Source organism: Rhizobium sp. WCS2018Hpa-16, assembly GCF_031843705.1.
In the GTDB taxonomy this organism is placed as follows: Bacteria; Pseudomonadota; Alphaproteobacteria; order Rhizobiales; family Rhizobiaceae; genus Agrobacterium; species Agrobacterium tumefaciens_C.
This window is the reverse complement of the sequence record NZ_JAVTIX010000006.1, coordinates 57,672-173,014: the sequence shown is the minus strand read 5'-3', so window position 1 is coordinate 173,014 and position 115,343 is coordinate 57,672. Positions and strand designations below refer to the sequence as shown.

General features: G+C 58.0%; 100 protein-coding genes, 2 tRNA genes and 1 riboswitch (2 of these 103 cut by a window edge). Of the genes, 52 read left to right on the top strand and 50 right to left on the bottom strand.

The features are described 5' to 3' along the window. Positions 1–478: the 5' end (the start) of a malonyl-CoA decarboxylase gene (locus RQI55_RS17735; RefSeq protein WP_311273060.1), read on the bottom strand. It extends 938 nt beyond the left edge of the window; 478 of the gene's 1,416 nt are visible here — the first part of the coding sequence; the start codon lies at positions 476–478; its stop codon lies beyond the left edge, outside the window. A 143-nt stretch (positions 479–621) separates the two neighbouring features. Here RQI55_RS17735 and RQI55_RS17730 point away from each other — a divergent pair, with 143 nt between their 5' ends. The 8 genes from RQI55_RS17730 to RQI55_RS17695 all read left to right on the top strand — a co-directional run bounded on the left by RQI55_RS17730 (position 622) and on the right by RQI55_RS17695 (position 11,778). Further along, positions 622–1,272, top strand: coding sequence for a GntR family transcriptional regulator (locus RQI55_RS17730; RefSeq protein ID WP_192066080.1), 651 nt, complete (start codon positions 622–624; stop codon positions 1,270–1,272). A gap of 321 nt (positions 1,273–1,593) precedes the next feature. Next, positions 1,594–2,061 carry a sigma-70 family RNA polymerase sigma factor gene (locus tag RQI55_RS17725; RefSeq protein ID WP_311273059.1) on the top strand — a complete coding sequence of 156 codons (468 nt, stop codon included), beginning with the start codon at positions 1,594–1,596 and terminating at the stop codon, positions 2,059–2,061. Positions 2,062–2,138: 77 nt separating this feature from the next. Further along, on the top strand, positions 2,139–3,110 hold the full coding sequence (locus RQI55_RS17720) for a FecR domain-containing protein (RefSeq protein WP_311273058.1): 972 nt from the start codon (positions 2,139–2,141) through the stop codon (positions 3,108–3,110). A 167-nt stretch (positions 3,111–3,277) separates the two neighbouring features. Further along, a complete protein-coding gene (locus tag RQI55_RS17715; protein ID WP_311273057.1) occupies positions 3,278–6,592 on the top strand; it encodes a TonB-dependent receptor domain-containing protein in 3,315 nt (1,104 codons plus the stop codon). 430 nt (positions 6,593–7,022) lie between these two features. Continuing rightward, entirely contained in the window at positions 7,023–8,168 is a 1,146-nt protein-coding gene (locus RQI55_RS17710; protein WP_311273056.1) for an ABC transporter substrate-binding protein, read from the top strand. Positions 8,169–8,255: 87 nt separating this feature from the next. Next, a complete protein-coding gene (locus RQI55_RS17705) occupies positions 8,256–9,302 on the top strand; it encodes a branched-chain amino acid ABC transporter permease (RefSeq protein WP_042616833.1) in 1,047 nt (348 codons plus the stop codon). Further along, the gene (locus RQI55_RS17700; protein WP_311273055.1) at positions 9,299–11,068 is read left to right on the top strand and encodes a branched-chain amino acid ABC transporter ATP-binding protein/permease; all 1,770 of its coding nucleotides are present in this window, start codon (positions 9,299–9,301) and stop codon (positions 11,066–11,068) included. Before RQI55_RS17705 ends, RQI55_RS17700 begins: the two co-directional genes overlap by 4 nt. Then, positions 11,065–11,778: an ABC transporter ATP-binding protein gene (locus RQI55_RS17695; RefSeq protein WP_042616834.1), complete on the top strand. Its 714-nt coding sequence runs from the start codon at positions 11,065–11,067 to the stop codon at positions 11,776–11,778. The genes RQI55_RS17700 and RQI55_RS17695 overlap by 4 nt, the downstream gene beginning before the upstream one ends. A 32-nt stretch (positions 11,779–11,810) precedes the next feature. Here RQI55_RS17695 and RQI55_RS17690 read toward each other — a convergent pair whose 3' ends face one another. Further along, entirely contained in the window at positions 11,811–12,851 is a 1,041-nt protein-coding gene (locus tag RQI55_RS17690) for an AraC family transcriptional regulator (protein ID WP_042616835.1), read from the bottom strand. Between the two features lie 368 nt (positions 12,852–13,219). Between RQI55_RS17690 and RQI55_RS17685 the strand changes: the two genes are divergently transcribed. The 3 genes from RQI55_RS17685 (at position 13,220) to RQI55_RS17675 (ending at position 16,209) form a co-directional block, all read left to right on the top strand. Further along, on the top strand, positions 13,220–14,359 hold the full coding sequence (locus RQI55_RS17685; RefSeq protein WP_042616836.1) for a tyramine oxidase subunit B: 1,140 nt from the start codon (positions 13,220–13,222) through the stop codon (positions 14,357–14,359). A 58-nt stretch (positions 14,360–14,417) separates the two neighbouring features. Next, the gene (locus RQI55_RS17680) at positions 14,418–14,840 is read left to right on the top strand and encodes a RidA family protein (RefSeq protein ID WP_042616837.1); all 423 of its coding nucleotides are present in this window, start codon (positions 14,418–14,420) and stop codon (positions 14,838–14,840) included. Between the two features lie 70 nt (positions 14,841–14,910). Further along, positions 14,911–16,209, top strand: coding sequence for an FAD-binding oxidoreductase (locus tag RQI55_RS17675; RefSeq protein ID WP_311273054.1), 1,299 nt, complete (start codon positions 14,911–14,913; stop codon positions 16,207–16,209). A 19-nt stretch (positions 16,210–16,228) separates the two neighbouring features. Here RQI55_RS17675 and RQI55_RS17670 read toward each other — a convergent pair whose 3' ends face one another. Further along, complete coding sequence (locus RQI55_RS17670) at positions 16,229–16,612, bottom strand: VOC family protein (RefSeq protein ID WP_311273053.1); 384 nt, start codon at positions 16,610–16,612, stop codon at positions 16,229–16,231. A gap of 189 nt (positions 16,613–16,801) precedes the next feature. Between RQI55_RS17670 and RQI55_RS17665 the strand changes: the two genes are divergently transcribed. Further along, complete coding sequence (locus RQI55_RS17665; protein ID WP_311273052.1) at positions 16,802–17,116, top strand: Dabb family protein; 315 nt, start codon at positions 16,802–16,804, stop codon at positions 17,114–17,116. Positions 17,117–17,201: 85 nt separating this feature from the next. Here RQI55_RS17665 and RQI55_RS17660 read toward each other — a convergent pair whose 3' ends face one another. Then, positions 17,202–17,771 carry a nuclear transport factor 2 family protein gene (locus tag RQI55_RS17660; RefSeq protein ID WP_311273051.1) on the bottom strand — a complete coding sequence of 190 codons (570 nt, stop codon included), beginning with the start codon at positions 17,769–17,771 and terminating at the stop codon, positions 17,202–17,204. Positions 17,772–18,211: 440 nt separating this feature from the next. Here RQI55_RS17660 and RQI55_RS17655 point away from each other — a divergent pair, with 440 nt between their 5' ends. Genes RQI55_RS17655 through RQI55_RS17620 form a run of 8 tightly spaced genes read left to right on the top strand, consistent with a single transcriptional unit; the run spans position 18,212 to position 24,959 of the window. Then, positions 18,212–19,345, top strand: a complete 1,134-nt coding sequence (locus RQI55_RS17655; RefSeq protein WP_311273050.1) for an amidase — start codon at positions 18,212–18,214, stop codon at positions 19,343–19,345. A gap of 24 nt (positions 19,346–19,369) precedes the next feature. Next, entirely contained in the window at positions 19,370–20,509 is a 1,140-nt protein-coding gene (locus RQI55_RS17650; RefSeq protein WP_311273049.1) for an acyl-CoA dehydrogenase family protein, read from the top strand. Between the two features lie 44 nt (positions 20,510–20,553). After that, entirely contained in the window at positions 20,554–20,919 is a 366-nt protein-coding gene (locus RQI55_RS17645) for a hypothetical protein (protein ID WP_042616843.1), read from the top strand. 26 nt (positions 20,920–20,945) lie between these two features. Beyond that, positions 20,946–22,202 (top strand): Rieske 2Fe-2S domain-containing protein, encoded by a 1,257-nt coding sequence (locus tag RQI55_RS17640; RefSeq protein ID WP_311273048.1) that lies wholly within the window; start codon positions 20,946–20,948, stop codon positions 22,200–22,202. Further along, positions 22,199–22,696, top strand: a complete 498-nt coding sequence (locus RQI55_RS17635) for an aromatic-ring-hydroxylating dioxygenase subunit beta (RefSeq protein ID WP_042616845.1) — start codon at positions 22,199–22,201, stop codon at positions 22,694–22,696. The genes RQI55_RS17640 and RQI55_RS17635 overlap by 4 nt, the downstream gene beginning before the upstream one ends. Beyond that, positions 22,696–23,457 carry an SDR family NAD(P)-dependent oxidoreductase gene (locus RQI55_RS17630; protein WP_042616846.1) on the top strand — a complete coding sequence of 254 codons (762 nt, stop codon included), beginning with the start codon at positions 22,696–22,698 and terminating at the stop codon, positions 23,455–23,457. Before RQI55_RS17635 ends, RQI55_RS17630 begins: the two co-directional genes overlap by 1 nt. Beyond that, entirely contained in the window at positions 23,454–24,428 is a 975-nt protein-coding gene (locus tag RQI55_RS17625) for a PDR/VanB family oxidoreductase (RefSeq protein ID WP_311273047.1), read from the top strand. Before RQI55_RS17630 ends, RQI55_RS17625 begins: the two co-directional genes overlap by 4 nt. 12 nt (positions 24,429–24,440) lie before the next feature. Beyond that, positions 24,441–24,959, top strand: a complete 519-nt coding sequence (locus RQI55_RS17620; RefSeq protein WP_042616848.1) for a flavin reductase — start codon at positions 24,441–24,443, stop codon at positions 24,957–24,959. A gap of 15 nt (positions 24,960–24,974) precedes the next feature. Here RQI55_RS17620 and RQI55_RS17615 read toward each other — a convergent pair whose 3' ends face one another. The 3 genes from RQI55_RS17615 to RQI55_RS17605 form a co-directional block, all read right to left on the bottom strand. Beyond that, complete coding sequence (locus tag RQI55_RS17615; protein ID WP_155398753.1) at positions 24,975–25,457, bottom strand: MarR family winged helix-turn-helix transcriptional regulator; 483 nt, start codon at positions 25,455–25,457, stop codon at positions 24,975–24,977. A gap of 119 nt (positions 25,458–25,576) precedes the next feature. Further along, entirely contained in the window at positions 25,577–26,575 is a 999-nt protein-coding gene (locus RQI55_RS17610; RefSeq protein WP_042616849.1) for an FUSC family protein, read from the bottom strand. 183 nt (positions 26,576–26,758) lie between these two features. Then, positions 26,759–28,207: an APC family permease gene (locus RQI55_RS17605; protein WP_042617016.1), complete on the bottom strand. Its 1,449-nt coding sequence runs from the start codon at positions 28,205–28,207 to the stop codon at positions 26,759–26,761. Positions 28,208–28,449: 242 nt separating this feature from the next. Between RQI55_RS17605 and RQI55_RS17600 the strand changes: the two genes are divergently transcribed. Then, positions 28,450–29,439, top strand: a complete 990-nt coding sequence (locus RQI55_RS17600; RefSeq protein ID WP_082249841.1) for an AraC family transcriptional regulator — start codon at positions 28,450–28,452, stop codon at positions 29,437–29,439. A gap of 4 nt (positions 29,440–29,443) precedes the next feature. Here the strand turns inward: RQI55_RS17600 and RQI55_RS17595 are convergent, their stop codons facing one another. From RQI55_RS17595 to RQI55_RS17585, 3 genes are all read right to left on the bottom strand, one after another. Then, on the bottom strand, positions 29,444–30,952 hold the full coding sequence (locus tag RQI55_RS17595; RefSeq protein ID WP_311273045.1) for an aldehyde dehydrogenase family protein: 1,509 nt from the start codon (positions 30,950–30,952) through the stop codon (positions 29,444–29,446). 61 nt (positions 30,953–31,013) lie between these two features. Further along, the gene (locus tag RQI55_RS17590) at positions 31,014–31,856 is read right to left on the bottom strand and encodes an intradiol ring-cleavage dioxygenase (protein ID WP_042616852.1); all 843 of its coding nucleotides are present in this window, start codon (positions 31,854–31,856) and stop codon (positions 31,014–31,016) included. After that, positions 31,853–32,932: a maleylacetate reductase gene (locus RQI55_RS17585; protein ID WP_042616853.1), complete on the bottom strand. Its 1,080-nt coding sequence runs from the start codon at positions 32,930–32,932 to the stop codon at positions 31,853–31,855. The genes RQI55_RS17590 and RQI55_RS17585 overlap by 4 nt, the downstream gene beginning before the upstream one ends. Positions 32,933–33,203: 271 nt before the next feature. Between RQI55_RS17585 and RQI55_RS17580 the strand changes: the two genes are divergently transcribed. Then, positions 33,204–34,142: a LysR family transcriptional regulator gene (locus RQI55_RS17580; protein ID WP_311273043.1), complete on the top strand. Its 939-nt coding sequence runs from the start codon at positions 33,204–33,206 to the stop codon at positions 34,140–34,142. Positions 34,143–34,367: 225 nt separating this feature from the next. Beyond that, positions 34,368–34,691, top strand: coding sequence for a hypothetical protein (locus RQI55_RS17575; RefSeq protein ID WP_192066130.1), 324 nt, complete (start codon positions 34,368–34,370; stop codon positions 34,689–34,691). A gap of 53 nt (positions 34,692–34,744) precedes the next feature. On the opposite strand, the gene RQI55_RS17570 is transcribed toward RQI55_RS17575, so the two are convergent. From RQI55_RS17570 to RQI55_RS17560, 3 genes are all read right to left on the bottom strand, one after another. Continuing rightward, the gene (locus RQI55_RS17570) at positions 34,745–35,485 is read right to left on the bottom strand and encodes an SDR family NAD(P)-dependent oxidoreductase (RefSeq protein WP_192066131.1); all 741 of its coding nucleotides are present in this window, start codon (positions 35,483–35,485) and stop codon (positions 34,745–34,747) included. A 139-nt stretch (positions 35,486–35,624) separates the two neighbouring features. Next, positions 35,625–36,980, bottom strand: coding sequence for an aspartate aminotransferase family protein (locus RQI55_RS17565; RefSeq protein WP_311273042.1), 1,356 nt, complete (start codon positions 36,978–36,980; stop codon positions 35,625–35,627). 162 nt (positions 36,981–37,142) lie between these two features. Next, the gene (locus RQI55_RS17560; protein WP_311273041.1) at positions 37,143–37,700 is read right to left on the bottom strand and encodes a DNA-3-methyladenine glycosylase; all 558 of its coding nucleotides are present in this window, start codon (positions 37,698–37,700) and stop codon (positions 37,143–37,145) included. Between the two features lie 218 nt (positions 37,701–37,918). On the opposite strand from RQI55_RS17560, the gene RQI55_RS17555 reads away from it, so the two are divergent. After that, positions 37,919–38,914 carry a murein L,D-transpeptidase family protein gene (locus RQI55_RS17555; RefSeq protein ID WP_311273040.1) on the top strand — a complete coding sequence of 332 codons (996 nt, stop codon included), beginning with the start codon at positions 37,919–37,921 and terminating at the stop codon, positions 38,912–38,914. Between the two features lie 23 nt (positions 38,915–38,937). Next, complete coding sequence (locus tag RQI55_RS17550; protein ID WP_311273039.1) at positions 38,938–39,660, top strand: L,D-transpeptidase; 723 nt, start codon at positions 38,938–38,940, stop codon at positions 39,658–39,660. A 13-nt stretch (positions 39,661–39,673) separates the two neighbouring features. Here RQI55_RS17550 and RQI55_RS17545 read toward each other — a convergent pair whose 3' ends face one another. From RQI55_RS17545 to RQI55_RS17520, 6 genes are all read right to left on the bottom strand, one after another. Beyond that, positions 39,674–40,714 (bottom strand): histidine kinase dimerization/phosphoacceptor domain -containing protein, encoded by a 1,041-nt coding sequence (locus tag RQI55_RS17545; RefSeq protein WP_311273038.1) that lies wholly within the window; start codon positions 40,712–40,714, stop codon positions 39,674–39,676. A gap of 7 nt (positions 40,715–40,721) precedes the next feature. Beyond that, entirely contained in the window at positions 40,722–41,159 is a 438-nt protein-coding gene (locus RQI55_RS17540) for a response regulator (RefSeq protein ID WP_042616860.1), read from the bottom strand. Further along, positions 41,156–42,610 (bottom strand): CHASE3 domain-containing protein, encoded by a 1,455-nt coding sequence (locus RQI55_RS17535; protein ID WP_311273101.1) that lies wholly within the window; start codon positions 42,608–42,610, stop codon positions 41,156–41,158. The genes RQI55_RS17540 and RQI55_RS17535 overlap by 4 nt, the downstream gene beginning before the upstream one ends. Positions 42,611–42,847: 237 nt before the next feature. After that, positions 42,848–43,801 (bottom strand): acetyl-CoA carboxylase carboxyltransferase subunit alpha, encoded by a 954-nt coding sequence (locus RQI55_RS17530; protein ID WP_042616862.1) that lies wholly within the window; start codon positions 43,799–43,801, stop codon positions 42,848–42,850. 63 nt (positions 43,802–43,864) lie between these two features. Beyond that, positions 43,865–44,818, bottom strand: a complete 954-nt coding sequence (xerD, locus tag RQI55_RS17525) for a site-specific tyrosine recombinase XerD (RefSeq protein WP_311273037.1) — start codon at positions 44,816–44,818, stop codon at positions 43,865–43,867. 17 nt (positions 44,819–44,835) lie between these two features. Beyond that, a complete protein-coding gene (locus RQI55_RS17520) occupies positions 44,836–44,988 on the bottom strand; it encodes a hypothetical protein (RefSeq protein ID WP_042617019.1) in 153 nt (50 codons plus the stop codon). A gap of 172 nt (positions 44,989–45,160) precedes the next feature. On the opposite strand from RQI55_RS17520, the gene RQI55_RS17515 reads away from it, so the two are divergent. Next, a complete protein-coding gene (locus tag RQI55_RS17515) occupies positions 45,161–45,757 on the top strand; it encodes a shikimate kinase (protein WP_042616864.1) in 597 nt (198 codons plus the stop codon). Positions 45,758–45,760: 3 nt separating this feature from the next. Beyond that, entirely contained in the window at positions 45,761–46,894 is a 1,134-nt protein-coding gene (gene aroB / locus RQI55_RS17510; RefSeq protein WP_311273036.1) for a 3-dehydroquinate synthase, read from the top strand. Between the two features lie 2 nt (positions 46,895–46,896). On the opposite strand, the gene RQI55_RS17505 is transcribed toward aroB, so the two are convergent. Continuing rightward, the gene (locus RQI55_RS17505) at positions 46,897–47,178 is read right to left on the bottom strand and encodes a BolA family protein (RefSeq protein WP_311273035.1); all 282 of its coding nucleotides are present in this window, start codon (positions 47,176–47,178) and stop codon (positions 46,897–46,899) included. A gap of 113 nt (positions 47,179–47,291) precedes the next feature. Between RQI55_RS17505 and RQI55_RS17500 the strand changes: the two genes are divergently transcribed. The 6 genes from RQI55_RS17500 (at position 47,292) to RQI55_RS17475 (ending at position 56,688) form a co-directional block, all read left to right on the top strand. Further along, positions 47,292–47,921, top strand: coding sequence for a J domain-containing protein (locus RQI55_RS17500; RefSeq protein ID WP_042616867.1), 630 nt, complete (start codon positions 47,292–47,294; stop codon positions 47,919–47,921). A 65-nt stretch (positions 47,922–47,986) separates the two neighbouring features. Beyond that, positions 47,987–48,976, top strand: coding sequence for a cobaltochelatase subunit CobS (cobS, locus tag RQI55_RS17495; RefSeq protein ID WP_042616868.1), 990 nt, complete (start codon positions 47,987–47,989; stop codon positions 48,974–48,976). A 100-nt stretch (positions 48,977–49,076) separates the two neighbouring features. Beyond that, on the top strand, positions 49,077–50,981 hold the full coding sequence (cobT, locus tag RQI55_RS17490; RefSeq protein ID WP_042616869.1) for a cobaltochelatase subunit CobT: 1,905 nt from the start codon (positions 49,077–49,079) through the stop codon (positions 50,979–50,981). A gap of 52 nt (positions 50,982–51,033) precedes the next feature. Beyond that, positions 51,034–52,014: an esterase-like activity of phytase family protein gene (locus RQI55_RS17485; protein WP_042616870.1), complete on the top strand. Its 981-nt coding sequence runs from the start codon at positions 51,034–51,036 to the stop codon at positions 52,012–52,014. Between the two features lie 331 nt (positions 52,015–52,345). Further along, positions 52,346–53,593 (top strand): efflux RND transporter periplasmic adaptor subunit, encoded by a 1,248-nt coding sequence (locus RQI55_RS17480; protein ID WP_311273034.1) that lies wholly within the window; start codon positions 52,346–52,348, stop codon positions 53,591–53,593. Beyond that, a complete protein-coding gene (locus RQI55_RS17475; protein ID WP_311273033.1) occupies positions 53,590–56,688 on the top strand; it encodes an efflux RND transporter permease subunit in 3,099 nt (1,032 codons plus the stop codon). Before RQI55_RS17480 ends, RQI55_RS17475 begins: the two co-directional genes overlap by 4 nt. Before the next feature lie 58 nt (positions 56,689–56,746). Here the strand turns inward: RQI55_RS17475 and RQI55_RS17470 are convergent, their stop codons facing one another. The 4 genes from RQI55_RS17470 to ugpB form a co-directional block, all read right to left on the bottom strand. Then, complete coding sequence (locus tag RQI55_RS17470; RefSeq protein WP_311273032.1) at positions 56,747–57,787, bottom strand: sn-glycerol-3-phosphate import ATP-binding protein UgpC; 1,041 nt, start codon at positions 57,785–57,787, stop codon at positions 56,747–56,749. Further along, positions 57,787–58,635, bottom strand: coding sequence for a sn-glycerol-3-phosphate ABC transporter permease UgpE (ugpE, locus tag RQI55_RS17465; protein ID WP_311273031.1), 849 nt, complete (start codon positions 58,633–58,635; stop codon positions 57,787–57,789). Before ugpE ends, RQI55_RS17470 begins: the two co-directional genes overlap by 1 nt. A 10-nt stretch (positions 58,636–58,645) precedes the next feature. Then, positions 58,646–59,527, bottom strand: coding sequence for a sn-glycerol-3-phosphate ABC transporter permease UgpA (gene ugpA / locus RQI55_RS17460; protein ID WP_042616874.1), 882 nt, complete (start codon positions 59,525–59,527; stop codon positions 58,646–58,648). Positions 59,528–59,671: 144 nt separating this feature from the next. Then, positions 59,672–60,976 (bottom strand): sn-glycerol-3-phosphate ABC transporter substrate-binding protein UgpB, encoded by a 1,305-nt coding sequence (ugpB, locus tag RQI55_RS17455; RefSeq protein ID WP_311273030.1) that lies wholly within the window; start codon positions 60,974–60,976, stop codon positions 59,672–59,674. A gap of 233 nt (positions 60,977–61,209) precedes the next feature. On the opposite strand from ugpB, the gene RQI55_RS17450 reads away from it, so the two are divergent. After that, the gene (locus tag RQI55_RS17450) at positions 61,210–61,929 is read left to right on the top strand and encodes a GntR family transcriptional regulator (RefSeq protein ID WP_311273029.1); all 720 of its coding nucleotides are present in this window, start codon (positions 61,210–61,212) and stop codon (positions 61,927–61,929) included. A gap of 147 nt (positions 61,930–62,076) precedes the next feature. Beyond that, on the top strand, positions 62,077–63,012 hold the full coding sequence (locus RQI55_RS17445) for a dihydrodipicolinate synthase family protein (RefSeq protein ID WP_311273028.1): 936 nt from the start codon (positions 62,077–62,079) through the stop codon (positions 63,010–63,012). Positions 63,013–63,085: 73 nt separating this feature from the next. On the opposite strand, the gene ribB is transcribed toward RQI55_RS17445, so the two are convergent. Continuing rightward, on the bottom strand, positions 63,086–63,727 hold the full coding sequence (gene ribB, locus RQI55_RS17440) for a 3,4-dihydroxy-2-butanone-4-phosphate synthase (protein ID WP_311273027.1): 642 nt from the start codon (positions 63,725–63,727) through the stop codon (positions 63,086–63,088). A gap of 112 nt (positions 63,728–63,839) precedes the next feature. Further along, positions 63,840–63,986: riboswitch (FMN riboswitch) on the bottom strand. Positions 63,987–64,196: 210 nt separating this feature from the next. Here ribB and RQI55_RS17435 point away from each other — a divergent pair. After that, a complete protein-coding gene (locus RQI55_RS17435) occupies positions 64,197–66,416 on the top strand; it encodes a heavy metal translocating P-type ATPase (protein ID WP_311273026.1) in 2,220 nt (739 codons plus the stop codon). A 44-nt stretch (positions 66,417–66,460) separates the two neighbouring features. Here RQI55_RS17435 and RQI55_RS17430 read toward each other — a convergent pair whose 3' ends face one another. The 6 genes from RQI55_RS17430 to RQI55_RS17405 all read right to left on the bottom strand — a co-directional run bounded on the left by RQI55_RS17430 (position 66,461) and on the right by RQI55_RS17405 (position 74,657). Further along, positions 66,461–68,392 (bottom strand): beta-galactosidase, encoded by a 1,932-nt coding sequence (locus RQI55_RS17430; protein ID WP_311273025.1) that lies wholly within the window; start codon positions 68,390–68,392, stop codon positions 66,461–66,463. Continuing rightward, positions 68,392–69,483 (bottom strand): sn-glycerol-3-phosphate ABC transporter ATP-binding protein UgpC, encoded by a 1,092-nt coding sequence (locus RQI55_RS17425; RefSeq protein WP_311273024.1) that lies wholly within the window; start codon positions 69,481–69,483, stop codon positions 68,392–68,394. The genes RQI55_RS17430 and RQI55_RS17425 overlap by 1 nt, the downstream gene beginning before the upstream one ends. Beyond that, positions 69,476–71,581, bottom strand: coding sequence for an alpha-galactosidase (locus tag RQI55_RS17420; RefSeq protein ID WP_311273023.1), 2,106 nt, complete (start codon positions 71,579–71,581; stop codon positions 69,476–69,478). The genes RQI55_RS17425 and RQI55_RS17420 overlap by 8 nt, the downstream gene beginning before the upstream one ends. Then, entirely contained in the window at positions 71,578–72,429 is an 852-nt protein-coding gene (locus RQI55_RS17415) for a carbohydrate ABC transporter permease (RefSeq protein WP_311273022.1), read from the bottom strand. The genes RQI55_RS17420 and RQI55_RS17415 overlap by 4 nt, the downstream gene beginning before the upstream one ends. After that, positions 72,429–73,337 carry a sugar ABC transporter permease gene (locus RQI55_RS17410; protein ID WP_311273021.1) on the bottom strand — a complete coding sequence of 303 codons (909 nt, stop codon included), beginning with the start codon at positions 73,335–73,337 and terminating at the stop codon, positions 72,429–72,431. Before RQI55_RS17410 ends, RQI55_RS17415 begins: the two co-directional genes overlap by 1 nt. Positions 73,338–73,427: 90 nt before the next feature. After that, the gene (locus RQI55_RS17405) at positions 73,428–74,657 is read right to left on the bottom strand and encodes an extracellular solute-binding protein (protein ID WP_311273020.1); all 1,230 of its coding nucleotides are present in this window, start codon (positions 74,655–74,657) and stop codon (positions 73,428–73,430) included. A gap of 153 nt (positions 74,658–74,810) precedes the next feature. Here RQI55_RS17405 and RQI55_RS17400 point away from each other — a divergent pair, with 153 nt between their 5' ends. Further along, positions 74,811–75,722, top strand: a complete 912-nt coding sequence (locus RQI55_RS17400) for a helix-turn-helix domain-containing protein (protein ID WP_311273019.1) — start codon at positions 74,811–74,813, stop codon at positions 75,720–75,722. Positions 75,723–75,740: 18 nt separating this feature from the next. Here the strand turns inward: RQI55_RS17400 and RQI55_RS17395 are convergent, their stop codons facing one another. Beyond that, the gene (locus tag RQI55_RS17395) at positions 75,741–76,613 is read right to left on the bottom strand and encodes a lytic transglycosylase domain-containing protein (protein WP_409233749.1); all 873 of its coding nucleotides are present in this window, start codon (positions 76,611–76,613) and stop codon (positions 75,741–75,743) included. Between the two features lie 112 nt (positions 76,614–76,725). Further along, entirely contained in the window at positions 76,726–77,442 is a 717-nt protein-coding gene (locus tag RQI55_RS17390; protein WP_311273017.1) for an SDR family NAD(P)-dependent oxidoreductase, read from the bottom strand. A gap of 162 nt (positions 77,443–77,604) precedes the next feature. Here RQI55_RS17390 and RQI55_RS17385 point away from each other — a divergent pair, with 162 nt between their 5' ends. After that, positions 77,605–79,275 carry an FAD/NAD(P)-binding protein gene (locus RQI55_RS17385; RefSeq protein WP_311273016.1) on the top strand — a complete coding sequence of 557 codons (1,671 nt, stop codon included), beginning with the start codon at positions 77,605–77,607 and terminating at the stop codon, positions 79,273–79,275. A 10-nt stretch (positions 79,276–79,285) separates the two neighbouring features. On the opposite strand, the gene RQI55_RS17380 is transcribed toward RQI55_RS17385, so the two are convergent. Continuing rightward, positions 79,286–80,062, bottom strand: a complete 777-nt coding sequence (locus tag RQI55_RS17380; RefSeq protein WP_311273015.1) for an MOSC domain-containing protein — start codon at positions 80,060–80,062, stop codon at positions 79,286–79,288. 104 nt (positions 80,063–80,166) lie between these two features. Here RQI55_RS17380 and RQI55_RS17375 point away from each other — a divergent pair, with 104 nt between their 5' ends. Further along, positions 80,167–81,090: an ROK family protein gene (locus RQI55_RS17375; protein ID WP_311273014.1), complete on the top strand. Its 924-nt coding sequence runs from the start codon at positions 80,167–80,169 to the stop codon at positions 81,088–81,090. On the opposite strand, the gene RQI55_RS17370 is transcribed toward RQI55_RS17375, so the two are convergent. Further along, positions 81,087–82,196 carry a GTP-binding protein gene (locus RQI55_RS17370; protein WP_311273013.1) on the bottom strand — a complete coding sequence of 370 codons (1,110 nt, stop codon included), beginning with the start codon at positions 82,194–82,196 and terminating at the stop codon, positions 81,087–81,089. The genes RQI55_RS17375 and RQI55_RS17370 overlap by 4 nt on opposite strands. A 149-nt stretch (positions 82,197–82,345) precedes the next feature. Further along, positions 82,346–83,467, bottom strand: coding sequence for a D-alanyl-D-alanine carboxypeptidase family protein (locus tag RQI55_RS17365; protein WP_042617024.1), 1,122 nt, complete (start codon positions 83,465–83,467; stop codon positions 82,346–82,348). Positions 83,468–83,630: 163 nt separating this feature from the next. Between RQI55_RS17365 and RQI55_RS17360 the strand changes: the two genes are divergently transcribed. Beyond that, positions 83,631–84,794, top strand: coding sequence for a M20 aminoacylase family protein (locus RQI55_RS17360; protein WP_311273012.1), 1,164 nt, complete (start codon positions 83,631–83,633; stop codon positions 84,792–84,794). Positions 84,795–84,851: 57 nt separating this feature from the next. Here RQI55_RS17360 and RQI55_RS17355 read toward each other — a convergent pair whose 3' ends face one another. The 3 genes from RQI55_RS17355 to RQI55_RS17345 all read right to left on the bottom strand — a co-directional run bounded on the left by RQI55_RS17355 (position 84,852) and on the right by RQI55_RS17345 (position 85,865). Beyond that, a complete protein-coding gene (locus tag RQI55_RS17355; protein ID WP_243257824.1) occupies positions 84,852–85,127 on the bottom strand; it encodes a hypothetical protein in 276 nt (91 codons plus the stop codon). 275 nt (positions 85,128–85,402) lie between these two features. Continuing rightward, positions 85,403–85,477 (bottom strand) — tRNA-Gly (locus RQI55_RS17350). A gap of 313 nt (positions 85,478–85,790) precedes the next feature. Further along, positions 85,791–85,865, bottom strand: a tRNA-Gly gene (locus tag RQI55_RS17345). 258 nt (positions 85,866–86,123) lie between these two features. On the opposite strand from RQI55_RS17345, the gene RQI55_RS17340 reads away from it, so the two are divergent. The 4 genes from RQI55_RS17340 (at position 86,124) to RQI55_RS17325 (ending at position 88,624) form a co-directional block, all read left to right on the top strand. After that, the gene (locus RQI55_RS17340; RefSeq protein ID WP_243257825.1) at positions 86,124–86,633 is read left to right on the top strand and encodes a prolyl-tRNA synthetase associated domain-containing protein; all 510 of its coding nucleotides are present in this window, start codon (positions 86,124–86,126) and stop codon (positions 86,631–86,633) included. Between the two features lie 56 nt (positions 86,634–86,689). Further along, on the top strand, positions 86,690–87,652 hold the full coding sequence (gene trxA / locus RQI55_RS17335; RefSeq protein WP_311273011.1) for a thioredoxin: 963 nt from the start codon (positions 86,690–86,692) through the stop codon (positions 87,650–87,652). Between the two features lie 102 nt (positions 87,653–87,754). Then, complete coding sequence (locus RQI55_RS17330; protein WP_042616894.1) at positions 87,755–88,426, top strand: LON peptidase substrate-binding domain-containing protein; 672 nt, start codon at positions 87,755–87,757, stop codon at positions 88,424–88,426. 9 nt (positions 88,427–88,435) lie between these two features. After that, positions 88,436–88,624, top strand: coding sequence for a Trm112 family protein (locus RQI55_RS17325; RefSeq protein ID WP_042616895.1), 189 nt, complete (start codon positions 88,436–88,438; stop codon positions 88,622–88,624). A 37-nt stretch (positions 88,625–88,661) separates the two neighbouring features. Here the strand turns inward: RQI55_RS17325 and RQI55_RS17320 are convergent, their stop codons facing one another. Both RQI55_RS17320 and kduI read right to left on the bottom strand, forming a co-directional pair. After that, a complete protein-coding gene (locus RQI55_RS17320) occupies positions 88,662–88,997 on the bottom strand; it encodes a cupin domain-containing protein (protein ID WP_311273010.1) in 336 nt (111 codons plus the stop codon). A gap of 11 nt (positions 88,998–89,008) precedes the next feature. Then, a complete protein-coding gene (gene kduI / locus RQI55_RS17315; RefSeq protein ID WP_311273009.1) occupies positions 89,009–89,851 on the bottom strand; it encodes a 5-dehydro-4-deoxy-D-glucuronate isomerase in 843 nt (280 codons plus the stop codon). 289 nt (positions 89,852–90,140) lie between these two features. Between kduI and RQI55_RS17310 the strand changes: the two genes are divergently transcribed. Then, complete coding sequence (locus RQI55_RS17310) at positions 90,141–95,588, top strand: alpha-2-macroglobulin family protein (RefSeq protein WP_311273008.1); 5,448 nt, start codon at positions 90,141–90,143, stop codon at positions 95,586–95,588. Further along, positions 95,585–97,666: a penicillin-binding protein 1C gene (pbpC, locus tag RQI55_RS17305; RefSeq protein ID WP_311273007.1), complete on the top strand. Its 2,082-nt coding sequence runs from the start codon at positions 95,585–95,587 to the stop codon at positions 97,664–97,666. The genes RQI55_RS17310 and pbpC overlap by 4 nt, the downstream gene beginning before the upstream one ends. A 50-nt stretch (positions 97,667–97,716) precedes the next feature. Here the strand turns inward: pbpC and RQI55_RS17300 are convergent, their stop codons facing one another. From RQI55_RS17300 to RQI55_RS17285, 4 genes are all read right to left on the bottom strand, one after another. Beyond that, a complete protein-coding gene (locus RQI55_RS17300) occupies positions 97,717–98,469 on the bottom strand; it encodes an ABC transporter ATP-binding protein (RefSeq protein ID WP_311273006.1) in 753 nt (250 codons plus the stop codon). Beyond that, positions 98,463–99,530, bottom strand: coding sequence for an iron ABC transporter permease (locus RQI55_RS17295; RefSeq protein WP_311273005.1), 1,068 nt, complete (start codon positions 99,528–99,530; stop codon positions 98,463–98,465). The genes RQI55_RS17300 and RQI55_RS17295 overlap by 7 nt, the downstream gene beginning before the upstream one ends. Continuing rightward, entirely contained in the window at positions 99,531–100,664 is a 1,134-nt protein-coding gene (locus tag RQI55_RS17290; protein ID WP_311273004.1) for an ABC transporter substrate-binding protein, read from the bottom strand. It lies immediately after the preceding gene. 97 nt (positions 100,665–100,761) lie between these two features. After that, positions 100,762–101,895 (bottom strand): ABC transporter substrate-binding protein, encoded by a 1,134-nt coding sequence (locus RQI55_RS17285; protein WP_042616901.1) that lies wholly within the window; start codon positions 101,893–101,895, stop codon positions 100,762–100,764. 108 nt (positions 101,896–102,003) lie between these two features. Between RQI55_RS17285 and RQI55_RS17280 the strand changes: the two genes are divergently transcribed. Beyond that, on the top strand, positions 102,004–102,816 hold the full coding sequence (locus RQI55_RS17280; protein ID WP_311273003.1) for a methyltransferase domain-containing protein: 813 nt from the start codon (positions 102,004–102,006) through the stop codon (positions 102,814–102,816). A 540-nt stretch (positions 102,817–103,356) separates the two neighbouring features. On the opposite strand, the gene RQI55_RS17275 is transcribed toward RQI55_RS17280, so the two are convergent. From RQI55_RS17275 to RQI55_RS17265, 3 genes are all read right to left on the bottom strand, one after another. After that, positions 103,357–104,544: a Gfo/Idh/MocA family protein gene (locus RQI55_RS17275; RefSeq protein WP_192066208.1), complete on the bottom strand. Its 1,188-nt coding sequence runs from the start codon at positions 104,542–104,544 to the stop codon at positions 103,357–103,359. A 15-nt stretch (positions 104,545–104,559) separates the two neighbouring features. Continuing rightward, positions 104,560–105,615 carry a sugar phosphate isomerase/epimerase gene (locus tag RQI55_RS17270; protein ID WP_311273002.1) on the bottom strand — a complete coding sequence of 352 codons (1,056 nt, stop codon included), beginning with the start codon at positions 105,613–105,615 and terminating at the stop codon, positions 104,560–104,562. A 100-nt stretch (positions 105,616–105,715) separates the two neighbouring features. Next, positions 105,716–106,786 carry an NAD(P)-dependent alcohol dehydrogenase gene (locus RQI55_RS17265; RefSeq protein WP_311273001.1) on the bottom strand — a complete coding sequence of 357 codons (1,071 nt, stop codon included), beginning with the start codon at positions 106,784–106,786 and terminating at the stop codon, positions 105,716–105,718. 133 nt (positions 106,787–106,919) lie between these two features. Here RQI55_RS17265 and RQI55_RS17260 point away from each other — a divergent pair, with 133 nt between their 5' ends. Beyond that, entirely contained in the window at positions 106,920–107,612 is a 693-nt protein-coding gene (locus RQI55_RS17260; protein WP_311273000.1) for a superoxide dismutase, read from the top strand. Between the two features lie 57 nt (positions 107,613–107,669). Here the strand turns inward: RQI55_RS17260 and RQI55_RS17255 are convergent, their stop codons facing one another. Next, entirely contained in the window at positions 107,670–108,404 is a 735-nt protein-coding gene (locus RQI55_RS17255) for a metallophosphoesterase family protein (RefSeq protein ID WP_311272999.1), read from the bottom strand. A gap of 164 nt (positions 108,405–108,568) precedes the next feature. On the opposite strand from RQI55_RS17255, the gene alkB reads away from it, so the two are divergent. After that, positions 108,569–109,222, top strand: coding sequence for a DNA oxidative demethylase AlkB (alkB, locus tag RQI55_RS17250; protein ID WP_311273100.1), 654 nt, complete (start codon positions 108,569–108,571; stop codon positions 109,220–109,222). A 171-nt stretch (positions 109,223–109,393) separates the two neighbouring features. Continuing rightward, positions 109,394–111,124, top strand: a complete 1,731-nt coding sequence (locus RQI55_RS17245; RefSeq protein WP_311272998.1) for a chemotaxis protein — start codon at positions 109,394–109,396, stop codon at positions 111,122–111,124. A 65-nt stretch (positions 111,125–111,189) separates the two neighbouring features. Here the strand turns inward: RQI55_RS17245 and RQI55_RS17240 are convergent, their stop codons facing one another. Further along, entirely contained in the window at positions 111,190–112,815 is a 1,626-nt protein-coding gene (locus tag RQI55_RS17240) for an ABC-F family ATP-binding cassette domain-containing protein (RefSeq protein ID WP_311272996.1), read from the bottom strand. A 148-nt stretch (positions 112,816–112,963) separates the two neighbouring features. Between RQI55_RS17240 and RQI55_RS17235 the strand changes: the two genes are divergently transcribed. Together RQI55_RS17235 and iolC are read left to right on the top strand one after the other, a co-directional pair. After that, positions 112,964–113,779: a MurR/RpiR family transcriptional regulator gene (locus RQI55_RS17235; RefSeq protein WP_311272995.1), complete on the top strand. Its 816-nt coding sequence runs from the start codon at positions 112,964–112,966 to the stop codon at positions 113,777–113,779. 59 nt (positions 113,780–113,838) lie between these two features. Continuing rightward, positions 113,839–115,343 carry the 5' portion of a bifunctional 5-dehydro-2-deoxygluconokinase/5-dehydro-2-deoxyphosphogluconate aldolase gene (iolC, locus tag RQI55_RS17230; protein ID WP_311272994.1) on the top strand. It continues 469 nt past the right edge of the window, so the window shows 1,505 of its 1,974 coding nt (coding positions 1–1,505); its start codon is at positions 113,839–113,841; its stop codon lies off the right edge, out of view.

The window sequence follows — 115,343 nt, the reverse complement described above, 5'->3', positions numbered from 1 at the left end:
GCGTGAAATCGGCGTCGAGCGCACGGTATCCCTCGGACTGGTCTTTTGCGCTGAGAAGTTGCTGGCGCATCTGCACAAGGCGGGCGGTGCCGTTGGGCGCGTGGTTCAGCCGGCGGAGAAGCTCCTGACGGCGTGACTCTGCTGCTTGATGGAGCGCAATGATCGAGGCCGAGCTCTTGTCGGATTGATACGTCTCGATGGCCTTTTCCAGAGCGCCTGCCTCGGGGCCGAACTTTTCATGCAGCATCTGGAAAAAGCTCTGTGTGCCTTCCTCATCCAGTGCCGTCCAGCGGTCCAGAATTTCGGCGGCCAGCGCCATGCCCGATGCCTCGCCGCGGCTCGACAGCAACATCTCGCAGAGTGTTTGAAGATCCAGTTCCGCGGGAGCACGGTTTGCACGCGAGCCGGAAAAAAGCAGCTGGCGCCCACGATCCGTGATGCTTTGCAACATGTCGGTAAAGAAGGAAGCCTCAGACATAGCCAATTTCCTCTATCGCCAGCCGGGCAGTGGCACTTCCCACGCTCCGGTTCCACGGGTAGTATATAGCAACAGATTTCTCGTACACGAATTATGCAATCGTGTATACAAGAATAGAATTTACGTATGAAGGAAGCAGTCTGATGTCAGAGAATACCGGCCGCTGGCTTCGCGACGAAATCGAAAATTCTATTCTTTCCAACGAGTTCAAGCCGGGCGAACGGCTTGACGAGACCGTGCTGGCAACCCGTTTCGGTGTCTCGCGCACGCCCGTTCGTGAGGCGCTGATGCAGCTCGACGCCATCGGCCTCATCGAGATCAGGCCAAGGCGCGGCGCCATTGTCATCGATCCGGGCCCGCACCGGGTCTACGAAATGTTCGAGGTCATGGCCGAGCTGGAAGGTCTTGCCGGGTCGCTTGCCGCGCGGCGGCTGGACGCAAGCTCGCGGCAGGCGATCACCGCGAACCATGAAAAGTGCAGGCAATCGGCCTCTGCCGGAGACAGCGACGCCTATTATTACGACAATGAAGAATTCCACAAAGCGATCTACGCAGCGGGCCGCAGCGCCTTTCTGGAAGAGCAATGTCTGCAACTGCACCGTCGGCTGCGCCCACACCGCCGTCTCCAGCTTCGCGTTCGCAACCGCCTCTCAACATCCTTTGCGGAGCATTGTGCTGTCGTAGACGCCATCTTTGCCGGAGATGGAGATCAAGCGCGCAACCTGCTGAGAGGGCATGTGGGCGTTCAGGGCGAACGATTCAGTGATCTTGTCGCCAGCATGGCAGCCAGATAGGCCCATAACAGGGTCGCTGGCCGAGCAAAACACGCTGCTGCTTGGCAGCCGCCATATCATTCCTCTCATACGGTGAACCCGTCAGCCCGTTCCCCATGCATGGCTGTCTTGCGTGTTTTCGGCAATGCGACGACAGATGCAGTTGTTTTCCAGATACGAGCATCTTGACAGAATAAAAAAAGGTGAGAAAAAGAGGAAGGTTTTATCCGCAACTGTTTTCCTGGCGGATGGTCTCCAAAGAACACGACCTCAGATGCCGGTATGCGGCACATGCGTGTAAGGTAAACGATGGCATACTCATTCAATAGCTGGCTCACCAGCTTGTTCCGACGTCATCATTATGATGCTGTCAGATTTGCCACACGCCTCGTCGGTAGCCGTGACAATGGTGAGGAGATTGTTCAGAATGCCTGGGTCAAGCTCTGCGCTCGCACAGCGGAAACTCCCATACTTCACCCTAAAACCTACCTGTTCACCGCCACCCGAAATGCGGCCATCGATTTTGCGACGCGAGAATATCGTGAGCGAAAATACCGGGTGGATGTCGACTCATTGACCGATGCTGATGTGGCTGATGATACGTTTCGGCAATATGAACTGCGCAGGCAGCTTGCGATCATCGCCATCTCGCTCAACGAATTGCCATCCCCATGCCGGAAAGCTTTCGTGCTGAACAAGCTGGAGGGGCGAACCCACCGTGAAATAGCACAAAAACTCGGAATCTCAGTCAGCATGGTGGAAAAGCATATTGTCCGCGCCCTGCTGCATTGCCGAAATCTGGTAAGCTGAGCAGCTGGCAAATGAGAAATATGTCTAAAAATCCACAATCTCACCCAGCCAGCGGTCAAACAAAATCGGTGGCGCCTATGTCTCCTGATCCCGATGTCGGCACGACCCTGTCCGATGAAGCTTTGCTTTGGATCGTGCGGCTTCACTCTGGCTCAGCGGTTAAGGATGACTGGAACCGCCATGCGGAATGGTGTGCGACAAGCCTCGCCCACAAGCGGGCCGCAGTTGAGGCGCAGGCGCTGTGGGACAGCATGTCTCACTTACAGGTAGAGGCATCAAGCGGATTCATCAAACTGGAACGCGGGAAGAAAAGCGTTTCGCGGAGGCAGTTTTTGCTGGGCTGTGCAGGTTTGGGAACTGCTGTCGGCATCGGGCATGCTGTTTGGTCTTCCGGAGTGGTCAATCGGATGTCGGCAGACTACGCGACGTCAACGGCCTCGTCTCGTACCGTCGAACTGCCAGATGGATCGAGGGTATCCCTCAATGCCTGCTCTGCGATTGACGTCTATTTTGAAGGTGCCCTTCGAAAAGTGGTGTTGCGAACCGGCCAAGCCTATTTCGAGGTTGCGGCAGATTCAAACCGGCCGTTTGAAGTTATTGCTGGAGATGTTTCGGTGACGGCTCTCGGAACGGCCTTTGATGTTTCTTTGGAACAAGCTGATATGGGCGTCGAGGTCGCCGTGGTTGAACACGCCGTGCGCATCAAATCCGGTCTCAGCTCTTCAATTCAGATCGAGGCTGGGCAAAAAGTGGCAATCGATCCATCGGGTAAAATCGGTGCAGTCGTTGCGCAGGATGTGTCGATCACGTCGGCGTGGCTTGATGGCAAATATGTCGCCGAAGGACGTTCACTCTCGGAGGTGGTTGCGGCTTTGTCCAATTGGCACTCGGGCGTGATCCTCATCACGGATTCCTCGCTTCAATCCATGACCATCAATACGGTGCTGGATCTCAGGGATCCGCTCGGATCTCTCGACGCTCTCGAAGCCGGCCTGCCTATTTTCGTTCGCCACATAGGCAACTATATCACTCTAATTTCAATGGTTTAGTTTATTATGAGTATTTTTATCATATTTCATTGAGGTTTTTTCCATCGCGTCCGGTCTTACCATATGACGGGCGCAAGAATTGTGTGACGACGAAGGTCCCGTCTGAATATGGATAGGGGACTATTATGAGAATAAGACCTAGGACGCAGTGGTTGAGAGGATTTCTGGTGGCATCCACGGCCATCATTCCGCCCACAGCAACATCGATCGCGCATGCTCAGGAACAGAAAAGCACGACGTCGGCACAGATTTCATTCGACATTCCCGCACAGGCTCTTGCTCGATCACTCAACGCATTTGCCCGGGCCAGCAACATCAAGATTGCCTATTCCGCAGCGCTTGCAAAAGATAAATCTGCACCTGCGTTGAAAGGTCGTTTTACCAAAGAAAGTGCGCTGGCGCGCCTATTGGCCGGGAGCGACCTTTCCTACAGCTTTACCAGTGAAGGTTCGGTGACGATCTCCAAGCCACAAGTCAGCGACGCCAATGTGGGTTCCGATGGCTCAACAGTCCTCGAGACCATCACCATCAGTGGTGCGCGTGGTGGTACGGTGCCAACGGACGCTGAGCTTGAGGCTGGAACCTATCAGGGCGCGGGGACCTCGGGATATATCTCGCAGGAAAATATCCAGCGTTTTCGCGGCTCTTCTCCGGGTGACATGCTGACGGGAATTCCCGGCGTGTTGAACGGTGAAAATCGAAACTCGGGTGCGCTCGACGTCAATATTCGCGGCATGCAGGGACAGGGCCGTTCTCCGGTGGTGATTGACGGGGCATTGCAGGAAAGCACGGTCTATCGCGGCTATGCGGGGATGGCCGGACGAACATATGTCGACCCGGATTTCATCGGTGGCGTGAGTATTGAAAAGGGGCCGAGTGCAGCTGCGGACGGAACAGGCGCCATAGGTGGTATCGTGCGTGCGCGCACGCTCAACGCCGGGGACATCATTGCGCCCGGTGGAACATGGGGTGTTGTCGTAAGAGGAGGGCTTTCCGGCAATTCGGCAAGCCCTCCTGAGGCGGCCACAATAGGCGGCAGCGAGCCAGCCGTCCGTAACTATAATAGGCCTGATCCCTTTGATCTAAGGGGAAAGAATGGCTCCGTTACCGCCGCGTATCGTTCAGAGATGATTGACATTATTGTCGGGCGCGCGGAACGCGATAACGGGAATTATTTCGCAGGAGAAAGCGGGATAAACCCAAGTTTCTGGAAAGGTGGAGCGCACCCTTTTACGTATGGTGAGCAGGTCACGAATACGTCGATGGATAATACATCCCATATGGTGAAAACGGTCCTGCGGCCAAACGAAAACCACACGCTCGACCTGTCCTATATGCGCTATGAGAGTCTGTTCGGCGAAATGAAGCCGTCGCAGCTGATGTGGGCTGACACTGCTTACCAGACCACCTCTGAGGTTGAAGTCGACACTTATACGGCGCGTTACAGATACAAGCCCGAAAATCCGTTGATCGATCTGCGCGCCGATCTTTGGGCGACGAATGTTGACAGTTTCAATGTTGACCCCGTCCGGACTGTTTGGGCAGGCCAACTGTATAATGATGACATGTTCGCCGCGACTCTTTCCGAGCGCTGGGGCCTTACGGTGTTCAACACCTCAAGATTTTCCGGCGATGCCGGCGATCTGGCTGTCAGTTATGGTTTCGCGCATGATCAGGAAGATTTCGGCAAATCGAAATCGTGGGATTCCTTGAATGCTCAATATCCCGGGAGGGCTTGGGACAATACGAGGGCGGGTTGGCGCAGGCAGGATAGTTACTTCGGAAACGTTGAGTACAAACCGGAGCAATGGGTCACATTGACCGCAGGCCTCCGGCATATCGACTCGACCGTTCAGGATGAAAATCCGGGCATAAGCTGGGTACAGGAAGGACGGCTCAATCGTGACGAGGCTTCTGGATGGGCGCCTTCATTCTCCGCATTGGTGGAGCCGGTAAAGGGTATCCAGTTTTATGGTCGTTATGCCGAGGCTCTGCGAGCAGCGAGCTCTTTTGAAGGTACACAAGGATTTTCCAGCTCGGTCAACCCATACACAAATCTCTTGCCTGAACACGCCCACAACACTGAAGTTGGTGTGAATTTACAGAAGTACGGCATCTTCACACCAGACGATCTTTTTCAGGCCAAAGCCGGTTGGTTCAGAAACGATGTGACCAATTATATCACGCTTGGAAGTGAGAAATTGACGACATCAGCTGGGTATTCGACCGATATGCTCGTCATGAGCAACATTCCACGGGTCTCGACTCAGGGCGTCGAAATATCGGCGAGCTATGATGCGGGACGGTATTATGGCTCTTTGAGCGGTACCGAATACACCGAAATCGAAAGTTGCTACGCACGGTCACCAGCGTCTGCTGCCCTATGCTATGATGGTATGCCGAAGACCAGCTATGCCTTTTTCAAGGAGCATATTCCGCCAAAGCGGAGCTTCTCTGCCACGATTGGTGGCCGTTTCTTCGATGAAAAGCTCTCACTTGGCGCGCGCTACACGCATATTGAAACTGAACCGGGCTATGAGCTTGTTGACCTTTTTGGAAGCTATCGCGTGTCAGACACTGCAACGCTGTCATTCACAGTCGATAATTTATTCGACAAATATTATGTCGATACGCTTAGTCTTGGAAAGGAAGTGGCTCTTCTTCCCTCTCCGGGCCGGACGATACGGGTCAACTTCGTAAGCCGGTTTGGTGATGGCAATCGGGAAGCCGTTCTCTCTGCAGATGCGCGCAACCTCGTTGCCTCGCGGTCAGACGATGCCGCTCCTGCCATGGGCAGTTTCGACGGCAACTGGACCGGCTTTTATGTCGGTGCGGATTGGGGCGGAAAGCACTTTTCAGCAAGTGGAGACACGACCGCTGCCGGTGGTGCGAGCAGTGCCATCGCGGCTTCCGAAAAGACTGACCGCGATGCTAATTCCATTCTGGGTGGATTGCACGCCGGTTATAATCACCAGTTTGGTAACGGTACGGTTTTGGGCTTTGAAGTTGACGGGGGTTTTACACGCGCTCGAGGAGAGCAGGGGATGCCGGTGTCCGCGTTCACCCAGGCTTTACAGGCAGAATACCACCAGAGTTATGGTGCTGAAACATCAGGGCGTGTGCGTCTTGGGCAGTCGTTCGGCAGGACCCTCCTCTATGGCACCGGTGGTGTTGGCTTGGTGCAAGAAAAGCAAAAAAGAACCCAGTATCGTCAAATTGGCTCTGAGACGAGACCTTACTTTTCGGAAACCGAAGAGAAACTTCGACCCGGTATGGTTCTTGGAGGCGGCTTGGAGTTCGCTTTCAGCGACAGGCTTTCATTGAGAACGGAGTATTTATTCGGCTATTACCCCGACAAGAAATTCGACTTTGAACGCGCCAGTCAGAACATCCAAGGTGGGGCGGATGTACCCATTGGCCGCGAAGCGAGTAATACGCTGAAGACCCACAGCCTGCGCGTCGGCCTCAATTACCATTTTTGAGATGTGTAACTGACGCCTTTTACGCCGCATAGCCCTACTACCGGTTTCATGGAGACACCGAGTTGAGGTGTTCCTCCTGAAACCGGAGGGCATTCAGCTTTTCATACCCAGCCCCTTGTCGTGCTACCGGAGCCTAAAGGCTTCGGTAGCCCCCTCGAAGCGGCCAAGTGATTGGCCAGTTTTGCAGACCGGGCAAATCTCTTTTCCCTGCACGCTTATTCATACGAGGCAACAACGGTGCCAAGCTGCCGTCAGTGACACATTGTCATTTGACTGGGGCTGTCGGCGATATCGCCGGTCCGTTGCCGCTTTTCGCCGTCCACCGGGATCAAGGGACGGTTATCCATCCTGGATGACGTCAAGCGGTGAATAGGAAACGGCCCAGGCATCGTAAACGCAGAGAACTGCGATACAATAAGGGGAACACAATATGCGTCCAAGTCTGTTTTCAACGGTTTTAATGGCCGGGATTGCGTTTTCGTCGGGGGCGAACGCAGAGATCAAGATCGGTTTCATCACCTCCCTCAGCGGCAACGGTGCCGCCATCGGTATTCCCTATTCCAAGGGCATCAAGGCCGCCCAGACCTATAAGGGCGAGATCGGCGGCGAAAAGATCACCGTGATCGAACTCGATGACGGGACAGATCCTTCGGCAGCGGCACGCAATGCGCGCAAGCTCATCGAGGAAGAAAAGGTCGATCTGGTCATCGGGGCTGCGACCGCGCCATCGTCGTCTGCCGTGATGACCGTGGCAAAAGAACTCAAGGTTCCAATGCTGGCCGTTGCCCCCGTCAGCCTGCAGGCGGGCAATGATCAGTGGGGCGTCGTTCTGCCCCAGCCCGCAATGCTGATGGCTAGCGTCATCGCAGACCGCATCAAGCGCGATAACCGCAACAATGTCGCGCTCATCGGCTTTTCCGATGCATGGGGGGACCTGTGCCTGGCGGGCGCAAAGGCCGCCGAAACCGCGGGCAAGATTACGCTTGTGGCCGATGAGCGATACGCCCGCACTGATACCTCAGTAACGGGGCAGGTGCTGAAGATCATGGCCCGCAAGCCTGATGCCATTCTCTTGGGGTCTTCAGCCACGCAGGCTGCCCTTCCGCCGCTGGAACTGGCCAAACGCGGCTATAAGGGCGGCATTTACGGGCTTGCGCCCGTCGTCAGCGATGATTTCATTCGCGTTGGCGGCAAGGCTGTTGAGGGCGTCAAGGTGACCATCGGCCCTGTTGTCGTTGCCGAGCAGTTGCCCGATGACCATTACGCCAAAAAACTGTCTTTGGCCTTCCGTGCAGCCTATGAAAAAGCCAATGGCTCTTCCACGCGGGACAATTTTTCCGCCTATGGTTTCGATGCCTGGATGGTCTTTCTGAATGCTGCTGAGCAGGCGCTGAAGACAAACAAGCCAGGCACCGCCGAGTTTCGCGTTGCCCTCAAGGATGCGATCCTGACCTCCACGGAAGTGGCCGGCGTGCATGGTGTCTACAATTTCAGAAAGGGCAATTTCTACGGCGTGGACGATCGCTCGCTTGTGGTCGTCAAGCTGGTGGATGGCGCCTGGAAATACGAACCCTGATACCTGCCAATCGCCACGAGCCCGGCGCCCGACTTGGTGCCCGCCCCGTCATCGGGGTGGGCGAACCTTCCGCTTGGAGAGCCTTTGATGGATTTCGATACCGCCTCGATCCTCGCTGTCGACGGGCTGTCTTCTGGTGCGGTCTATATTCTGATCGCCATTGGAACAGTCCTGATTTTTACCGTCACACGCGTGGTCTTTATTCCCTTCGGCGACATCGCCGCCTTTTCTGCGCTTACGCTGGCGGCGCTGGAAGCAAATCGCCAACCCGGCACGATCGGGCTTGTAGCGATCCTGGCGTGCCTTGCCTTTGCGCTTGAACTGACGAGCCTTGCCCGCACGAAGCGCCTCCACCAGCTCTGGCGCGCGGCACTTTTCTATCTTGTGCTGCCGCTTTCTCTCATGAGCTTGGTCTGGCTCTCGGCACCGCTCTATCAGACATCGATGGTCCTGCGCATCGTCTTTACCCTCATCCTCATCGTTCCGATTGCGCCCCTGCTGGACCGGATCGTCTACCGGCCCATTGCTGATGGCTCGGTTCTTCTTTTGCTGATCGTATCGATGGCGCTCCATTTCGCGCTTGTCGGCATTGGGCTTCTGTTCTTCGGTGCAGAAGGTGTGCGCACCCAGCCGCTGACGGAAGAGATTTTCTTCGTGGGCAATGTCGTCGTTACAGGGCAGGCCATCCTCATCATGATGGCGGCGGTCGTTTTCAGCCTTCTTCTCTATCTGTTCTTCGAGTTTACCCTTGTCGGCAAATCGCTGCGGGCAACGGCGATCAACAGAACAGGCGCACGGCTGATGGGCATCCGCCCGGAAAGGTCAGGTGCCATTGCCTATATCGTCGGATCGCTGATGGCCGGTGTATCGGGCATCCTCATCGCGCCGGTCAACACGATCTTTTATGATTCGGGCTTCCTGCTCGGCCTTCGCGCCTTCGTCGGAGCCATTATCGGCGGCATGGTCAGTTACCCCGGCACTCTCGTCGGCAGCCTGTTCGTCGGCATTCTGGAAAGCTTCTCGTCCTTTTATGACAGCTCTTTCCGCGATGTGATCGTGTTCTCCCTGCTGATCCCGATTCTGGTTTTCCGGTCCTTCAAGACTGCCCATAGCGAGGAGCATGACGAAGAATGAACCGCACCTATCTCTTGAGCGGCCTTGCTATCGGATTGATATGCCTGGGCTTTGCACCGCTGGTCTTTGACCCTTTCACCATCACGCTTCTGAACTATATCGGCATCTATGCGCTTGTCGCCATCGGGCTGTCCCTGCTCACAGGGGTTGCGGGCATTGTGTCTTTCGGGCAGGCCGCCTTCGTCGGCGTCGCCGCCTATACGTCCGCATGGGTCACGACGGCGGCCGGTGGCTCGGCCTGGCTTGGTCTTGCAGCCGGGCTTGTGCTGACATGCCTCTGTGCCTTTATCCTCGGCGCCATGACATTGCGGCTGAAGGGGCATTTTCTGTCTCTCAGCACCATTGCCTGGGGGCTTGCCATCGGCTTCCTGTTCGGCAATCTGGAGACGCTGGGCAAGCACAACGGACTTGCCAACATTCCGCCCATCAGTCTTGGCGGATATCCCCTGGTAAGCAGCGGCCAGATCTTCTACCTGATCTGGGTCATTGTCGGCCTTGCGCTTCTCTTGGTCTACAATCTGCTCGATTCCCGCGCGGGACGTGCGATGCGGATGTTGCGCGGTGGCAATACCCTTGTGGAAAGCCTCGGGATCGATCCCTTCCGCGTTAAAATCAGCTGCTTCGTCATTGCCGCCGCACTGGCTGCGATTTCCGGTTGGCTTTACGCGCATATGAGCCGGTTCGTCAGCCCCGCGCCCTTCGAGCCCCTGATGGGGATCGAATATCTGATGATGGCCATGGTCGGTGGGGCGGGCAGCCCGCTGGGCGGCATTATTGGCGCAGCCATCGTTACATTGTTGAAGAACGGCATACAGGATTATCTCCATTACGTCGTCAGCGGTGCCGGACAGTTGGAGACTGTGGCCTTCGGGGTTCTTTTCCTCCTCTTCCTGCAATATTCCCGGCAGGGGCTCGTTCACGTTCTCGCACCCCTCCTGCCTCGCTCTCGTCCGCCCTTGCCCGAAAAGGCCGCCGATCTGCCGGAAAGACAAAGGCCCAAAAAAGGCAGCCTGCTTTTGCGGGTCGAGGACGCGGAGCGTCGTTTCGGCGGCCTCGTGGCCGTCAACAAGGTCAGTTTCGACGTGAAGGCTGGCGAAATCCTGGCACTCATCGGACCAAACGGCGCTGGCAAAAGCACCATGTTCAACCTGCTGACGGGTGCACTTGCGCTTTCGTCAGGGCGCATCAGCTTTGGTGAACTTGATATCGCCCGCAGCAGGCAGAGCACGATTGCGCGCGCTGGCATAGGTCGCACGTTCCAGCACGTGAAGTTGCGGCCGAAGATGACGCTTCTGGAAAACGTCATGGTGGGTGCCTATCCCCGTACCCGCAGCGGGTTGTTTTCCGCGTTTCTGCGCTTGAACCGGGCGGAAGAGGCCATCGTTCGGCACCGTGCGCTGCAGGAGCTTCATCGTGTCGGGCTTGGCGACAAGCCTTTTGAACTGGCTGGCAACCTTCCATTGGGTAGCCAGCGTGTTTTGGAAATTGCCCGTGCGCTCGCCTCGGATCCTGTTCTTCTGGTGCTTGATGAACCTGCTGCCGGTCTGCGGCGGCAGGAGAAGATGGCGCTTGCGGATTTGCTGCGGTCGCTGCGCGACGAGAGCAACCTGACCATCCTGATTGTCGAGCACGACATGGACTTCGTGATGTCGCTGGTCGACAGGATCGTTGTGATGGATTTCGGACAGCGGATTAGCGAGGGCACGCCTGAGATGATCCGCAACGACCCGCGTGTTCAGGAAGCCTATCTGGGAGGTGTCGCGTGACTGTCCTGCTTCAAATCGACGATCTCCACGTCTCCTACGGCAAGGTCGAGGCCGTTCGCGGTGTGTCCTTCAAGGTCCGGCAAGGGGAGGTGGCAACGGTCATCGGCCCCAATGGCGCGGGCAAGACCACCATGATGTCCGCCATCATGGGCATGATGCCGTCGCTCGGTACGATCAGCTTCAACGGGCAACCCATCGGTCGCCTGTCCGTCGAGGAACGGGTCGAATTGGGCATCTGCCTTGTTCCTGAGAAGCGCGAACTCTTTGCCGAGATGAGCGTCAGGGACAATCTCGTTCTGGGTGCCTATAGTGTCTATCAGCGACAGACGGTGAAGGCAGAGCTTGAAGTCATCTACGAGCTCTTTCCCCGGCTGAAACAGAGAAGACAACAGGAGGCCGGCACATTGTCGGGCGGCGAGCGCCAGATGCTCGCCTTGGGCCGGGCGCTGATGTCGAAGCCGAAGCTGCTCATTCTGGACGAGCCAAGCCTTGGACTGGCTCCCCTGATCGTGCATGAGATCTTCGCCAAGATCGGTGTGATGCGCGGGCAGGGCCTGTCCGTTCTTCTGGTGGAGCAGAACGCCAAGGCCGCTCTCCAGCTGGCCGACACGGGTTACGTGCTGGAAACGGGCGAAATCGTGCAGCAGGGCGAGGCGAAAGGTTTGATGGACGATCCCAGACTTGTTTCGATCTATCTGGGTGGGCATTAGCGCTTCCGCGGGGCGATGGCGTTGTCATCGCCTTACGGCTTTTTGGCCAAGCTGCGTGAAGCCTTGGATGGCGGCGTGCCGTTCCACAGTTTGAAAGCGCGGGAAAACGTCGCGCCATCGGTATAACCCAGCGCCAGCGCCACGTCGGCCAGCTTGGTCTTCTTTGCAGCAAGAAGCCTTGCCGCAAGGTCTTCGCGGTGCAGGCGCGTCAACTCGGTCAGGCTCTTACCTTCCGCTTTCAGGTGCCGCTGCAATGTGCGCTGGGACAGCCCCATTTCTTCTGCAAGGAAGCGAAGCGTGATCGGCCGGCGGCCGATGTAGAGCTCCAGCAGTTTCTTGACCTGCGCGACCGGATCAATCTCGCGCGGTGCCTGATCCAGAAGGTCTCCGAGCTGCCTTTCGATAAGGGCGGTTAATGCCTTATCCTCTTCCCGGTAGATTTTGTCCGCCTTCTGGGCATCGAAAATGATGCGATTGCTGGATTGGCGAAACAGCAGCGGTGCGCGGATCAGCTTGCGCAGCCGCTCCACATTGTCTGGCTCGTCATGTTCGAAGTGAACCTCAAGCGGAGCCCAGCGTGCGCTGAAGCAGGATCTTGCAAGGTGGCAGGTCGCCGATAGTGTGTATTCGGCATCCTGTCGGCGCGGCCAGATCGTCTTGTCTGTAATTCTGTAGCTCCAGACGAGGCGGTCGCCCTCATCGACCAGAACCGACGTCGTCGCATTCTGCAGCGAGTTCAGATAGTGGCTGATCCTGTCGAAGCTTGCGCGGATCGATGGCGCCAGCGAGAACAAGATGCCCATCGGGCCGATATCCGCCGCCTTGAAATCCCCGCCGAAATTTGCCCCCAGAAACGGATCGTCCAATAGAAGAGCTGCGTCCTCCAGCAGCGCGACGAAGCGATGCAGCGGAATGATCGCGTAGGGATCGCTGAGTTCTGCTGCTGAAACATCGTGCCGGGATAGAAGCGATGGCATGACATCGCGGTGAACCTTCAGCTTTTTGATCAAGGGCATCACGGCGGAAACGCGGATATAGGTGACGGGCCTCAGCTCATTGTCTCGCCTCGCCAAACCAGCCTCCCACGACCTCGCACATGGCGCGATATATCAAATAAATGGCACCTTATGCAATGTCCCTGTGAGGAAGGTTGTCTATCTTCCCTGCTCAAGAATTATAAAAATGAACTGGGGTTCATTATGTTGATTGCCATCATGGGCACAGATTTTCCACTGTATTTCCGCCGTTGGCGTCCGTCGCCCGGTCGCTTTTTGCGCAACGCCAGACACTCGTAATTGCCGAGTGCCATAGCCGGATGCCTTGCTCTGCCCGATCACTGCGGCGGCGGGTATCCTGTTGGCCTCGTCCTGAACATCACCACAGCATCACCCCCGAAGCGGCGTTCCGCCGTCGGCCTATTATTCATCAAGGAAGCAGTTTCATGAGCGAAGATACCAAAATCGACTTCATCTACCTGTCCGAGCAGGACATGATCCGCGCCGGTGTCACTGACATGCCTGCCTGCGTTGACACGATGGAGGAAATGTTCGGGCTGCTTTATCATGGTGATTACCGCATGGCGGGCCCGAATAACGACTCGCACGGCGCCGCCGTGAGCTTCCCGGAAAACTCGCCCTTTCCAGATATGCCGAAGCCGACAGCTGACCGTCGCTTCATGGCCATGCCCGCCTATCTGGGTGGCAGCTTCCGCACCGCCGGAATGAAGTGGTACGGCTCAAACATTGCCAACCGCGAAAAGGGCCTTCCGCGCTCCATCCTCATGTTTTGTCTGAACAATGCCGATACGGGCGCGCCGCTTGCATTCATGTCGGCCAATCTGTTGTCGGCATACCGCACCGGCGCGATCCCTGGCGTCGGTGCGCGTCATCTCGCCCGCAAGGATTCCAGAATTGTCGGCATTCTCGGGCCAGGCGTCATGGCCAAGACCACGCTTAGCGCCTTCATTTCGGCCTGCCCTGATATTGATACCGTCAAGGTGAAGGGCCGTGGGCAGAAGAGCCTCGACAGTTTCCTGGCCTGGGTGAGCGAAACCTATCCACAGATCACCACGGTTCAGGTGGTGGATACGATCGAGGACGTGGTGCGTGGCTCCGATCTGGTCAGCTACTGCAACTCCGGTGCCGTTGGCGATCCATCCACCTATCCGATGGTGAAGCGGGAATGGGTGAAGCCCGGTGCTTTCCTAGCCATGCCAGCCCTTTGCAACATCGATGAGGCCATGGAGGCCCGCGACGTGCGAAAGGTGGTCGACAATACCGGTCTTTACGAAGCCTGGTTCCACGAACTTCCCAAGCCCGCCCACGTTCATGTGCCGATCATTGGCGTGAAGTTCATGGACATGATTGCCGAAGGCAAGATGGCCAAGGAAGATCTTGAAGACATCGGCAAGATCGTGGCTGGCGAAGCCCCCGGTCGCTCCAACGATGATGAAATCATCATCATGTCGGTTGGCGGCATGCCCGTCGAAGACGTTGCCTGGGGCACCGTCGTTTACCGTAACGCGATTGCAAACGGCATCGGCACCAAACTGAACCTGTGGGATGTGCCTGTTCTGCGCTGATCGTCCTGGGGCAGCGGTGCCTGGCGCCGCCCCCTCTTATCATTGAAAAGGAAAGACCATGACCAAGGTCACTAAAATCAAGACCGGCTCGAAGTTCGAAGATCACGGCAGCTATTCGCGCCTCGTTGCGCTGGACAACTGGATCTTCGTGTCCAACACCGCTGGCCGCAATCCCCAGACAAAGGAAATCCCGTCGGATATTACTGAGCAGACATTGCAGGTGTTTTCCAACATCGAGGCGGCACTCAAATCGGTCGATGCCGATCTTCGCGATGTGGTGATGTCGCGTGTCTTCATTCAGGACCCTGCGGATACCCAGGCTGTCATGACGATTGTCGGCAACAAGTTTCGCGGTATCGATCCGGCCAGCACCGTGACCTGCCCGCCGCTTGGCTCGAACGTCTACAAGGTCGAGATCGAAGTCACGGCCTATCGCGGCGCGGGAACGGCAGAAACCGAAACCAAGGTTATCGCCCTTTGAGGGCTATCGCCGCCCCATCCACGACGCTCGAGATTTTTTAACCCTCGATCTTTGAACAAAGGCTATCGCTATGGCTCCTGTGATGTTTCCGGTACAGACCGACGCTACCCTGCCGGCCAAGACCACGGTGGTCGTCATCGGCGGCGGGATTGTCGGGCTGACTGCGGCCCTGACACTTGCTGAGCGAGGCATTCCCGTGACGGTTCTGGAAAAGGGGCGGGTCGGCGCGGAGCAATCGTCCCGCAATCTGGGCTGGATCCGCAAGATGGGGCGCGCGCCTGCCGATGTGCCGATGTCGGTTGAGTCAGACCGGCTATGGGCCACCATGCCCGAGCGCGTTGGGATGGATGTCGGATATCGTCAGTCAGGCATCATGTATCTCGCCCGCACTGAGGGCGAGATGGAAATGCACGGCAAGTGGCTGAACGATGTTTCCGGGCTTTCGCTCGATTCCCGTCTGCTCAGCCAGAATGATATCGATGGGCTTGTGCCGGGCGGAGCCGGACAATGGGCAGGCGGCATTTACACGGCCTCCGACGGGCGTGCCGAACCGACGCTTGCGGCAAGCGCCATTGCCAATGCTGCAAGGCGCAAAGGCGCGGTCATCATCGAAAATTGCGCTGTCCGAACCCTGTCCCTGTCGGGTGGACGCGTGTCGGGCGTTGTGACGGAACGCGGTGAAATCCGCTGCGATCAGGCTTTGCTCGCAGGTGGCCTCTGGTCACGCAAATTCCTCGCCAATCTTGGCATATCCCTGCCAACGCTGCCGCTCATCCTGTCTGTCATCCGCACCGCGCCGATGGATGGGCCAACGGAGATTGCCGTCGGCGGGCCGGATTTCTCTTTCCGTAAGCGTCAGGATGGCGGCTACACCATCTCGCAACGCGGCGCGCTGGGTGCGCCCCTGCTTCTTGATCATCTTTTGATCGGCATGCGCTACATGCACATGCTGCGGGGGCAACGCCAGCTCTTGCGCATCAGCCTCGGCAAGGATTTTCTGCGCGATATCGCCTTGCCACGGCGGTGGAGCGGCAAAAGCAAAAGCCCGTTTGAAAAGGTTCGAACGATGGACCCTGCCGCCAATCCCGGTTTGAATGTTGAGGCGATGGAGAACCTGACACAGGCCTGGCCGGTGTTCAGAAACGCCGTTGTCGACGAGGTCTGGGCGGGCATGATGGATATCACGCCGGACTCGCTGCCAGTCGTGGCACCAGTCGCGAAAATTCCCGGCTTCACAATCGCCTCGGGTTTCTCCGGCCATGGCTTTGGCACGGCGCCAGCGGCAGGAGAACTTGCCGCCGACCTGATCATGGCCGCCTCATCGCCCATTATCGATCCTTCTCCCTACAGGCTGGAGCGGTTCAACTGATCCGCCATTGCCGAGGATTCTAGATCCTCGGATCAAGGCCCCGCGCGATCTGCACGGCCTGCTTGTTATCAGGCAAAAGTTCGATCAGAAGCCCGTCTGGAAGCTCCAGCCAGTGCGCGCCTTTGCTCGTCTGGCGTGCGCCATGGCCAAGTGCAGCTTCGATGGCAGCGGGTACATCCGCGCAGATCAGACCCAGATGGCCAAACCGGCCTTCCGTGCCGCTGAATGATGGATCCTCGATCAACTGGATACCACCCAGCAGCCAGGCCTGGCGTGGCTTGTCTGCAGGCCCATCCAGCTGCGTGACCGTCATTCCCAGAACATCGCGAAAAAAGACGATGTGCTGCGCGATATCGCGCACGTAGAAAGCAGCGTGATCGAGGAAGGCTTCAGTTGCAGGCATTGGGGACTCCTTTGTTTTTGCGAAGGCCGGATAGGCGGGCTTCGAAGGGTTCGGCTTGTTGCATATCGTGCAATAGAGATTTTCCGATCACCCGATTTATTGTCGGTCGATGAAGTGAAACAAGGTCATCCATCTGTTTTCAATCTGCACAATTCGCCTGAGAGTTGTGACAAGCCAGAAGGTATGACCATGTCGAACAGGATATGCCACATCGTAATGTGGGACGTGGCTGGTGAGGGCATGGACGAAAAGTTGGTGTCGATCAGCCGCGTGATACGGGAATTCGAGGGCCTGAGAGGCCAGATTCCTGGAATGACGAAACTCGAAGTTGGCGCGGATGTCAGTGGCATCTCCTATGCCTGCGACGTTGTGTTGGTAACAGAATTCGAAAGCATGGATGCCCTGCAGGCCTATGGTCAGCACCCTGTGCATCTGGCGGTACGGGATCGGCTGGAGGGCGTGCGGATCGCTCGCCATCAGGTTGATTACATAATACCTGTTTGAGCATCCGCGCACCGTTTGCTGACACGGCACCGGGTCTGCCTCTCATGGCAAGCCCGGTGCCGTGCAACGGGATTTCAAACCTGTATCAAGGCTTCATCAGCACCGAGCGGCTCGGGTAATCGGAAGCCCATGTGGCTGGCAGAGGCGCAACGAAGACGTTTTCCGTGCGCGTGCGGGTGAGTTTCCACTGGCCGTCCGGCTCCTTGCGGAAGGCGTTGTTGAGGCGCGAGGACCGCAGAAGTGCCTTGCCATCCGAAAACAGCCAGGGCTGCATATGCACCCATTGCGCATCGGCTGTCTTGCCATCCTCATGCACGTGGATCTGTTCCGATGTCAGGTAGTGACAGTTGAGGATAAGGAGCGGGTCCTGCCTGCTTCCCCAGAAGTTTTCGAAATGCTTGCGCAAGGCGGGCTTGCCTTCCACGCGGCCAAACTGGTTGGTGTAGTATTCGCCAACGCCTTCCCACACAGCGTCTTCCGTATAGAGGTCAAGGATCAGCTCGATGCGCTGAGCGTCGTTCTCCACGCCGAATTCAGGGTTTGGGGTATCGCACAGAAACATGTAGCGCGCTTCCAGGCGGCGGATTTCGGATTCCGCTTCCAGCCTTTCAAGGCGGCGGGTCAGGGCTGCAATAGTCTCTTCTGATGTCGGCATTCGGTGGCTCCCGTTTCTGGCTTCAAGCTTTATCTGTTGGCCATTCGCGAAAACGCGCCCGCCCGGCAGACAAGATGGCGCAGATGCTAAGTCGGCAGGCCTCCCGGTCAAGCGGTAATATTCACGTAAATTACCCCGTCATCCTGTCCATGTTCCGATTTGATCTTCCTTCTCCGATGGTTAGCGGTCCCGCCGGACGCAAAGCCGCGCAGGGAAAACTGTTTTGCAAACTTAGCAATAAAATTACGGGAATATTCCTGTTATTTGTTGGGCATGCCGGACCCGATCCGTTCGGACAGAGGAGAAGATCCAGCGATGGCCGAGCGGCGCAAACCGCGCTTCGGGGCCACCACTGGATAGAGGACAAGACAACAAAAACACGATGACGTTGCCGACAGGCAGCGATCAATCGAGCGGGCAAAGTCCGCAAAGGGAACAGTATGATGCCTCAGCAATCGAAGTCACCAGCGTTGGTGACCGCGCTGGCGCTCGGCCATGCCAATGGTCCGACGGTCGCGGTCAAGGATTGTCTCGACATTGCCGGCTTGCCGACAGGATGCGGCTCTGCCGCGTTTGCGAATGCACAGCCAGCACGTGAAAACGCCGCAGTGGTCGATCATCTTCTCGCGTCCGGCTGTCGCATCGTTGGCAAAGCCAACATGCATGAACTGGCCTATGGCATGACGGGCTTTAACGCCCATCTCGGCACACCCGTCAATCCCAAATGGCCGGACCTTATTCCCGGTGGCTCATCCTCTGGCTGCGCGGTTGCTGTTGCGGAAGAGCTGGTGGATTTTGCTGTTGGTACAGATACCGGCGGGTCCGTGCGCCAACCAGCGATCTGTTGCGGCGTTTTCGGTTTCAAGCCCACCTTTGGCCGCATCAGCCGCCGCGGCGCATCGCCTGAGCAAAGTTCGCTGGATTGCATAGGTCCATTGGCGCGTGACGCATCCATGATCGAGAAAGCCATGCAGGCCATCGATCCGAGCTTTGAGGCGATCTGTCTTGAGAAAGCACCCCGGCTGGCGCGTTTGCGCACCAACTTCGACCAGCCTGTCATGGAGGCGCTGGCCGTACCCTTCATCGCCCATGATTTCGCTCCAGACTATATCGATCTTCCCTCTCTTGATGATGCGTTCAAGGCTGGAATGGTGCTCATCGCGCGCGAAACCTATCTCGCCTTCGGGCACCTGCTGGAGCGGCCCGATGGGCTTGGTGAGGATATCCGTGCGAGGTTAACGGCAGCCGCTGGGGTCTCCGATGCTGACGTTGCCTGGGCTGAAGGCGTGCGCGAGCGTTTTACCGTCGAAGTCGATGCCGTGTTTTCGAGCTATGATATCATTCTGACTCCCGCGCTGCCCTGTGTGCCGCCCACCCTGCAGGCGGCCCGAGACCCCTCCCAGATATTGTCCATCACGCGCTACCTGCGACCCTTCAATCTTTCTGGCCACCCGGCCCTTGTCGTTCCTGCGCTCACATCGCTGGGCCTGCCTGTCGGCTATCAGCTGATCGGCCCCAAGGGGCGCGATGAATATGTGTGCGCTGTCGGCCGCTGGTTCGCGGACATGATGTAACCCTTTCCAAGAGGACAAATAGCCATGGATTGCACTAAGCCTGCCAAGCCGTCAGAGACGTTGGAAAGCCTCGTTCTTGAGATCCGGCAACGGCGCGAAGAATTTCAATCGCTGCGCCATATCCCGATTGATATCGTGCGGAAGTTTCAGGAAGTCGGCGTCTACCGCGCCTTCGTGCCTGCCCGCTTCGGCGGGGATGCGTTGTCGCCAGCGCAGTTCTGTCGGCTCATCGAGCAGATCAGCTGGGCCGATGCCTCTGCTGGCTGGGTCGCGAGCTTCGGCGTCTCGGCGACCTATCTGGCGTCGCTGCCGCCTGAAACCTATGCGGCGATCTATGGCCGCGATCCCAACACCGTGTTTGCCGGCGGCATGTTTCCGCCCCAGGCGGCGCGGCGTGTCGCGGGTGGTCTGGAAGTGTCGGGGCGCTGGCCCTGGGTTTCCGGCGTCATGGGTGCGTCAATCGTCGGCGCTGGCATCAAGATCGAGGGAGAAACGACACCCTTGCCGCGTACGGCCATCATGCGCCGTGAGGACGTCAAGGTCATCGAAACATGGGACACGATCGGGCTTCGGGGCACCGGCAGCCATGATGTCTCAGCCGAAAAGGTTGTTGTGTCTGAAGACTGGACCTTCATTCGCGGCGGCAAACCCACGCTGGATGATCCGATCTTCCACTATCCGGCCATGGCGCTGGCCGCGCAGGTTCTGGCAGCCGTGGCGCTTGGCACGGCCCGGGCTGCACTGGATTGGCTGCGCGATGACGCCATCGGCCGCACATCGGTGACGGGAGCGCCAAGCCCCGCATCACGCGGTTACGTCCAGACCAGTTTTGCCCATGCCGAAGCCATGCTGCTTGGCGCGCGCTCGGCCTTTTATGAGACGATAGAGCAGGGCTGGGAGCAGATGCTTTCCAATGGTGCGGTTGATCGCCCAACGCATATTCGCTTGCGCCAGGTTGCTTCAAAGGCTGCGCAGGATGGTGCGGAAGTGGCGCGCATTGCCTTTGTCCTTGGCGGCTCCGAATCCATCAACACCGGCCATCCGCTTGGACGCTACATGATCGACGCAGCAGGCGTTGCCCAGCATGCCTTCATCGGTGCCGGCAGCTGGCAGGTGGCGGGTGCCGCTCTTCTGGATCAGCCAACACCGCCCGGATTTCCTTGAACCTTCGACGTCGGACGCTTTTTAACAATAAGGATGAGACTGAAATGACCGAGAAAAAACCGATCCGCACGCTGTTGTGCATCGCTGTTCTGCAAAACTTCTTCGACCTGCCCTTTGATCAGACCGGTATGGTCTGGACCGGCATGAAGAGCTTCATGTCCAGCGTCGCCAAAATGCCGGGCGTGACCATTCTCGGCACGTTTGATGATGACCAGACGATGGTCGGCACCTCGCCCACCGGTTTCCCATGGACCTGCTACATGCTCTGCGATTTCCCGGATCGCGATGCGGTTGTCGCTGCCTGCAATCTGTTCCGCACGATCGAGGTTGGCGACCAGAACCACCGTCTGTGGCGCTACCAGCGCATCGAAGCCCGCATGGGCCGCCCTTTGCCCAACCCTGAGGCCTGACATCAAGCCCGCGAAAGGAATTTGGTATGAATATCCACACGACCAATGTCGCCAATCTTGTCGAGGATGACAGGGTTCATACGCGCCTTTACGAAGACGAGGCGCTGTTTCAGCTGGAGCTGGAGAAGATCTTCAACCGCACCTGGGTCTATGTCGCCCATGGCTCGGAAGTTCCCGATAAGGGCTCCTTCGTCCTGTCCTATGTCGGACAGCAGCCGGTTATCGTCGTGCGTGACAGAAAGGGCGACGTCAATGTTCTCGTCAACCGCTGTCGCCACCGGGCGGCAACCGTCTGCGAAGTGAAGAAGGGCAAGACCTCGTCCTTCCAGTGCCCCTATCATGGATGGGGATATGGTCTGGATGGATCGCTGCGCGCCGTGCCCTATCCCGAACAATATGGCGAGGACCTCGACAAATCGCAGCTCGGCATGAAGCGCCTGCGCGTCGAATCCTACCAGAACATGTATTTCGCAACCTTCAACGACGACATCGAGCCGCTGTCCGATTTCCTCGGTGCGGCCAAAAAGTGGATCGACCTGTTCATGAAGCAGGGCGGTGGTTTCCCGATCAAGGTGCTGGGCGAGCACCAGTTCACGGTTCCGATGAACTGGAAAATCCAGCTGGAAAACACCACCGACGCCTATCACTTCCCTGTCGTTCACAAGTCTTTCATCCAGACGCTGGATGCAGAAGCCGAGCAGACATTCGACTTCTTCGGCAAGGACGGCTTCGTGGAGGATCTTGGCAACGGCCATTCGGTTGCCGTGTTCATCCCGGAACTGATCGATCTTGAAGAAAACCTCGATGATCCCATTCCCGAACGGTATCTCGAACTCGCGCAGACGCTGAGGGATGAAGGTTTCAGCGACGATCAGGTCCGCCGCATCGTTCGCGCAACCGGCGGCGCTGGCTTCAACCTCAACCTGTTCCCGAATGTCTCGCTATCGCTTTCCTTCTTCCGCGTTCTGCGCCCGATGGGCGTGCGCGAGACGGCGATCCGCCATGTATGTCTCGGAATGGATGGTGGCCCCGCAGCCTCGAACCAGATGAAGATGCGTCTTCAGGAGCATTTCCAGGGGCCGATGGGCTTCGGCACCCCCGATGATGCCGAGGTGTGGGAGCGCGTTCAGCGCGGCACTCTTGGTGGCGAGGAACTGCCGGTTCTCGTCAACCGTGGAATGGTGGACGAGGTCGAGGGCGTCGATGGTCCGCGCGGCCATTTGAGCGCGGAAACAGGAATGCGCGCCGCCTATCAGATGTGGAAGAGGATGATGAGCCAATGAACGATCTGGCCCAAAATACTGTCAATGCTGTCAGTCTTCATGAACTGGCGGAATTCGTCTGGCACGAGGCGGAGCTGCTCGACCGTTGCGATTATGATGCCTGGCTTGCGCTCTGGACGACCGACGGACGTTACGTCCTGCCTGTCGCGCCGGGTGACGATTATGCCAATAATCTCAACCTTGCCTATGACGATGCGCATATGCGCAAGCTGCGTATCGAGCGTTTCCAGCAGGGCTTTTCGATTTCCTCGGCCCCGCCTGCCGATACGGTTCGCACCGTCTCGCGGTTCGTACTGGAAAGCGCAGACGGCGAAGAGATCGTCCTGCGTTGCGCCGAACATATCGTTGAAAGCAAGTTCAACCGCCAGCGCCTCTACGCTGCTGACCTCAAATATACGCTGGTCCGGCGCGAGGGCAAGCTGATGATCCGCCACAAGGTTGCCCGCATTCTCAACAGCCAGGGAGAGCTGACCGCGTTCAGCTATTTGTTCTAATGAGTGTGCCGCTTCCTGAAAAAATCCAGACCGCTGTCGTAACCGGCGGTGCAAACGGGGTGGGTGCACTCATCGCACGCTCCCTTCATCGCGCGGGTTTTCGCGTTGTCATCACAGATCTGGTGGCTGCCGATGCCGAGCCATTGGCGCAGGAGCTGGATCTGGCTGGTGAAACAGCTGTCGTCGGTACGCTTGATGTCAACAAGCCCGAAGACTTCCAGACCATTCTCGACCGCTCCATAGAGCGATGGGGTTCTGTTGAGGTGCTGGTCAACAATGCTGCCCGCACGGCCGTCAAGCCGCTGCTGGAGATCGACCCCGCCGATTTCAACGCTGTCATGGCAACCAATGCTGGCGGAACATTCGCCGGTAGCCAGATTTTCGGCCGCCATTTCAAGGAACGCGGTTATGGCCGCATCGTCAATCTGGCTTCGCTTGCAGGGCAGAATGGCGGAACGGCGACCGGCGCGCATTATGCCGCCTCCAAGGGTGCCATCCTGACGCTGACCAAGGTGTTTGCCCGCGATCTCGCCCCCTTCGGCGTGACCTGCAATGCCATCGCCCCCGGCCCGATGGACACGCCTGTCGTGCGGTCCGTGTTGACAGAAGATCGGCTTCCGGCGGCGCTGGCCAACATTCCGGTCGGTCGGTTGGGTGAGCCCGGTTTCGTTGCCGATCTGGTGGCCCTTCTTGCAGGGCCCAATGCAAGCTTCGTCACTGGCGCGTGCTGGGACGTCAATGGCGGGATCTATATGCGATGAGCACCAACGCGACCCCTATGAAGCTGACTGTGATCGACCGGGTGGAGGAGCCGGGCAATATTGCCCGTGTCCGTCTGGCCGCAGCCGATGGCAATGCCTTGCCCGCCTTCGAGGCTGGCGCGCATCTCGATCTTCACCTGATCGAGGACGGCCTCGACCTCTGGCGGCAATATTCTCTGTCATCCGATCCCGCAGAACGCAATTTCTACGAGATCGGTGTTCTCCGGGATCCCAAAAGCCGGGGTGGCTCCGAGGCCGTCCACCGGCTGGCCACCATTGGTGCCGTTCTGGATGTCGAGGGGCCGCGAAACCATTTTCCGCTGGAAGAAAGCGCCCGTCTCTCGGTGCTTTTTGGCGGCGGCATCGGCGTTACGCCGATGCTTGCCATGGCGCAGCACCTGCATGCGCTTGGTCGCGATTTCGTTCTGCATTATGCCACCCGGTCTGAAAATGTGACGGCCTTTCGAGCCCTCATTGGTGAGCAGCCGTGGGCGCAACGTGTCGTCTTCCACTTCGACGACCAGCCGGACGCGCAGAAGATCAACATCAAGACCGACCTGCCCGCGCCGGCATCCGACACCCATATCTATGTCTGTGGGCCGCAGGGTTTCATGGACTGGATCATCACATCTGCGGAAGCAGCCGGCCACGCGACAAGCCATGTGCACCGGGAGTATTTTTCCGCCGATGTGGACAAGAGTGGCGACAGTTTCGAGGTTGTGGCGAAACGATCCGGCGTGACGGTCAGCGTCGGGCCGAACGACACCATTTCAAAGGTGCTTGCCAAGGCTGGCATCCGTGTCGAGGTGAAGTGCGAGGAGGGGGTTTGCGGAACCTGCGTGACCGACGTGCTGGAAGGCGAGCTCGATCATCGCGATAAGTTTCTGACGGATGAAGAGCGGGAGGAAGGGACGATGATCTGCGTCTGCTGCTCGCGCGCAAAGTCGAAAACGATCATTCTTGATCTATAGGAGGAGAGAGACATGAACAATCCGGTTCCGCTTCCCAAGGAAGCCCAGGATTTTCGAAACGGAATGAGCCGGCTGGGCGCTGCCGTCAATCTGGTAACGACCGATGGCCCCGCCGGTCGCCACGGGCTGACGGTTTCAGCTGTCTGCTCGGTTACCGACACGCCACCCACCCTGCTTGTCTGCATCAACCGCAATGCATTTTCGCATAACGCCTTCATCGAGAATGGCGTTATCGGCATCAACGTGCTTGCATCATCGCATCAGGAATTATCCCGTTCCTTTGCGCGTTGGACCGGTGAGGAGCGCTTCTCAAGCGAGGACTGGATCGCGCTCAAAAGCGGTGCGCCCATTCTGGCAGATGCCAGCGTTGCATTTGATTGCAAGATCGTCTCGCGGGAAGAGAAGGGAACGCATTCGGTCATTTTCTGTGAGGTCTTGGAAACAAGCGTCCGCGATGACCATTGCAGTGGCCTGATCTGGTTCGACCGTAATTTCCACACTCTGCCTGCGGCTGCGCCAACGGCGGTCTGAAGGCTTGGCGCGCCTTCAGATTTCCTTGAGATGAAGAAACACTTTCTCAAGAATTTTATTGAGCGATGCCACTTCTTCCGGGCTCATATTGATGAAGGACGCGGCGAGGATCTTGTCTGCTTCCTGCACCGCCAGCTGGCGCGCATTTTCGCCCTGAATTGTCAGGGCTACCTCGGTTGCGCGCTGGTCAGCCTGCCTGACGCGGGTTTCCACCAGTCCATCGGCAGCCATCCTCTGGATGATCTTGGTGGCCGTGTTCAGCTTCAGCACCGCCAGATCCGCAATTTCCGAAACGCTGAGATGATTGTCTTCGTAAAGAGACATCAAAACCCGCCAGCGCGGCATATCAAGCCCGATCGGCTTCAACCGGCTTTCAAGCACGCGGACATAATGACCGTTGACCTGTGAAATCCAGTAGAAGGGCCACTGGCGCCGCATCCGCTTTTCGGTCATGTCCCCCCGCTTGCCGGTAGAGGCCGGGTTTTCGGCAACAGTCATTCGTAAAATCCGCTGAGACGTTATCTCTTCCGAACACCGTATGTCGGCAATGGAAGGCTGATAGGGCGGATTTAGATGAAAATTCCCGTTTCTGCAAGGCGTACATTAGTGGTAATTTTTTAAAGGGTGGAGGGCCGCAGCAGGGAATATCTGATGACGACATAGGATAGCAGGGCAGCGGTTGCGAGGCCGACCCCTGCCAGTGCCGCGTCCGTCAGCCCATGCCGCCACGTGCCAACTTCGGCAACCAGCAGGAAGCACATATTCGCATCCAGTCCAATCGGGGCCGTTCGCGGATGAGCCCGCAATGATGCCCCCGCAGCCAGAAAGCCCACTGTTACCAGAATGATCTGCATGGGATCGCCCGCGAGCGGGAACGTGGCCGCAAGATAGGCAATGCCTGCCATGACGCCGATGGCCACCCCCGGCAATAGCGATTTGAGGATGGGCCTTGGGTCAGGCGCAGATGACATGATCATCGGATAGACGACGAGGGTCATGCAGCCAGCCAGGACATCAAAGCGTGGAAAGGCAATGGCAATCGCGCTGGCTACGCAGGCCATCCCGGCACACAGGCCGAACCGTTTGAGAGATTGCTGGACGCGGCCGTTCATATTGCGCGGCGCAAGTGGCTGAGGGCGCAGTGGCGTGAAGGGAAAGGTAACTGCCGTAACGCAAACGACGCCGATGAGCGTGCACAATATGCGGTCCACGGCGAGCGCAAAGGGCGTCAAAGTCTGGTCATGGGGGAGTGAGGAGATATAGGGCAGAAGAACCACGAGAATGGTGATGCCCGATATGAAGGAACCATAGCTCATGACACTGCCGATCCAGTAGGCCAGTGCTGCGCTGGCGCCGACGCCTATCGCCAGCCAGAACGCCATCCATCCGGGCGATGGATCGAGATAAAGGATCGTTAGCGAGATGAGGGCTCCCGCCAATGTTCCGGCAACACGCAGGATGGCGCGCATGACAAGATCTTCCCGAAAAGCCTGTTGAACGACCCACACCGGCATGGCCGCCCAGAATGGGTTGGAAAGGCCAAGCGCTTTTGCACAGGCAAGCGCGCAGGCGGCGGCCAGGAAAAGCTGGAGAGTGAGTGAGAGGCTCCTCGGCATTGGTCATCCTTAATGGCGTGTGTGACCTTCGAGCGCACGATGTCCACAATTTAGAAACGGGAAGGCCGCCCCGATGGGCGGCCGGTAGTTTTATGGATGGGCGCTGTAGCACCGCTGCGTCTGGTAGAACAACCGTCTCACGGTGGGCGCGAGAACATCGTTCCAATCCATCCGGGAAGAGACTTACTCGAAGACTCGACCCAGGTTCTGGTAGAGATCGGGCTTGCGCGACCGGATGGTGTGGGCGAGCAAGGCACCAACTGCACCAGTGGCAACGATAATCCATGGGAAGGACTTTACAACGATATGCTCGGACCCTGCCAGCACCGTGAGGTTCATCCACACCAGGCCGAAGGCCACGACCAGACCCAGCAACGCAATGACAGGCATCACAAGCGTGACCATTGCGCTATGGTCATGGGTATGATTGCGCCGGAAATAGGCGATGATGGCAAACGAAACCAGAATCTGCACGCCGACGATGCCAAGGACCGCAAGCGCTGACATCCATGAGAACACCACGGTAAATCCATCCGCACCACCTGCAACAAAGGCAAGCAGAACGATTGCAGCCGATGCCGATTGCAGATTGCCGGCTGTTGCGGGTGAACCGTGAACGGGATGAACGCGGGCGAGTGACTTGCTGAGCAAACCTTCGCGTCCGAGCGCAAAGAAGTAACGGTTCAATGTGTTGTGGAAAGAGAGGATGCAGGCAAAGAAGGAAAGCGCCAGCAGGCCGTTCATGAGCAGGACGGACCATTTGCCGAGGATCGATTCCGCCGCGACGAAATACATGCCGGTGATGTTGTTGGCAGCGGCACCCTGGATCTGCGAGAAACCGTAATATTGCGCGATAGCCCAGGTGGAGAACGCATAGAAAGCCGTGATCAGGAAGACGGCGATATAGGTTGCGCGCGGAATGGTCTTGGCGGGATCACGCGCTTCTTCTGCAAAAATGGCCGTGGATTCAAATCCGATGAAGGACCCGATCACGAAAACCAGCGCAATACCCAGTCCCGGCGTGAAAACCACCGAAGGTGCGAAGTTTTGCAGCGTCATGCCTTCCGGCCCACCGCCTTGCATCAGGATGCCGATATTGAGGAAGGCGAGAATGACGAATTCCAGCACCATGGCAAGTCCGAGGATCTTGCCGGAAAAGGCAATGTTTCGCCGCCCCGCCAGATGAACCAGCACCAGCACCACCAGTGCCCACACGAACCATGGCGCGTGAAGACCGAGCTGGCCGATCATATCCGACAGAAAAACGCCGAAAAGTGCATAAACAGCCAGTTGCACGGAGCTATAGGTCAAAAGCGAGATCAGCGCGCCACCAACGGCTGCAGGCTTTCCAAGGCCGAGCGCGATATAGGTATAGAATGCGCCGGTTCCGCCGACATGTCGGCTCATGGCCGTGAAGCCCGCGGAAAAGATGATGTAGAGCAGCCCCGCAAGCACGAAGGCTCCCGGCACACCCGGACCGTTGCCGAAGGCAAATGCGGCGGGTGACGCGCCAACGACAGCCGTCAACGGTGCCGCGGCCGCAACCACGAAAAAGACAATGTGCGAAATGCCGATCGAATTACGCGCAAGGCGTTGTTCCGCAGGCTGTGCCGCGGCCGATTGGTGCGTCATGATGAATTCCCATTTGTTCCACTTATAATTATTGCGGTGAGTATGTATGCGCGCTGGCATTCGCCCACTGTATTATCCGCCAATTTTCCGATAAAATGCGCCAGACTGCAAAGAGGAAGCGTAAATTGTCCAAGGCGGGGCCGGCCAGAAATTCACTGCATAAAGTCGCGGCAATTCGCGCCTCCGCTTTAATCCCCATGCTCAATTTTGCGACGTCTTCCGGGGATGCCGCGTCCCAATCGATGAGCCGGCACGGTTTCGATCACAGTCTTTTGAACGACCCGTACCGCGTCGTATCATTGGCGCACTATGTCGGTCTGTTCGAGGATCTTTCAAAAGAAACCGGTGAGCCCAATCTGGGCCTGAAGCTTGGCATGCGCATTCGGCCTGCGGATATGGGGCCGATGGGTGTGCTGTTCTCCCTATCGCCAACCATGCGCGATGGGTTTGGCCGATTATGCACCTATGTTCGGGCCTTGCAGGGAGGGACCTATTCATCGTTTTTCGACGTGGCCGACAACATGATCTGGACCTACCGTCTTGCCGATATGGGCCTTTGGCCAAGGCGTCAGGATGCCGAATACACCATGGCGGCGGTTTGTCAGCTTGTCCGCTCTTGCTTTGCTGCGGATTGGCGCCCGGTCGAGGTGCATTTCGAACACGAGGAAGAAGCCGACAAGGCCTTGCTGCACCGGGTGTTCCGGGCACCCGTTCTTTACGGCCAGACGGCCAACAGGTTTGTTGTCGCCCGCGACGATGCCAACCGAATTTTTCGCTCGGAAGACAGCGGTCTCGTCGCCATTCTGGAACGCCATATTGCCGATCTGATGGGAGAAACGCCCGATATTGCCGAGGAAACGCTGAGCGAACGGGTGCGGGCGCTTGTGGCGATGAACCTTGGTCAAAGAGCCGTCGATCTTGCTTCTGTGGCAAGAGAATTGGGAATGTCACCCCGCAGCCTTCAGCGCCAGTTGCTGGCAGAGGGTACGAGCATGCGGGACGTTATTCGCAGTCACCGCGTTCAATTGGCTTCGCGGCAACTGGGCCAGAAGCGGGCGCGGATCGCCGAAGTGGCGGAATCGCTTGGTTATGCTGACGGAACCGTTTTGTGGCGGGCGTATAAGAAATGGACCGGCGAGGGCCCAAAGGCGGGCAGGCTGCGTGAAAATGCCAGCGACCTGCCCGAGGCGGCTCCCGTTCAGGGGAAACAGGAGCCGCCAGATGCTGTGTGAGCCTTCAGCGATAGGCGATGCAAACCGCCTTCGTTTCCAGATAGTTGTCGAGTGCGCCACGTCCATGCTCACGCCCGATGCCTGATTGCTTCATGCCGCCAAACGGCATGTTCTGGTCTGGAATATTATGGGTGTTGATCCAGACCGTGCCAGCCTGGAGTTTGGGCACATAGCGCATGACCTTGTTCAGATCCTGCGTCCAGAGTGAGGCGCTCAGGCCGTATCTTGTATCGTTTGCAAGGCGTATTGCCTCATCGGCATCGTCAAACGGCGTCATGGCAATGACCGGTCCGAAAATTTCATCCTGCATCAGGGACATGTCCTGACGCACATCGGTAAACAGTTCCGGCGCGACATAAAATCCCTTGTCCGGTGCCGATCCGCCGATCATTGGCTTTGCACCATTCTCGATACCCCGGGCGATGCAGGCTTTGATATGGGCCTGGTGGCGCGCGGAAACGACGGGGTTGATCTGGTGGCGCGGATCAAATCCCGAGCCAACCGAAAGGCTTCTTGTGACATTGGCGATGATCTCCAGCGCCTTCTCGTAGATACCCTTCTGGGCATAGATACGCACGCCCGAGCAGCAGGTCTGGCCTGAATTGAAGAAGCTGCCGATGCCTGCGGCTATCCCAAGAAGATCAAGATCCATGTCGTCAAACATGACCATCGGTGCCTTGCCGCCCAGTTCCAGCGTCACCCGCTTCATATCCTTGATGGCCTGGATGCCGATGATCTTGCCGGTTTCCGTCGAGCCGGTGAATGTCACCTTCGATACCTGCGGATGCGCCACCAGAGGCGCTCCGGCATCAGGTCCCAAGCCGGTCACCACGTTGACGACACCTTCGGGAATGCCTGCCTCCAGGCACAGTTCCGCAAGGCGGATCGACGTCAGCGGCGTTTCTTCAGCGGGCTTCAGAACCACTGTGCATCCGGCAGCCAGCGCGGGTGCGATTTTCCACGCCGCCATCGTCAGGGGGAAATTCCATGGTGTGATGGCCGCGACAACGCCCACGGCTTCCTTGCGGGTAAAGGCCTGATACTGCATGCCCGGCGGGATCGCGATCGATACATCCAGCGTCGAGCCTTCGATCTTGGTCGCCCAGCCCGCCATGTAGCGGAAATATTCAGCGGAATTGATGACCTCGGCCAGTCGCGCCATCATGATGGACTTGCCGTTGTTCAATGTCTCAAGCTGCGCAAGCTCCTCGCCATTGGCCTCGATCAGATCGGCAAGCTTCAGCATCAGGTTCTGCCTCTGGCTCGGCAGCATGCGCGACCATTCACCATCGAAGGCGCGTTTGGCAGCGGTGACCGCAGCATCCACATCAGCAGCATTTGCGGCAGGCACCTGGGCGAGAGCCTCGCCTGTCGCAGGGTTATAGACGCTATAGGTTTCGCCGCTGGAAGCGAAAACACGCTTGCCGGCGATGACCATTTTCGGAGCCTGCAGGAATTCCACGACTGCGGGCGAAAGGGTCTCTACCGGAGAGTCAGGCTGTGCAATATTCATGACATTCTTCCTTCTGCGCGGGCTTTAGCCGCTGACAATAAAAGTTGCTGGCAATCGCCCATTACGCTGCGGCGGGGACCATGATGAAATCGAAATCTGCGACCCACACTTCCGTGTCTGTTTCCGCCTGCTTTACAGTGCAGATCAGAGAGGGCTTCACGCCGAAGACGGCGTCGGAGGTCAGGTAATCATCGCCTGCCACAAAGGTGTGCGTGATCAGGCGCTCGAAGCCGGGGGCGGAGACGAGGAAATGCATGTGCGCCGGACGCCATGGGTGACGTCCCAGAGCAGCGAGCATGTCCCCCACAGGTCCATCATCGGGAATGGGGTAGGAAACGGGCCGGATGCCACGGAAGCTGTAGCGGCCATCCGGGCCGGTGCGAAAGATGCCGCGATTGTTGAAGGGTGGCTGGATGTCCGGCTGCTGCACGTCATAAAAGCCGTCGGCATTGTCGGACCAGACATCGATGAGCGCGTTCTCGATGGGCGCGCCATCAAGATCCATGACACGGCCCTGGAAGAGACAGATCTCGCCCTTGCCATCCAGGCTGATGACCGCTCCCATCTCCCGTTCCGGCGCACCGTCCACGTGGAAGGGGCCAAAGACGGTGCTTTCCGTCGCACCCGGCGGTTTGCGATGGTTGATGGCATCGACGAGCATCGAGACGCCAAGCGAATCCGACAGGAGGATGAACTCCTGCCGCGTTGCCGAACACATCTGGCCGGTGCGTGTCAGGAAGTCGATGGCGTGCTCCCATTCCTTCTCCGTCAGGCTTACATCCTTGACGAACGCGTGCATGTGGCTGACCAGCGATGTCATGATCTGCGCCAAGCGTGGATCCACCTTCGTGCCGATGCGATCATTCACACTGTCAACCGAGTTTTCTTCGGAAAAATAGGTCATGGCTTGTCCTCAGAAGCGGTGGGTCTTGTGCCTGCAAAAGCGTCGGAAATCAGCCTGTGCAAAGCGGGCTTTTCAAGCGCGCGCGGGTTCCAGTAGGGGTTGGCAACCGCCAGTTCCACTACGGTGTCCATGCCATCTGCTGGCATGCCGAGTTGCTTGAGCGATATCGGCGCGCCGAGGCGCTGAGCAAAATCAAACAGGGCGCCAGCCGGGTCCGAGCCGAAGATGCCCGTGAGCTTTTCGATGACATCGGGAATAGCTGGCGCGTTATAGGCAAGCGCGTGCGGCAGTATGACCGTGTGTGTTTCGGCATGGGGAAGGTTGAAGCTGCCGCCCAGCGTGTGGCAAAGTTTGTGATGAAGCGCCATGCCGACCGAGCCGAGACAGATGCCACACAGCCAGGCGCCGTAGAGGGCTTCGCTGCGCGCCGCTTTATCCTGCGGATTGGCGACGATGAGGGGCAGGGCCTTCGAAAGCGCCTTGATGGCCTCCAGGGCCAAGGCTTCGATGACCGGGTTGCGATCTCGCGCATATAGCGCTTCGATCGCGTGGGCGATGGCGTTCACGCCGCTGGTGGCGGAAATCGAGGCGGGCAGCCCCATGGTCAGGTCCACGTCGTAAATCACGACCTGCGGAAGCACCTTGGGCGTGTTCTGCGTTACCTTTCGGCCCTGGCTCGTCTCGCCAAGAATGGGCGTCATTTCAGACCCGGCATAGGTTGTCGGCAACACGATCTGGGGAAGGCCTGTGCGCAGGGCAATTGCCTTGCCGAGACCGGTTGTCGAGCCGCCGCCAACGGCAACGAGCACATCCGCCTTCAACTGTCTTGCGCGGTCTGCTGCAAAATCGCTGATATCAACCGGCGTGTGCATTGTTGCGCCGGAAAACAGGCCAACGGTCTGCGACCCCAGAAGGTCTGCAAGCACTTTCGCATCTGCCTCCTGCTCCGGTGTCGACAGGACAAGCGCCCGGCGCGCGCCCAACCGCTCCACCTCCTGAGGCAGTTGCTGCATCGTTCCTGATCCGAAGATCACCCGGCCCGGATGCCCGGTGTATATGAAGCTGCGCGGCTGCATTCAATTTCCTCCCATAAATGGATCGGTGGCAACCAGCTCTGGCTTAACTCTGCCCCGCCTACCTGCCGCCATCCGTCACCCGTTCATGACCCTTTTTTCTGCCGGCGGAACGGACCTGTTCCTGAGGCAAAGCGAGCCACGCTCTCTCCACGAGATTGACATTCTCAAATTACGGTATAAATCACGTATTTGGAAAAACAGAATTGCGCAATACGCAACAGCGCAACAAGAGCGGAACAACCGGCAATAATGCCCGATACTGGAGGCCTCAATGGACCGACTGGCGGAGCTTGAAATTTTTACGCGGGTGGCAGAGGAAGCCAGCCTCACGCGCGCAGCAGACTGTCTTGGATTATCGGTGTCGGGTGTCAGCCGGCACCTGACCAGCCTTGAAGAGCGCTTGTCCGTGCGCCTTGTTCATCGAACGACACGGCAGCTGACACTCACCCCCGAGGGCGAACAATTCGCCATTCGTGCCCGGGAAATCCTGGGCCGATTGAACGAGGCCGAAACACAGATCTGTCAGGATGCGGCAGAACCCAAGGGCACGTTGAAGCTGGGCTGTTCCCTGTCTTTCGCCCAATTGCACATGCTGCCCGTCATCGCCGAATTCAAACAATCCTATCCCGGCATCCACATCGATCTGCAGATATCCAATCGCTATTGCGATATCATCGAAAATGGGCTGGACTTGGCGGTAAGAACCCGCTCGGTGGAAAGTGACAGCAGCATCACGATCCGAAAGCTTGCGGAAACCTCACGCCTGATGGCAGCATCTCCCGACTATATCGAAAGACGGGGCGTGCCGGAAAAGCCTGAGGATCTCGCAAAGCACAGCCTTCTGCTTTACAACTTGTCTGCTGATTGGGAGTCTCTGCGCCTGACCCGCGACGGCGAAACGCGGAGAGTACCGGTATCGGGAGAATTGGTCTGCAATGATGGCCAGATCCTGCGGCGCGCAGCGCTCGATGGTCTCGGCATCGTGGTTCAGCCTGCCTACATTCTTTCCGATGACATCAAGGCCGGACGGCTTGTACCCGTTTTGACCGATTGGGAACTTCCACGGCTCACTATGAACCTCGCCTTTCCGTCCAAGACCCATATGCCTGCCCGTACACGGCTGTTCATCGACAGTCTGGTCAGCTATTTCGGCCGTAAACGGTTTGAGCAGGAGTGGCGTCTGCCAGCGGTTGCGACGAGCCTCTGTTAGCCCGCGCAACCATCGTCAAAACGCTTTGATCGTGCTTTTGGAGTGGGCTTCCTCATGAGGGTGGCCCACAGTCTTTGTGCGCCTGCGGAACAAATGAGACCAAGTCGTGTTGTGCTTCTGAGAAGGATCGCCACCATACGCGACCCGGGAACCACCCGTGAAAAGCGCCTAGCCACGCAGCATCTGCCAATTGTTGGCAACCCTCATGACAGATCGAGACATTTTATGACCAACTACAGCGCGGACACATCCGTCGTCTCTGAAATTGCCACATTGCGCCTTGCTCTTCCGACATGGATTGTCAGCACCGTCGAGCTAGTGGAGCTTTCGGAAAATGCGGAGCGCGCAGCCCGGACCGTGAACCCTGAAACAGACGACAAGGCGCGTGAGTTAATCGTTGAAGTCGCGGAATGGCAGCAGAAACTTGTCGACTGGCAAAAACACGATTTAAGCCCACGGCTCAAAGCAGAACTTCGCATCTTGAAGGCAACGCTTGATGCATCGATGGATGAGGCGAATGCCGCTGCATCCAGACTTGGACTGTCCTAACTTGCAGCAGAACATTCGACCGCCAGCGTCAGGGCGGTGCTGGCGTTCAGCCCTTAAACGTGTTGCCCGCCATTGATATGGATTTCCGCACCATTGATGTATGACGAGGCATCGGTGCAGAGGAAGTAGATGGTTTCAGCCACCTCTCTTGGATCGCCCAGTCGCAGCATTGGCACTTCGGCAGCCACCAGATCGTCTGTTCCGGGCGAGAGGATAGATGTCGCGATTTCGCCCGGCGCAATCGCATTGGCTCGCACCCCCCGCCGACCAAACTCATGGGCCATTTCGCGTGTCAGCGATCCCAATGCCGCTTTAGAGGCGGCATAGGCTACGCCTGCAAAGGGGTGGACGCGCGTGCCGGCAATCGAGGTTACGTTGACGATGGAACCCTTGGCGGCTTCGAGCTCGGGCATCAATGCCCGTGCAATCAGCGCTGTGGAAATCACATTGACGTTCAGCACCTGCGTCCATACATCCGCATCCGTGCCCATCACGCCAAGCCTGCTCTTTTCCGGTCCTTTGGGAGAAATGCCCGCATTGTTGACCAGTGCATGCAGCCTTCCATGCGGAAGGCGCTCACGCACGGTTTCAGCCAGACGTTCAACCTGCGACAGATCGGAAAGATCGGCTTGAATGTGGCTTTCGCGAGCAGATGGCCAAGCGCATTCCTCCGAAAAGGCCTGCCGCGAGACCGTCAATATGCGCCAGCCTTTCGATTGGAAAAACTTGACGGTGGCGTGGCCAATGCCGCGACTTGCCCCTGTCAACAACATGTAGCGACGTTCTTCACTCATTCGGACACGCTCCATTGATGCTGACTAGAAGGTAAGGTGCAGCGTGCCGAATTCAAGTCGAAGCGTGAAGCCGCAGTCACCTGACATGCAAAAGAAGCGGCAGTCCTGCGACCACCGCCTCTCTCATTCTGACCAAGCCTTATGATGCACGAGCAGCAGCGACAGCATCCAGAGCGCGTTGAACTGCGTCAAACATCTCGTCGATCTGCTCGGCGGTGATGATCAGTGGCGGGCAGAAGCACAGTGCGTCACCCACGGCGCGGCAAATCACCCCTTCCTTCTCAAGTGCTGCTGCCACGGTCACTGCCGCATCGCCAACCTTGCCGTCTGCGAAAGGTTTGATTTCCAGAGCGCCAAGCAGGCCCACGCCACGGGAAGAATGGGCAAGAGAATGTTCTGCCAGCCCCGAAAGGCGCGACAGGAACTGTGGTGAAAGGCGCGCTGCATTGCCCACCAGATCACGCTCCTGAATGATCTTCAGGTTCTCAAGGCCAACGGCTGTGGCAACAGGATGGCCCGATGCCGTGAAGCCGTGACCGAATATACCGATCCGGTCGGATTCATCGGCAATCGGCTGATAGAAATGGTCATTCATCACGATTGCCGAAAGCGGCATATAGGACGACGAAATCTGTTTGGAGAGGATCATCACGTCGGGCTGAATGCCATAGGTCTGGCATGCAAACATGTTTCCGGTGCGGCCAAAGCCGCAGATGACTTCATCGACAACCAGCAGAATGTCGTATTTCTTGAGGATTGCCTGCACGCCCTCCCAGTATCCCTCCGGCGGCACAAGCACGCCGCCAGCGCCCATTACGGGCTCGCCCCAGAAGGCGGCAACGGTTTCCGGCCCTTCCTTGAGGATGAGGTCTTCCAGATCCTTCAGCATGCGGGCGGTAAAATCCGCCTCGCTTTCACCGTCATGGCCAAAATGCACATAGGACGGGCAGGATGTGTGGAACATCCGGTCGAGTGGCAGGTCAAAGCTTTCGTGGTTGCGGGGAAGTCCGGTGATGGAGGCAGACGCAATCGTTACCCCGTGATAGCCCTTGACGCGGCCGATGATCTTTTTCTTGTCCTTGTTGCCAAGGGCGTTGGCGCGGTACCAGACCATTTTGCAGGCAAGATCGTTGGCTTCCGAACCCGATGATGTGAAATGCACTTTCGACATCGGTACCGGCGCCATCTGGATCAGCATTTCCGCAAGCTCAATGGAGGGTCCATGGGTCTTGTAGGCGAAGGTGTGATAGTAGGGCAGCTTTTCCATCTGCGCCTTCGCCACGTCCACAAGGCGCTGTTCGCCAAAGCCCACGGCAACCGACCAGAGGCCAGCAAGACCTTCAATGTAACGCTTGCCGTTATTATCGAAAACATAGATGCCATCGCCGGATTCGATGACGAGGCCGCCGGTCTTCTCATATTTCCTCAGATTGACGCTCGGGTGCATCTGATAGGCAATATCGCGGCCTTCCATGGAGTTCGGTATGATGGTCATGCTGCGTCCTTCGTCCAATTGCATTCGCACCCGGTCCGAGGCTGGCCGGTGTATCCTTGTCACTTAAGCATGCACAGGCAGGTGCTGCCATCTTCATTGTGGTCTTAACCTGCAATTTTGTGCCGAATATGCAGCGATTTCGAGAGATGCGTATGTTCAGCCTCAAGCCGGAAATTTCCGGCTAAGAAAGCGCGATTGGGCCATGCCGAAGCGCCAGGGGTGGTCGATGGCCTTGGAAATGCCAATGCGCGGGCCAGCCACGCTGACGGCTCGAGATGCGGCGGCGCTGACGAAGACTGCATCACCGGTCAGCGGCGCTCCATCCATCTCCTGCGTAATCCCCAGCGCCTGCGTGAGCTTTCCCGGCCCCGAGCAAAGTCTGGCCGGATCGCTCATGTTGCGGCGAACGGCCATGATATCGAGACCATCGGTTGGTTCCAGTGCGCGGATCAGAACGGCTGACCCCGGCGTGCAGACAATGTTGGCGCACCAATGCAGCCCGTAGCAGCGATAGACATAGAGATGCCCAGCCGGGCCAAACATGGTGCGGGTGCGCGGCGTCGGTCCATTGAAGCTGTGAGACGCCGGATCATCCGTCCGATAGGCTTCCGTTTCGACAATGATGCCAGCAGTCGAATGAACATGGAATGTGCAGCCGATGAGCGCTTGCGCCACCAGCACAGCGTCTCTTGCGTAGAAGGATTGCGAAAGAGGGATCATCGGGCGCACCCCATGGTCACGGCCTCACTTTGTTGTGTAGTCATGATTAACGAAGCTGTAACGCAAATTCACGACTCTTTGTCCTCTGGGTCAGTTGCCGCGATGCGGCCAACTTCTCTATGTAAGGTATCGCTTACTGAGGCGGGCAAGGCGTTTTAATGACTGAATCGATGTTTTCGAGGTACATACCTTCGAATTTACAAGCTATTGCAAGAACGATGGCACGCGGCGCGGCTGTTGCCGGCCTGTGCGCGGCGCTGGCTGCCTGCACATCCATGGGTCTCGATAGCGCCGAGAAGGCTGCGCCGAAACTCTCCTCCAGGGTTGCGGCTTCCATGTCTGCAAAGGGCATGAAGCCTGAAAGCCCGGTTCTGGTGCGCATCTTCAAGCAGGAAAGTGAACTGGAAGTCTGGAAGGTCGACAAGACCGGCAGCTACGCTTTGTTCAAGACCTATCCCATGTGCCGTTGGTCTGGAAAGCTCGGTCCCAAGACCAAGAGCGGCGACCGTCAGGCGCCTGAAGGTTTTTACCACGTCTCGGCGGGAATGCTGAACCCGAACTCGCAATATTTTGTCTCATTCAATCTGGGCTATCCCAACAGGCTGGAATCCGCGCTGGGTTACACCGGTGAAGCGCTGATGGTGCATGGCGCCTGTTCGTCGTCGGGCTGCTACGCGATGACGGATCAGCAGGTGGGTGAAATCTACGCGATTGTCGACCGGGCGCTGAAGGGCGGACAAAGCCAGTTTCAGGTGCAGGCTTTTCCTTTCCGCATGACGGCCCGCAATATGGCGGCCTACAAGGACGACCCGAACTTCCCGTTCTGGAAGACGATGAAAGAAGGATACGACACGTTCGAACTGACAAGACGTCAGCCAAAAGTATCGGTCTGCGGTCGGCGCTATATGTTCAACGCCGAGTTTGCCGGTGGCGAACCGACCGATCCTCTCGCCAGCTGCCCGCCCATGGCAACACAGCCGGACCCGGCAATTGCCGCAAAGCTCAGTGCCGAGCAGCAGAAGCTTGCGCTGGCGCTGAATGAGGTCAAGCCGAGCGCTGTCAGCGCCTATGTGGATGGCGGCATGCACCCTAGCTTCCGGGCGCTTTTGAAAAACAGCGGCCCGAAAAGCATGGCGGAAAAAGTTTCCGGTACGAAATACCCCATCAGCCGCCCAGAAGCGGCGCTTGCGGACCCTTTTGCGGGTGCAAGATAAAACCTTAAGGACAGAAATTGACGATGCAAGACACGACCCGCAGGTCTTTCCTCTTCGGCACGGGAGGTCTGGCTTTGACTGCGCTTGCCGGATGCACCACCACGCCGCGCGAGGTCGAAAGCAACGTGCAGCCTGTGGCCGACCCGTTCTATGCCGAGATCTACGGTGCCAAGCCTGACGAGCAGTTTCCTCTGCCAGCGATCCCTTACGAGAAAATCGACCGCCGCTTCTATCGCCAGATGGTCGCCAACCCGACCGGCGAACGCCCCGGCACGATTGTTGTCGATACGGCCAATCACTTCCTTTACCTCACCTATGAGGGTGGACAGGCCATGCGTTACGGCGTGGGCCTGGGCCGCGCCGGATTTGAATGGGCCGGAAGAGGCGTGATCCAGTACAAGCGTCAATGGCCGCGCTGGACGCCGCCGGATGAAATGATTGGCCGCCAGCCGGAACTGGCACCCTACAGCGCTGCCAATGGCGGCATGGCACCGGGGCTCAACAACCCGCTAGGTGCGCGCGCGCTCTACATTTTCAAGGATGGAGTGGATACGATCTATCGTCTGCACGGCTCCCCGGAATGGTGGACCATCGGCAAATCGGTCTCATCGGGCTGCGTGCGCCTGATGAACCAGGATATTATCGATCTCTATAATCGTGTGCCGGATGGAACGCCCATCGTGGTCATGTCGGGTGCGCCCGCCGCGCAATCCGTCGCCATGGCGCCGATGTTGGACACGATGTAAGTCCCCATTATGTTCAGTGGGTGGAGCTGTCTTCTTCCCACTGAACGCAAATGGAAGCGCCGTTCGATGAGGCAGTGGCAGACTGGGTGAGGTTTGCCCGCAGGCTTTGCGTCATCGCGCCAATCAGACGCGTGCCAAGACCCGTGCCTTTGGGCGGGTTCTCGCCATTGATGCCAACGCCATCATCTTCCACTACCATGCTGATCGTGCCGTTATCGCGTGTCAGGTGGATGCGTATTTCACCCTCGCCGCCGGGATAGGCGTATTTCAATGCATTGGTGGTCAGCTCGGTCACGATTACGCCCAAGGCAACGGCCTGATCGGGCGTTGCCGTAACGGTATCCATCCGCGTCGAAATGCGGATCTTTTCACTATCGCGAGAAGATCTGGCCAGGTCATTGATGATGGAGGAGAGATACGCATTGAGTTCGACCTCCCCGACATTATCGGCAGTGTAGAGGCTGCGGTGAACGCCGGCGATGGCTGAGATACGGCTTTGTGTCTCCAGAAGCGCGGTGCGCGCTTCCTCCGTTGCGACAGCATTCAGCTGCATGCGGATCATCGCAGATACGAGTGAGAGGCTGTTGGCGATGCGGTGGTTCATCTCCTTGGCCATCAGTTCGGCGCGTTCCTTCGCCTGAACCAATTGCCGTTCGGCATCTTCCTTTTCGCGGCGCAACTGGAAATTTTCCAGCGCCTGCTGAATGGAATTGAGCAGAAGCGGAAAGAAATCATCCGCCACATTCTTGATGACGTAATCGGCGGCCCCGGCCTTCAAGGCATCGATAGCGACCTGTGCTTCGCTGGCACCGGTCACATAGAGGATGGGAATCCGGCGTGATGCCTCACCGATGGCGGCGAGAAACTGCAGCCCCGTGCCGTTCTGGAAATAATGATCCAGAACAACGGCATCGAATGACCCGGCCTCGAACTCTTCCAATCCGGTGCCGACCGAAGCTGCGTGAACCACAGTTATGTCATGACGACCGAGAACCCGCTGCGCGAGCTTTGCGAGCGTTGGGTCGTCATCGACATAGAGGATTCGCAGGGTCATTGGGCTTTCACGGGACCTGGATTACGGAAAAGAATAGGCCGAGATTTCTGATGGCGGTCGCGAAGCCCTCATAGTCCACCGGCTTGGTGATATAGACATTGGCGCCAAGATCATAGCATTTCTGAATCTCGGTCTCGTCGTCCGTAGTCGTCAATACCACAACCGGGAGGCGCTTTGTGTATTCATTGCTCTTGATCTGTTCAAGGATCTTGATGCCGGACATGTCCGGCAGGTTCAGGTCGAGCAGAATGAGAAGATAGCGGTCCTTGCTGACCAACCCGTCGCGCTCCGGACCCAGAATGAAATCCAGCGCCTTGTGGCCGAGCGTGAACGGAACAATCTCGTTGTGGACGCCTGCGCGCCGCACATTCTTTTCGATGAGGCGTGCATGGCCTTCATCGTCTTCGACCATGACAATTGTCACTTCCTGGCCTGTTGCTTTCATATGTCGCTTCCTCGCGTGATTTTTCTAAGGTCTGTCGGCAATGTCAGGTGGAACGTGCTGCCCTTGCCAAGCTCGGACACGACCGTAATGTCTCCGCCTAAATTTCTGATGAGCGAGCGCACATGGGCAAGGCCGATGCCTTCACCCTGCTGATCCTGCTCTCCGGCGCGGCGGAAGAGCTCGAAGATGCGCTCGTAATCGTCGTCGGCAATACCGCGCCCATTGTCGCTCACATCAACGCGCACAATACCCCGGCCTTGCGGCAGAATGCGGGCGCTCAGCTCAAGCGGGCGTCCGGGCATCTGGTATTTGACGGCGTTATCGAAGAGGTTGCCGAGGATCTGATCGAGTGAAATGCGGTCGCTGATAACCGTAAAATTCTGCACGTCTACATCGATGGTGCCGTCCACGGCGGTCACCTGATGCTGCACGCTTGCGGCGGCCGATGTCAGGATTTCCTTGAGGTCAACCTTCTCAGCCTGAAGCTTGCGGCGTCCATCGCGGGAAATTTTAAGAATGGCGTTGATCAACTGGTCCATCTTGCGCGTGGAAGAGCGGATGAAGCCCATGGCTTCGGGCAGGTCTTCCTGCACAGCAAGCCTTGCGTCCTGCACATCCCGCTCGGATAGCGGCTTTCCATCCGCAAGAACAAATGCCTGAACCGGCTTCAGCGATGCGTCGAATTCCGAAAGAAAGCCCATGATGTTGACCAAAGGTGCGCGCAGATCATGGGTCACGATATAGGCGAAACGCTGGATTTCCTGGTTTGCACGAATGAGGTCGCGGGTTCGCTCATCCACGCGCTCTTCCAGTCCGCGGTTCAGTTCATCCACCTCTTCGCGAGAGCGCATCAGCTCGCGGATGTATTTCACGATCAGTCCCAGCGCACCGCCAAGCACACCCAGAATGGCAATCGCCCCGCCGATCGTTACCCAGCGAAGGTTCTCTGCCGCCGATAGTTGGTCGGCCACGATGACGCGAAGGCGGTCATCCGTCATCTGCTGGAAATGGTTGAGCGTATCGCGGATGGCGCGCATATAGGCAAGGCCGGTATCGCTGCGCACAAGCTCGATGGCCTCGGGCATCCGATCATTTCTGACCAGCTCGATGCCGCGACCGATTTCGGCCAGCTTGGCGTCGAGGTTGGATTGCAAAGCGCCAAGTTCGGGCTTGTATTCCGGGCGGTCGCCCACGCGTTCAACGAGCAGGGCACGCTTGTTGGCCAGCGTCGCCAATGCGTCCTGATAGGGCACGAGATAGCGCTCGTCACTCGTCAGAAGGAAGCCACGTTGTCCGGTTTCCGCATCCTGTACGGTGGTCAGGACGTCGAGAATGGAAGCGCGCAGCCGCCGCAGCTCTGCGGTTTCCTGGGAATATTTGTTGTTTGCCTGGACCAGCCAGAGCGATGTCGCAACCATCCCCACGAGCAGGACAACGCCCACCCCAAGCATGATAAGCGTTCGTTGAATGAACGCAGATAATTTAGCCACCGCAAGCCCCGTATTTTTTTAGATATCGCGTAAATAGTCCAGCGGCGGTTGCTTATGCAAGGCATTGCTACAGCAATGGTTAAGTTGTTCACTTTTATCGAACATGCCGCATGGCATTCGGGCGTGATACCTGTGGTTTAAACACAAAAAACCCACCCGTTGCGGCGGATGGGTTCAATTTTTGTCGGCAACAATGGTTTAGAGGCTGCGGCCGATATCGAGAAACTTCTGGCGGCGTTCAGCGCGCAACTGCGTGCCTGCCAGCGGAACCAGATCGCGCAGTGCCGCGTCGATGGTCTTGCCGGTGGCTGCGATAACCTTGGCCGGGTCACGGTGGGCGCCGCCCATGGGTTCTGGAATGATGCCATCAATCACGCCCAGCGACCGCAGATCCTCTGAGGTGATGCGCATGTTGGTGGCCGCTTCCTTGGCGCGGGTGGAGTCGCGCCACAGAATGGAGGCCGCACCTTCGGGTGAAATCACCGAATAGATCGCATGTTCCAGCATGTAGACGCGGTTGCCGGTGGCAATAGCGATGGCTCCGCCGGAGCCGCCTTCACCGATGACCACGGAGATGATCGGAACCTTCGCGTTGAGGCACATTTCCGTTGAACGCGCGATGGCTTCCGCCTGTCCGCGCTCTTCGGCACCAACGCCTGGATAGGCACCTGCAGTGTCGATCAGCGTCACGACGGGAAGACCGAAACGGTCGGCCAGCTCAAGCACGCGGATCGCTTTGCGGTATCCTTCGGGACGCGGGCTGCCGAAATTGTGTTTCAGGCGCGATTTGGTGTCGCTGCCCTTTTCCTGGCCAATGATGGCGACTGCCTGTCCGTTGAAACGGCCGAGACCTGCCTGGATCGCGGCATCCTCGGCAAATTTGCGGTCGCCAGCCAAGGGGGTAAAATCGGTGAACAGCGCCTTGGCATAGTCAACGAAATGGGGCCGCTGGGGATGACGCGCAACCTGCGTCTTCTGCCAGGCGTTCAGTTTGGAGTAGATATCCTGCATCGCGTCCTGAACGCGCGATTCAAGACGGGAAATCTCCTCCGACGTATCTATGCTCTCGTCTTCGGCAGCGAGTTTTTTCAACTCGAGAATTTTGCCTTCGAGGTCCGAGATAGGTTTTTCGAAGTCGAGGTAGCTGTGCATGAGATCCGATTCCGATCGTTTTGCGCAAGGTTGTACCGGATTATTCCGGCGGTTTTGGACGCTCTATTCAAGGTTTTTGGCCTGTTTGGCAAGAGGGTGGTGCGTTTGTACCAGTTCTTGCAGCCGTTCTTCCAGCACATGTGTATAGATTTGTGTCGTGGAAATGTCCGAATGGCCAAGCAGTTCCTGCACGGCGCGCAGGTCAGCACCGTTCTGCAGCAGGTGGCTGGCAAAAGCGTGCCGTATCACGTGCGGCGATATGGTGGATGGTGTCAGGCCAGCGCGAATGGCGATATCTTTGAGGTCGCGGGCAAATACCTGCCGTGGCAGATGCCCCTCCTTGCCGTTGGATGGAAACAGCCACGTGCTTTCAGGCTGGCCCTCCTTTTGGGGTGCCAGGGCATTTCTTGCCTGTTCGTATTTGTCCATCGCCGCCATGGCCGCGCGCGACAACAGCACCATCCGGTCCTTGTTGCCCTTTCCCCGGATCATCAGAAAGCGGCCTTCATGGCGCAAAACCTTGGCCGGAAGGGAAACCAGTTCGCTTACCCGCATGCCGGTCGCATAGAGAAGCTCGAGCAGCAAGTGCATGCGAATGCGCGCAAGCTGGCCAGGACCTTCCGTTTCTGCTTCTTGGGAGGCTTGGGCTAAAAGCGCGGTAACATTGGCAACGCTCATGGTTTTTGGCAGGGAGCGGCCCTTGCGCGGCGCATCCAGTATGCCCGTCGGGTCATCGCCACGCAGACCCTCCGAATAGAGAAACTTGTAAAACTGCCGCATGGAAGACAGACGCCTCGCCTGCGAGGAGGCGGCAAAGCCCTGTGCCGAAAGATGAGTGAGATAGGCCGATAGATCGGATGAAGCCGCCTCGCTGAAAGCCACTTTGCGGTCTGTCAGAAAGTCTGCAAGGTCGTTCAGATCGCGCTCATAGGATGTCAGCGTGTTGGCGGCCGATCCCCGTTCTGCGCTCATCATTTCCAGAAAACTTTCCAGCCGCGCATTGTCCTGAGCCTTCATGGAAACAGCCTTCGTCCTCATGGGGTGGGCGGGTTCAGCCGCTCGGATGGAATTCTGACCGTAATTTCCCGCTCCCGCGGCTCCACCAGCATGACAAGCGACAGCATGCTGCCATAGATGATGCCAGCTATGGCGACCAGAACGAAGATGAAGCGAAAAAGGGTTGGCATGCATACTCCGGTCAGGTCTTGGCACTTCATATCAGGCGCAGTTGCGGCAAAGGCAAGGTCCGCACCCCGCATTTGCCATGGGTCTTAGAGGCGATTCTCGTTCTATAAGGCGCAATTAGGCTTGACGCTTGGTAAACATTTGCAGATACCGATCCCAAACGGACCATCATTCATGAGCGAACCCAACACAAGTTTTCACCCTGCTACAGGTGAGAAATCGATCGGTGAAAAAGCGCGGGCTGCGCTTGGAAAGCGGAACCTTGTTTTCGTGGGCTTGATGGGCGCGGGCAAGTCCGCCATTGGCAGGCTGGTCGCCCAACAGCTCAGGATACCTTTCATCGACACCGATGTTGAAATCGAGCGCGTATCGCGCATGACGATTTCCGAACTGTTTGCCGCCTACGGCGAAGATGAGTTCCGGGCGCTCGAAAAGCGGGTCATCAAGCGGCTGTTGCGCGGCGGGCCTAAGGTTGTTTCGACCGGTGGCGGGGCTTTCGTTAATGAAGGCACGCGCAAGCAGATCAAGCGCGGCAGCATATCCATGTGGCTGAAAGCCGACCTCGATGTCTTGTGGGAGCGGGTCAACAAACGCGAACACCGGCCTTTGCTGAAGACAGAAAACCCGAAAGCCACATTGCAGGCTCTGATGGAGCGCCGCTACCCGATTTATGAAGAAGCCGACATAACGATCGAGTCACGCGATGTCCGCAAGGAAATCATCGTGCATGAAGTGCTGGAAGCAATCGTCGGTGCAGAGCAGAAAGCCTGATCCATGACATCTCACGAAATGCCCGCCGATGAACGCCTCGTACATGTGCCGCTGCCGGACCGTGCCTATGATATTCTGATCGGACCTGGCCTCGTCAGCCGTGCAGGGGGCGAGATTTCCTCGCGCCTGAAGGGAAAGCGCGCCGCCATCATCACCGATGAGCATGTTGCGCCGCTCTATCTTGAGGCTTTGATGGATGGCCTTCAGACGGATGGCATCGAGGCCGTCTCCCTGACGCTGCCGGCTGGTGAAAAGACCAAGAGCTTTGAGCATCTGATGACCGTTTGCGATACCGTGCTTGCGGCCCGGATAGAGCGCAACGATGCGGTGATTGCACTCGGCGGCGGCGTCATCGGCGATCTCGCGGGCTTTGCCGCAGGCATCGTTCGTCGTGGCGTCCGCTTCGTGCAGATCCCAACATCGCTTTTGGCGCAGGTCGATTCGTCCGTTGGCGGCAAGACCGGCATCAATTCGCGCCATGGCAAGAACCTTGTCGGCGTCTTTCATCAGCCCGATCTCGTGCTCGCGGATACTGCGGTACTCGATACGTTGAGCCCGCGCGAATTTCGCGCCGGTTACGCGGAGGTCGTTAAATACGGCCTGATCGATAAGCCGGAATTTTTCGGCTGGCTGGAGAAGAACTGGACCGACATTCTTGCGGGTGGTCCGGCTCGTATCGAGGCCATTGCCGTCAGCTGTCAGGCGAAATCCGATGTGGTTGTCGCCGACGAAAAGGAAAATGGCGTCCGGGCCCTGCTCAATCTGGGCCACACTTTCGGCCACGCGCTCGAAAGTGCGACGGAATACGACAGCCGCCGTCTGGTCCATGGTGAAGGCGTTGCCATCGGCATGGTACTCGCGCACCAGTTTTCCGCACGCCTCAATCTGGCAAGCCCTGATGATGCCGCCCGTGTCGAAGCGCATCTGAAGGCCGTCGGCCTGCCGACGACCATGAAGGATATTCCCGGCGCTTTGCCACCGGTTGAAACGCTGCTGACCGCGATTGCTCAGGACAAGAAGGTCAAGGGCGGCAAGCTGACCTTCATCCTCACCCACGGCATCGGCCAGTCCTTCGTGGCAGATGATGTGGCGGCGTCAGAGGTGCAGTCGTTCCTCAGCGAAAAGCATCCGGGCTGATCTCAGAACCGGGTCTTTTCGCCCGGGGCTGCGATCTCAAGCGCAAGCGCGTGCAGACCAGCATCCAGTTCCGGCTTTAGAAGTGAGTTGACGGCGCGGTGGCGGTCAACACGGGACTTGCCCGCGAAGCTTTCTGACACCATCTGAACACGCATATGCGTCTCGTCTGCGCCGGTGATATCGGGCTGATGTCCCGCATGCATATGACTTTCATCAATGACCTTGAGTCGCTCAGGCGCGAACGCTTCTTTGAGCTTGTTTTCTATGCTGTCGCGCAAGGTCATGTGTGGCGTCTCCAACGGGTCGTGCCTCTAAAAGGGGGTTATCTAAAGACCCGTAACATTCTGCTTTGTCAATTCTTGTTGTGCGCGATTTCGCGCACCATAATCAGGCTACCATGAAACTGGATTCGAAATACTTCGACCGCATTCGCACACGCCGCAGAAAGGACCGGGAGCCTGAGATTCAGACCCCGACCTGTCAGTGGGATGGGTGCGAAAAGCCGGGCGCTCACCGTGCCCCCGTCGGCCGCCATGCCGAAGGGCAATTCTTCATGTTCTGTTTTGAGCATGTGAAGGATTACAACAAGGGTTATAATTATTTTTCCGGCCTGTCGGATGCCGAAATCGCGCGATATCAGAAAGAGGCGATCACCGGGCATCGTCCCACCTGGACGGTTGGCGTCAACAAGAGCGCTGCTGAAAGTGCGCTGCATTCGACGCTTCGATCCGGTTCAGCCAGTGCGACCAATGCGCGCATCAGAGATCCCTTCGGCTTTGCATCCGGGCAGGGGCGGACCGGCGGCCCCCGTTATCAGCAGAGCCGCAAGCTCAAGACCCTGGAACAAAAAGCCTTCGATACGCTTGGGCTTTCTGTGAATGCCAATCAGGACGAAATAAAACGGAGCTATAAGGACCTTGTCAAAAAGCACCATCCTGATGCTAATGGTGGTGATCGCGGTTCGGAGGAGCGTTTTCGTGCTGTAATTCAAGCCTACCAATTGTTAAAGCAAGCAGGTTTCTGCTAAGCCCTTTCCTGTGAGCGCCTGATAGATATTGTGGCCGGGTGGCTGCTACCCGCCTTGGAGTCGTTATGAGCAAAATTGACCTTGATATAACAAACCTGCCGGATACCACAGTCTCCGTGAGAGACGTTTTCGGTATCGACACGGATTTGCGCGTGCCTGCCTATTCGAAGGGTGACGCCTATGTGCCGGATCTTGATCCGGACTACCTGTTCGACCGTGATACCACGCTCGCCATTCTGGCCGGTTTTGCTCACAACCGACGCGTGATGGTCTCGGGCTTTCATGGCACTGGTAAGTCAACCCATATCGAGCAGGTTGCGGCCCGCCTGAACTGGCCTTGCGTGCGCGTCAATCTGGATAGCCATGTCAGCCGTATCGACCTCGTCGGCAAGGACGCCATCGTTCTGAAGGACGGCAAGCAGGTAACCGAATTCAAGGACGGCATTTTGCCATGGGCCTACCAGCACAATGTGGCGCTGGTATTCGATGAATATGATGCCGGTCGCCCGGACGTGATGTTCGTTATTCAGCGCGTGCTGGAATCATCAGGTCGCCTGACGCTGCTCGACCAGAGCCGCGTGATCCGTCCTCATCCTGCCTTCCGCATTTTCGCAACAGCCAACACGGTTGGCCTGGGTGATACGACCGGCCTCTACCACGGCACACAGCAGATCAACCAGGCACAGATGGACCGCTGGTCTGTCGTGACAACGCTGAACTATCTGCCGCATGAGCAGGAAGTTGCCATCGTTGTTGCCAAGGTCAAAAGCCTTGATAACGCCAAGGGCCGCGAAACCGCCTCCAAGATGGTGCGTGTTGCCGATCTGACCCGTTCGGCCTTCGTCAATGGTGATCTTTCCACCGTCATGAGCCCGCGCACGGTCATCACCTGGGCCGAAAACGCCGATATTTTCGGCGATGTCGCCTTCGCGTTCCGCGTTACCTTCCTCAACAAGTGCGATGAGCTGGAGCGGACGCTGGTGGCTGAACATTATCAGCGCGCATTTGGCGTCGAGTTGAAGGAAAGCGCTGCGAACATCGTTCTCAGCGCCTGATTTTCCCCGGCATATCCGGAGAATGTCACCAGTAAGTTGAAGACACCAGCCCTTCCGCCATCCGGCGGAGGGCGAGCGTTCAGGATCGACAGGAAAGACCATGGCAGGCCGCGGCGACAATGTGAGACCCAAATCCGGGACGGTGATCGATGCAGAACCGCTGCGTCAGGCCATTACCGGATGTGTGCGCTCGATTGCGGGTGACTCGGAAGTCGAAGTGGTCTTTGCCAATGAACGCCCCGGTTTGGCCGGTGAGCGCATGCGCCTGCCGGAAATCTCCAAGAAACCGACCGTTCAGGAAATCGCCATTACCCGAGGCCTTGGTGATTCCATGGCGTTGCGTCTGGCCTGCCACGATAGCGATATCCACGCCACCATGTCGCCGCAGGGGCCGGATGCAAGGCTGATCTTCGATGCGGTGGAACAGGCACGTGTGGAATCCATCGGCGCCATGCGTATGGCTGGCATGGCATCCAACATCAGCGCGATGAATGCCGAGAAATACGCCAAGGCGAATTTCGTCAATATCAAAACCCAGGAAGAAGCGCCACTCGCCGAAGCCATCGCCATGATGGTTCGCGAAAAGCTGACCGGCGAGAAGCCTCCGCAAAGTGCAGGCCAGGTGCTGGATCTCTGGCGGCCATTCATTGAAGACAAGGCCTCTGCCGATCTTCAGGATCTGTCCAAGGTCGTTGAAGACCAGAAGGCCTTTTCGAAGCTCATCCGCAAGATGCTGACCTCCATGCAGATGGCGGAGGATTTTGGCGACGAGGACGACCAGCCCGAAAGCCAGGAAACCGAGAGCGAAGAAGACCAGCCCGCCAGCAACGAGACGCAGGAAGAGCAGGTCGAGGAAGAAGCCGGTTCCGACGCCGCCCCTGCCGAAGAGAGCGAAGCCTCTCAGGAGCAGATGGAAGACGGCGAGATGGATGGTGCCGAGATGTCGGAGGACGAAATGTCCGACGATCTCGATGAGGATTCCGAAACGCCCGGCGAAACCCGTCGTCCAAACAGCCCCTTCGATGATTTCAACGAGAAGGTCGATTACCGCATCTTCACGCAGGAATTCGACGAAGAAATTTCCGCCGAAGAACTTTGCGACGAAGCCGAGCTCGACCGTCTGCGGGCGTTCCTCGACAAGCAGCTCGCGCATTTGCAGGGTGCCGTCGGGCGCCTGGCCAACCGTTTGCAACGTCGCCTGATGGCGCAGCAGAACCGGTCGTGGGATTTCGATCTGGAAGAGGGCTATCTCGATCCGGCCCGTCTCGTGCGTCTGGTGATCGACCCCATGCAGCCGCTGTCTTTCAAGAAGGAACGCGATACCAAGTTCCGCGATACGGTTGTCTCGCTGGTCATCGACAATTCCGGCTCCATGCGCGGCCGCCCGATTACGGTTGCGGCCACCTGCGCCGATATTCTGGCGCGCACTCTGGAACGTTCGGGCGTGAAAGTGGAAATTCTCGGCTTTACGACGAAAGCCTGGAAGGGCGGTCAATCGCGTGAGCAGTGGCTGGCCAATGGCAAGCCGCCATCTCCCGGTCGCCTCAACGACCTGCGCCACATTGTCTACAAGTCGGCAGACGCGCCATGGCGTCGTTCGCGCCGCAATCTCGGCCTCATGATGCGTGAAGGCTTGCTGAAGGAAAACATCGACGGCGAGGCACTGATGTGGGCACATAACCGCCTCATCAACCGGCCTGAACAGCGCAAGATCATGATGATGATCTCGGATGGTGCGCCGGTGGATGATTCGACGCTTTCGGTCAATCCGGGCAACTATCTGGAGCGCCACCTGCGCGCCGTCATCGAGCAGATCGAGACACGCTCGTCGGTGGAACTGCTTGCCATCGGTATCGGCCATGACGTGACGCGCTACTATCGCCGCGCCGTGACGATTGTGGATGCAGACGAATTGGCAGGCGCGATGACCGAGCAACTCGCCGCGTTGTTTGAAGATACGAGCGCAGCCCCCCGCCGGTCCGGCAGGATGCGCCGTGCCAGCTAGGTCAACGCTGGCCTTAGCCTCCACATGGTCTGTCAGATTTCTTCGTCGTGCAATGGTCGCCACCATTGCGTCGGCTGCTGCCCTTTGCCCATCCGCCATGGCGGCCGCCACGGTCGATGTATCCGTCACGTCGCGTCCGATTGATGTGTTCAAGGTCGGCTCGACCGAGACGCGGTTCGGCAGGCTGGAATTTGTGGGCGGGCTGGTCATGCGCTCGCCCGAACCCTTGTTCGGGGCCATTTCAAGCATTCGCTTCCTGCCGGATGGAGCGAACTTTCTTGCCGTGCTGGATACGGGCCACTGGATGAGTGGTGCCATCGAGCGCGGGGCATCCGGCCTTCTCTCAGGCCTGTCGAACGTTCATATCGACCCGATGCTGGACCGAAATGGGCGCGAAGCCAAGCGCAAGGTGGATATGGATGCCGAAGGGCTCGCCCTTCGTGCAGGAAAGGCCTTCGTCAGCTTCGAACAGCAGCCCCGCATCGATGTCTACCCCTATGAGGGCAGGGCGACGGCAAAGCCGATCGGACGGTTGCCGCATCTCATTCCGGATGGGGAATTCCGCAGCAATGCGGGCATGGAAACGCTTGCCCTATCGCCAACCGATGGTCCTCTGAAGGGCGCGATGGTGACCGTTGCCGAGGCCAGCGTCGATAGCAGAGGTCATCTCCTTGCTGCTGTTCTGGAAGGTCCACGCAAGGGGCTTTTCACCGTTGCAAAGCACAGTGCGTTTTCCGTCACAGACGGGGCGTTCCTGCCCAATGGCGACCTGCTGCTGCTGGAACGCATGTTCGATCTGGCACTCGGTGTCGGCATGCGCATTCGCCTTATTGAAGCCGATTCGATCAAGCCCGGTGCTGTCGTGGATGGTGAGGTTCTGATTCAGGCGGATTTGTCCAATCAGATCGACAATATCGAAGGCATCGATGTCATCAAGGCGGCGGATGGATCAACGCGCCTGATCCTCGTGTCCGACAACAACCACTCCTTCCTGCAGCGAAACATCATGCTGGAATTCAAACTGGCCGATTGAGCCATGGTGCAGGGTAGCAGCTGTGCCTAACGTGCTGCGGCCATATTACAGTAATTTAATCTCCCATCACCTTCCATTTTCAGTGTTTGGCGCGTTAAGTGTGTCAAGGAACAATGATGGTCGCGCGATCGGCTGTTTGCGCATGTATGATTGCAATCGGTTCTGCGCATTGATGCAGCACGCGAGGCTTGTGAGCTATGAATATACTTCCATAACGGGATTTAATGAATGAAGCGTGGAAAATTACATTTCCAGTGATGCTTTAATATTTCATGTTTTCCCTAAATTCAGCTGATCTCTACCCGGATTAACCTCTCCAGAGGACTTCTGCATGAAGTATATTTCATCGCTTGTGGTGGTCGCTGCCATTTCGATCCTCCTCTTCGTCTACCGCAGTGACTTTGTAGCCTACCTTCCGGCCTGGGCGGTCGAGGCTCCCGCAGCATCCGATGGCATCCGCGCATCAAGAGACGGGCCATCCAGGCATGGTGAAAGACGAGGGTCGTCGCAGTCGGGCGCGCGCACGGTGGCCGTAAAGGTTGCTGTCGTCACGTCAGGGTCTTTGCCGGTTGAGCGGGAAACCATCGGCACCATCGTGCCCGTGGCCTCGACCGCCTTGACCAGCCCGATCTCTGGCATTGTGGCAAATGTCCTGGCCAAGGATGGCGCGGAGGTGAAGGCTGGCGATCTCTTGGTTCAGCTGGATGACCGGACGATCAAAGCCAATATTCAGCGTGATGAGGCGCAGCTTGCCAAGGATCAGGCAACGCTGGATGCCGCCAACGCCACCCTCAGCCGCACCGAGACACTGGCGAGAACAGGAGTGGATACGCAGCAGCAGGTCAGTGATGCCAGCACCACGGCCCGGCAGGCCGCCGCCACATTGTTGGTCGATCAGGCCAACATTGCGGCCGATCATGTCACGCTATCGCAAACGCAGATCCGCGCACCTTTTGATGGCAGGCTGGGGGCCGTGCTTTTGTCTGCAGGTGCTTATGTCGCGCCGGGTGCCAATGTTGTGCAACTGACACAGATGAAACCTGTCTATGCCGAGTTCATGCTGCCGGAACCGGACCTCGCGTTGATCCGCGCCACCATGGCCACCAAGAGCCTGTCCGCCACGGTCTCTCCCACCCAGGCAGACGCGAAAAACCACAGTGCAACCGGACCCATCGTCTTCATCGATAACAATGTCGATGCAGCCTCTGGCACCTTCAAACTGCGAATGCTGCTGGAGAACAACGCCGAAGACTTCTGGCCGGGACAGTCGCTGAAAGTGGTAGTCACCGCTGGCATGGCCGACAATCTGGCCGTTGTACCTGTTGTGGCGCTCCAGCCGCAGGCGGGCGGATATGTTTGCTATGTCGTGCGGGCCGACAACACCGTCGAACAGCGCAAGGTAACGGTGGCACTCAGCAATGGTGATCTTACAGGTGTGTCTGCGGGGCTTGCCGAGGGTGAAAAGGTTGTCGTCGAGGGACAGGCCAGCTTGGCCAATGGAAGCCAGGTCACGGTCAAGCAGACGGATGGCGATGCCGTAACCGAGACCCGAATTTCCCAAAACGGTGTCGCGCCATGAACATTTCCGAGATTTTCATCCGTCGCCCGGTCGCGACAATCCTTTTGATGATCGGAGTGGTGCTTGCCGGTTTCTCCGCCTATCGAAACCTGCCCGTCGCCGCGCTGCCGCAGGCGGATTTCCCCACCATCAATGTCTCCGCCCAACTGGCCGGTGCTGCACCGGATACGATGGCAAGTTCGGTGGCGACGCCGCTGATCAAGCAGTTTCAAACAATAGCCGGTATCGATACGATTACCGCAAGCTCATCGCTCGGCAATACCCAGATCACCATCCAGTTCAATCTGTCTCGCAATATCGATGCTGCCGCAGCCGATGTTCAGGCAGCGATTGCGCGAACGCAGCGGCAACTGCCTGATAATATGACATCGCCACCCAGCTACCGGAAAGTGAACCCGGCCGATGCTGCCGTCATCATTCTGGCGCTGACCAGCGATGGTGCCGAGTTGACCAAGATGGACGACCTTGCCGAGAACGTGATTTCCCCGGCTTTGTCCACCATTTCAGGTGTTGCGCAAGCGCAGATATTCGGGGCCAAGACCTATGCGGTGCGTGTGGAGGTCGATCCTGCCAAACTCGCGAGCCGTGGCCTTTCGCTGGACGGGCTTTCCGGCACCCTTGCCGCCGCCAACGACCAGTCCCCCATCGGCACCCTGCAGAATTCATCGCAGGCTCTGACGCTCGATGCCTCCACCCAGCGAACCGATGCGGCCTCGTTCCGCACGCTCATCATTGCCAATCCGGACAATCGTATTGTGCGGCTTCAGGATGTGGCAACGGTGAAGGATAGTGTAGAGGTCGTCAATCAGGGAAGCTGGCTGGATGGTACGCCGGCTATCGTTCTTTCAGTGCAGCGCCAACCCGGTGCAAACACGGTTGCTGTGGTGGATGCCATCAAGGCCAAGCTTCCCGAGTTGCAGGCAAGCCTGCCCGCCAACATGCATATCAATGTCGTCAATGACGCATCCGTCTCCATCCGTGCTGCCGTGGATGATGTCGAGACAACCCTGATGGTCACGCTCGGCCTCGTCATTCTGGTCATCTACCTGTTTTTACGTCAGGTCTGGGCCACGCTTATTCCCGGCCTTGCCGTGCCCCTGTCACTGGTTGCCACCCTGGGTGCCATGTATGCGCTGGGATTTTCCATCGACAACATATCGCTCCTTGGCCTCACGCTCTCGGTGGGTCTGGTGGTGGATGATGCCATCGTGATGCTGGAAAACATCGTCCGCAAGGTTGAGGAGGGCATGCCTCCGTTTCAGGCGGCCATCGAAGGCAGCCGCGAGGTGACTGGCACCATCATCTCCATGTCGATTTCGCTGGTTGCCGTGTTTTTACCCATCCTCCTCATGGGCGGCATCGTTGGACGTGTCCTGAACGAGTTCGGCGTGGTTGTCACGCTGGCGATCATGGCATCGGCAATCGTGTCCCTGACGGTCACGCCCATGCTGGCCGCGCGTCTGCCGCACCACGCACCACCTGAGAACCCCAAAAAGACCATGTTCGACCGGGCAACGGATGCCTATGGTCGTTCTGTCGGCTGGTGCCTTGTTCACAGGCCCGTCGTCATCCTCATGTTTCTGCTCACGCTGGTCGGTTCGGGCTGGATGTTTTCAAGCCTTGCCCGCAGCTTTTTCCCGACCGAGGATCTCGGTTTGCTAACGGTCTCGACGCAGGCGCGACAGGATATTTCCTATAAGGCCATGAGCGGCCTTCAGGCCCAGGCCGCCAGCATATTGTCTGCCGATCCGGCTGTCGCCCACGTCACCTCGACCCTCGGCTCAGGTCCGGGGGGCTCGGCGCTCAACTCCGGCACGCTGCTGGTTCAGCTCAAACCAGCCGACCAGCGCCCGGAACTTCAGGCGACGCTCGGCAGCTTGAGACACTCTCTGGCGGGCATTGCAGGCCTCAAGACCTTTATCACCCCGCAGCAGAGCCTGCGCTTTGGCGGACGCAGCACCCAGAGCCTCTATCAGGTCGTTCTGCAATCCATAGATGCTGGTGCTGCGCGGCAATGGTCGCAAACGCTGGCCGATGCCATGCGGGCAGAGAGCGGCACCTTTGTCGATGTCGCCTCGGATTTGCAGGACAATGCCCTGCAAGCCCATGTCGAGGTCGATAAGGACCGCGCAAACAGCCTGGGCGTTTCCTCACAGTCCCTGCGCAAGACACTGGAAGCAGCCTTTGGCAGCTATGTCGCAACGCAAATTCAAACGACGGGCAACAGCTACGATGTCATTCTGGAATATGACCAGTCTGTTGACTGGACAGAGCAGTCGCTACGTTCATTGCGCGTTGCTTCGTCATCCGGCGCGCTGGTGCCGCTATCGAGTTTTGCCACGATCAGCCGCAAGCCGGGGCCTGTTACGGTGAACCAGACGGGGCAGCTGACATCGGTCACGCTCTCCTTCAACCTGCCCGCTGGCGTGTCGTTGGGCCAAGCCACGCAGCAGCTTGATGCGCTGAAGCAAAAGATCGCGCTTCCATCGACGGTCACGACCAATCTTGCCGGTGCCGCACAAATCTTCAAGCAGACGAGTGACAGCACCGGGCTGCTCATCGGTGCTGCAATCCTCACCATCTACATCGTGCTGGGCGTGTTCTATGAGAGCTTTCTGCATCCGCTGACAATCCTCTCCGGTCTGCCATCTGCCGCCTTCGGCGCGTTGCTGACGCTGAAACTCTTTGGTTTCGACCTGTCGATCATCGCCCTCATCGGTCTTCTGATGCTGATCGGAATCGTCAAGAAGAACGCCATCATGATGATCGACGTTGCGCTGACCTTGCAGCGGGAGGAAAAGATGCCGACGCTTGAGGCGATCCACGAGGCGGCGGTTCGTCGCCTGCGCCCGATCATGATGACAACATTTTGCGCGCTGTTCGGGGCGCTTCCCATCGCTTTGGGAACGGGTGCCAGCTCGGAGCTGCGCCAGCCGCTGGGTATCGCCGTGGTGGGCGGGCTGATTGTTAGCCAGATCCTCACATTGTTCATGACGCCCGTGATCTTCGTGGAGATCGAGCGGTTTTCAGACTTTCTGAAGTTCCTCTTCAGGAAAGACCGGCATCACCCGGAAATGGAGCCGACCGGCGCTTGAGACTATGCTGTACTGGCAACTGGCCCTGACGAATCGGGGCCAGTTGCTTTGAAAAGTTTTAGAGACGGTTCCCGGCTGCATCGAACAGATGGAAGCGGGAGGCGTCCGCTGTGATGGCCATTGTGTCGCCAATCTCGATTGCCGAGCGACCGGCAACACGAAAGACGATCGGGTTCCCGTCCGACATCTCCGCGTGAACATAGCTTTCCGCGCCCACAAGCTCCACGGCTGCGACAGTCACCGGGATATTGAATGGGCTTGCGGATGATGCCTCTGCAATGGTGAGATCCTCAGGGCGTATGCCGATTGTCGCGGCACCGGCAGGAATGCTGCCATTCTCGGGTGCTTTCCACACCTTGCCGTCTAGGGGCAAGAGGTTCATGGAAGGAGAGCCGATGAAGGTGGCGACAAAGGATGTCGCGGGCTTCTCGTAAAGCTCGATGGGCGTTCCGACCTGTTCGATGCGACCGGCATTCAACACAACAAGACGGTCAGCCAGCGTCATTGCTTCCATCTGGTCATGGGTGACGTAGATGCTGGTGGTTGCCAGAGAGCGTTGCAAGCGCCGGATTTCCACCCGCATCTGCACGCGCAGCTTTGCATCCAGATTGGACAGCGGCTCATCGAACAGAAATACGGATGGTTTGCGCACGATGGCGCGGCCCATGGCGACGCGCTGGCGCTGCCCGCCGGACAATTGTCTTGGCTTGCGTTCCAGATATTGCTCGATTTCGAGAGCGCGGGCGGCATCATTGATGCGCCTGTCGATCTCGTCTTTCGGCGTGTTGCGGTTCTTCAGGCCATAGGCCAGATTTTGCCGCACGGTCATATGCGGATAGAGCGCATAATTCTGGAACACCATGGCGATATCCCGTTCCGCCGGTTCCAGATCGTTGACGCGCTTGCCGCCAATATCGACATCGCCGGAACTGATGCTTTCAAGCCCCGCCACCATGCGCAACAGGGTGGATTTGCCGCAGCCGGAAGGGCCGACCAGCACGATCATCTCGCCGTCCTGAATGCTCAGCGATACGCCTTTGATCGCCTCGACATTGCCGCCATAGACCTTGCGAACGTCCTTGAGTTCGATTGTTGCCATTATTTTTCAGTCTCCACCAAGCCTTTGACAAACCAGCGCTGCATCAGCACCACGACGATAACCGGAGGGATGATGGCGAGAATTGCCGTTACCATCACATAATTCCAGGGGGTCGAGGCGTCGGTGAAATCCACCATGCGGCGCAGGCCGATAATGATCGTGTTCATTTCCGCGCGATCCGTCACCAGAAGCGGCCACAGATACTGTGTCCAGCCATAGATGAAGAGGATCACGAACAGGGCCGCTATGTTCGTTGTTGAAAGCGGCAGCAGAATATCGCGCATGAAGCGGAAGGGTCCTGCATTGTCGATGCGGGCTGCCTCCACCATTTCACCGGGAATGGTCAGGAAGAACTGCCTGAACAGGAATGTTGCCGTGGCCGATGCCATGAGCGGCAGGGTCAATCCCGCATAGGTGTTCAACAGGCCAAGATCGACGATCACCTTATAGGTCGGCAGAATACGCACCTCCACCGGCAGCATCAGGGTGATGAAGATCATCCAGAAAAAGCCCATGCGGAAGGGAAAGCGGAAGAAGACGATGGCGAAAGCCGACAGGAACGAAATGATGATCTTGCCTATGGCGATGGCCAGCGCAACCACGAAGCTGTTGAACAGCAGCCGTTCGAGACTGACACCGACCACGCGTTCGACACCACCGGAAATGGCTTCCCCATAATTTTTCGCAAGGTGCCCTGAAGGCAGAAGGGAAAGAGGCGGTCGCAGGATGTCGGTCGATGTCGCTGACGATGCGATGAAGGTGTAATAGATCGGAAAGGCGACGATCACGATGCCGAGGATCAGCATCAGATGCGCCATGAGAGTTGCGATGGGACGGTTCTGGATCATTCTGTTTTCCTCAACCGTAATGCACGCGCCGCTCGACGAAGCGGAACTGGAAGGCCGTCAGCGCAATGACGATCACCATCAGGATAACGGATTGCGCCGCCGATGAACCAAGGTCGAGGTTGACGAAACCGTCATTGTAAACCTTGTAGACCAGCGTCTCCGTGGCCTTTGCCGGCCCGCCACCTGTCACGGAGTGGATGATGCCGAACGTATCGAAGAAGGCATAGACGGTGTTGACCACCAGCAGGAAGAAGGTCGTGGGTGCCAAGAGCGGGAAGATGATGGTCCAGAAACGGCGCGCACCGCGCGCACCATCGATGGCGGCGGCTTCGAGAAGCGATTTTGGAATGGCCTGCAGACCTGCCACGAAAAACAGGAAGTTATAGCTGATCTGTTTCCACGCGGCCGCTGCAACCACCAGCGTCATGGCCTGGTTGCCATTCAGCAGCGGGTCCCAGTCAATGCCGTTTCTGCGCAGGATATAGGCGAAGGTGCCCATTGCCGGGTTGAACATGAACAGCCAAAGCATGCCGGCAACGGCAGGTGCGACCGCATAGGGAATGATCATCATGGTGCGGTAAAAGCCCTTGCCGCGCACCACGAGATCGGCAGCGGTGGCCAGCAAAAGGGCAGCGCCCATGGAGACGAGTGCCGTGGCAATGCTGAAGACGACGGTCACCTGCAACGCATGCAGATAATTCGGATCAGACAGAATGGCGGAGAAATTGTCAAAGCCGACAAAGCGGCTCTGAAGACCGAAGGGGTCCTCACTCATGGCAGATTGATACAGTGCCTGACTGGCGGGCCAGAAGAAAAACACCACGGTCAGCACGATCTGCGGGGCGACCAGAAAATAGGGCAGTATCTTGTTGGGAAAGACGACGCTTTGCAAAGGCGGGCTCCTTTAGAGCATCCGACAGGTCATGTCGGATGTCTCACAATAGTCGGATGCTTGTGTAGTCAGGCGGTGCCGCGCAGTGCACACCGCAATGGTATCATGGCTGCCAGCACCTTTAAGCACCAGCAGCCAGGTTGGTTATCGGCCAACGGCCTGCTTAATGGCCGCATTGCCGCGCTCGACAGCCTTATCAAGCGCTGCCTTGGCATCCTGCTTGCCCGCAAGCATCGTCTCGAACTCTTCGTTCATGATATCGCGGACCTGCGGCAGGTTAACCAGACGAACACCCTTGGAGTTTGCTGTCGGCGGCTTGCCCATCATCTGAAGAAGCGGCGTTTCGCGGGCCGGGTTCTTGCCATAAAAGCCCGATGCCTTGGTGTCTTCATAGGCGGCCAGCGTCACAGGCATGTAGCCTGAAACCTGGTGCAGGCGAGACTGGATCTTGGTCTGCGACAGGAACTGGAAGAACGCCGCCGTGCCCTTGTACTCATCGTCGGACTTGCCGCCGAAGACCCAGAGGCTCGCGCCGCCCGGTATAGTGTTCTGCGGGCGTCCTTCGCCTTCGTAATAAGGCAGCTGGCCGATCCCGTAATTCATGCCGCTCTTGACGATATCGCCGAGGCCGCCGGAGGATTCCGTCAGAATGCCGCATTCGCTTGATGTGAACAGCTGCTTTGCTTCGGATGTTCTGCCGCCGTAACGGAATGTGCCATCCTTGGCCAGATCGGCAATGGCCTGGAAATGCTTGACGAATGGCTCGGAATTGAAGGCCAGCTTGACGTCTGTTCCGGCAAGACCATTTTCATTGCTGCCATAGGACAGGTTGTTCCAGGCGGCAAAGTTTTCGGTCTGGATCCAGGTCAGCCATGTCGAGGTAAAGCCGCAGGGCGCTGCACCGCTGGACTTGATCTTCTTTGCGGCTTCAAACACGGCAGGCCATGTCTTTGGCGGGTTTTCTGCATCCAGCCCGGCCTTTTTGAAAATGTCCTTGTTGTAGTACATGATCGGCGAAGAGGAGTTGTAGGGGAAGGACAGCATGGTGCCGTCAGGCTTGGAATAATAGGAGACGATGCCTGGCAGATAGTCCGCCTTGTTGAAGGTCAGACCGGCTTTTTCCAAAACCTCCGCCACGGGAACAATGGCACCCTGCGCGCCCATCATCACGCCGCTGCCTGCATCAAACACCTGAATGATGGCTGGAGGCTGCTTGGCGCGGAAGGCGGCAATGCCCGCATTCAGCGTTTCCGGGTAGGTTCCCTTGAAGACCGGCAGGACCTTGTAATCCTTCTGGCTTTCGTTGAATTCCTTTGAAAGCTGCTCGACAACCTCATTGTTGGCGCCAGTCATGGCATGCCACCATTGAATTTCCGTGGCGGCCATGGCGCTGGACGCCATCAGCAGTGCAGATGTGGCAACGGTGACCGAAGTGAAGACGGCTTTCATGGAATTTCCTCCCTACCATGAACTGATTTTGGGCGATCATGAATCGCCACGTTCTTCATGATCACTTTCAAACATTAGTCGCAACTGATTTCTGTCATAAAACTGTCACAATAGCTGGCGCGGCAGTGGAAACTGGTGGAAATGCACAGGCAGCCCCTCTTTTTTAGGCGTTTTGTTATCCCGGCTAATATCGTAAGTGAACAGCATCGACAGGGTTGCGGGGTGAAGGGCTGATGGCTGCGAAAGAAAAACTTGATGACAGGGAAAAGCAGACCCATCGCCGGGGCTTTGGTGTTTCCACCGTCTATGAAACGCTCCGCAACGAGATCATCGAACTGAAGCTCGCCCCCGGCAGCCCCATTGACGAGGTGCAGCTTTCCGAACGCTTCGAGCTTTCCAGAACGCCCATCCGTGAGGCTCTGGTCAAGCTGTCTTCCGAGGGCCTGATCACGACGCTCACCAACCGCGCCACGATCGTGTCCCAGATCGACTTTCTTGGCCTGCCGGAATTCTTCGATGCCTTGACGCTGATGTACCGGGTCACCACGCGGCTTGCGGCGGCCCGGCACGAAGAGGCGGATATTCCGCTCATCCTGTCGTCTCAGGCGGCTTTCGAAAGCGCCGTCAACGAGCGCGATGTACTTGGCATGATTTCCACCAACCGAGACTTCCACGTTGCCATCGCCATTGCCGGACGAAACCGCCATTATGCAGAGCTGTTTACCCGTCTGCTGGATGAGGGCAGACGCATTCTGCGGCTCTATTATTCATCGTTCAATGATGTCCTGCCGCGCCACTATGTGACGGAGCATGAGGATATGATCGCCGCCATTATCGAGCGTGATATCGAGAAAGCAGACCGCATCGCCGTTGCTCACGCAGACCAGATCGTCCAGCAGATCCGCTCCTATATCGCTGCCGATACGCGCCAGACCACCAACATGCCGCTTTAAATCGAGCGTTCTCTGGTCATGACGAAGCACCATACTCGTGCTCACGCCATTTGTATTTTATTTGTCGACAGAGATGATGTCCTGTGATATCTCATCTGTCCATGATGGATAGGGCGCGCGCGCCTGAGTTTAAACGAGGCTGAACACATGGCTGATACGATCTTCTCCGGCTGCATCCCCGCTCTCATGACGCCATGCAACCCGGACCGCACACCGGACTTTGACGGTCTGGTAAAGACAGGCAAAGAGCTGATCGCGGCTGGCATGTCTGCTGTTGTCTATTGCGGATCGATGGGTGACTGGCCGCTTCTGACCGATGAGCAGCGCCAGGAAGGCGTGCGTCGCCTTGCCGAAGCGGGCATTCCCGTGATCGTGGGTACCGGTGCCATCAACACCCAGTCGGCGGTCAGCCATGCAGCGCACGCCGCAAAGGTTGGTGCGAAGGGCCTGATGGTCATTCCACGCGTTCTGTCGCGCGGTTCGTCCTCTTCTGCACAGAAGGCGCATTTCTCGGCCATTCTGGAAGCTGCAAACGGCCTGCCCGCGGTGATCTACAACAGCCCCTATTACGGCTTTGCCACCCGCGCCGACCTGTTCTTCGACCTGCGGTCGCGCTATTCCAACCTGATCGGCTTCAAGGAATTTGGCGGCAAGGCGGATATGACCTATGCGGCTGAAAACATCACCGCAGGCGATGATGATCTGACCTTGATGGTGGGTGTGGATACCGGCGTCTACCACGGTTTCGTCAATTGCGGCGCAGGCGGTGCCATCACCGGCATCGGCAACGCGCTGCCACGTGAGGTTCTCCACCTCGTTTCGCTGTGCGAAAAAGCCGCCAAGGGCGATGCCGCGGCGCGCCGTGAGGCGCTTGAGCTCGAAGAAGCTCTCACCGTGCTGTCGTCCTATGATGAAGGCCCGGATCTGGTGCTTCACTACAAATATCTGATGGTGCTGAACGGTGCCGAGGAATATTCGCTGCATTTCAACGAGAGCGACGAACTCAGCGCTTCGCAGCGCCGCCAGCTGGAAAGCCAGTACGCGCTGTTCAAGGCCTGGTACGCTTCGCGTTATCCGAACTGATACTGTCGATTGCTCAAATGAAAAATGCGCCCGGTGGGGCGCATTTTTTGTTTGTTGTGCAACTTCAGTGCGCTCAGGCGACGGCCATTTCCTCGAAATCCGCCGGCTCCCTTTCGGTCAGATAGTCGACAAGATCCTTGATCGTGACGAGGTGAAGCCCGTGGCGTGCGGCAAACACCTTCAGTTGAGGTAGCCGTGCCATGGTGCCATCATCATTGGCCACTTCACAAATCGTGCCGCTCGGGAACCTGCCCGCAAGGCGGCACAGATCGACCGCTGCTTCCGTATGGCCGGTGCGGCCAAGGACGCCGAGGGGATTGGCGCGCAGCGGAAAGATATGGCCAGGCCGGGCAAAATCGTCAGGTTTTGCGTCAGCCGATACCAGGGCACGAACCGTCTTGGCACGGTCACTGGCGGAAATTCCCGTCGTGGTGCCGGGAATATAGTCCACGGAAACGGTAAAGGCCGTTTTGTGGAACTCCGTGTTGCGGGGCACCATCAGGGGAATATCCAGCTCATCCAGCCTTTCGCCGGGCATGGCCACACAGATCAAGCCACGCGCATGGTTCATCATGAAAGCAACCTGCTCAGCGGTTATGCTGTCAGAGGCAACGATAATGTCGCCTTCGTTTTCGCGGTCCTCATCATCCACCACGATGACCATGTCACCGCGTGCAATGGCTGCCACCGCCTCTTCAATTTTGGAAATAGTCATGTCTTGCCTTTCAAGGGTTATGCTGTTGCCAGCACTTTCGCGTTTTTTCAAAACGCCAAATCTCCCTTGGGCGAACAACGCAACGCTCCCCCGCTGCGTGCAGGAGAGGCCACCTTGTTCTCTTCCATCCGGACTATACCGTCGGCTCCGGCATCTCACCGGATCTGCTGACCTTCCGGCCAGGCCGGAAGCGCTCGCGGGCTCCGGGAAAAATCCCGATACCGCCGGTGGGGAATTGCACCCCGCCCTGAGAACAGATCGAGCATATGGCAAGGAATAGCCGCGAGGCAAGGGGCAAAGATTGCCTGCGAAGCGGCATTACGGAAATGAATTTGCGCGGGCTAGGGTGGCGTACCGTTTATCGCCCTGCCTTCTTTTTATCAGAAAGATGCCGATCTCTGAATTTTCCTCTTGCAGCTCTAGTGGCTGTAGGTCGTAGCACTGGTGTCGTGAACAAGGGAAACACGATATGAGCGCGTCATTGCAGACCAGATTTCGGGTAGAGGGAATGGACTGCGCATCCTGCGCAGCCAAGATCGACACGGCGGTGCGCCGCATGTCGGGCGTCGAAGATGTCTCCGTCTCCGTCACATCAGGCACCATGACCGTCAGCCATGATCCGACAAGCGATCTGGCCGCCATCGGCAGACAAGTGACGGGCCTCGGTTATGACGCTACGCAACTTCCATCTGGTGCAGCCGTAAAACCTGATGCCGCGCATCAACACGGGCCTGGCTGTTCTCATGACCACCACGATCACAAGAAGCCGGAAGGGGCGGCGGCACCGGTCGAAGGCTTGCACGGTCACGATCATGGGCCTTCCACAGGTCGCTGGTGGAACAGCAAAAAGGGGCGTGCAACCATTCTGGCAGGCGTGACGCTTGCTGTGGCCTATGGTGTCGGGCATCTGTTTCCGCCCATTCAGATCTATGCCTTTACGCTGGCGATGCTGGTTGGTCTGGTGCCGATTGCGCGCCGGGCCTTCATCGCTGCCCGTGCCGGAACGCCGTTTTCCATTGAAATGCTGATGACGATTGCGGCGATCGGTGCGCTTGCCATCAATGCCACGGAAGAGGCCGCAGCGGTTGTCTTTCTGTTTCTGGTGGGTGAGCTGCTGGAAGGCGTGGCGGCGGGCAAGGCGCGAGACAGCATCAAGTCCCTCGCCGCACTCGTTCCCAAAACCGCCCTGCTGGAAGAAGAGGGGCAGACGCGTGAGGTGAAGGCCGAGACCCTCGCCATCGGCTCCGTCATTCTCGTTCGCCCCGGCGACCGCATCTCGGCAGATGGCGTCATTCTCTCAGGAGACAGTGCCGTGGACGAAGCGCCGGTGACGGGAGAGAGCGTGCCGGTCAACAAGGGGCCAGATGATCTCGTCTTTGCCGGTACGGTCAACGGCAATGCTGCTCTGCGCGTTCGGGTAACAGCGACGGCTGAGGACAACACCATTGCCCGTGTCGTGAAACTCGTGGAAGAAGCGCAGGAGAAGAAAGCGCCGACCGAGCGTTTCATTGACCGCTTCTCCACCTATTACACGCCAGCGGTCGTTGCCATCGCGGCCCTTGTTGCCATCCTGCCGCCCTTGTTTCTTGGCGGTGACTGGAATGAATGGATATACAAAGGGCTTGCCATTCTTCTGATCGGATGCCCCTGCGCGCTGGTTATCTCGACACCCGCCGCCATCGCCGCATCTTTGTCTGCCGGTGCAAGGCGCGGCCTTCTCATGAAAGGCGGCGCTGTGCTGGAAGGGCTTGGCAAGCTGACCGCCGTTGCCCTCGACAAGACCGGAACCCTGACCGAAGGAAAGCCTGTCGTCACCGATATCGTGCCGTACGAGTTTGCTCAGGCGGACATCCTGCGTCTGGCAGCCGCACTCGAAACAGGCTCCAGCCATCCGCTCGCACTTTCCATTCTCGCCAAGGCCAAGGAAGAGGGCATCACCATTCCATCCGCCTCGGATGCCAAGGCGCTGGGCGGCAAGGGCGTGACGGCTGTCGTTGAGGGGCGGGAAGTATTTCTGGGTTCTCCCAAAGCTGCCAGCGACCTTGTTCACATTCCCGAACAGCATCTGAAGACTATTTCGGCGCTGAATGATGAGGGCAAGACGGTTTCCGTTCTGATTGCTGGCGGCCATCTGGCCGGTGCCATTGCCATGCGTGATGAGCCGCGCGCGGATGCTGTGCAGGGGCTGGCAATGCTGAAGGAGAGCGGCGTCAAGATCATCATGCTGACCGGCGATAACAAGCGCACGGCGGATGCCATCGGCCAGACACTCGGCATTGAGGTGCGCGCCGAGTTGATGCCGGAGGACAAGCAGCGAATCGTGGGTGAGTTGAAGGCTGCGGGCTATGTGGTCGGCAAGGTTGGCGATGGCATCAATGATGCACCGGCGCTGGCGGCGGCTGATATCGGCATTGCCATGGGTGGCGGCACGGATGTGGCGCTGGAAACGGCGGATGCCGCTATTCTGCATGGCCGCGTCAGCGATGTCGCGCACATGATCGCGCTTTCCAAACGCACAATGCGCAATATCAGGCAGAACATAGCGATATCGCTTGGTCTGAAAGCCGTGTTTCTGGTCACGACCATCCTTGGCATCACAGGCCTATGGCCCGCGATCCTTGCAGATACCGGCGCCACCGTTCTGGTCACCATCAACGCGCTGCGCTTGCTGCGCAACCCGGCAGCGTAAAGTGTGAGAGCCCGCAATGATATTTGCGGGCTCTCAGATGTTCGTTATTTCGTCCAGATGGAAACGGCCTGCGGTTCCAGCACGTTCTCTCCCAGCACAATCTTCACACCGGCAGGGACCGTCCACGCCTCGGTGCCATAGTTGAAGGCGAAGGTGAGGTTGCCGCGGCGACGGATGCGAATCGTATCCGGCAAGGGCATTGTATCGAGACCGGCTTTCTCTGCAGCCAGCGCAAGCACGCTGGAAAGCAGTTCCTCATCGGCCCAGCAGGCCAGATAGAGCATATTGCTACTCTGCGTCAGTGCCGGATCGCCATTTTCGAAACGGGCCAGCACCTCTGCCGAGGTCTGCACCGTTTCACGCCAACGGATGGCCGCACCGGAGACAGCACCTGAAACGGCGTCGGAAAGACCGGGCCGCAGGGTCGAAACCTGAATGACGCGGTTCCCGGTGCGTTGGCCCAGCGGACCGGGTGGCAGGTTTTTCGGGATCACGAAGTTGCGGTCGCGAGAGCCGGTCCGTGCGCCGATGACGATGTGGCCGGTGGCCTTGGAAAGGGCGGCTTCGGTGGCAACATCGACTTCCGTCATGCAAGGAACGACGACAAGTGCATAGCCTTCGAGACTATCGCCGGGGCGAACGAAATCGATATCGAGGCCGAGGCGGCGAAGGCTTTCATACCAGCGGAAGCAAAGCTCCTCGTAGCGGAAGTCCTTGGCCTGCGGCTGGATCATCGTTGTCCAGTAGCTCTGATAGTCGAACACCAGCGCCACATGGGCCTTTTCGCTGGCCGGCAGGTCTGCCAAAGCCTTCAGCTCTTCGCCAACCCTCTGCGCCTCCAGCCCGCCGGGCGATAGTTCGTCCAGACCCGACATATTGAGGCCCGCATGCATCTGCTCCTGCGCAAAGGGTGCCTGACGCCAGCGGAAATAGCTGACGACTTCTGCGCCATGGGCAAGCGCTTCCCATGTCCAGAGCCGCACCATTCCCGGCTTCGGCACCGGGTTCCACGGGGCCCAGTTCACCGGTCCGGGCTGCTGTTCCATTACCCAGAAACGGCCCTTGCCAACGCCACGATAGAGATCATGGTGATAGGGGGCAATATCGGGGTGGGATGTCTCCGCCCAGCGATTGCGCTCCTCTTCCGTGAAGGGAAACTTTTCGACAAAGCCGATCGGGTAGCTGTCCCAGGATGCGAGATCCAGATTGTCGCCAACCTTGAAGTGGTCGAAATCCGACACGAAACCCATGAAATTGTGGGTGATCCAGCGATCTGGCGAGTGCTTGCGGATAATATCGCATTGCATCTTGTCGTATGCGGCAACCTGATCGGATTGGAAGCGCCAGAAATCCAGCCGGGTTGCCGGGTTGGGTTCCGTCACCGTCAGGTTCGGCAGCCGCACATCATCGAAACTCTTCAGCTCCATCGACCAGAAAACAGAGCCCCAGGCTTCGTTCAGCTGCTGCGGCGATTGATAGCGCAGCCGCAGCCATTGCTTGAACTGCTTGAGGTCTTCGGCACCCCATGATGCGGTCGTATCATGGCAGCCATATTCATTGTCCGTCTGCCAGCCCACGAGGCCGGGATGCGCGCCATAACGCTGCGCAATAATCTCGACAATGCGTGCGCTTTCGCGCCACCATGTCTGTGACGAGAAGGTGTAATGCCGACGCGAGCCAAAGCCGCGCACCTTGCCGTCTTCGTCATAGGGCAGAATGTCGGGATGCTCATCCACCAGCCATTTCGGTGGCGTGGCGGTTGGTGTTCCCAAAACGACCTTGAGGCCAGCGGCATGGAGCACGTCCATTGCGCGGTCCAGCCAACCGAAATCGAATTCCCCACGCGCAGGCTCAAGCCGCGACCAGGCAAACTCACCAATGCGTACGAAGGAAATGCCAAGCTCGCGCATGCGGCGTGCGTCTTCAGCCCAACGGCTTTCGTCCCAGTGCTCTGGATAATAACATACGCCCAGCATTATCGCGTCAAATCCCCATTGATGATGGCATGGCCCTGCTCGTCAAAGACGTGGCATGCCTTGGCATTGATACCGAGTTTCAGTGTGTCGCCCGGCTTGGCGCTGGCCAGACCGTCGGCCTTGACCGAGATTTCCGAGCCATCCGCCAGTTCCACGAAGAACAGCGTTTCCGAGCCGAGATATTCCGCAAGCCGCACCGTGCCTTCCAGCACCACATCGCCCTCGCCACTGGCGCTGATGTGCTCGGGGCGGATGCCGAAGCTTGCATTGCTGAGCGTAGCCGTGTTGGGGGCATCGAGCGCAAGCGTCGCGCCGCCCGGCAGCGTCAGCGCGATTTTGCCGTCCTGGTTTGCTGCGGGCACTTTCAGCACATTCATCTTCGGCGAGCCGATGAAGCCAGCCACGAAGAGGTTTGCCGGACGGTGGTAAAGCTCAAGCGGCGATCCCACCTGCTCGATCTTGCCCGCAGACAGAACCACGATCTTGTCCGCCATGGTCATGGCTTCCACCTGATCATGCGTCACATAGATCATCGTTGCCTTCAGATCCTTGTGCAGCTTGGAAAGCTCGCCGCGCATCTGCACGCGCAAGGCCGCATCCAGGTTGGACAGCGGCTCATCGAAAAGGAAGACTTCCGGGTTGCGAACGATGGCCCGGCCAATGGCCACACGCTGGCGCTGCCCGCCGGAAAGCTGGCCCGGCTTGCGCTTCAAAAGCGGTTCAAGCTGCAACATTTTTGCGGCGTGTGCCGTGCGCTCGGCAATCATATCCTTCGCATGGCCGGTCATTTTTAGCCCGAAGCCGATGTTTTCAGCCACCGTCATGTGCGGGTAAAGCGCATAGGACTGGAAAACCATGGCCACACCCCGCTCCGAGGGTCCAATCTTCGTCATGTCCTTGCCGCCGATGGAAAGCGCGCCGGAGGATATTTCCTCAAGACCGGCAATCATTCGCAACAGGGTGGATTTTCCGCAGCCGGATGGGCCGACGAAGACGCAGAATTCGCCATCCTTCACGTCGAGATCGACGCCCTTGATGACGCTGAGAGCGCCAAACTCTTTCTTGACGTTGCGCAGGCTTACGTCAGCCATTGATCTTGCCTCCCTTGACAGGTTCCAGTTCGAGGAGCAGCGCGCTTTCCGGTTTCAGCATCGGCAATGGCAGGCCTGCAAGGCCCACGCTGGAAAGCTCGAAGCTGATATCGCCGGAGAGCAGCTTTGTCTGGCCCTCGGAGATGCGAATGAATTCCGGTTTTACCGGAAGTGAATTTGTGATCTTCCAGGTGCCGCCCAGCTCGGTCACGCTGGCTGGCAGTTTCAGCGGTGCCGGTTGCTCGCCCACCATCTGCGGCCCCTGCGCAATGATGACGACGATCTTGTCGGCACTCGCCGTGCCCCAGACGTAACGCCCGTCCACAGGCTCCAGACGGAAATTCGCCTCTGGCGCATGCAGCAGGGCGCGAAGCCGCTTGTAGGTTTCGATGTAGAGTTTCAGCTCGCTGCGCTCTGACGTTGTCAGCTCCAGCGGGTTGAGCTCGACGCCGAGATGATAGGCCATGGCCACCAGCGCCCGGAAGGCCAGCGTATGGCGTCGTCCCGTCTGGTGGTTGGGGGAGGCGGAGATGTGGCTTCCGAGAATTTCTGGCGGCACGAACAGTGATGCGCCACGCTGAATTTCCAGCCGCTCCAGAGCGTCGGTGCAATCGGATGTCCAGACCCGGTGGGTGCGGGCCAGAACGCCAAAGTCGATGCGGCCGCCGCCTGAGGCGCAGCTTTCGATTTCGACATTGGGATGCGCCTTGCGCACGCGGTCCATCAGCGCATAGACGGCGCGGGTCTGGGCAGAGGTTTTCACCCTGCCGTCCCGCCCGCCCGCATGGGTCAGGTCGCGGTTCATATCCCACTTCACATAGGAAACGTCATGGTTTGCAAGGACAGCGTCGATCTTGGCAAACAGGTAGTCGGAAACCTCTTGCCGTGTCAGGTCGAGCACAAGCTGGGTGCGCGATTGCAGCAGCGGGCGTCCGTCGATCTGCAAGGCCCAGTCCGGGTGCTTCTTGTAAAGCTCCGATACCGGGTTGATCATCTCAGGCTCGAACCAGATGCCAAACTGCATGCCAAGACCGGTCACGTGGTCCACCAGCGGCTTCAGCCCATCTGGATATTTGCGGGCATCGATATCCCAGTCGCCGAGGCTTGTCGTGTCGTCGTCACGCTTGCCGAACCAGCCATCATCCAGCACGAAACGCTCGATGCCGACCTCTGCCGCAGCCGTTGCCTGCGCCTTCAGAGAGTCCATCTTGTGGTCGAAGTAGTTGCCTTCCCAGGTGTTCAGCGTCACCGGCCGTGGAGACATTTTTCCACCCGGCCAGTCCAGAAGTTCACCGCGCACGAAGGCATGAAATGCCTGCGTATCAGGTCCGGCATAGGCAACGGGGCTCTGATAGGTTTCGCCGGATGCGAGAATGACCTCGCCTGGCTCGAACAATTCGCCCATATGGATCAGCCGCTGGCCATCATCCGTGCGGTCGATGACAACATGGTGGTTGCCGCTCCATCCGAGCGTCACGCCGAAGCGTTGCCCAGCGGTTTCGACAAAGATCATCGGAAAACGATCATGCGATGTGCGCCCGCGTCGGCTTTCCTGAGACCAGATGCCGTTGCCGAGAACTTCCTTGCGCGTCTGGAACTCACGTCCCCACATGCCGGTGAAGCTCGTCAGTTCCGTTTCGCCCGCCGGTGCCGCAAAGGTGGCCGCCATGCAGCGATCCAGCTGGTAATCAGTGTCTGCGCGGTTGGTCAGCGCGGTGGACATGGAGATCAGCCCGGACGCCTGCTCGGTCAGGGTGATTGCAATATCGATTTTCGCCACGGCGTCATGACCGCGCAGCGTCGTTGCATTTCCTGCGGGTTCCACCTTCCACGCGCCGAACTGCAGCGTGAAATCACGCCCCTGCCGGTGGCCCGATATGGCGGGCCAGCCGAAAAAGCCCATTCCACCTGTTGGCAGCAGCACCGATGATGGCACAGCCACGTCCATGCCGTTCACCCGGCTGGAACGCTCAATGTCGAACAGTGGATCGGCAGAGGTTGCCGCTGTTGCAAAAGAAAGAATTTCCGGCATGCCGAGTTCGGGCAGGCGAAGGTTCAGCGTGAAGCTTTCTTTGCCGATTGTGATGATATGGCTCATCCCTTGGTCGCTCCCAGTGTCAGTCCGGCAATGAAGTGCTTTTGCATGATGAAGAACATGGCTACGGGCGGCAGGGCTGCCACCAGCGAGCCTGCCGAAACCAGATGCCAGGCGGCAACCCATTGTCCGTTCAGCGAATAGAGACCGGCGGTAACCGGCATGGCGTGCTGTCCCTGCACCAGAACGGTGGCCCAGAAATAATCATTCCAGACGAAGGTGAAGACCAGCACCGATAGTGCCGCAATGGCCGGGCGCATCAGCGGCAGCACGATGTGGCGGAATATTCTCCACTCCGAAACGCCTTCGACACGGGCGGATTCGATCAGCGCAAAGGGCAGGCCCTTGATGAAGTTGCGCATGAACAGCGTGCAGAACCCGGTCTGGAAGGCAACATGGAACAGCACAAGGCCCATCGTCGTGTCGTAAAGACCGGCCCGCAGCGTCATGTCACGCACCGGCACCATCAGGATCTGGAACGGAATGAAGTTGCCAGCCACGAACATGAAGAACAGCAGCAGGTTGGCCTTGAACTTGTAGACCGCCAGCGCAAATCCGGTGAGGCAGGAGAGCGCGACTGCGCCGATGACGGTCGGGATCGTGACCTTGAACGAGTTCAGGATATAGAGCCCAATCGGGGAATCCCTAAAGACTGCCGTATAGTTCTCAACGCCCGCAAAACCGGAAGGCATGCCGAAGTAATTGCCGGCGGCAAAATCGCCTGCCGGTCTGACGGAGGTAATCGCCACGCCGATCAGTGGTAGCAGCCAGAGAATAAGCGCAATCGGCAGTATGATCTTGTAGCCCCAGCGAATGAAAGGTGAGGCTGTCTGAATAGGTGCGGGGAACATCAGGAATTCCTTTCCTGGCTCAGCATGCGCACGATGAAGAGCGTAATGAAGATCATCATGATGAGGAAGAGAACGACGGCGATGGCTGCGCCATAACCCATGCGGAAACCATATTCCGAAAGCGCCTGCTCATACATGAAGTAGGACAGTACCGAGCTGGAGCCATAGGGGCCGCCAGCGGTCATGACGGAGACGAGGTCGAAGGAGCGCAGCGAGCCGATGACTGTCACGACCATGGCGATGAAGGTTGCGGGCGCCAGTTGCGGCAGAATGATGTTCCACAACAGCTTGAAACCCTTGGCGCCATCCATGCGCGCGGCTTCCACCTGCTCTGGATTGATGTTGTTGAGGCCCGTTAGATAAAGGATCATGCAATAGGCCGTCTGCGGCCAGAGACCAGCAACGATGATGCCGTAGGTCACGAAACGCTCGTCGGCGAGAATGGCGATCTGCTCGCCGGTCAGCCATTCCAGAAGCTTCGAAAACAGACCGAAATCCGGGGCGTAGAACCAGGTAAACATCAAGCCGACGACGACCTGACTGATGACGAAGGGGAAGAAGAACAGCGATTTGTAGAGCCGGATGCCGCGCACATTCTGGTTCAGGAACAGCGCCACCGCCAAACCCGCAGGAATGGACAGGAGATACAGCACCAGCCAGATGATGTTGTTTTTCAGCGAGACGTAGAATGTATCGTCCTGAAGCAGCTCGGCATAATTGCCAAAGCCAATCCAGCTCATCTCACCCATGCCGTCCCAGTCATGAAAACTGATCCAGATGGATTCGAAAATTGGCACCAGAACGTAGAGGACAAACATCAACAGGCCGGGGGCGAGAAAGAGCCAGGGGGCTAGTTTTTGTTGATTGCGCTTCCAGAAACTGGGCGATGGTGAAACGGCGTTGCTCACGGCGGCACCTTTGGAAAATATATATATAAGAGAGCGGCCGGGTGCCTGGGCAGTGCCTCTTATGGCACCCGGAGCTGGGAGGAAGGGGTATTATTTATAGACGCGGGCGCGAACTTTTTCGAGACGTGCCAGAATGGCGTCGATCTTGTCCGGCTTGACCATGAATTCCTGGAAGCCTTCCATGCCGACCTTTGCCATTTCCGCCTGTGCGTCGCGGTCGTAGAACTGCGCGATGGCGGTTGCCTTGGACAGCATCTCGAAGCCAGCCAGAAGGAACGGGTCCGTTGGCTTTTCCGCCTTGTTGTTCACAGGCAGCTGCCCCATCGTCGCGTTCATTTTCGACTGCGCTTCCGGTGATGCGACATAAGCGAGGAATTTCTTCGCATCATCCTTGTTCTTCGCACCCTTCGGAATGTGGAACGTGTCGGTCGGTGCCTCCTCGGCAACGGGAAGACCAGCAGTGATTTCCGGGAAGGGCAGGAAGCCGATCTGCTCTTCTTTCAGTCCCCCATTCTTGAAGGTGGCAACCGCGAAGTTGCCCATCAGATACATGGCGGCCTTGCCCTGCACCAGCTGTGGAACGGCATCCTGCCAGTCGATTGCGGCATGGTTTTCAATGAAGTAGCCCGGCTTGACCAGTTCGGCCCACTTCTCGAACACGGCCTTTACGCGCTGGTCGGTATAGGGAACCTTGCCCGATGTGAGTTCCATATGGAAATCATAGCCGTTGATGCGCAGGTCGAGATAGTCGAACCATCCAGCCGTTGGCCAAAGGGCCTTGGTGCCGATGGTGAATGGCGTGATGCCAGCGTCTTTCAGCTTCTTCGATGCAGCGAGAAGCTCATCCCAGGTCTTGGGTGGGGTGATGCTTTGGCTCTGGAAGATGTCTTTGCGGTAGTAGATGCCCCACTGGTAGTAGGTGTAGGGAACGCCCCACTTCTTGCCGTCAGTCGTCATGGAAGGGGAGGCAGACTTCAGCTGCTCTTCAAGGCCATTGGCCGTCCACACATCGGTAACATCTTCGAAAAGACCAGCCTTGACGAAAGGCTCCATGCGGTTGCCGGCGTACCATGCAACGACATCAGGCGCATCTGCAGTCAGAAAGTTGCGAATGGCAGATTTGAAGCCCTCGTGGTCGAAGTTGTTCCACTTCACCGTAACGCCGGGGTTTGCCTTCTGGAAGTCTGCGATCAACTCTTCCATGGCCTTCTTCGGCACGGGGTCCGAGTGGTCGGAGTTGATGGTGATCTCGCCAGCGAAGGCGGACGAAAACAGCGCTACCGACAGAGCAAGTCCGCTGAGGCTTTTCAAAAGGGTCATGTGTTTCCTCCCTATGACCGTGACACATTGCCGTGGAGACCGTGAACCAAAAGCACGCCCTCCCAGGCCAAATCCAAGTTCGGCTTGATCATTGAGCCGAAACCCGCAATAAGCTACCGAAATTCTGCATAGTTTCTCCAGGATCCTAAGATTATGGCCTCTGTACCATCAGAAGTTCAGGACGAATCCGTACCGGTACATGCAGAGCATGACCCGAGACATCCGCTGGTTGTCTTCGGAGACCATCGCTTTTGCGCAGGCGAAGCATCGCTGGTGCAAGTCATGGCCGGGCCGCATATGCACAGTCAAGTGGAACTGAATTTCGTTCTGGAAGGGCGGATGACCTACTGGTTCGACGGGCGCGAGCTAACCGTTGATAAGGGACGGCTTTGCCTGTTCTGGGGCATGATCCCGCATCAGGTCATTAGCCGCGCAGAGGGCACTTCCTTCGTCTGCCTCTATGTGCCCATGTCGTTTTTTCTCGGCCTTGCCAGCCTCACCCGGTTCAGAGACGCGGTGTTTCGCGGGGCGATGATCGAGGCACTGGAGCTGCGCTCCTATGACCATGAAATTTTCGAGCGGTGGCGGGATGAATTGCGGTCGGGCGATGAGGGCCTCATCGAGATCGTCCGCAATGAACTCAGCGCCCGCGTTCTGCGCATCGAGCGTGATGGCTGGCGCGATCTGCGTGAGGAAGGCTCGGCCATTGCAAGCCTCGGCGCCAATGATAGCGAACGCATGGAGCATGTGGAGCGCATGCTGCGCTTCATCGCGGAAAATGCGCTCAACGATATCTCGGCGGAAGATGTGGGACGCGATGCAGGTCTTCACCCCAATTATGCGATGTCGGTGTTCAAGCGCGCCGTTGGCATGACCATCAACCGCGCAATCATCCGCCACCGCCTCGACACGGCGCAGTCGCTTTTGATCGCAACCGACATGCCCATCACCGATGTCGCCTTTGAATCCGGCTTCGGTTCCGTCTCGCGCTTTTATCAGGCCTTTTCGGAACGGGTTGCGATGCGGCCCAAGCAATATCGAGCCAGCATGCGCAGCAAGGTTTGAGAGCAGCCTGCCATCGGATCAGCGATTGCGCAGAACAGTGCATGGCGTTCCAGCCGCCCGGATTTGTGCACAGAGCTGGTTTGCTTCCGCTCGGGTCTCGCGGCCAATTCTCGCCGCATAGCGGGGCCGATTGCCGAAATTCCCGCCGCGCTGGCGCACAATCAGCGCCCGTTCTTCATTGAGAGGGGAAGGCAGGCGGGTGATGGCGCGGGTAAAAAGCCTGTCCACGATGGCTGGACGGTAATGCGCAGACAGTTGCACGCCCCAGGGCGCCCAGTCGGCTGATCCCGCAAAGACCGGTTCCTGCATCCGTCTGGTTTCGGCAAGTGTGACGCACGCAGTTTGAAAGGGCTGGCCATCGACAAGCTCTGGAGCGGCAACGTCCGGTACCGCATCCCGCCAGGTTTCAATTGGGTGGCCGGTTATGGCAAACACGTAATCGCGTGTCTCTATCGGCAGACGCCCTTGCGACAGAAACCGCGCAAGGCCGTTTTCACCGGCATTATAGGCGGCTGCGGCAAAGCCGAAATTACCGAACCGTGTCTTCAGCTCGCTCAGATAGGTGGCCGAGGTTTCCAGCGCATCGATCACATCGAAGCTGTTGCTCAATCCGCGGCTCCTTGCGGTGGATGGCATGAACTGGGCGATGCCTTCCGCTCCCTTGTGGCTCAAGGCCTCGGGCCGAAACAGGCTTTCGCGCCAGATCAGGCGGGCAAAAAACGCGGGCGGTACGTCATTCTTGCGCGCAAAATGCTCCGTCGTACGGCACAGATCGGCATTGAAGGTTTTTCGGCCTATGCAGATCGGGTGGCCCCGATCTTTGCGCTCATAGAGGCAGGCATCATCATCACCCTCAGCCGCAAGCGCTGTTTGAGGCGGCATGAAAGACATGCCAGTTGCACTGGAAAGAGCCCACAGCAAAGCCGGTGCCAGATGGTTCAGGCGAGAGCGGATGGGTCTTTTCCCTTCAGAAGATTCCGTGGCGATGACCCGCACACCATCTCTACCAGGGAATTTCGCTGCCATCATAGGCCATGAAGGAGCCTGTCCGTTCTGCGGTGAGAGCGTTCAACGCCGTCAGAATGTTCAGCGCCGCCTCGTCCGCGCTCACAGTGGGATGGCTGCCGGAATATTTTTCGGACAGGCTTGTCCGCACAGTCCCGGGGTGAATGGCCGCCATCACCAGTTCGGGGTGCGTTCGCGCATATTCGATGGATGCGGTGCGGACAATCTGGTTGAGCGCCGCTTTCGAGGCTCGATAGGAAATCCACCCACCCAGCCTGTTGTCGCCAATGGAGCCAACCCGGGCGGAGAGGAATGCCACAACGGATCGTTCCTTGCGATCCAGCAAGGGCAGGAAGTGCTTGGCAATGAGGGCCGGTCCCACGGCGTTGACGGTGAACTGCCGCAGCATCGCATCGGGATCGAGCTGCCGCAAAGATTTTTCCGGCGGGTTGCCATCAACCCCAAGCGCGCCTGTCGCGCAGATCACCAGATGGATAGGCTTGCCCCGCAGCTTTTCAGCGGCGGCCTGAATGGAATTTTCATCGCCAAAATCGAGTTGGTCGTTCCGTCTGGAAAACGTGAACAGTTCACCCAGATTGGGTTCCTGCCGCAACCGCTCGCAAAGGGCTGAGCCGATGCCGCCGCTTGCGCCGATGACGACGGCACCGAAGTCTGCGGGAAGAGAGGTAAAGCACGCATTGTCTTCATTCATCATGCAGCCCACTGGGTTAGAAGGGATATTTGTTCAGTAGAATATCATCATCCAGAGATATTGAGATTATCTTATGTCTTGGCCTCTTGCATGGGGAACTTCAGCCCGACATTTCGGTTTCTACCTGACGTCATCAGACGTTTCGCCAAGGGGTATTTTGCGCATATGACACCTAGAGTTGCCATCATCGGCTCGGGCCCGACAGGCATTTACACGTTAAAGGGTCTGATTGGGAAATCAGCCCCGCTTTCGATCACCATCTTTGAAAGCGAATCCGATCCCGGCAAGGGAACGCCCTATCATCCCGCTCTCAACGACCGTGCCATGCTGTCCAACATCGCCAGCATCGAGCTGCCGCCGGTGTGCGAGACCCTGATGGCCTGGCTTGTGCGCCAGAGCGATGAGGAATTGCAGCGTCTGGGTATCGAGCGTTCGCTCATCGCCGAGCGCGAATATTATCCACGCGTCGTGCTTGGAGAATTCTTCTACGCCCAGTTCATGCAGCTTTTGAAAATCGGTGCGGCCAATGGCCATACGATCGAGGTCAAGGCGTCGCATCGCGTTGCCGATATTGAGCTTAGGCAATCGGATATCCGGCTTTCGGTCACGGCACCTGAAAGCGAACCGCTCGAATATGCTTTCGACCATGTGGTCATGGCCACCGGCCATGATTTCCCCGAGACGACCGAGATCAAGCCGGGCTACTTCGTGTCGCCATGGCCAGCACCCATGTTGAAATCCATCAAGCCTGTCCGCGTTGGCATTCTCGGCACGTCGCTGAGCGGCATCGATGCGTTGATTACGGTTGCGACGGCACATGGCAGTTTCCTGCTCGATGAGCATGGCATCCTGCAATATCACGCGCTGCCCGATACCGAAGGGCTACACGTCACAATGATGTCGCGCAAGGGCGTTCTGCCGGAGGCAGATTTCTATTGTGAAATTCCCTATCGTCCGCTTCAGTTCTGCACGGAAGCCGCTGTCCAGAATGCAATCGAAACGCGACAGAGCGATCTGCTGGACGCAATCTTCGAGTTGTTCAAGACAGAGCTTGCCTTCTGCGATCCCGATTACGCCTCGCGCATCGGTCTTTCGCAACTGACCGTGGAGACCGTATCAAAAGCCTATTTCCACGATCGCGAAACCACCCCACCCTTTGTCTGGGCCGCCCGTAATCTGGCTGAAGCCGAAGCCAACAAGCAGAACCAGTATACGGTTGAGTGGCGCTATGCGATCTTGCGCATGCACGAAGTCATTGCGGCGGCCATTCCTCATCTGGACGACAAAGATCTGAAACGCTTCCACAGTCATTTCAAGACTGTGTTTGTAGATGATTATGCCACCGTCCCGCACGCCTCCATTCACAGGCTGCTAGCGCTGCACCGCGCCGGCAAACTGGAAATTATGGCTCTGGGCAATGAGAGCGAAATCGACAATAAGGGCGTCGAACGCGGTGCCACCGTTCAAGCCAAGGGCGAAACCCATAAGTTTGACGCTTTCATCGACGCGACCGGCCAGCACACTCTGTCCGCCCGCGATATTCCCTTCCCAACGCTAAAAGAGCAGGGCGTCGTGCGCCGCGCGACAACAAGCGTGGCAACGACCTTGCTGGGCTTCGATGAGAAGGTTGTGCGCACTGGTGGCGTCGATCTGGATGAGAAATTCAGACCTGTTTTCCACGATAATCTGAGCAATCAGCTTTATTGCGGGTCGATTGCCTTTCTCCTCCACAAGCTGCCCTTCGTGCAGGGCATCACCAGCGCAAGAGATATCGGCTACACCGTGTCGAAGGCTATCCTCGAAGCAACGGCTACCTCGGAGCGATCAGCGGCCTGATCGGCCCTCATTACACATCCTGCAGATGGACGCTGTCACCCAAAGTGATGGCGCCCGTCTTTGTCACCGAGGCATAAATGCCGAAGTTGCGTCGGTTCTGTCGCAGGATGGTGCGCAGAATATCGGCATTCTCGTTGATATCCGGCTGAGCGATCAACGTCATGCCGCATCTTTTCGTCTCCTCATACGCCTCGATAATGCCGCTGGAGCCAAGCTTAAGGCGCTGGCCGATCCATGCCTTCTCCCGAAACTCCGCTTGTCCTTCAGTGCGCAAAACCACGTTTGCACGGAAGCGTCGGCTGTCCACTGTCTCGTTGCCAAGCAGGTTTGAAAGCTGATCCAGAGAGCTTGTGGTAATCAGGTGTAGGGGGCTTGGCTCATAGCGGTTCACGCCAATGCCACGGACGGAGGGGTCACGGACGCCTGTGTTCTCATAGGCCAACAGGGTGGTCTCGAAACCGAAATGCTGTGCCAGTTTCGCGTCGATGCTGTCATCGCACACATCAAGCCAGCATCCGTCGGGAAAGCCGATCTCTGCTGAATTGTCGGTCAAACGGGAGTTCAGAAACAGCGCCGGGCGCCAGCGCTCCTGCTTCTCGGGCGTTGCGACTTCACCCGACTTTGCGTCGGAAATGCACCACTGCCGGTCGCCGATAATGCCCGTCTCGTCAATCTCGACCGAAGTCAGTTTTTCGCCACCAAGCGAACTGACGGGATAGCGCCAGATTTCCTCGATCGTTCCCAGAAATGTCAATGCTGCCCCGATCTCTTCACGCGCTTTTGCCAACGGAAAACTGCGTTGGCGGGCGGTGGTTCCATTGTGGGCAAGACTTAACCAACGCTATCTGGCATAGAGCGTTCGTTGTTTGTGCATTTGCCGGGAGCTATTGATTGATCGTCTGTTTCGATATTGGCGGAACCGCCATCAAGGGTGCTGCGGCCTATGCGGCGGATGATGTCCGACCGCTTCCGCGACGCAACACGCCCATTCATGATTTCGATGCTTTTGTCGGCGTGCTGAAATCGGTCATGGAAGAGATCGGCGGTTCACCGGAATGCGTCGCCCTGTCGATTACCGGCGTCATCGATCCCGATACGGATCTCTCCTTCATCGCCAACATTCCCTGCGCGCATCAAAGGCCGCTGAAGGCGGATCTGGAGGCGGCTCTTGGTCTTCCGGTCCTCATCGCCAATGATGCTGATTGTTTCGCGCTTGCCGAATATGGCGTTGGCGCTGGGCGCGGACACCGCGTGGTCTTCAGCACCATTCTCGGCACCGGTGTCGGTGGCGCGCTGGTGGTGGATGGAAAACTCATCAACAGCTCAGGCGGTTTTGCCGGGGAGTGGGGCCATGGCCCTGTTGCGGCCACCCGCGCGGGCAATCCGCCTTTGGACCTACCGCGCTTTTCCTGTGGCTGTGGTCTGGAAGGGTGCCTTGACGCCATTTGCAGCGCTCGCGGCATGGAAAAGCTGCACCGGCATCTGACCGGCAAAACCTTCGCCGCTGAAGAGATCATCGAAAGCTGGCAATCAGGCGATGCTGACGCGGCCCGCACCATGGATATCTATATCGACATGCTTTCAGGCCCGCTGGCCATGATTGTCAATGTCACCGGTGCCACCATCGTGCCTGTCGGCGGCGGGCTTTCCAACGCGCCAGCACTGCTAGATGCGCTGGATAGGGCCGTGCGCGCTCGAATTCTGCGCCGCTTTGCCCGCCCGCTTGTGGTGCAGGCCCAATGTCAGATCGAGCCGGGCCTGATTGGCGCAGCGGTCCTCGGGTTTGATTTCGTGAGCGCGAGAGAAACGCTTTAAAACCGCATGCCGGGCACCGCGAGCGGATTGTCTGTCACCGCCTGGCGGTCCGGCCTGTCCACATTTACCGCACCGGTAAACGCGCCAAACAGATCCTTGACGAAGGCTTCCGGCAAACCATCCGTGATCAGCACCATGCGCGTGCGCCGGTCTGCCGGGTCAGGCCATTCCGCCAGCCGCTGCGGCGAGTGGAAAATGGACTGCACGCCGTGCAGCACCAGCGGCCTGTCGGGATTGTCGGAAAGCTGCACGATGGCCTTCATCCGCAATAGCTTTTCGCCATGGGCCGAGCGCAGGAGATCGATGAACATCTCAATCGCCATGGGGTCGATCGGCTTGTCATGTACGATCGAGAAGGAGCGGATCGATGCGTTGTGCCGGTTCACGTCATGATGGTGATCATGGTCATGGTCGTGATGATGATGATGATCGTGATGGGCCTCTTCGCCCAGCCAGCGTGCAACATCACCCATCTTGTTCGTTGCGTCGTAGAGACCGTTTTCCAGGAGCGACACAGCCTGCCAGCCGTCGACGTCGCCATCTTCGATGGTCGCACGCGGATTGAGGCTTAGAAGTCTTGTCGTCAGGGCAGAGATCTGCGCCTCGGTGCTCAGCTTGCGCTTCGTCAACACCAGACGGTCCGCCACCGCCACCTGCTTGACGGCTTCTGGATGATTATCGAGCGTGGCGAGGCCGTTTACGGCGTCCACCACCGTGACCATGCCGTTGAGCGAAAAATTCTGTGAAATGACCGGGTTGCCGATGATGGATTGCATGACAGGTGCCGGATCGGCAAGGCCTGTTGTCTCGATCACGACCCGGTTGACCGCTTTGAGCTTGCCGGTCTGAATGCCGTCCATCAGTTCAGCCAGCGTATCGACAAGCTCGCCACGCACGGTGCAGCACAGGCAGCCCTCGGCCAGTTCGATAATGCCATCGCCAGAGCGCGCCACCAGCAGATGGTCGATGCTCACATCACCGAATTCATTGATGATAATGGCCGCATCCTGCATGTCAGGGTCTTTCAGCAGCTGATTGAGCAGCGTTGATTTTCCCGCGCCGAGAAAGCCAGTGATGATGGAAACCGGGATGCGAGGCTGTGCCATTGAAGACCTGTAGCGTTAGAACATTACATGCTGAGTGACGCCTTATAGCAATGAATGCGCAAGACGGAAGCATGGATTTGCGAAATTAGCGCCGAAACATGGGAGGAGAGCATCGTCCATCTGCGACGAAGCCCCTCCATAAGCGCTGATCAGAATGCCGGGCGTGGTGTGGGAACCGGCACATTGGCCGTAGTGCCGCTGGAAGCGCCAGCATTCCCGCCAGTGTTGGCCGCAACGGTCTCGCTACCGGGCAGAAGGCCCGCATAGGAATAGACGGGCGGGCGCGTCAATTCCTGCACAAAAGGCGATTTGATGATCATGCGGCCCGCATCATCGCGGCCTTCGCTGCGTACCTTGGCGGCTTTTGGGTTGCAGATATCGGCACTGATATCATTGACGAACTGCGTCTCGCCATAAGGTGCCAGCGATGCAATGGAAACACCCTGATTGTTTGCCGATGTCAGCCCCATCTGCAAAAGTTCTGCGGATTGTTCCGTGCGGCCTGCAAGGCTGTCAGCGCCCAAAACAACGCTGATGACCTGACGGCCATTGCGCGAGGCAGATGAGACCTGATTGAAGCCGGACGCGCAGATGAAGCCGGTCTTCATGCCATCGGCGCCCTGAAAGCGGCCGACGAGCATGTTGTAATTGGCGTAATTCTTCTTGCCGGTGCTGACGCCTTCCAGCGAGAAATAGGTCGCATATTCGGGAAATTCGCGCTTCAGAACAAGCGCGAGAACCGCCAGATCGCGTGCCGTCGTGTATTGCCCCTTGCCGGGCAGGCCGTTGGCATTGATGAAGTGCGTGGACGACATGCCAAGCCGTGCGGCTTGCGCATTCATCTGCGCCACGAAATTCTCGTTCGTGCCGCCCACCGTCTCTGCAATCGCCACCGCCACGTCATTGGCAGATTTGATCAGAAGCAGTTTCAGCGCGCTGTCCAGCGTCAGCTTGGAGCCGGGCTTGAAATACATCTTGCTGGCGGGCTGGTCTGCCGCCTTCTTGCTCATCACCACTTCAGTTTCAGGGCTAAGCCTGCCGGTTTTCATGGCGCTGAAGGCCAGATAGGCGGTCATCAGCTTGGTCAGCGAAGCGGGATACCACTTGCGAAACGCATCCTGATGGGAAATCACCTTGCCAGTCCTCACATCAATCACCATCTTGGGATTGGCTTGGGCAACGGATGTGATGGCCAGTATGCTGGCCGTTACAGCGGCAAAGGTTTTTACGAGCCGCCCTGCGGTGCGGCTGGATATCGATGTATGTTGCAAGGCGTATCCTCGGATTCCCGTCTTCGTTACGGGATTTGCAATATTCAACATATATGGCCTCGCAATGGCAAAGTACATTGATTGCGTCAAATATACGGCGCAATATCCACCGCTTGGAGGAGCGTCAGTCATCATGCCGGAATGGAACATCGGGAATTAATGAATGCCAGTTTTAAATAGTGCCGCGCAATTGCAGGCGGAAGCAACCGAGTGGCGGCGTCATCTTCATGAAAACCCTGAGCTGCTTTACGATGTGAACGATACGGCAGCCTTCGTTGCCGACAAGCTGAAATCCTTCGGCGTTGACGAGATCGTGACAGGCATTGGCCGCACCGGCGTCGTGGGTGTCATCCACGGTCGCCACGGCAAGGGCCGCATGGTCGGCTTCCGCTCGGATATGGATGCGCTTCCTATCGTTGAGTTAACGGCCAAGCCATGGGCATCAAAAGTGCCGGGCAAGATGCACGCCTGCGGTCATGATGGCCACATGGCCATGTTACTGGGTGCCGCGAAGCATCTGGCCGAAACCCGTAATTTCGCAGGATCCATCGCCCTGATTTTCCAGCCTGCGGAAGAGGGTGGCGCGGGCGCTCTCGCCATGGTCGAAGATGGTTTGATGACCCGCTTCAACATGGATGAGGTCTATGGAATGCACAATATGCCGGGCATACCCTTGGGCTCCTTTGCCATTCGCAAGGGCGGCATCATGGCGGCACCTGACAAGTTTTCCATTATCGTCAAGGGCCGGGGCGGTCATGCCGCGCAACCTCATCGCACGATTGACCCGATTGCCATCGGTGCGCAGATCGTCACGAACCTGCAGATGATTGCCTCTCGCAATACCGATCCCATCCGCTCGGTCGTGGTTTCAGTCACACGCTTTCAGGCGGGCTCGAGCCACAACATCATTCCCAACGAGGCGCTGATTGCTGGCACGGTCAGAACGCTGGATGAGGGTGTGCGCGACGAGGCCGAGGCGCGCATCAAGCAGATGGCAGAAGGCATCGCCCACGCCAATGGCGCTGAGGTGGAGGCAATCTATGACCGCTTCTGTCCCGTCACCGTCAATCACGCCGATGAGACAGACCACGCCATCCGTGTTGCGAGAGATATTGTGGGTGAGAAAAACGTGGATCCCGATGTCGACCCATCTATGGCCGGAGAAGATTTCTCCTACATGCTGAAAGAGCGCCCGGGCGCCTTCATCTTTCTCGGAAACGGCGACAGCGCGGGACTGCACAATCCCGGCTATGACTTCAACGATGAAGCCATCGCTTATGGCATTTCATACTGGGTCAAGCTCGCCGAACAGCGGCTTGCGGCCTAGGTGCCCAAACCAGAACGACCGCGCTTTTGGGGCGCGGTCGGTGAAGCAGGATGACATTTAGCGAATGATGACGCCATATTGCGTTCCGCCGCCAGCGGGTGGGTAACGACGATGGTCGCCGCGCCAGTTGCCACGGTCTCCGCGATAGTCACGGTCTCGTCGGTAGTCGCGGTCATAATGCCTGTTGTATCTGTTATACCGATCACGGTCGTATGTCCGCGTCACGGTGCTGGAAGCGTAATACCCGCCACCGCCCCTGTAGCCACGGTCGTCCACACAGCCGCTCAAAACGCCGACTGATAGCAGGCACAAAGCCGCCGTAACAATTTTCATGTGATCTCTCCTTGTGATGCCCAGTAACGTTTACAGGGATCAGCGGTTCCATGCCGCAGCATCACGATGAGCTATGCGATGTGAACGTCGGATGAAAAAGCGCACAGCATCCACGACTCGCTCCGCGCCGTAATTGCTCGCAAATTTTCCACAGGCTCAGCGAATCTGGGATTGGAGAATGAACTTTATAAAATTCAAGAAAACAGATCGAGAATTGAAGGTTGGCTAGGTCCCGATGTCAGGACCTGTGTGCAATTCTCTCACTTAGAGAAAATTGGAGCGGGCGAAGGGATTTGAACCCTCGACCCCAACCTTGGCAAGGTTGTGCTCTACCCCTGAGCTACACCCGCTCATAATCCGCTGGTTCGGGGTAGTTCGCTGAACCGCGGGTCGCTGCATTGCGGCGACGAGCGCTATATCGCTCAACCGCTTTTCAAATGCAACAGCCAGTGCGACCGGAAGCCAAAAAAAATGATGGCCTGTGAAGTCTTATTTTGAGTGGCGCTTCGTTTTCGGAGCGCAGGGTCAATCGCATCGACGTTGATCGGACAATGCATCTGCAAGCAATGTCGTCTGAAAGACGCTTGGCTCGCATGGTTCTGGAACAGTGGCGCATGGTGGAAACAATCTGGCCGGGCAAGCAATTTAATCTATTGGAAAGACTGGAGCGGGCGAAGGGATTTGAACCCTCGACCCCAACCTTGGCAAGGTTGTGCTCTACCCCTGAGCTACACCCGCTCATAGTCCGCTGGTTCGGGGTAGATCGCTGAACCGCGGGCCGCTGCATTGCTGCGACGAGGGCTATATCGCTCAACCGCTTTTTAAATGCAACAGGGAAATGACAAAAGGTGCGGAATTTTTGAAAAAAAGCATACAAGCTACGGAAATCATTCGCTTTTTTTGATGGGAAAATTGACGAGGTGATTGCAAAGGCTTGGCCGAAGGCCTAATGACGATGCCATGGAGTAGCGAATCCGAGGGAGCGGGAAGGCTGATATGACAGAGCAAACACCCAAGACAGCACAGGATCTTTTCGCAATGCTGGATGGGCTCGGCATTGAGCACAAGACCACGCAGCATGAGCCGGTCTTCACTGTCGCGGAGTCGGAATCGTTGCGAGACCGTATTCCCGGCGGCCACACCAAGAACCTTTTCGTCAAAGACAAGAAGGACCAGTATTTCGTTCTCACCGTCGAGGAAAACGCGGTGGTGGATTTGAAGACGGTCCACAAGGTTATCGACGCATCGAGCCGGGTGTCATTCGGCAAGCCGGAAAAGATGCTGGAATATCTGGGCGTCGTTCCAGGCTCCGTCACGGTTTTTGGTGCCATCAACGATACGGCAAACAATGTCACCTTCGTTCTGGACGAGGAGCTGATGCGCCACGACCTCATTAACGGCCATCCGCTTTCCAATGATGCGACCACAACAATCGGTCGAGATGACCTCATTCGGTTCCTGGAGGCGACTGGTCATGTGCCGCTCGTCTTGAAAGTCACCGAATAAAGTACGATCTTTGGGCCAAAGATGCCAAGATGATGTGAAATGAACGGAGACCTTTTATGAGCGACAATCCTTACGGAACATCAATGGGTGGACAGATGACCGGCTCCGTTCAGTTTGGCGGCGCGCCTGAAAGTGCTGCCGCCTCGCATGTTTCGGATACGACCACCGCCAATTTCGGCAAGGATGTCGTCGAAGCTTCCCGCAAGCAGCCGGTGCTGGTGGATTTCTGGGCTCCATGGTGCGGCCCGTGCAAGCAGCTGACGCCGGTGATCGAGAAAGTCGTCAACGAGGCTGGTGGCCGCGTCAAGCTGGTCAAGCTCAACATTGATGACCACCCCTCCATTCCCGGCCAGCTGGGCATCCAGTCCATCCCCGCCATCGTCGCTTTTCAGGATGGCCGTCCTGTGGATGGCTTCATGGGTGCCGTGCCGGAAAGCCAGATCCGCGAATTCATCGACAAGATTGCAGGTCCTGCAGCCAATGATCCGCAGGCGGAAATCGATGCCGCGCTGGCCGAAGCCAAACAGCTTTTTGCCGATGGTGATCATCAGGGTGCGGCCCAGCTTTTCGGCTTCGTCATGCAGGTGGACCCGGATAATGCTGCAGCCATCGCCGGTATCGCGGAATGCATGATTGCCGTGGGCGAGCATCAGCGCGCCAGCGATCTTCTGGCATCGGTTCCGGAAGAACTCATGGCAGATGCCGCCATTCAGGCTGCTTCCAAAAAGCTCGCGCAGTTTGAGGAAGCCCGCCTGTTGGGTGATCCCGCAGCTCTCGAGCGTGATCTGGCCGCCAATCCTGATAATCACGATGCACGCATGAAGCTTGCCCGGATTTTCAACGCGCAGGGCCGTCGTGATGAGGCTGCCGAGCAGTTGTTGACCGTCATGCGCCGTGACCGGACCTTTGAGGATGACGGCGCGCGCAAGCAGCTGGTCGAGTTTCTGGAAGGCTGGGGCTTCAAGGACCCGGCGTCTGTTTCGGCCCGCCGCAAGATGTCATCGATCCTGTTTTCCTGAGATGTGCATGGCGGTCGCCGCCCGCGCAGTTCGCTCTGGACTTGCGGGTCGCGGCATCCACCCGATGCACCATCAATCTCTGTTCACGTGAGGAGCCGCCCAATGCATGTCGGAAATGCGCGATATCTCAAGAGCACCGATCTGCCGGAACTGGTGCCTGTGTTTCCTTTGCAGGGCGTTTTGCTGCTGCCGGAAGGGCAATTGCCGCTGAATATATTCGAGCCGCGCTACCTTGCCATGTTGGACGATGCGCTGGCCGGAGACAGGCTGATTGGCATGGTGCAGCCCTCCTTGGCTGTGCTGGATAGCGGCACCGGCACCGGAGCGCTGAGCCAGATCGGCTGCCTCGGGCGCATCACGTCCTTCTCCGAAACAGGCGATGGCCGCTACATGGTGTCGCTCAGCGGCGTGTGTCGCTTCCGTCTGCTGGAAGAAGCGCCATCCACCAAACCCTACCGGATTTTCCGTCACGCGCCTTTCATCTCGGATCTGACCGGCGAGGATGATGAGGATGCGGTTGATCGCGAAAGCCTGTTGCGGGTGTTCCGCTCCTTTCTCGACGCAAATCAGCTTGAGGCTGACTGGGACAGTGTGGAGCGCGCAGGAAACCGCGTGCTCGTCAATTCACTGTCCATGATGTCGCCTTTCGGCCCTGCAGAAAAGCAGGCGCTGCTTGAGGCGCCGGATCTCAAGGCGCGCGCAGACACCTTGGTTGCCATTACGGAAATCGCTTTGGCTCAGGGCAGCAGTGAGCCCGGCACGCTGTTGCAATAGGGCGCGATCATGGATGAAAAAGTAAGCCGCGTTGATCCCAAACTTCTGGATCTGCTTGTCTGCCCGCTCACCAAAGGTCGGCTGTCCTATGATCGTGAGAAAAGCGAACTCGTGTCGGAAAGCGCAAGACTTGCCTATCCCATCCGGGATGGCGTGCCGATCATGCTGATGTCGGAAGCCCGTACGATCGAGGTTTAGGACTGAGGGCCGGCGTTACCGCCAGCCCTCTTTAATTTTACAGAAACTCGGCGCGGTGCGGCGTGAACGTGTCGATCAGCCGCCCCTTGGCCAGCGCCTTCACCCCATGGACCAGATCGGGCTTGACGATGAATGTTCCGCCCTGGCCAAGCTCCTCCGTCAAGCCATCAATCGTCACCTCAAAGCGACCCTCGGCAACATAGCTTGCCTGAATATGCGGATGCGAGTGCAGCGAGCCGATAGCGCCTTCCTCGAAAACGACTTCGACCATCATCATCTCAGGCAAATAGGCCATGATGCGCCGGGAAACGCCCGGCTCCGTCGGCGTCCATGTGCCATCACCGGCCTGTACAAATGCCTTGCTCTCGCTCATCTCGCAGTCCCTTACTTGAGGTCATCCATGGTCACGAGATCCACGTCGGTATAGTCGACATTGTCACCGGCCATCGCCCAGATGAAGGAATAATTCGCGGTTCCAGCGCCCGAATGGATCGACCAACCCGGCGAAAGAGCGGCTTCTTCGTTCTTCATCACCAGATGGCGCGTTTCGTTCGGTTCACCGAGGAAATGGAAGACGCGGGCTGTTTCCGGCAGGTCGAAATAGAGATAGGCTTCCATGCGCCGGTCGTGAATGTGGCATGGCATCGTGTTCCACACCGATCCCGGTGCAAGGCTTGTCATGCCAACCACCAGCTGGCAGGTCTTCACGCCTTCAGGGTGGATAAACTGGAAGATCGAGCGTTCATTGCTGGTGGCCTGTGAGCCGAGATCGACGCGCTTTGCGTCGTTGATGCTGATATGCTTTGCCGGATAAGCCGCATGCGCAGGCGCGCTTAGCAGGTAAAATTTCGCAGGCTCATCTGCTGAGGCAGACGAAAACGAGACTTTCGCGCCAAGTCCGGCATAGACCATATCGCGGGTGCCGGTTTCGAATGCTGTGCCATCGACAGTCACGGTGCCCTTGCCGCCAATGTTGACGACGATCAGTTCGCGGCGGTCGAGGAAGGATTTCGTGCCCGTCGGCTTGATGGCCTCAAGCTCCAGCGCGCCAGACACTGGCACCGCGCCGCCCACAATCATGCGGTCGTAATTTGTGTAGTGAAGCTGAACGGTGTCATTCACAAACAGCGGCGGCAACAGAAAGTTTTCGCGCAGCTCCTCGGTGCCGAATTTGGCCGCGGTCTTCGGGTCTATTGCGAAGCGGTTGGTATATTGTGTCTGGCTCATATCCTGCCCAATCATATTTCTTTACAAGTCATCATATCTATATGGCATGACAAGCGCATGTCAATCGACATCAATTCGTTCGGGATTGTGGTGGCGTCTGCTTGAATGCGCTTTCACGCCAGATGTTGGGCCATTAATCTCTATAAGTCGTAATATGAGTTGAGAGCAAATGGCAGCAATCAAGCTGCGCTCTGCCCACGCCGCCCATTCTTCGTCATCACTTTGCGTTGACTTTCGCTTATAAATCCCCCCAGAGTCGGCGCGGTCATGCAGACCGGGGGAGGGACTGATGTCCATGCGTGGTGTTTTGAAAAGCCTGTTGTTCGTTGTCGCGGCACTGACCGTTCAACCGCTCGCAGCGCAGGAAGCGACGCGCAAAGTCGTCACCACCCAGAACGGCGATTATTTCGGGTTCGATTTGCGCACGGAGCAGAATGTCTCCCTGCCGCAATGCGAAGACATCTGCATCAATGACACGTCCTGCAAGGCCTTCACCTATAATCCCAAGGTGCAATGGTGCTTCCTGAAGTCGGATTTTAACCAGCTCAACGCGTTTCCCGGTGCCGTTGCCGGTAAAGTCGTGGAGGTGGCCAGCGAGCCCGATATCGGCGCGCCGCAGAAAATCTCCTTCGTCGATGACAGCCTTTATTTGCAAGCCAGACGCCTGAAGGCTGTCCTGCCCGAAGCCGTAGACGGCCAGGATGTTGAAAGCTTGCTTTCGCTCGCCCAACAGCAGTCCGAAGCGGCCAATCTCATAGCGGCGACTGACAATTACAAGGCAGCGCTTGCGCTGGACCCGGAAGATAGCGCCGTCTGGGCCGGCCTTGCGCGCACTGCGGCCAAAGTCGAGAATAATTACGAAGTGTCGGGCCAGGCGGCAGCAGCCGCGCTCAACGCCTATTCGCTCAGCCGCACCGTGTCCGCACGGGTTGAGGCGCTCAACGCGCTGGCATTTGCGTTTGAAAAGACGCAGAGCTACCGCGCTGCCCTCAACAGCTACAAGGCAAGCCTTGCGCTTTCCGATGATTCCCAGACCCGCGCCACCTATGCTGATCTGAAAACCCGTCAGGGCTTCCGCGTCATCAACAACACGGTCGATACCGATAGTGTCAGCCCGCGTGCCTGCATCCAGTTTTCAGAGCCGCTCGTCAAACAGGGCGTGGATTATTCCTCATTCGTCACGCTGGATGGCGCAGCACCCAAGGCCATGGAGGCCAAGGGCTCCGAGATTTGTGTTGAGGGGCTGACCCACGGCCAGCGCTACAAGATCGCGCTGCGCGCCGGTCTTCCGTCTTCGGTTGAAGAGCCGCTGGAGAAGCAGGTCGATCTCGACATTTACGTGCGCGACAGATCCGGTTCGGTGCGCTTCACGGGGGAGAATTTCGTGCTTCCCGGCACAGCCCGTCGTGGCATTCCGCTTGTGTCTGTCAATGTCACCAGCGCCAATCTCAAGCTTTACCGCGTGGGAGATCGCAACATCACCGCGCTGCTCAGCAATTCACAATTCCTAACGCAGATGGATGGCTACGGCGCGGACCGCATTGAAAGCGAAATCGGCGAACTCGTCTGGCAAGGCGGCATCGATATTCAGAACGAGCTGAATAAGGATGTCGTCACAAGCTTCCCCGTGGATGAAGCCTTGCCGCAGCGCAAGCCCGGCATTTATGTCCTGACCGCCGTTCCCCCCACAACACCGGGTGAGAACTGGGATTCACGCGCCACGCAATGGTTCCTGGTTTCCGATACAGGCATCACCACCTATGCCGGAACGGATGGCCTCAATGTCTTCGTGCGTGCCTTGAGCACCGCAAAGCCGCTTGAAGGCGTCGATCTTCAGCTTTTGGCGAAGAACAATGAAATCCTCGGTTCTACCAAAACGGATGCGGATGGTCGTGCCGTGTTTTCTGCGGGGCTGATGCGCGGCACGGCGGGTCAGGCACCTGCCATCATCACGGCACGCAACGGTGCCGATGACTATGTATTCCTTGATATGACCCGCGCCGGTTTCGACCTCTCCGACCGAGGCGTCACAGGCCGCGCCGCCCCCGGTGCGCTCGATGTTTTCAGCTGGACGGAGCGCGGCATTTACCGCGCTGGCGAAACCGTGCATGCCGCAGCCTTGGCGCGGGATATCGAAGGCAATGCGGTGGAGAACCTGCCGCTTACCTTCATTTTCTCGCGCCCCGATGGCGTGGAAGACCGTCGCTTCGTGCGCAATGGCGAGGCCTTGGGCGGCTATGCCGTGGACTTCGCCTTGCAGGACAGCGCCATGCGCGGCACCTGGACGGTACGTGTTCACACGGACCCAAAAGCTGCCGCCATCAGCGAAAAATCCTTTCTGGTCGATGATTTCGTGCCGGATCGCACCGAATTCACGCTGACCAGCGATGCCAAGCAGATCGATCCGGCAGCTGATACGTCAATCAATGTCGATGGCCGCTATCTCTATGGCGCACCTGCATCCGGCCTTGAGCTTGAGGGCGAGGTTGCTCTGAAGGCAACACGCACCCGGCCGGATTACGAAGGCTATGTTTTCGGCCTCGCCGATGAGGAATCACAGGAAGAAAGCCGCACCACGCTGGATGCACTGCCGGTGCTGGATGAAGACGGCAAGGCGACATTTGATGTCTCGCTTGCCGATCTTCCGTCCACAACGCAGTTCCTGTCCGCCAACATCACCGTGCGTACGCGCGAGGCCGGTGGCCGCGCCGTGGAGCGTTCGCTGACGCTGCCGGTCAAATCGCAAACGCCGATGATCGGCATCAAGCCGCAGTTCTCAGGCGATCTCGCGGAAAATTCCATTGGTCGTTTCCACGTCATTGGCCTCAGCGCAGATGGCGTCAAGCAGCCGATGAGCGGGCTGACATGGAAGCTCATCAAGGTCGAGCGGAACTATCAATGGTACCGTCAGGGCAGTTCATGGCGTTACGAACCCGTCGTCTATACCAAGCAGGTTGAGACCGGCACCTTGTCAGTCGATGCAAACGGCGGCGAGATTTCCGTTCCTGCCACCTGGGGCCGCTACCGTCTGGAGGTCGAATCCGCAGAGGCTGGTGGACCGGCCTCGAGCGTGGAATTCGATGCTGGCTGGTTCGTCTCCGCAAGTTCGACAGAGACGCCGGACGCGCTGGAAATCGCACTCGACAAGCAAAGCTACAAAATTGGTGATACGGCCAAATTACAGGTCACATCCCGATATGCTGGCCAGTTGATGGTGGTTTCAGGCTCTGAAAAGCTGATCGCCGTCCAGAATATCGATATCGGAGAGAAGGGCGGAGAGGTCGAAATTCCCGTCACCGAAGCCTGGGGTGCTGGTTCCTACGTCACCGCAACCCTGTTCCGTCCGGGCGATGCGCAGGAAAGTCGCATGCCCATGCGCGCCATCGGCGTGAAGTGGCTGGCGGTCGATCCCGGTGAACGCAAGCTCGGCATCGCATTGGATCTGCCCAAGCAGACCCTGCCGCGTCAGGCACTGGAAATTCCCGTGCATGTCTCGGGCGCGGGCGCTGGTGACAAGGCCTATGTGACCGTTGCCGCTGTCGATGTCGGCATTCTCAACCTCACCCGTTACGAACCGCCCAAGCCCGATGAATGGTATTTCGGCCAGCGCCGTCTCGGCCTTGAAATCCGCGATATCTATGGCCGTCTGATCGATGGTTCGCTGGGTGCCACCGGGCGTCTCAGAACCGGTGGCGATGGCGGTCAGGTCGCCCTTCAGGGCAGCCCGCCCAAGGAAAAGCTCGTGGCCTTCTTTGCCGGTCCGGTTGAGCTGGATGGCGATGGCAAGGCGACGATCCGGTTCGACATTCCGCAGTTCAACGGCACAGCCCGCGTCATGGCTGTGGCCTGGACCAAGACCGGTGTCGGCCATGCGATGTCCGATGTCGTCATCCGAGACCCCGTCGTGATCACCGCCAGCGCGCCAAAATTCCTCAGCCCCGGGGATGTCTCGCAAATGCGCATCGATATCGCCAATACGGATGGCGAGGCGGGTGATTACACCCTCGGCATCGCCAGCAACATGGCGCTGACAGTCGATCAGGGTGAAGTCTCGCAGACCTTGGCCTTGCAGAAGGGCGGCAAGACATCGCTGACCGTTCCGCTGACCGGCGAGAATCCCGGCGATGGCGCCATCACGATCACGCTTGCCAATGCAAGCGGCCTGTCGCTGGAGCAGGTCTTGAACATTCCGGTGCGCCCTTCCGTGCTGCCGGTCACAACACGGCGCAACATCAAGGTCGCGCCCAATAGTACCCTCACGGTGGATGGTGCATTGCTGGCAGACAGCATGCTTTTGGGCTCATCCGTCGCGGTTAACGTCACCCGCTCGCCGGCTTTCGATGTGCCTGCATTGGTCATGATGCTCGACAAATACCCCTATGGCTGCGCCGAGCAGACAACAAGCCGCGCGCTGCCTCTGCTCTATGTTACGGAGCTGATGAAGCAGCGCGGTGGAAGCGATGATCCCGATCTGCGCAAGCGGGTGCAGGATGCGATCTATCGCGTGCTATCCTTCCAGTCTTCCTCGGGAAGCTTCGGCTTGTGGGCTCCGGGCGAGGGCGATCTGTGGCTGGATTCCTACATCACGGATTTCCTGACCCGCGCCCGCGAACAGTCCTATGATGTGCCTGAGGCCGCCATGGTACAGGCGCTAACCAATCTGCAAAATGGTCTGGCCTATGACAGCAATGTCAAGGATCGCGGCAACGAAATCGCATACTCGCTTTATGTTCTCGCCCGCAACCGCAAGGCCGCCATCAATGATCTGCGCTATTATGCGGATACGGCCTTGAAGGATTTCCCGACCCCGCTTGCCAAGGCACAACTGGCCTCGGCGCTGTCGCTCTATGGCGATGCGGCGCGGTCCAAGGCCGTCTTCGGTGCGTCCCTTTCCATGGCAGCCGCCACCACAAAGGTCAGCCTTTTGCGGTCTGATTATGGCTCGGTGCTGCGCGATAGCGCAGCGTCACTTGCGCTTGCCGCCGAAAGCCGCCCTGTGCCTGCGGTCGTGCCGCAATTGGCCAGTGCTGTTTCCAAGGCATGGGATGCGAAAGCCTATACCAGCACGCAGGAACAGGCGTGGATGCTTCTGGCCGCGCGCGCGCTGAAGGGCGAAGACAAGGACGTGAAGCTTGATATCAACGGTTCGCTGGAAACGGGCGGATATGCCAAGACCATCGTTGGCGATGATCTTCTGCAATCTCCGATCAAGATCACCAACGTGTCGAAAGATCCTGTCACGGCTGTCATCACCACGGTCGCTCCACCGGCCCAACCGCTGCCTGCGGGTGGCGATGGTTTCGAGATCACCAAGACCTATTATTCACTTGAGGGCGAAGAGGTCAATATCAGCGAAGCCACGCAGAACGAGCGTTATGTCGTGGTTCTCTCGGTCACGCCCAAGCATGATTGGCAACAGCGCATCATGCTGACAGATCTTCTGCCCTCGGGCTTTGAGATCGATAATCCAAGCCTCGTCAACAGCGCCGCTTTGTCCAACTTCGACTGGTTGCCGGAAACCGAGGCAGCCCATACCGAATTCCGCTATGACCGTTTTGTCGCCGCCTTTGATCGCACGGCTGGCGAAAGCGACGATATCACACTGGCCTATGTGGTTCGCGCCGTCACACCCGGCACCTATGACAACCCGGCGGCATCGGTGGAAGATATGTACCGTCCGCAATTCTCGGCCCGCACGGCCACCGGCCGCATGGAGGTTAGCGCGGCGCAGCAATGATCAGGTGGCGGGCATTCATTGGCGGATTCGTGGTCGCAGCAGCGCTGACCGGCGCTGCGGTTTACGGGCTCGACCGTCTGGACCGCGCCTTTCCGCCACCTTTGCTAAACGCCCGCGTGGTCTCGCAGGAACTGCTGGATAAAGACGGCAAGCTGCTTCGAGCCTTCGCCACGCCTGAGGGGCGCTGGCGGCTCCACACGAGTGCCGCCGATGTTGATCCGCAATTTGTGAAAATGCTGGTCGCCTATGAGGATCAGCGGTTCTTCGAGCATGGCGGCGTGGATTTTCAGGCGCTGGCACGCGCCGGATGGCAGTTGCTCACCAATGGCCGCATCGTCTCGGGCGCATCGACCCTGTCCATGCAGGTTGCGCGGTTGATCGAGCCGCGTGCCGACCGTTCACTCAGCGCCAAGCTGCTCCAGATGGTGCGCGCCATCCAGATCGAGCGGCGGCTGACGAAGAGCCAAATTATCGACCTCTATCTCAACATCGCGCCCTATGGCGGCAATCTGGAAGGTGTCAGGGCCGCGAGCCTCGCGTGGTTCGGCAAGGACCCGCGACGGCTTGAAACGGCTGAAGCTGCCCTTCTCGTCGCACTTCCGCAATTACCGGAAAAACGCCGGCCGGATCGTTACCCGCAAGCCGCAAAACAGGCGCGGGAGCGGGTGCTGCAACGTCTTGCCGTTTCCCAAGTCGTGGGAGAAGGCGAGGCGGCGCGGGCTTCTATCGCCGCCATTCCTGCAAGGCGCATAGACCTGCCGGCTTATGCTCCGCATCTCGCGCAAGCGGCCCGCGCCAAATTTCCAACGTCCGTCACCATAGGCTCGACGCTGCGTCTGCCCATTCAAAAAGAGCTTGAAGATCTGGCACGCCGTTCGGCTGAAAAGCTGGGCGACAGGGTTTCCGTCGCCATTGTCATGGCAGACAGCACGACGGGAGACATCATAGCCGAGGTCGGCTCGTCCGATTTTCTTGACAGTTCCCGCCGGGGTTGGGTGGAAATGTCGCGCGCCGTGCGCTCACCCGGCTCGACGCTGAAACCCTTCATCTATGGTCTGGCTTTCGAGAACGGCCTCATCGCGCAGGAAACCGTCATCGAAGATCGCCCGGCGGATTTTTCCGGCTATCGTCCGCGCAATTTCGACATGCAATATCAGGGCGATGTCAGCATTCGCCAGGCACTGCAACTTTCCCTCAACGTGCCATCGGTGCGCCTGCTGGATGCCGTCAGCCCCGCCGCTTTGATGGTCCGCTTTCGCCGCGCCTCGGTTAAGCTCACCCTGCCAAAGGCCGAGGCTCCGGGTCTGGCCATTGCGCTCGGCGGTGCCGGTCTTTCCCTTGTTGATCTCGTGCAGCTTTACGCAGCCCTTGCCAGTGGCGGGCAGCCGGTGACGCTGGGGGATGGAATTCGCAGTCTGCCAGAGGTGCTATATGGCGATCCGCTGTTTTCGAAGGCGGCCATCTGGAACATCACCGATATTCTCTCCGACGTTCTGCCGCCGCTCGGCATGAAGCAGCGCGGCATCGCCTACAAGACCGGCACCAGCTATGGCTACCGCGACGCATGGTCGGTTGGTTTTGATGGCCGTTATGTCATTGGCGTCTGGGCAGGGCGGGCCGATAATGGCTCGGTTCCCGGCCTTGCGGGCTATGTCTCAGCTGCGCCCATCCTGTTCGAGGCATTCGCGAAATCCGGCGTCGCCATCACGCCCTTTCCCGCGCCACCATCTGGCACAACACGGCTTGCCTATCGTGATCTTCCGGCAAACCAGCGCCGCTTCAGCGTCACCAGCAGCGGTCTTTTATCCACATCGCGGCGCGAAGCCTCGCCGCAAATCGTCTATCCGCCGGAGGGCGCGCGCATTGAACTGACAAGCCAGAGCGGCAGCCTGTCGCCATTGGTGCTCAAACTGCAAGGAGGCCGTGCGCCGTTCCATTGGCTGGCCAATGGCAAGCCGCTGCCAGAGCCATCGCGCCGCCGCAGCTCCGAATGGCTGCCGGAGGGGCAGGGTTTTTCGACACTGACGGTCATCGATGCCGATGGGCGGGCGTCAAGTGTTCGCATTTTCGTGGAGTAGGGGACGCGGGTGACACGCCGCCCTGTTCGGCGGCACATCCTTTGCTCACATCAAGCCGTGCCATCCACCAGAATGAAGGGCTGTCCCTTGGAGCACATCTCGATGCGTGCTTCCACCCGGTAGATTCGACGCAGCATGTCGCTGGTGATCACATCGCCCGTGCGGCCACTCACCGCCATCGCACCACCGGCAATCACGAGCGTGTGCTCGCAGTAGCGAAGCGCATGGTTCAGGTCATGTAGCGCGATCAGCACGATCATGCCTTGGCTGCGGGCAAGCTTGGTGATGAAATCGAGCACCTCCACCTGTCTGTGCAGGTCCAGCGCCGAAGTCGGCTCGTCCATCAGCAGCACTTCCGGTTTGCGCACCAGTGCCTGCGCCAGCGAAACCAGCTGGCGTTGTCCGCCAGACAATTCGCCAAGGCCCCGGAAGGCCAGTTCGCCGATGTTGAGCGCCTTCAAAATGGCGTCGATTTCCGCCAGCTCATCATCATGCACCTTCCAGCTACTGCCCTGCTTGGCAGACAGAAGAATGGATTCGTAGACCGTCAGAACCGCATTGGCACCCGTATCCTGCGGCATGTAACAGATGGTGCGCGGGCCTTTGTCCGTCTGCGACAAAGTCACGACGCCGGGGCCTTTGATGAGGCCCGCAATGCGCTTGAACAGGGTGGATTTTCCAGCCGCGTTGGGGCCGATCACGGCAGTCACGCTTCCGGCTTCCAGCATGTCCATGGTGACATCGGCCAGCACCGTGACTCGCCCGTATTTGGCGCCAACATCCTGAAGGGCAAGGGCTACCATGAGCGTCTCCTGTTGGAGAAGATGAGGACAAAGAAGAAGGGCACACCGACCAGTGCGGTGATGACGCCGATGGGCAGAATAGCACCGGGGATCAGCACCTTGCTGACCACCGATGTGACAGACAGCAGCAGCGCACCGCAAATGACGGAACCGGGCAGGAAGAAGCGCTGGTCTTCACCCACCACCATGCGGGCAATATGCGGACCAACAAGGCCGATAAAGCCGATGGTGCCGACGAAGGAAACGGGGATGGATGCCAGTAGGCTGACTGTGAGCATGGTGTGCAGCCGCAGGCGGCGCACATTGATGCCCATGCTCGCGGCCTTGTCATCGCCCAGACGCAAAGCCGTCAGTGCCCAGGCGTTTTTCATGAACAGCGGAACGGTCAGCACCAGAATGGCGGCGGTCACATAGACCTTGGCCCATGTGGCCTTTGTCAGGCTGCCCATGGTCCAGAACACAACGGCGGCCAGCGCCTGTTCCGATGCCAGATATTCCAGCATGGAAAGAGCGGCGTTGAAGGTAAACACCAGCGCGATGCCCAGAAGCACAATGGTCTCCACGGTCACGCCGCGCATGGTCGATGCGAAATGAATGAAGAGAGCCGCGACCATGGCCATGACGAAGGCATTGATGGGCACCATATATTCGACCGCACCGGGAAAAAGCGCGACGCCACCGACCAGCGCAAGGGCGGCACCAAAGCTGGCGGCCGCGGAAATGCCCAGGGTAAACGGGCTTGCCAGCGGGTTGGCCAGAATGGTCTGCATCTGCGCGCCTGCGACTGAAAGCGATGCGCCGACTGTGACTGCCATCAGCGCAATCGGCATGCGAATGTCCCAGATAACGACGCGCAACTGGTTGGCGACGCCCGTGGGATCAAGGATTGCGCTGACGACTTGCGAGAGCGTATAGCGTGCCGGGCCAAGCGCCATATCCGTTGCAAGGCTGAGACACAGGGCAACAACCAGCCCGATCAGGATCAGAATGCGCCGGGCGGCAAGGGCGCGATATTGCGCGCCACCTGTCTTCTCAGCCACGGTTTCCACGATGGATGCCATTTAGTGTGCGCCTTCCAGTGAAACGAAATAGCCCGGCTTGTAGGTAACGGGCAGGAATTTTTTATGAAATTCCTCGAAGTTCTTTTCCGGGTCGAGGTCTGCAAATAGCTCAGGATGGAACCATTTGGCAAATTGCTGGATCGGCGCGAATTCATAAGGCGCGCCATAAAACTGGTGCCACACGGCGTGGACATGGCCCTTCTTCACGGCATCCAGCTCTGAAAACGGGGTGCGCTCCATCAGCTTTGCCAGCCTCTGGCGCGAAAGCGCCATGTCGGCACCGCGCCCTGCCGGGACGAACTGGTTGATATCGGATTCGGCTGCCCAGTTGGAGCCGGTAACGATGACATGCTCGGGATTGGAGACAACAAGCTGCTCTGGGTTCAGATCGCCGAACGTTGTCTTGAAGACTTCGGAGCCGATGTTCTTTCCGCCGGCCTCATCGATCATCTGGCCGAAATTGGCCGGGCCAAATGTGCGGCAGCAGTTGTTTTCGCCTGATATGCCCGGTGCGCGTTCAATGAAGACGACGGGGCGCTTGAGGTCTTTGACGGAAGCCAGCCGGTCGGTGACCAGCGCGATCTGGTCTTTGCGGTAGGCAAGGAATTCTTCCGCGCCGCGCTCGGCACCGAAGATCTGGCCGAGGGTGCGCACCGAGTTTTCGCTGTTCTTTTCAGGGTTGAGGCGGAAATCCAGATAGACGACCTTGATGCCCGCGGCGGCTGCCTTTTCTTCAAGGCCGCTTTCCTTGGCACCCTTTTCCGCTTCAAGATTGAGCGTCAGCACATCAGGCGAAAGCGCAATGGCTTTCTCTAGGCTGAAATCGCCCTGCGGAATATAGCCGAAGCGCGGCAGATCTGCGATCTGCGGGAAGCGCTCGACATAGGCCTTGTAGCTATCCGGGTCCTTCGTCAGAAAATCATCGCGCCAGCCGACAATGGTGTCGAATGTCTTGTCGCCCTTGAGCGCCGCAATAACGTGGATCTGTCGTGCTTCACCAACAATGACGCGCTTGGCAGGCAGGTCGATATCGACCTTGCGACCGGCAGCGTCGATAATCTCTGCTGAAAGCGCAGGTGTTGCGATGAGCGCGATGGCGAGGGCTGGGATCCGCGTGAGCATGGTGCGGGACATGGTCACTCCTTTTCGATCTGGAAACGCAATCGGCAAGGCCCTGTCGTCAGGCCTTGCCTTGATGCTGGACAGCGCTCCTCCTTCGCCGTCCCCGGTTTTACTTGTCGTCCTTCAGGGACACGAAGTAGCCGGGCTTGTAGTCAAGCGGCAGGAAGCGGGCATGCAGTTCCTTGAAGGTTGCTTCAGGATCGAGATCCTTGAACAGCTCAGGGTGCAGCCACTTGGCAATTTCCTGAATGGCCACGAACTGGTACGGATTGTTGTAGAACTGGTGCCAGATGGCGTGGACATTGCCGTCTGCAACCGCCTTGACGCCGGTAAAGGCAGGGCGCTTGGTCAGGTTTTCCAGCTTGCGGCGTGCTTCTTTCAGGTCTGCACCATAGCCAACGCCCACCCAGTTGCCGCCGGGAACATAGGCTTCCCACTTGCCACCGGTGATGATGATCTGGTCAGGGTTGGATGCGATGATCTGCTCTGGATTAACAGTGCCGAACGTGCCGGGAATGATGCCCTTGGCCATGTTGATGCCACCGGCGAGTTCGACCATCTTGCCAAAATTCTCGTTGCCGAAAGACATGCAGCAATCTTCGGAATATCCACCGGCGCGCTCAACGAAAACGACGGGGCGCTTTGGATTTTCTTTTGCCAGAACGTCGGTGACGCGGCTGATGCTGTCTGCACGGAACTTGATGAAGTCTTCGGCAACATCCGACTTGCCCATCAGCTTGCCCATGACGCGCATGCTTGGCTCTGTGTTTTCCATCGGCTTTTCACGGAAATCGACGTAAACCAGGGGAATGCCGACCTTGCCAAGCTTTTCGATGTAGCCGGCTTCTTCCGTTGCGGTCTTGGCATCGATGTTCATCAGAATGACATCGGGCTTCAGCGCAACGGCCTGTTCTATATCGAATGTACCGTCCTTCATGCCACCGAATGTCGGCAGTTTGGCGATCTCTGGGTATTTTGCGAGATAGGCTTCGTAGGACTCAGGGTCTGCTTTTGGCAGGTCATCGCGCCAGCCAACAACGTGCTCGAAGGGGTTGTTCTTGTCCAGCGCGGCCAGGAAGTAGATCTGGCGGCCTTCGCCCAGAATGACGTGCTTTACCGGGACATTGACCTCGACATCGCGACCGGTCACATCCTTGACCGTTACCTTTTCGGCAAAGGCGGGCAAGACGGTTGAAACGAGAAGACCCATTGCAAGAATGGCGGATTTGCCTCTAATGCGCATCGAAATTGTTCTCCGGTAAAAACTGTTTGCGCTTTATGGTTTTATGATTGCAATAGTCAAGTTTTATCTTTTAGACAGTTTCTAAGGCAGAGATTTGGGAAGACGGAAATGGTAACGGGCGCTAACAAATACGGTAACAATTTCAGCCTGCGCGATGAGATCAAGGCCTATTGGTCCCAGCGCGCCCCGACCTTTGATCTTTCTCCCGGCCACGAAATTTTCTCCGAGGAAGAGCGCGCCGCATGGCATCGTCTTGTGGAAAAGCATCTTGGGCGCGGCGAGGGCAGAACTGCGCTCGACCTTGCCTCCGGCACCGGCGTCATCTCGCATCTGATGGATGATCTGGGTTACCGCGTCACCGGGTTGGACTGGGCAGAGCCCATGCTGGAGCGCGCCAAGGCCAAAGCGGCAAGCCGAAACCGCAGCATCACATTTCGCATGGGCGATGCGGAGAACACCATGGAGCCTGAGAACGCTCATGATGTCATCATCAACCGTCATCTGGTCTGGACATTAGTGGACCCGCAGGCGGCATTTACGGAATGGCTGCGGGTGTTGAAGCCCGGCGGCAAGGTGCTGATCGTTGATGGGGATTTCGTCAATGCGAGCACCACCGAAAAGCTGCTGAAGAAACTCGCTGCCTGGCTGCAAAAATACGGCGTGTTGAAAGCCGATCCGTTGCATGCCACGGCAGAGATGATGGGTATTCACAACTCTATCCTGTCACGTGTCTATTTTTCTCAAGGCGCGCGGGCCGAGGCGGTCGCGGCACTTTTGCGTGAGGCGGGTTTTGAAAATGTCGTCATCGATACCGATCTTCGCGCCATCCATAAAACTCAGGCGAAGAACTGGAATATGCTGAAAGCAGCAGCCAGAGGCATCCAGCACCGCTTCGCCATTTCGGCAAGCAAGCCGGGCTGACCGATAATCGGACAGGGTAAATCGTCACGCGGCGCAGGAGCGCCCGTGATCTGCTTTCATCAAACCGGAAGAGCACACGCAAATGCGGTGATGTCTCTGGTCTGTATGGCTGTCTGGCGTCCGCATTTGCGTGGCCATTGCTCTTTTCGGTGTTTCAAAGGTGGAACGACCGGGCCGGGGCGTTAATGACCCAGTCCAGCCGTTTGTATTTCGCTCCAATGGGTTTTGCGCTGCGCGTTCGAGACCCGGAATAGCATCACGGTCAAGCGGTCCAACCCATTGGCTGCCTCAATCGACGCCTTGTTTCCCGACCGCACGTTCCGGTCTGGCATCAACACGCCACTTCTCTCACCAACCGTGGCTCGCGATCCACTTAGGCTTTGAGAAGCTGGGAGATTGTAGGCTCGGGTCGGGGGAAGATTGAGAAACTTTTTTTCGAGTTTTTGCAAATTTCTATCAAGCCATTGATTGGCCGAAGATATTTTTCATTCGAGGCAAAACGGCCGGACTGCGCAACACCCCGGCCTGTTCTCGCAAACCTTAGAGTTTGACCCAGTTGCCGTTCTGCTTCGAAGAGGCGATGCAGGCCTCCACGAAGGCCACGCCTTTGACGCCATCATCGATGGTTGGGTAGTGCACGGCGCTATCCAACGCCGTGCCGTCGCGGCGCGCCTGAATGGCGTTGGCGGCTTCGGTGTAGATCGTGGCAAAGGCTTCGAGATAGCCTTCCGGGTGACCGGATGGAATACGGCTGACGCGACCTGCTGCGGCCCCGGCCCCGGCACCACCACGGGTAATGAGCTGCTTCGGCTCACCCAGCTTTGTGAACCAGAGATAGTTCGGATCGGCCTGCGTCCACTCGATACCAGCCTTGGTGCCATAGATGCGCACCTTGAGGCCGTTTTCGTTGCCGACTGCCACCTGGCTGCACCACAGAAGGCCCTTGGCCGGTGCCTTGCCCTGTGCAGCCTTGAAGCGCAGCATCACATGGGCATTATCGTCAAGACGACGGCCTTCCACGAAGGTGTGCACATCGGCTGCCAGCTCATCGGCTTCAAGACCGGACATGAAGCAACCGAGATTATAGGCGTGTGTGCCGATATCCCCTGTCGATCCACCTGCACCCGATTGCGCCGGGTCCGTGCGCCACACGGCCTGTTTGGCTCCGGTCTGTTCCACAGGTTCGGCCAGCCAATCCTGCGGATATTCCATCTGCACAAGGCGGATATCCCCCAGCGCGCCGGTTTCCACCAATTCGCGAGCATGCCGCGCCATGGGGTAGCCGGTGTAGTTATGGGTCAGAACGAAGAGGGCGTCGGCCTTGTCGGCAACCGCTTTCAGCTTCTTTGCATCTTCCAGATTGGAGGTGAGAGGCTTGTCGCAGATGACATGGATGCCCCGCTCCAGAAAGGCCTTCGCCGCCGGATAGTGCACATGGTTGGGCGTGACGATGGACACCGCCTGAATGCCATCGGGCCGCGCCGCTTCCTTTTCCGCCATCTCTTCAAACGAGCCGTAGCAGCGGTCTTCGTCCAGACCCAGTTCCAGACCTGATGCTTTGGACTTTTCAGGCGTGGAGGATAGAGCCCCCGCCACCAGTTCGAACCGGTTATCCAGCCGTGCCGCCATGCGGTGCACGCCGCCGATGAACGCGCCGGAGCCGCCGCCCACCATGCCCAGACGAATGCGCGCATTGGCCTTGTCGGTCGTTTTTCCTTCGATCGTCATTGTGTCTCCTGCAAATTACGAGAGGCCGAGCATGCGGCGGTTGGCGGCATCGTCGGTGCCTGAAGAGGCGAAGTCATCGAATGCCTTCTCGGTGACGCGGATAATGTGCGCCTTGACGAATTCGGCACCCTCCGCTGCCCCGTCTTCCGGGTGTTTCAGCGCGCATTCCCATTCTACAACGGCCCAGCCGGAGAAATCATTGGCGGTCATCTTGGAGAAGACAGCACCGAAATCCACCTGTCCATCGCCCAGCGAACGGAAGCGGCCAGCGCGGTTGACCCAGCCCTGATATCCGCCATAAACGCCCTGACGGCCAGTCGGGTTGAACTCGGCATCCTTGACGTGGAACATCTTGATCCGGTCTTTGTAGATGTCGATATTGTCGAGATAATCCAGGCATTGCAGCACGTAATGCGAGGGGTCATAGAGCATGTTGGCGCGGCTGTGGTTCTTCACCCGCTCCAGGAACATTTCGAATGTCACGCCGTCGTGCAGATCTTCGCCCGGATGGATTTCGTAGCAGACATCGACGCCCTGCTCATCGGCATAATCAAGGATGGGCATCCAGCGCTTGGCAAGCTCGTCAAAGGCGGCTTCGACCAGACCGGCGGGGCGCTGCGGCCATGGATAGATGAAGGGCCAAGCCAGCGCACCGGAGAAGGTCGCGTGGGCATCGATGCCGAGATTGCGCGAGGCTTTCAGCGCCATTTTCACCTGCTCGACGGCCCATTCCTGACGTGCCTTGGGGTTGCCGCGCACATGCGGTGCGGCAAAGCCATCGAAGGCTTCGTCATAAGCCGGGTGAACCGCCACCAGCTGACCTTGCAGGTGGGTGGAAAGCTCGGTGATCTCGACGCCGTTCTGGCGCGCGACACCGGCCAGCTCGTCACAATAATCTTTCGATTCGGCGGCCTTTTTAAGGTCAATCAACTGGCTGGCCCATGTGGGAACCTGCACGCCGAGATAGCCCTTTTCAGCCGCCCATTTGGTAATGCCGTCCCAGGTGTTGAAGGGGGCAGCATCGCCTGCGAACTGACCGAGGAATAGACCCGGCCCTTTGATCGTCTTCATGAATTCTTCCTCCTGCATCGATACAGTTGAACGGTTCAAGCCTCCGCCCGTCAACGGCGATCAAGCTAACCGCTGTTAAATTTCGTGCAACCCTGAATTCTCAGTCGGGCATGATAATTTGCATCTTGACCTCACCGGCTGGTGCCGAGGCGGCGATATCGAACGCCTTGATGCTGTCATTGAAGTCGAATGTGCGGGTAATCAGCGGCGCAACATCGATGGCACCGGATGCCAGCATATCGACGCAACGGCCAAACACATTGGCGTAACGGAAGACATGCTCGACGCGGGCCTCACGAACCTGCGCCGCCACCATGTCATAGGCCACGAGCTTGGTTGGCATGCCAACGAAAACGACGGTGCCAGCGGGGCGCAGGGCCTCAAACACCCGTGAGATGGCCGCTTCTGCGCCAGAGCATTCGAAAATCACATCGGCACCCCAGCCGGCGGTCGATTTCAGCACCTTCTCGGCGAGGTTGTCCTCGCGCACATTGACCGTTTCGACAGGACCGAGGGAGCGGGCCATATCCAGTTTCACAGGGTCGACATCTGATACGATGACGCGGGCGCAACCGGCGGCAAGGGCTGCCAGCACGGTGACGAGGCCGATGGGGCCGGCACCGATGACGACGGCGATATCGCCCGGCTTGACCTTGGCCTGCGTTGCCGCCTGAACACCAACCGCCAGCGGCTCCACCATTGCGCCCGCTGCAAAGGACACATTGTCAGGCAATTTGAACGTATAGGCGGCGGGATGCACGACGGATGCTCTGAGCACTCCATGCACGGGCGGCGTTGCCCAGAAGCGCACGGCGGGATCGAGATTATAGTGGCCGATGCGGCTGGCGCGGCTGATGGGGTCGGGAATGCCCGGCTCCATGCAGACGCGGTCGCCGACAGAGAGGTTCGTCACGCCGGAACCCACCTCGGTCACCGTGCCGGAGGCCTCATGGCCGAGAATCATCGGCTCACGAACCACGAAATTGCCGATAGCGCCGTGGGTGTAATAATGCACGTCGCTGCCGCAGATGCCGACGGTGTGGATGGCAATGCGCACATCATGCGGTCCGACCTGTTCTTCCAGCGGGAAGGGCCGCAGCGAAAGCTTGCCCAACTCCTCTAGAACGAGCGCGCGCTCCTCACCCGTGCCCGATATTCCTTGCGACTGCATGCGGTCCTCCTCGACCTTAAACGTCCATTTGCGGTAACAAAACCGGGAACTGCATCAATAAGCAAGGTCGAAAAGAAACTTTTCCGACGCCTACCGGTTTGCCTGACTTGGTTATCAACCGGGAGAATGAGACATGTTAATGACGAGACGCGCCGTTATGGCCGCCACAGCAGCAACCGCTGCCGCCGCCACGCTTTCCGCTCCATCCATTGCAAAGGCCGCACTTCCGCTGAAACAGCCAGCCTTGCCGTTCGCAGAAGACGCTCTCGCCCCTCATATCTCCGCCAAGACAATTTCGTTGCACTATGGCAAGCATCACAAGGCCTATTTCGACAAGCTGAACACGCTGGCAAAAGACACGTCCTATGCCGACATGGAGTTGGAGCAGATCGTCAAAAGCGCAGCCGGAAAGGGTGCTGACAAGAAGATTTTCAACAATGCGGCACAGGCCTGGAACCATGTGGTTTACTGGGAGCAGTTTACTCCCGGCGGTCCGAACCGGCCCGAGGGCAAGGCAGCCGATGAGATCAACGCCGCATTTGGCGACTACGGCAAATTCATTGAGAAAGCCGTTGCCACATCGGACGAGGTCTTTGGCACCGGTTGGGTATGGCTGACCCGTGATGATGAGAATAAGCTGGCGCTTGTGGGATATGAGGATGGCAACAACCCTGTCGCCGTTGGCCGCCCTGCCTATCTCGGCATCGATATCTGGGAACATGCCTATTATGTGGATTACGAAAACCGCAAACCCGCACACATCAAGGCCGTGCTGGAAAATCTCGTGAACTGGCGCATCGTAGGTGAGAAAATGTCAGCCGCGTGAAATGCTTACAGCTTGGCAGGCATCAAGGGCGCGGTTTCAATCCGCGCCTTTTTCGTTTTACTCGGCATGCATGACGCTGATCGTCCCATCACGCGCAAGCCTTGCGGCAGACAGCCGACCCGTCATGAAAGCGCCGGTATCGACATTCAGGCGGTTGTCTGAAAGGGCAACCGTTCGCACAGGCGTGTGACCATGAACGGTGAGAAACAGGTTGTCTGCGCCTGTCCCGACCTGGTCTTTTGGCCGTATCCATAAAAGATGCTTGTCCTCCTGCCGTTGCAAGGGGACGCCGTTCACCACGCCCGCATGCACGAAGCAGAAGCCCGGAACGGCCAGAAGCGATGGCAATTCGGTGAGAAACGCCACATGGCTTGCCGGAATGGCCTCCTGCACCAGCGCCTTCAGCCTGCGCCGGTCTTCCGGAAGTTCCGGAATGCCATAGGAGCGCAAGGTTTCCACGCCGCCAAATTGCAGCCATAGATGATCCAGACGCGGATCATCGAGAAAGTCCAGCATGGTTGCTTCATGGTTGCCTGCAAGGCAGAAGCGTTCAATATCCCCCGTCAACGGCTTCATCAGCTCATCGATAACGCCGCAAGATTTCGGGCCGCGATCAACATAGTCACCCAGCATCACGATCCATTTTGAGCCATGCTGCTGGGCAGCATCGCTCAGGATCTTGTGTTGCAGCCGCTCCAGTTGGTCGAGGCACCCATGCACATCACCAACCGCGTAGATGACATCGGGCCTTTCGTGCGAAAACAGCTTCCGGCGCATTTCGGTGGCTGGCATGGTGAGCGGAACGTCCTTGCGGTGATGGATGGGTGCGAATATTAGTATGCAGGTATGAACCATTATACTTAACGCCACATTACGATGACCAGAACGGGCGGTCGACCTGCAAGAGAAGGCTGATCGCGTGTCCAGAGAGCAATAGCAACGAGCCAGCACCCATGATGGATGATCTGTTTTCAGCACTGGAGAACGAAAAGCCGTCTCGCGAGATGATGGCGGAGGGTGCGTGGCTGCTGCATCGGTCTGCTTCTAGCGTCGCGGGGCAATTGTTGCGGGATATCGAAAGCATTTCTGCGGCAGCACCCTTTCGGCACATGGTCACGCCTGGCGGTTTCTCCATGTCTGTCGCCATGACCAATTGTGGTGATTTCGGCTGGGTGACGGACCGCAGGGGGTATCGCTATCAGGCGACAGATCCTGAAAGCGCAAAGCCTTGGCCTTTGATGCCGCAGAGCTTTATGGCGCTTGCGCTGAGCGCGGCGAAAGAAGCCGGATATCCTGATTTCTTGCCCAATGCCTGCCTGATCAATCGCTATGAGCCGGGCGCGAAAATGTCTTTGCATCAGGATAAGGACGAGAAGGATTTCAGCAATCCCATTGTTTCCGTTTCCCTTGGCTTAGCCGCTACATTTCAGTTTGGTGGCCTCAACAGGGCGGATCCTGTGCGCAAATTCATTCTCAGCCATGGCGATGTGGTTGTCTGGGGTGGCCCGTCGCGCCTGTTCTTTCACGGCATCCTGCCTTTGAAGAAAGGGGTGCATGATGAAGCGGGCTCTGTGCGGTTTAATCTGACGTTTCGATACGCTGCAACGTAATGTGCTTTTTCGCGCTCGCCGTTAACCAGCTGTAGTGACTCAACTGTTAACTGTGTTTGGTAATAGTGCGGCGTGGGGCCGATGGATTTACCTGTCGTTTCCTAAATCCGCTTAGCGTTCAACTATAACGCAAGATCGGAAACGACGATGAATACTTTGCATAAGCCTAACATGGCATATACACTTGATAAGCAAGGCGAACTCAGCGCCAAGCTGACGGCTGCGCATGCAAAGATCGAAAAGCGCTTTCTCGATGGTGGCGCGGTGCTCGTCTCCGTGATGGAAATTCTGGGCAACCTTACAGGCATTCTCGACGGCATGACCGGCACGCTGAACGGCAGGTCCGTTGAGCATAATATCAAGGGTTTCCACAACACCATCAACGATCTTGCCCAATTGCCAAAGACCGAGGAAAACCGCCAGGCCGGGTTCCAGTCGCTGGCCGATATGTGTGCCTCAACGGGTGGCCATATCGATGATATCTCTGAAACCATCCGTTATCTCAAGACCTTTGCCATCACGGTGAAAATCACCGGTGCCGGTCTTTCCGAATTTGCCGGTTTTGCCGATGAAATCCGCGAGCGAATTCAATCCGGTGCCGATGAAGTGGGGCGCTTTGCCAAGAACCTTGGCGTCATGCGCATGCAATTGATCAAGGCGCTGTCGTTCTCTTCGGGGACGAAGGCCGATTTTGACGACACCATCCCGCAGATCATCAAGGGCCTCAACGAAAACTCCACCCGCATTGCCCAGCAGCAGCAGGAAATGGCCGATACCGCCGCGCAGGCCAAGAAAATCGCCCAAGCCATTCAGGGCAAGATCGGAACGGTTCTGTCTCTGTTGCAGATTGGCGATATCACGCGCCAGCGCATTGAGCATATCCAGAGCATGCTGGAAGCACTGGATGATTTTACCGCGTCGCCCGAAGGTAAGACGCTCGACCACAATGAAAATGTGATCCTGCGCGAAGCTGTGCTGCAAATGGCCAGCGCACAGATGGACGAAACGGCGTCCGATTTCCAGCGTGATTGCGCCAAGATCTTCACAAGCATTTCCAGCTTCGCCGATGATGCCGCACGCATTCTTTCCCTGCGCGATGAGCTGGTGGACAAGACCAAAAACAGCGACAGCAACGTGCTGGCACTGATGGAGCAGGGCATTACCGAAGCCTGCGATCTGGTGGCCCGCGTGCAGGAAAGCAGCGCTGAAGCCGACGAAGTGGTGGAATCGGTCACGAACAGCGCGCAGGAATTGTCGCGCGGCATCGAGATCCTGCGATCCATCAAGATCGACATTCATTACATGGCGTTGAACTCGAACCTTCGCTGCTCGAAGCTGGGCGACGCTGGCCGCTCCGTCAACGTGGTCAGCGGTGAAATGCGCGTGTTTGCGGGCAAGCTGGAAACGCCAGCCGACGCCATTGTTGACGAGTTGCATCGCGTTGAAACGACAACGAAGGAACTGGCTCAGCAGGGACGCGGGCTTTCCGGCGATCTGGCTGCCCCGTTGAACGAAGCATTGTCGACCATTCGCGAGGCGAAGACGCAGATGGAATCCGGCATCGATGCGCTGGCTGAAGAAGGCCAGGCGGTGTTTAGCCGCATCAGCTCGGCCGTTGTCAGCCTCGATTTCGAAAGCGAACTCGGTGACACCTTCAAGCAATGCTGCGAGATTGCAGCGCAGATGCCGCAGGGCTTCAACGCCGATGTGTCTGGCTTTGCCGACAAGATCAACCCGTTCACGAGCCGGGTGTTCAAGCTCTACACCATGTCTCAGGAGCGCGATATTCACCTGCGCTTCCTGCCAGCCAACGCTTCTTCGTCCAGTTCAGCGCCTGCTGCGGTAAGCCATTCAACGGCCGCTGCCGACGATGATGACCTCTTTGCCGATGCGCTGTTCTAGGCCGGAAAGACTGAATTAAGCGGGCGATTCCAGATCAAAGAAAATGCGGCCAAGGGCCGCATTTTTTATGCCTTGAGCAGGCCCGGTGCTTCTGCACCCGTGCGCTCCACATATTCCACATAGCCACCGCCATATTGGTGGATGCCCTCAGGTGTCAGTTCCAGCACGCGGTTGGAAAGGGCCGCCAGAAAGTGGCGATCATGCGAGACGAAGAGCATGGTGCCTTCATATTCGCTGAGGGCCTTGATCAGCATTTCCTTGGTATCGAGGTCCAAGTGGTTGGTCGGTTCGTCCAGCACCAGAAAATTCGGTGGATCAAACAGCATGGCGGCCATGACGAGGCGCGCTTTTTCACCGCCGGAAAGAACGCGGCACTTCTTCTCCACGTCATCACCGGAAAAACCGAAGCAGCCTGAGAGCGCGCGCAGGGGAGCCTGACCGGCCTTCGGGAAGCGCTGTTCCAGCCATTGCAGAATGGTGGCGTCACCATCCAGCAAATCCATGGAATGCTGGGCGAAATAGCCGAGCTTGACGCTGGCGCCGACATTGACGCTGCCCGTATCCGGTTCAGACGTTCCGGCAATCAGCTTGAGCAGGGTGGATTTGCCTGCACCATTGACGCCCATGATGCACCAGCGCTCCTTGCGGCGGATCATGAAATCAAAGCCTTCATAGATCGTCCGCTGGCCATAGGCCTTGTGGACCTGTTTCAGGGAAACGACATCTTCGCCGGAGCGCGGTGGGGCCTGAAAATCGAAAGCGACCGTCTGGCGGCGCTTGGGCGGTTCGACGCGGTCGATCTTTTCGAGTTTCTTGACGCGGCTCTGCACCTGCGAGGCGTGGGAGGCACGGGCCTTGAACCGCTCGATGAACTTGATTTCCTTGGCAAGCATGGCCTGCTGACGCTCGAATTGCGCCTGCTGCTGCTTTTCGTTCTGGGCGCGCTGCTGTTCGTAAAAGCCGTAATCACCAGTATAGCTGGTGAGCGAGCCCGCATCGATTTCGATGATCTTGTTGACGATGCGGTTCATGAACTCGCGGTCATGCGAGGTCATCAACAGCGCGCCGTCATAGGTCTTCAGGAAGTTTTCGAGCCAGATCAGGCTTTCAATGTCCAAATGGTTGCTCGGTTCGTCGAGCAGCATGACGTCTGGGCGCATGAGAAGAATACGGGCGAGCGCCACGCGCATCTTCCAGCCGCCGGAGAGTTTGCCGACATCGCCGTCCATCATTTCCTGGCTGAAGCTGAGGCCCGCCAGAACTTCGCGGGCGCGGCCTTCCAGTGAGTAGCCGTCAAGCTCCTCATAGCGCGCCTGCACTTCGCCATAGCGTTCGATGATCTCGTCCATCTGGTCGAGCTGATCAGGATCGACCATGCGGGCTTCGAGCGCGCGAAGCTCTGTCGCAACCGCGCTGACGGGGCCCGCACCTTCCATGGCTTCGGCGACCGCGCTGCGGCCTGCCATTTCGCCGACATCCTGATTGAAATAGCCGATGGTGACATGCTTGTCAGCGGCGACCTGACCCTCATCCGGCATTTCCTGGCCGGTAATCATGCGAAACAGCGTGGTCTTGCCCGCGCCGTTGGGGCCGACCAGCCCCACTTTTTCTCCGCGATTGAGCGCGGCCGATGCCTCGATGAAGAGAATACGATGGCTGGCGGATTTGCTGATATTTTCGATGCGGATCATTGGATATAGCCGATAATTTGGAGGTTTGGCGGTCCCTATGCCACGCCCGACCCGCACTGTCACCCGATGAATCGTCTTGGAATACTTGTCAAATAATTTGGAATGGATATTCCATATCGCGGGTGGGGACAAAAGTGAGGAGAAGGCCATGGGCGAGAACACGCCTCCGGCAACAGTGGAAGCCTTTCAGGAGCGATTGCTGGAACTATCGGACAGCTTGCCGAAACGGCTGCGCCAATGCGCCGACTATGTTGCCGCCCATGCCGACCGCATAGCGGTATCGACGGTGGCGGAACTGGCGGAAGGGGCGGGGGTTCAGCCTTCGGCCATCATGCGCTTCAGCCAGATCATGGGCTTTTCAGGCTTTTCCGAGATGCAGCGGCTGTTTCGCGAGCATTATACCGGTGGCTGGCCCGACTATACGACCCGTCTGAGCAATCTGCGCGATAATCATGAGGATAGCGGCTCGCTGCTTCTGGCCGAATTCGTGGAGGCAGGCCGCGCTTCGCTGGAAGGTGTGCTGAACACGGTCGATCCGCAGGAATTCGAAACCGCGATCCGGCTTCTCTCGGCGGCAAACATCATCCATATCATAGGGTTGCGGCGATCCTTCCCTGTTGCCAGCTATCTTGCCTATGCGTTTGAGAAAATGCGTGTCCCTGCCATGCTGCACGCCTCTGTGGGGCAGTTGCACAGCGATAGCGCCATTCGGTCAGGCGATGTGGTGCTGGCAATTACCTTTTCACCCTACTCGTCCGAGACCATGGAGCTGGTTTCATCCAGCCTCGCGCGGAACGTGCCCGTGGTGGCGCTGACCGATAGCAGCGTCAGCCCCATGCGGAAACTTGGCGCGACCATTCTCTCGGTTTCAGAGGTGGATTTCGGCGCATTCCGCTCGCTTTCGGCCACTTTATGCGTGGCAATTGCTCTGGCGGTTGGCGTGGGGACACACCGCAAGGATTGAATATTTATGTTGAAATCAGAAAAAATGGAATTTATAGTCCAAAAATAGCATGAAATGGAATGATATTGGAGTGTCATTCCAGCGACGTGACATCGCGAAGGAGGACGGTCGTGAAAAAGCTTGATCTGATTACGATCGGCCGCTCGTCGGTTGATCTTTATGGCGCCCAGGTGGGTGGCCGTCTGGAGGACATGTCCTCATTCAACAAATATATTGGCGGCTCCCCCACCAACATCGCGGCGGGCGCTGCGCGGCTGGGTTTGAAAACAGCCGTCATCACCCGCGTCGGCAACGAGCATATGGGCCGCTTCATTCGTGAGCAGCTGGTGCGCGAAGGCGTTGACGTGAGCGGCGTGGTGACGGATGCGGAGCGGCTGACGGCGCTTGTGCTGCTGGGCATTCGCGATCAATCCCAATTCCCGCTGATTTTCTACCGCGAGAACTGCGCCGACATGGCGCTGTGCGAAGATGATATCGACCCCAATTTTATTGCCAGCGCGGAATGCATCTGCGCCACCGGCACGCATCTGTCGCATCCGCGCACGGAAGCTGCGGTTTCGAAGGCGTTGCGGCTGGCGCGTGAAAACGGCGCGAAGACGGCGCTCGATATCGATTACCGGCCCAACCTCTGGGGTGTGGCGGGCCATGGAGATGGTGAAAGCCGTTTTGTGGAATCGGCCAAGGTCACGGCCAAACTGCAATCGACGCTGCATTTCTTCGACCTGATTGTCGGGACGGAAGAAGAGTTTCACATTGCCGGTGGTTCCACCGATACGCTGGAAGCGTTGAAAGCCGTGCGCAAGGTTTCCAAGGCGACGCTTGTGTGCAAGCGCGGCCCGATGGGCGCGTCTGTCTTTACCGGCGATATTCCTGCAAGCCTTGATGATGGCCAGTCCGGTCAGGGTTTTCCGATTGAGGTGTTTAATGTGCTGGGTGCGGGCGATGGCTTTATGGCCGGGCTGTTCCGGGGGTGGTTGCGTGGCGAGGATTGGCCGACAACGCTGAAATACGCCAATGCCTGCGGTGCTTTCGCGGTGTCTCGCCACGGCTGCACACCGGCCTATCCAAGCTGGGAAGAGCTGCAATATTTCTTCCGCACCGGCATTAAAAACAAGGCGCTGCGCAAGGATGCGGCGCTGGAGCAGGTGCATTGGGCCACCAACCGCAAGGGTGACTGGAACACCATGCGCGTCTTTGCCTTTGACCACCGCATGCAGCTGGAGGCGATGGCGGATGAGGCTGATGTCGATCACGCAAGGATTGGCGCATTCAAGCAGCTGTGTTTGAAAGCAGCCCTTGAAGTGGCCGGAGATAATGCGGGATACGGCATTCTGTGCGACAGCCGATTGGGGCGCGATGCGCTTTATGAGGCAAGCGGCACCAAGCTGTGGGTTGGCCGACCGGTGGAATGGCCGGGTTCGCGCCCGCTGACGCTGGAGCCGGAACTTGGCCTCGATTTTGGTGGCCTGAATGAATGGCCAGCCAACAATGTCGTCAAGGTTCTGTGCTTCTATCACCCTGATGATGCCGAGGAGCTGCGGAAAGAGCAGGAAGAGACGGTGGT

What these genes read in the sequence shown, in the direction of transcription:
- RQI55_RS17730 (WP_192066080.1), top strand. Translation starts at nt 622, where the DNA reads ATGTCAGAGAATACCGGCCGCTGGCTTCGCGACGAAATCGAAAATTCT.
- RQI55_RS17720 (WP_311273058.1), top strand. Translation starts at nt 2,139, where the DNA reads ATGTCTCCTGATCCCGATGTCGGCACGACCCTGTCCGATGAAGCTTTG.
- RQI55_RS17710 (WP_311273056.1), top strand. Translation starts at nt 7,023, where the DNA reads ATGCGTCCAAGTCTGTTTTCAACGGTTTTAATGGCCGGGATTGCGTTT.
- RQI55_RS17705 (WP_042616833.1), top strand. Translation starts at nt 8,256, where the DNA reads ATGGATTTCGATACCGCCTCGATCCTCGCTGTCGACGGGCTGTCTTCT.
- RQI55_RS17700 (WP_311273055.1), top strand. Translation starts at nt 9,299, where the DNA reads ATGAACCGCACCTATCTCTTGAGCGGCCTTGCTATCGGATTGATATGC.
- RQI55_RS17685 (WP_042616836.1), top strand. Translation starts at nt 13,220, where the DNA reads ATGAGCGAAGATACCAAAATCGACTTCATCTACCTGTCCGAGCAGGAC.
- RQI55_RS17680 (WP_042616837.1), top strand. Translation starts at nt 14,418, where the DNA reads ATGACCAAGGTCACTAAAATCAAGACCGGCTCGAAGTTCGAAGATCAC.
- RQI55_RS17675 (WP_311273054.1), top strand. Translation starts at nt 14,911, where the DNA reads ATGGCTCCTGTGATGTTTCCGGTACAGACCGACGCTACCCTGCCGGCC.
- RQI55_RS17670 (WP_311273053.1), bottom strand. Translation starts at nt 16,612, where the DNA reads ATGCCTGCAACTGAAGCCTTCCTCGATCACGCTGCTTTCTACGTGCGC.
- RQI55_RS17665 (WP_311273052.1), top strand. Translation starts at nt 16,802, where the DNA reads ATGTCGAACAGGATATGCCACATCGTAATGTGGGACGTGGCTGGTGAG.
- RQI55_RS17660 (WP_311273051.1), bottom strand. Translation starts at nt 17,771, where the DNA reads ATGCCGACATCAGAAGAGACTATTGCAGCCCTGACCCGCCGCCTTGAA.
- RQI55_RS17655 (WP_311273050.1), top strand. Translation starts at nt 18,212, where the DNA reads ATGATGCCTCAGCAATCGAAGTCACCAGCGTTGGTGACCGCGCTGGCG.
- RQI55_RS17650 (WP_311273049.1), top strand. Translation starts at nt 19,370, where the DNA reads ATGGATTGCACTAAGCCTGCCAAGCCGTCAGAGACGTTGGAAAGCCTC.
- RQI55_RS17645 (WP_042616843.1), top strand. Translation starts at nt 20,554, where the DNA reads ATGACCGAGAAAAAACCGATCCGCACGCTGTTGTGCATCGCTGTTCTG.
- RQI55_RS17640 (WP_311273048.1), top strand. Translation starts at nt 20,946, where the DNA reads ATGAATATCCACACGACCAATGTCGCCAATCTTGTCGAGGATGACAGG.
- RQI55_RS17635 (WP_042616845.1), top strand. Translation starts at nt 22,199, where the DNA reads ATGAACGATCTGGCCCAAAATACTGTCAATGCTGTCAGTCTTCATGAA.
- RQI55_RS17630 (WP_042616846.1), top strand. Translation starts at nt 22,696, where the DNA reads ATGAGTGTGCCGCTTCCTGAAAAAATCCAGACCGCTGTCGTAACCGGC.
- RQI55_RS17625 (WP_311273047.1), top strand. Translation starts at nt 23,454, where the DNA reads ATGAGCACCAACGCGACCCCTATGAAGCTGACTGTGATCGACCGGGTG.
- RQI55_RS17620 (WP_042616848.1), top strand. Translation starts at nt 24,441, where the DNA reads ATGAACAATCCGGTTCCGCTTCCCAAGGAAGCCCAGGATTTTCGAAAC.
- RQI55_RS17615 (WP_155398753.1), bottom strand. Translation starts at nt 25,457, where the DNA reads ATGACTGTTGCCGAAAACCCGGCCTCTACCGGCAAGCGGGGGGACATG.
- RQI55_RS17610 (WP_042616849.1), bottom strand. Translation starts at nt 26,575, where the DNA reads ATGCCGAGGAGCCTCTCACTCACTCTCCAGCTTTTCCTGGCCGCCGCC.
- RQI55_RS17605 (WP_042617016.1), bottom strand. Translation starts at nt 28,207, where the DNA reads ATGACGCACCAATCGGCCGCGGCACAGCCTGCGGAACAACGCCTTGCG.
- RQI55_RS17600 (WP_082249841.1), top strand. Translation starts at nt 28,450, where the DNA reads ATGAGCCGGCACGGTTTCGATCACAGTCTTTTGAACGACCCGTACCGC.
- RQI55_RS17595 (WP_311273045.1), bottom strand. Translation starts at nt 30,952, where the DNA reads ATGAATATTGCACAGCCTGACTCTCCGGTAGAGACCCTTTCGCCCGCA.
- RQI55_RS17590 (WP_042616852.1), bottom strand. Translation starts at nt 31,856, where the DNA reads ATGACCTATTTTTCCGAAGAAAACTCGGTTGACAGTGTGAATGATCGC.
- RQI55_RS17585 (WP_042616853.1), bottom strand. Translation starts at nt 32,932, where the DNA reads ATGCAGCCGCGCAGCTTCATATACACCGGGCATCCGGGCCGGGTGATC.
- RQI55_RS17580 (WP_311273043.1), top strand. Translation starts at nt 33,204, where the DNA reads ATGGACCGACTGGCGGAGCTTGAAATTTTTACGCGGGTGGCAGAGGAA.
- RQI55_RS17575 (WP_192066130.1), top strand. Translation starts at nt 34,368, where the DNA reads ATGACCAACTACAGCGCGGACACATCCGTCGTCTCTGAAATTGCCACA.
- RQI55_RS17570 (WP_192066131.1), bottom strand. Translation starts at nt 35,485, where the DNA reads ATGAGTGAAGAACGTCGCTACATGTTGTTGACAGGGGCAAGTCGCGGC.
- RQI55_RS17565 (WP_311273042.1), bottom strand. Translation starts at nt 36,980, where the DNA reads ATGACCATCATACCGAACTCCATGGAAGGCCGCGATATTGCCTATCAG.
- RQI55_RS17560 (WP_311273041.1), bottom strand. Translation starts at nt 37,700, where the DNA reads ATGATCCCTCTTTCGCAATCCTTCTACGCAAGAGACGCTGTGCTGGTG.
- RQI55_RS17555 (WP_311273040.1), top strand. Translation starts at nt 37,919, where the DNA reads ATGGCACGCGGCGCGGCTGTTGCCGGCCTGTGCGCGGCGCTGGCTGCC.
- RQI55_RS17550 (WP_311273039.1), top strand. Translation starts at nt 38,938, where the DNA reads ATGCAAGACACGACCCGCAGGTCTTTCCTCTTCGGCACGGGAGGTCTG.
- RQI55_RS17545 (WP_311273038.1), bottom strand. Translation starts at nt 40,714, where the DNA reads ATGACCCTGCGAATCCTCTATGTCGATGACGACCCAACGCTCGCAAAG.
- RQI55_RS17540 (WP_042616860.1), bottom strand. Translation starts at nt 41,159, where the DNA reads ATGAAAGCAACAGGCCAGGAAGTGACAATTGTCATGGTCGAAGACGAT.
- RQI55_RS17535 (WP_311273101.1), bottom strand. Translation starts at nt 42,610, where the DNA reads ATGCTTGGGGTGGGCGTTGTCCTGCTCGTGGGGATGGTTGCGACATCG.
- RQI55_RS17530 (WP_042616862.1), bottom strand. Translation starts at nt 43,801, where the DNA reads ATGCACAGCTACCTCGACTTCGAAAAACCTATCTCGGACCTCGAAGGC.
- xerD (WP_311273037.1), bottom strand. Translation starts at nt 44,818, where the DNA reads ATGAAGGCTCAGGACAATGCGCGGCTGGAAAGTTTTCTGGAAATGATG.
- RQI55_RS17520 (WP_042617019.1), bottom strand. Translation starts at nt 44,988, where the DNA reads ATGCCAACCCTTTTTCGCTTCATCTTCGTTCTGGTCGCCATAGCTGGC.
- RQI55_RS17515 (WP_042616864.1), top strand. Translation starts at nt 45,161, where the DNA reads ATGAGCGAACCCAACACAAGTTTTCACCCTGCTACAGGTGAGAAATCG.
- aroB (WP_311273036.1), top strand. Translation starts at nt 45,761, where the DNA reads ATGACATCTCACGAAATGCCCGCCGATGAACGCCTCGTACATGTGCCG.
- RQI55_RS17505 (WP_311273035.1), bottom strand. Translation starts at nt 47,178, where the DNA reads ATGACCTTGCGCGACAGCATAGAAAACAAGCTCAAAGAAGCGTTCGCG.
- RQI55_RS17500 (WP_042616867.1), top strand. Translation starts at nt 47,292, where the DNA reads ATGAAACTGGATTCGAAATACTTCGACCGCATTCGCACACGCCGCAGA.
- cobS (WP_042616868.1), top strand. Translation starts at nt 47,987, where the DNA reads ATGAGCAAAATTGACCTTGATATAACAAACCTGCCGGATACCACAGTC.
- cobT (WP_042616869.1), top strand. Translation starts at nt 49,077, where the DNA reads ATGGCAGGCCGCGGCGACAATGTGAGACCCAAATCCGGGACGGTGATC.
- RQI55_RS17485 (WP_042616870.1), top strand. Translation starts at nt 51,034, where the DNA reads ATGGTCGCCACCATTGCGTCGGCTGCTGCCCTTTGCCCATCCGCCATG.
- RQI55_RS17480 (WP_311273034.1), top strand. Translation starts at nt 52,346, where the DNA reads ATGAAGTATATTTCATCGCTTGTGGTGGTCGCTGCCATTTCGATCCTC.
- RQI55_RS17475 (WP_311273033.1), top strand. Translation starts at nt 53,590, where the DNA reads ATGAACATTTCCGAGATTTTCATCCGTCGCCCGGTCGCGACAATCCTT.
- RQI55_RS17470 (WP_311273032.1), bottom strand. Translation starts at nt 57,787, where the DNA reads ATGGCAACAATCGAACTCAAGGACGTTCGCAAGGTCTATGGCGGCAAT.
- ugpE (WP_311273031.1), bottom strand. Translation starts at nt 58,635, where the DNA reads ATGATCCAGAACCGTCCCATCGCAACTCTCATGGCGCATCTGATGCTG.
- ugpB (WP_311273030.1), bottom strand. Translation starts at nt 60,976, where the DNA reads ATGAAAGCCGTCTTCACTTCGGTCACCGTTGCCACATCTGCACTGCTG.
- RQI55_RS17450 (WP_311273029.1), top strand. Translation starts at nt 61,210, where the DNA reads ATGGCTGCGAAAGAAAAACTTGATGACAGGGAAAAGCAGACCCATCGC.
- RQI55_RS17445 (WP_311273028.1), top strand. Translation starts at nt 62,077, where the DNA reads ATGGCTGATACGATCTTCTCCGGCTGCATCCCCGCTCTCATGACGCCA.
- ribB (WP_311273027.1), bottom strand. Translation starts at nt 63,727, where the DNA reads ATGACTATTTCCAAAATTGAAGAGGCGGTGGCAGCCATTGCACGCGGT.
- RQI55_RS17435 (WP_311273026.1), top strand. Translation starts at nt 64,197, where the DNA reads ATGAGCGCGTCATTGCAGACCAGATTTCGGGTAGAGGGAATGGACTGC.
- RQI55_RS17430 (WP_311273025.1), bottom strand. Translation starts at nt 68,392, where the DNA reads ATGCTGGGCGTATGTTATTATCCAGAGCACTGGGACGAAAGCCGTTGG.
- RQI55_RS17425 (WP_311273024.1), bottom strand. Translation starts at nt 69,483, where the DNA reads ATGGCTGACGTAAGCCTGCGCAACGTCAAGAAAGAGTTTGGCGCTCTC.
- RQI55_RS17420 (WP_311273023.1), bottom strand. Translation starts at nt 71,581, where the DNA reads ATGAGCCATATCATCACAATCGGCAAAGAAAGCTTCACGCTGAACCTT.
- RQI55_RS17415 (WP_311273022.1), bottom strand. Translation starts at nt 72,429, where the DNA reads ATGTTCCCCGCACCTATTCAGACAGCCTCACCTTTCATTCGCTGGGGC.
- RQI55_RS17405 (WP_311273020.1), bottom strand. Translation starts at nt 74,657, where the DNA reads ATGACCCTTTTGAAAAGCCTCAGCGGACTTGCTCTGTCGGTAGCGCTG.
- RQI55_RS17400 (WP_311273019.1), top strand. Translation starts at nt 74,811, where the DNA reads ATGGCCTCTGTACCATCAGAAGTTCAGGACGAATCCGTACCGGTACAT.
- RQI55_RS17395 (WP_409233749.1), bottom strand. Translation starts at nt 76,613, where the DNA reads ATGTCTTTCATGCCGCCTCAAACAGCGCTTGCGGCTGAGGGTGATGAT.
- RQI55_RS17390 (WP_311273017.1), bottom strand. Translation starts at nt 77,442, where the DNA reads ATGATGAATGAAGACAATGCGTGCTTTACCTCTCTTCCCGCAGACTTC.
- RQI55_RS17385 (WP_311273016.1), top strand. Translation starts at nt 77,605, where the DNA reads ATGACACCTAGAGTTGCCATCATCGGCTCGGGCCCGACAGGCATTTAC.
- RQI55_RS17370 (WP_311273013.1), bottom strand. Translation starts at nt 82,196, where the DNA reads ATGGCACAGCCTCGCATCCCGGTTTCCATCATCACTGGCTTTCTCGGC.
- RQI55_RS17360 (WP_311273012.1), top strand. Translation starts at nt 83,631, where the DNA reads ATGCCAGTTTTAAATAGTGCCGCGCAATTGCAGGCGGAAGCAACCGAG.
- RQI55_RS17355 (WP_243257824.1), bottom strand. Translation starts at nt 85,127, where the DNA reads ATGAAAATTGTTACGGCGGCTTTGTGCCTGCTATCAGTCGGCGTTTTG.
- RQI55_RS17340 (WP_243257825.1), top strand. Translation starts at nt 86,124, where the DNA reads ATGACAGAGCAAACACCCAAGACAGCACAGGATCTTTTCGCAATGCTG.
- trxA (WP_311273011.1), top strand. Translation starts at nt 86,690, where the DNA reads ATGAGCGACAATCCTTACGGAACATCAATGGGTGGACAGATGACCGGC.
- RQI55_RS17330 (WP_042616894.1), top strand. Translation starts at nt 87,755, where the DNA reads ATGCATGTCGGAAATGCGCGATATCTCAAGAGCACCGATCTGCCGGAA.
- RQI55_RS17325 (WP_042616895.1), top strand. Translation starts at nt 88,436, where the DNA reads ATGGATGAAAAAGTAAGCCGCGTTGATCCCAAACTTCTGGATCTGCTT.
- RQI55_RS17320 (WP_311273010.1), bottom strand. Translation starts at nt 88,997, where the DNA reads ATGAGCGAGAGCAAGGCATTTGTACAGGCCGGTGATGGCACATGGACG.
- kduI (WP_311273009.1), bottom strand. Translation starts at nt 89,851, where the DNA reads ATGAGCCAGACACAATATACCAACCGCTTCGCAATAGACCCGAAGACC.
- RQI55_RS17310 (WP_311273008.1), top strand. Translation starts at nt 90,141, where the DNA reads ATGTCCATGCGTGGTGTTTTGAAAAGCCTGTTGTTCGTTGTCGCGGCA.
- pbpC (WP_311273007.1), top strand. Translation starts at nt 95,585, where the DNA reads ATGATCAGGTGGCGGGCATTCATTGGCGGATTCGTGGTCGCAGCAGCG.
- RQI55_RS17300 (WP_311273006.1), bottom strand. Translation starts at nt 98,469, where the DNA reads ATGGTAGCCCTTGCCCTTCAGGATGTTGGCGCCAAATACGGGCGAGTC.
- RQI55_RS17295 (WP_311273005.1), bottom strand. Translation starts at nt 99,530, where the DNA reads ATGGCATCCATCGTGGAAACCGTGGCTGAGAAGACAGGTGGCGCGCAA.
- RQI55_RS17290 (WP_311273004.1), bottom strand. Translation starts at nt 100,664, where the DNA reads ATGTCCCGCACCATGCTCACGCGGATCCCAGCCCTCGCCATCGCGCTC.
- RQI55_RS17285 (WP_042616901.1), bottom strand. Translation starts at nt 101,895, where the DNA reads ATGCGCATTAGAGGCAAATCCGCCATTCTTGCAATGGGTCTTCTCGTT.
- RQI55_RS17280 (WP_311273003.1), top strand. Translation starts at nt 102,004, where the DNA reads ATGGTAACGGGCGCTAACAAATACGGTAACAATTTCAGCCTGCGCGAT.
- RQI55_RS17275 (WP_192066208.1), bottom strand. Translation starts at nt 104,544, where the DNA reads ATGACGATCGAAGGAAAAACGACCGACAAGGCCAATGCGCGCATTCGT.
- RQI55_RS17270 (WP_311273002.1), bottom strand. Translation starts at nt 105,615, where the DNA reads ATGAAGACGATCAAAGGGCCGGGTCTATTCCTCGGTCAGTTCGCAGGC.
- RQI55_RS17265 (WP_311273001.1), bottom strand. Translation starts at nt 106,786, where the DNA reads ATGCAGTCGCAAGGAATATCGGGCACGGGTGAGGAGCGCGCGCTCGTT.
- RQI55_RS17260 (WP_311273000.1), top strand. Translation starts at nt 106,920, where the DNA reads ATGTTAATGACGAGACGCGCCGTTATGGCCGCCACAGCAGCAACCGCT.
- RQI55_RS17255 (WP_311272999.1), bottom strand. Translation starts at nt 108,404, where the DNA reads ATGCCAGCCACCGAAATGCGCCGGAAGCTGTTTTCGCACGAAAGGCCC.
- alkB (WP_311273100.1), top strand. Translation starts at nt 108,569, where the DNA reads ATGGATGATCTGTTTTCAGCACTGGAGAACGAAAAGCCGTCTCGCGAG.
- RQI55_RS17245 (WP_311272998.1), top strand. Translation starts at nt 109,394, where the DNA reads ATGGCATATACACTTGATAAGCAAGGCGAACTCAGCGCCAAGCTGACG.
- RQI55_RS17240 (WP_311272996.1), bottom strand. Translation starts at nt 112,815, where the DNA reads ATGATCCGCATCGAAAATATCAGCAAATCCGCCAGCCATCGTATTCTC.
- RQI55_RS17235 (WP_311272995.1), top strand. Translation starts at nt 112,964, where the DNA reads ATGGGCGAGAACACGCCTCCGGCAACAGTGGAAGCCTTTCAGGAGCGA.